This window comes from Bradyrhizobium sp. SZCCHNRI20481, from assembly GCF_032485055.1.
In the GTDB taxonomy this organism is placed as follows: Bacteria; Pseudomonadota; Alphaproteobacteria; order Rhizobiales; family Xanthobacteraceae; genus Bradyrhizobium.
This window is the reverse complement of record NZ_JAUEUE010000010.1, coordinates 57,672-173,014: the sequence shown is the minus strand read 5'-3', so window position 1 is coordinate 173,014 and position 115,343 is coordinate 57,672. Positions and strand designations below refer to the sequence as shown.

Sequence of the window (115,343 nt, the reverse complement as noted above, 5' to 3'; positions counted from 1 at the left end):
AGCCTGGGGAGCGGTGGGCGTGTGGTGCTGCAGCGTGATCAGTCGCGCGGACGAACGGCATGATGCGCACGGTGAAGTCGTGATGTCCCGACACCCCGATGCTGGTGTCAACCTGGCGCAATGCGATCGCGCTGGGGATGGTGGCCAGAAAGCCCGGCGCACCAGGGAGACCACGTATAAGCCGTAAAGCCATCGCGCAGGGAATGCCGGTTGATCCGGCTTTGCCTGTGGTTCCTGCCGCCTGCATTCTTTTCGCAGGCGGGCCATGGGTGAGGCCATCACCCGGCATTCCCTGCGCCCTCTCATCATCAGGAGGGTCGAACGATCCATCATGACTCGGACAGATCATGTCGCGAGAACGCCGCCCCATACCCCGTGTCATGCCCGCGCAGGCGGGCATCCAGCACGCCGCGGCGTCTCGATTCATCACCCCTTCCGGCGAATACTGGATCGTCCGCTTTCGCGGACAATGATAGCGGAAAGTATCCCGCCGCAGCGCGAATGGTGGAGAGACCGTGCAACAAACTCGCCGTCGTCCCAGGCAAGCCCGGGACTCATACTCCGCAGCAGGAGTGACGTGCGAGATGCTGCTAACAGCGTGCCGCCCATCACTCAGTTGGGGTTATGGATCCCGGCGTTCGCCGGGACGACAGTGATTGTGAGGCCGGCACCTTTCATCTCACCCGCAAACCAAGGCCCCCGCGTGCGCGAGGGCCTTGGTAGCAATGGCGATCGCTTATCGCCCGTACACGACCGGCGCGCGGCGCACGATCAGCGGCGGCGGCAGGTCGCGCTCCCAGACGCGGCCGTCGTCGAACTGAATGCGCATGCCGTCGGGCGAATAGACCGCGCTTTCGTCGCGCGCATCGATCCACAGCCGGCTATTGGGAGCATTCCAGTCCGGCCAAGCCTGGAGGGACTCGCCGGTCTCGGTGGTCAGGTTCACGGCATCGCCGTTCTGCGTCACGAAGGCCGGCGCGCCGATCATGCCGTCGCGGCACATCTGGATGCAGCGGTAGGTGCCGGTGAGGTTCGCACTCGGCTGGGCCGAGGCGCTGCCGGCGACGCAGGCGCCGACGAGGCCAATGACGATTGCAACGCGTTTCATGTCGATCACTCCATCGCTCGAAAGGGTCAGCCAGCCCCCATTTCGGGCCCCTCGGGCGGATCAAGTGCGATGCGGGAAAAATGTTCCGGCCGTTCCCCGTCAGGGAACCCTACTCGACCATCACCACATCGACGGCGACGCCGAGCTTCTGCTTGCGCGAACCGACGATGATGCCATCGACCGGCGAGACATCGGAGAAGTCGCGGCCCATGCCGAGGATGATGTGATCATTGCCGACCAGGAGATCATTGGTCGGATCGAAGCCGATCCAGCCCAGCTCCTCGCCACCCCACAGCGACACCCAGGCATGGGTGGCGTCGGCGCCCTGCAGCGGCGGCTGGCCCTCGGGCGGGATGGTGCGCAGATAGCCGCTGACATAGGCCGCGGGCAGACCGAGACCGCGCAGGCCGGCGATCATGATATGAGCAAAATCCTGGCAGACGCCGTGGCGATTGTCGAACACCTCGCGCAACGGGGTCGAGATCACGGTCGCCTTCGGATCGTATCTGAACTCCTTGCGGATGCGCCGCATGAGGTCGGCCGCGCCGGCAACGATGCCGGTGCCGGCGCGAAAGCTTGCCGCGGCATAGTCCGTCACCGGCTCCAGCACCGGCACCAGCGCGCTGGCGAAGACGTAGCCGATCGGCGACGACGGGCCGAGGCTCGTCGCCTCGAAGGCGGCATCGCGCACGTCCTCCCAGGCCGCGCTCGGCGCATCGCGCTCCGGCGGTGTGCGCGACAGCCTCACCCGCGAGCGCGAGTCGATGCGCAGGTGGCGGTGCTGAGTGTCGATCACGATGCTCTCGGTCAGCGTGCCGAAGAAATCGCGCCGCGCCGTCCGCTCCGAGGGACGCGGGCGGATGTCGATGCTATGCGAGATCAGCTCCTGGCCGTCGCCGCTGAGCGGCTCCAGGCGCAACGAGCAGCGGGCAAAGCTGACGGCGCTCTCATACTCATAGGTCGTGACATGCCGGATGTCGTAGATCACGCGAGGCCCGTCAGCTTTTCCGGCCGCGTCGCGTTCGGACCATGCGGGAAATAGTGCTGGCCAATCGCCTCCGCCAGATTGAGCAGGTCCTGCTCCAGTGCAAACAGCGTGCGGCCGTCGAGATGGGCCGCCTCCGCTGCGGTCAGCCGCGCGCCCAGCGAGATCGCGAGGCGTTGCGGCCGCTCGATCAGCCCGTTCTCCTTCAGGACCGGCAGGCTCGCAATGTGCTCGTTCAGCAGCTCGACCTGGAACGCGACCGAGCGCGGGTTATAGAGGTCGAGCACGACGAGATCGCGGATCGGCGCCAGCGCCGGGCCGATCAGATAGCGCGAGCGATAGGTGATCTGACAATCGACCAGGGTGAGCAGGACGTCGAGATCCTCGGGCGTCGCCTCGTCATAGCCGAACTGCCGCGCGAACCGCGCGGTGTTGATGGCGCGCTCGGCGCGGCGACCCATGTCGAGGAAGCGCCAGCCGGCGGCGCGATTCATGTTCTCCTGGGCGAGGCCGGCGAAGCTCGCGAGCCTGTCGAGCGTGAGCTCGGCCATGCTGACGACGGCGTCCTCATCCTCGGCCTCCTGCGCCAGCCGATTCGGCATCTCGGTGATGACCTGCCAGGCGTCGGGCGAGAGGCGCTCGCGCAGCGAGGTCGCGGTGCGCTGCGCCGATCTGAGCAGCGACAGCGCCGAGCCGAACTGCGCCTCGGCCTGCAGGGCTTCGGCAGCCACCTGGAATCCCTTGCTGCGCGAGGTCTGCTCAACAGCACCCCACGCCAGCAACAGCCGCTGGATGCGCTCGGAGGTGTTGAGCTGCGCCGGCGACCCCTTGCCGGGATCGCGATGCTGGGCTGCGAGCGCCCGGATCAGCCGCACGGTGGCCTCGGCGCGCTCCAGATAGCGTCCGAGCCAGAACAGATTGTCGGCGGCGCGGCTCGGCAGCACGCCGGCGATGCGGCGTATCCGCACGTTGTCGGAGCCCGGCAGCAAAGTGCGCGCCGCCACCGCCTTGTCGGCGACCACCCAGACGTCGGCGGCGCGCGCGCCGTCGCCCATCGACACCGCGCGCGCATCGAGCTTGTCGGCGATGCGGCAGAAGCCGCCGGGCATCACGGTCCAGCCGTCGGGCGTGGCGGCCGCGAACACCCGCAGCACGAACGGCCGCGGCGCGATCCGGCCGTCCTGCCACACCGGCGTGGTCGACAGCCGCACCACCTCCTGGCCGACATAATCGATGCCGCGCTGGCTGATGGCAGCGCGCAGCCGCTCGCGCTCGGCGGCCGAGAGCTCGCCGGCCAGCACCGGACCGCTGCTCGCGAAGCCCGGCACGGCGCGGCCATAGGCGCCTTCGATCGCGAACTCCTCGAGCCGCGACAGCACCTCGTCGCGCGCGGACTTCTGGCCGCACCACCAGGTCGCGATGTGCGGGATCTTGAGATCCTCCCCGAGCACGCGCCGGGCAAGGCTCGGCAGGAAGCCGAGCAGCGCGCGCGCCTCGAGCACGCCGGAGCCCGGCATGTTGGCGACCACGACGCCGCCCTTGCGCACGACGTCCATGAGTCCGGCAACGCCGAGCCGCGAGGCCGCGTCGAGCTCGAGCGGATCGAGCGAGTTGGAATCGAGCCGCCGCAGCAGCACGTCGACGCGCTTGAGGCCGGCGACGGTGCGGATGTGCACGCGGTCGCCGCTGACGGCGAGATCGTCGCCCTCGACCAGCAGGAAGCCGAGATAGCGCGCCAGCGTCGCGTGCTCGAAATAGGTCTCGCTGAACATGCCCGGCGTGAGCACGCCGATGCGCGGCTCGTCACGATCGGCGCTGGCGCGCAGCGCATCGCGGAACGCTTCGAAGAACGGCGCGAGACGCTCGACGTTCATGGACTTGTAGATCGAGGAGAAGGCGCGCGACAGCACCAGCCGATTTTCCAGCGCATAGCCCATGCCGGACGGCGCCTGGGTGCGGTCGTTGAGCACCCACCAGCCGCCGTCGGGCCCACGGCCGATATCGGCGGCGTAGATGCTGAGGAAGCGGCCGCCGGGCGGTTTGACGCCGCAGACCGGGCGCAGATATTCGCTGGACCCGGCGACGGCGGCCGCAGGAAGCGCGCCGCTCGCGAGCAGCCGTCCCTCGCCATAGATGTCCTGCAGCACCCGCTCGAACAGCTCGGCGCGCTGGACGATGCCCTGGGACAATTGCGCCCATTCGGACTCGTCGATCAGCAGCGGCAGATGGCTCAGCGGCCACAATCGCTCGGCGTTATCGCCCGGCGAGCGATAGGTGACGCCGGCTTCGCGCAGATGGCGATCGGCGGAGGCGAAGCGGCGCTCGATGTCGCTCGGCGCGAGTGCGGCGAAGGTCTCGGCAAAGCGGGTCCAGACCGGCCGCGGACGGCCGTCGGCCCCGATGAACTCATCGGGGATGCCGGGGAGCCGGGCATAATCGCGCGCCCAATGCTCGGCGCGGCGCAGCGGAGAACGTGCCGCCGGCCGACCGGCGGCGGGGCTCGCTCCCTGGTCCTGGCCGCTCGAGCCGTCCATACCCTGGTCCTCCGCGCAAACTCCGTTTCATCAATGCAGGAGCGGCCTGCGCAAGTCGAGGGTCATCGGGAATTCATTTGTGCGTTCTTCCGGCGGCAGCGGGATTCGTCCGGGAGTGTGGCCGTGATCCTGGAAGCGGGCGAGCCGCCGCGCCTCCGCCTCGTAGGAGTTGATCGGCTTGGTGTCGTAGTTGCGGCCGCCGGGATGGGCGACGTGATAGACGCAGCCGCCGAGCGAACGGCCATTCCAGGTGTCGATCAGGTCGAAGGTCAGTGGCGCATGCACCGGAATCGTCGGGTGCAGACCGGAGGCCGGCTGCCACGCCTTGAAACGAACCGCCGCCACCGCCTCCGCCGAACGCCCCGTCAAGGTCATCGGCATTCTCCTACCATTGCAGGTCACGAGGTGGCGGCCTTCGATGAAACCTTCGGCTTTGACTTGAAGTCGTTCGACCGAGGAATCGACATAGCGCACCGTGCCGCCGGCCGCGCCTTCCTCGCCCAGCACATGCCAGGGCTCCAGCGCCTGCCGCAGCTCCAGCGTCACGCCGCCATGCTGCACGCGGCCGAAGGTCGGAAAACGGAACTCGAGCTGCGCCTGGTACCATTCCGGCGAGAAATCGTAGCCGGACGACCTCAGCTCATCCAGGACATCAAGAAAGTCTTCCCATATGAAGTGAGGCAGCATGAAGCGGTCGTGCAGCGCCGTGCCCCAGCGCACGAACTTGCCGTCCTGCGGCTCGCGCCACGATTTGGCGATCAGCGCACGGATGAGAAGCTGCTGCGCCAGCGACATGCGCGGATCGGGCGGCATTTCCAGCGCACGGAACTCCACGAGTCCGAGGCGGCCCGTCGGTCCCTCCGGCGAGTAGAGCTTGTCGATGCAGATCTCCGAGCGATGCGTGTTGCCGGTGATGTCCACCAGCAGATGCCTGAACAGCCGGTCGACCAGCCACAGCGGCACGCTCTGCCCGATCCGTGGCACATTGGCGAGCGCGATCTCCAGCTCATAGAGACTGTCGTGGCGCGCCTCGTCGATGCGCGGAGCCTGGCTGGTCGGCCCGATGAACATGCCGGAGAACAAATAAGACAGCGACGGATGCCGTTGCCAATACAGGACGAGGCTCTTCAGCAGATCGGGGCGGCGCAGGAACGGCGAATCCGGCGGCGAGCTGCCGCCGACCACGACGTGATTGCCGCCGCCGGTGCCGGTGTGGCGACCATCGATCAGGAAGCGATTGGCGCCGAGCCGCACCTTGGCGGCATCCTCATAAAGTCCGAAGGTGATGTCGACCGATTGCCGCCAGCTCGAGGCCGGCTGGATGTTGACCTCGATGACGCCCGGATCGGGCGTCACCTTGATCACCTCGATGCGCGGATCGAACGGCGGCGCATAGCCCTCCACGTGAACCTTGATCTGCATCGCCTCCGCCGTCGCTTCGACCGTTGCGACGAGCTCCAGGTAGTCCTCAATGGTTTCGACCGGCGGCATGAACACGCAGAGAATGCCATCGCGGATCTCGACCGACATCGCCGTGCGGACGCCGAGCCCGCCCCAGTACTGATACTGAACGTCCTGCTGCGGCTTCGGCGCGCGGTCGAGCTTCGGCAGCGGCGGCACCTGTGGCACGATCACCGGCCGCCCCTGCGTGAACATCGGCAGCGGCCCGCGCTCCTCCATCGGGTCCTGCTCGTGGATATACGGGAAATCTTCCGGCGGAATGTAGGCCAGCGAGCCGATCGGCAACCGCAGGCCGAGCGGCGAGTCGCCGGGAATCAGGAACAGGCGCTTGCGCCGCAGGCCCCAGCGCTCGCTGCGCCAGCGCCTGGGCTGTGCATTCCAGCGCTGGATCGGCAGCACGAAGCCGCGCGGGATGTGCAGGCCTTCGTCGAACACCCGCGCCATGCGCGCGCGCTCTTCGGGATCGGCGAGCTTGGAGTCGAGTGCGTCGACGTTCTCGGGCAGGGCGGCTTCCTTCTGCAGCCAATGCGCGGGATCCTCGAACGCGGGCAGCACGTAGTCGGCTTCGAGCCCGAGCGTCTCGGCGGCCGTGTCGAGGAAACGCTCCGCATCCTGGATCGTCGCCTTGCGCGGACCATCGACGCTGGCGATCAGGTCCGGATTGCGCCAGATCGGCTCACCATCCTTGCGCCAATACAGTCCGAACGCCCAGCGCGGCAGGCTTTCGCCGGGATACCACTTGCCCTGGCCGTAATGCAGCAGGCCACCGGGCGCGAAACGCGCGCGCAGACGCCGGATCAGGCTGTCGGCGAGCCCGCGCTTGGCCGGGCCGACGGCAGCCGTATTCCACTCAGCCGATTCCATGTCGTCGATCGACACGAAGGTCGGCTCGCCGCCCATCGTGAGCCGCACGTCGTTTTCGGCGAGATCGGCATCGACGGCTTCGCCGAGGCGGTCGAGCCGGTCCCACGCCTCATCCGAAAATGGCCGGGTGATCCGCGGCGCTTCGCGGATGCGCCTCACATTCATCTCGAAGTTGAAGTCGACCTCGGCAACTCCGGCGCTGCCGCTGATCGGCGCGGCCGAGTGATAGTGGGGAGTCGCAGCAACGGGGATGTGTCCCTCGCCCGCCAGCATGCCCGAGGTGACGTCGAAGCCTATCCATCCAGCACCGGGCAGATAGACCTCCGCCCAGGCATGCAGATCGGTGAAATCATTCTCGACCTCGACCGGCCCCTCGACCGGATCAATGTCGGGACGAAGCTGAATCAAATAGCCGGAGACGAAGCGGGCGGCGAGGCCGAGATGCCGCAGCGTCTGGATCAGCAGCCACGCCGAGTCGCGGCAGGAGCCGGCGGCCGACGACAGCGTCTCCTCCGGCGTTTGAACACCGGGCTCCATCCGGATGATATAACGAATCTTTTTCTGCAACTGCGCATTGAGTTCGACGAGATAGTTGACGGTGTTGTCCGCATCGCGGGGAATCGACTTCAAGTATTCCGCGAACAACGGCCCCGGCTCGATCGTCTCGAGATAGGGCGCGAGTTCCACCTTGAGGCCCTCGGGATAGGCAAAGGGAAAACTGTCCGCATAAGGCTCGACGAAGAAGTCGAACGGATTGATCACGGTCATCTGCGCCGTGAAGTCGACCTCGATTTTGAGTTCGTTCACCTTCTCAGGGAAAACGTAGCGGGCCAGCCAATTGCCTTGCGGATCCTGTTGCCAGTTCACGAAATGGTTGGGCGGCGTGACCTTGAGCGAATAGCTCAGCACGGGGGTCCTGGTATGTGGTGCAGGACGCAGGCGGATGGTCTGCGGGCCCAGTTCGACCGGACGATCGTATTTGTAATGGGTGACGTGATGTAATGCGACGTAGATTGACACGAGGTTTCGGCGCTCCAGCAACTTTTTTAAGCAGAACATTGCTGTGCTTAGGGATCAAGCACTAACAAAGGGCAGAGCTGCCTATTGAACTATCCTAAGCCCGAAAGGCGGCATTTGGGTCCGCGTAGGTCGAGTTGAGCCTCCCCTGTCAGGTGCTTCAGCTGCACGCACCGGTCGCTTTTCCGGCCGCTGCGCGCCCCAATCCGGCCCGTCACGAAGAACGAGAGAAGAACAAACAACCTCTCCAGCCGCACGCGGAGAGTTGTCCACAGGAAGGCGCGCAGGCGCTCACGGAAGATTGACCAGTCCCTCAAAGCAGGGATTAACCCCGAATGATGAACTAACAAGAACTAATAGCGTTGCATTTGCCGCAATCGCTTGATAGCTCGACTACACATGCTATTTAGGACCACCATTGCCAAAAGGAGAATCAAGTGGCGAAGACAGCTAAGAAGGCAGCTACCAAGAAGTTGGCGCGGAAACCCTACACGCCCGCCGACATCAAGCTGCTGAAGCAGCACTCGAAGTCCAAGACCCCGGTTGCCAAGATCGCCAAGGCCATGAAGCGGACCGAAGGCTCGCTCCGTCAGAAGGCCCTGGCGCTCGGCATCGGCCTGGGCCACCAGCGGTAAATTGCTCTGCGCCGCTGTCGCGCGAGCGTCGGCAGGGCCAGCCCATGACGGACTGCCCACGACAGCCAGCAAATGGCGGCGCGCTCACCTGTCATCTGATCTCAGTTGCGATCCAGTCTCAGCTATTGGCGATCTCAGCTGCGATCAGATGCCGGGACATGTCAGACGGCAGCCCCGATATGGGGCCGCCGAATAGCTGAGTGATCCAGCTACATCGTCGCGCCGAGCACCCAGGGTGCGAACTCGGCCCCGCCGAAATCGAAGCTCTCGCTCTTGGTCGGCTGCCCCGAGGCGGTCTTCAGCATCAATTCGAAGATGCGCTGGCCGCACTCCTGCACCGTCTCCTCGCCGTCGAGGATGGTGCCGCAATTCACGTCCATGTCGTCTTCCATCCGCTTGTACATCGGCGTGTTGGTCGCGAGCTTGATGGACGGTGCCGGCTTGCAGCCGAACACGCTGCCGCGTCCGGTCGTGAAGCAGACGAGATTGGCGCCGCCGGCCACCTGCCCCGTCGCCGCGACGGGGTCGTAGCCGGGCGTGTCCATGAACACGAAGCCCTTCTTGGTGACGGCCTCGGCATAATGCAGCACATCGACCAGATTGGTGCTGCCGGCCTTGGCCATCGCGCCGAGCGACTTCTCGAGAATCGTCGTCAGGCCGCCGGCCTTGTTGCCCGGGCTGGGGTTGGCGTTCATCTCCGCACCCTCGCGCGCCGTATACTCCTCCCACCAGCGCATCAGGGAGACGAGCTTCTCGCCGACGTCGCGGCTGACTGCGCGGCGCGTCAGCAGATGCTCGGCGCCATAGGTCTCGGGCGTCTCCGACAGGATCACCGTGCCACCATGTCGCACCAGCAGATCGCTTGCTGCACCGAGCGCCGGATTGGCCGAGATGCCGGAATAGCCGTCGGAGCCGCCACACTGCAGCGCGACCGTCAGCTCGCTGGCCGGAACCGTCTCGCGCTTGACCCTGTTGGCGTCGGCGAGCGCTTCCTTGACGAAAGCAATGCCGGCCTCGACGGTCTTGCGGGTGCCACCGACCTCCTGGATGTCCATGGCACGCAGACGGCCGGCGAGCTTCTGCTCCTCCATCAGTCCGCCGATCTGATTGGCCTCGCAACCGAGGCCAAGGACGATCACCGCAGAGAAGTTCGCGTGACGCGCGTAGCCACCGAGGGTTCGCCGAAGCAGCTTCAGCGGCTCGTCGAGCGTCATGCCGCAGCCGGTCTTGTGCGTCAGCGCCACGACGCCATCGACGTTCGAGTAGTCGGCGAGCGGATCATCACCGGTGAAGGGATTCCGCTTGAAGACGTCGGCGACCAGGCCCGCGACATGCGCGCTGCAGTTCACCGACGTCAGAATGCCGATGTAGTTGCGGGTCGCGACCCGGCCATCGGGCCGGCGAATGCCCTCGAACGTCGCCGGAAGATCGAAGTTCGGCGTCGGCTTCACGTCGACGCCATAGGCATAATCCTTGGCGAAATCGCCCATGCCGCAGTTCTGTGTATGAACGTGCTGCCCCGGCGCGATCGGCGCGGTCGCGAAGCCGATGATCTGGCCGTAGCGGCGGATGGGCTCGCCCTGCGCGATCGGACGCACCGCGACCTTATGCCCCGCCGGAATGCGGTCCACCGTGGCCACGCCATCGGCAACCGCGAGGCCGGGCGGCAGACTCGCACGCGCGATCAGGACGCTGTCCTCGGGATGAAGACGGATGACGGGGGCGGGAGCCATGGCAGTCTCTCTTCGTTTGTATCGGTAGGTCGCAAACAGGCATGCGAATAGCGAGTTGCGAATAGCGAATGAATGAATCCCCTATTCGCTACTCCCTATTCGCAATTCGCCTCAGGCCTTGCCGCCGGAGTCCTTGCGGGTCTGCGCGACTTGCTGGCGGGCATAGACCTGCATCAGGCCGACCTCGTTGGACAAGGTCACGAGCTTAAAGCCCATGTTGATGGCGCGGACAGCGCCCTCGGCGCCGCTGCAATGAATACCGGGATTGAGCCCGCGCTTGCCGCATTCCTTCACGATCTTCTCATAGATCTTGAGGATCTCCGGCTCGTCACGATCGAGCTTCGGCACCAGGCCATAGGAAAAGCCGAGATCGGAGGGACCGATATAGACGCCGTCGATGCCTTCGACATCGAGAATGGCTTCCATGTTCTCGACCGCGGTCCTGGTCTCCATCATCGGCAGCAGCACGATCTCGTCGTTGGCCGTCTTCTGATACTCGCCCGCGCCGCCATACATGCCCGAACGGATCGGACCGTTGGAGCGCACACCCTTGGGCGGATATTTGGAATAGGAAACGAGGTTGCGCGCTTCCTGCGCTGTGTTGACCATCGGGCAGATGACGCCATAGGCACCGCCATCGAGCACCTTGCCGATGATGCCGGGCTCATTCCACGGCACGCGCACCATCGGCGTGACCGGATGGCCATGCATCGCCTGAAAGCACTGCACCATCGACAGATAGTCCTGTACCCCGTGCTGCATGTCCACGGTGACGCTGTCGAAGCCGCACTGAGCCACGACCTCCGCGGAAAAGCCCGAGGGGATCGCGAGCCAGGCATTCACCACCGTCTTGCCTTCGGCCCAGAGCTGCTTGACCTTATTGTTCGCCACGACTGCGTTTCCTTCCCTTGTTGTTCAACCGATCCGTCTCGTTAGAATTCGTTCTCGCCGATGGCGCAACGCAATGCAATCCCGCTCAATCTGAGCATGGATGCTTCGCGCCACCCGCAAATCACACTGATTTCACGATGTCGCCCGCTGAATGCTCGCTTCGCTGACACCCACTTCGCGTGCCGTGTTCACTATTGCCGCCCAGGTGTCATCGGGCAAGGGCACGCCATTGGCCGTACGCTCGGCCCGCATCTTGCGCTCGGGATCGCCCGGCACCAGCACCTGATCAACGCCGGAGACCGGCTTGGTCGCCCGGATGAAATCCGTATAGCGGGTGATCTCACCATCAAAGAAGCTCGCCGGATCGACCACCTTCGGGTCGATGTAGATCGCGAGCATGCCGTTGGCAAAGCGCCGATTTGCCGACGTCGCCCCGGTGCCGGTCAAGGCGCCGCCGAGCAGCTCGCAGATGAAGGCGAGACCGGAGCCCTTGTGCTCGCCGAAGGCGCGGATCGCTCCCGTCCCCTTGGTGTGGTCGCGCGTCCCCTCGGCCTCATAGGCTCCATAGAGCACCGCCGGATCCTCGCTGAGCGTCCCGTCGGCATCGATCAAGGCGCCCTTGGGCAGCTTCTTGCCGCCGCGGCTCGCCACCAGGACCTTTCCCTCGGCCACGATCGAGGTCGCGAAATCGAGCACGATGGGATCCTGTCCCTGGCGCGGGATGCCGACACAATATGGCGCGGTGGAGAACCGCTTCTCGACTCCGCCATAGGGCGCCACCAGCAGTGAACCTGCGGCCGTGACGAAATGAATGGAGACGAGTCCCTCAGCGGCGGCCATCTCCGCCCAGTCGCCGACCCGGCCGAGATGGCCGGAATTGCGCAGCGCCAAGGCGGCCAAGCCGCTCTTCTTGCAACGCTCGATGCCGATCCTCACGGCCTGTGGTGTCACGGTCTGGCCGTAGCCGAACTTGCCGTCGACGACCACCAGCGACGGGGTGTCGACCACGACCTCTGCGGTCTGATTGGGCACGATCGAACCCATCTTCTGCCAACGGATATAGACGGGCACGCGGATCACACCGTGGCTGTCATGCCCTGTCAGGTTGGCCGTCGTCAGATAGGTCGCGATCCGGCGGGCCTCCTCCGGCGAGGAATTGGCGTGCTCGAAGACGTCGGCAACGAAATCGATGAGATGCGCAACCTTGATAGTGACCATGACAACTCGCGGGTTCGATCAGCATGCGAAAACAGAGTTAGCATGGTTTGCCATGCCTGCGACGCACGCCCTCTCCGCTCGGCTGCATCGCTTCTTATCAAAACGCCGAACGGCCTGCCAAGCATGAGACCGCGCCATTGCGCTTGGTCCGCGGCATATCAGCCATCGCCGTCGTCGGAGGCGTCGAGATCGCCGCCGATGCTCTGCTCCAGCTCGCCCAGCATCTTGTGCAATGCGGCAAGCTTGCGGGCCCCATACCGGCTGGCAATCGATGCATAGATCGCCTCTGAGCTCGGCGCGACCTGTGCGATCAGCTTCATGCCCTTGGCGGAAATCGACAACACGCCCCTGCGCATGTCGCGGCTATCGACTTCGCGCTGAATCAAGCCGCGCGCCTCGAGATCGCGCAGGATGCGAGAGAGGCTGGGCCCGAGCAGGAACGCGACCCGCGCCAGCTCCGTCACCTCGATCACATCGACCGCCGCCAGCGCGCGCAAGATACGCCATTGCTGCTCGGTCAGGCCGTGCTGTCGCAGATTGGGGCGAAACTGCCGCATCACGGCCTCACGCGCCCGCAACAAGGCCATCGGCAGCGACTGCGAGAAGTCGCGCATCGGCACCTTGCGCGCTTCCTTCGCAGCCTGCCTGGCGACCTTGGCCCTGGTCTCGCTCACATCAATCTCCCGTGGGCCATCCTGAATATTTGCACTGCAGCAAACGCCGTTTCGGTTTGCCGGTTGAAACTTAACATGTTAATCATCTGCCGCCATCTCTTTTCTGAGCGATAGACCATGCCTCTTGCGAGTGACCAGATTCATAGCTGCGCCTTACGCCTGGATCAGGCCGAAAAGAGCCGCCGCCAGATCAGGCAGTTGTCGCAGGAGTTTCCCGATATCACCATCGCAGATGCCTATGCGATCCAGGAGGCCTGGATCAGCGTCAAGGTGGCCGCGGGCCGCGTCATCAAGGGTCACAAGATCGGATTGACATCGAAGGCGATGCAGAGCGCGCTGAACATCGATGAACCGGATTCGGGCGTGCTGCTCGACGACATGTTCTTTGCCGATGGCGGGCTGGTGCCGTCCGACCGCTTCATCGCGACGCGTATCGAGGCGGAGCTTGCCTTCGTCATGAAGCATCGTCTTTCGGGACCGGACTGCACTCTGTTCGACGTGCTCAACGCGACCGATTTCGTGGTGCCGGCATTGGAGATTCTCGACACCCGGATCGAGCGGGTTGATCAGGAAACGAAGGCGACGCGCAAGATCTTCGACACGATCGCCGACAACGCCGCAAATGCCGGCATCGTGCTCGGCGGCCGGCCGCTGCGGCCGCTCGATGCCGACCTGCGCTGGATCGGCGCACTCTGTTATAAGAACGGTCAACTGGAAGAGACCGGCTTGGCCGCCGGCGTGCTGAACAACCCGGCAACGGCCGTTGCGTGGCTCGCCAACAAGATCGCGGCAAATGGATTCGCGCTGGAGCCGGGACAGGTGGTCCTTGCCGGCTCGTTCATCCGGCCGATCGAGGCGCGCAAGGGCGACACGATCCAGGCCGACTACGGCCCGTATGGGACGGTGAGCTGTTACTTCGCCTGACGCCTGCCCCGGAGCGACCGCACCATGCCGCATTTCAGCATCGAATACTCCGCCAATCTCGACGGCTTTGTCATGATGGGCAACCTTTGCGAAGTGGTCCGCAAGGCCGCCAGCGAGACCGGGATCTTTCCGATCGGCGGCATCCGCGTGCGCGCGATCCGCTGCGAGCACTACGCGATCGCCGACGGCAAGCCCGATTCCGCCTTCCTCGCGATGCTGCTGCGGCTCGGCGAAGGCCGCGACCTCGCGGCACGGCAGAAGGCCGGCGAGCACGTCTTCAAGGCACTTTCAGATTACCTCGACCCAGTCTTCGCCAGTAGCAAGTTCGCGCTGTCCTTCGACATGCAGATCAACGATGCCGCGACCAGTTGGAAGCGCAACAACATCCACGACGCCCTGAAAGCGGAGGCATCCCATGGATAAGGCCAGTCCCAAAGCCGACATCTACAAGGCCAATCTCGACCGTGCCGCTCCCCTGCTCGCGAAGCTGAAGGACGAGGGCATCGGTCACTTCATCGACGGCAAGGTGGTGCCGGCGATCTCAGGCGCGACGTTCGAGACGAAGTCTCCGATCGACGGTGCCGTGCTCGCCAAGGTCGCGCGCGGCAATGCCGAGGACATCGATCGCGCGGCGACGTCGGCCGCCCTCGCCTTCAAGTCGTGGCGCGACATGGCGCCGGCGATGCGGCGCAAGCTGCTGCATCGCGTGGCCGACGCGATCGAGGATCATGCCGACGACATCGCCGTGCTCGAATGCATCGACACCGGTCAGGCCTATCGCTTCATGGCCAAGGCCGCGATCCGCGCCGCCGAGAATTTCCGCTTCTTCGCCGACAAATGCACCGAGGCCCGCGACGGCCTGAGCACGCCGAGCGACGAGCATTGGAACATCTCGACGCGGGTGCCGATCGGGCCTGTCGGCGTGATCACGCCGTGGAACACGCCGTTCATGCTGTCGACCTGGAAGATCGCCCCGGCGCTCGCGGCGGGCTGCACGGTCGTGCACAAGCCGGCGGAATGGTCGCCGATCACGGCGCAGTGGCTGGCCAAGCTCGCCAAGGACGCCGGCATTCCCGACGGCGTCCTCAACACCGTTCATGGCTTCGGGGAGGAGGCCGGCAGGGCGCTGACCGAGCATCCCGCGATCAAGGCAATCGGCTTCGTCGGCGAGAGCTCGACGGGATCTGCGATCATGGCGCAGGGCGCACCGACCCTGAAGCGGGTGCATTTCGAGCTCGGCGGCAAGAACCCGGTGATCGTGTTCGACGATGCCGATCTCGACCGCGCGCTCGATGCCGTCGTGTTCATGATCTACTCGCTCAACGGTGAGCGCTGCACCTCATCCAGCCGCCTGCTGGTGCAGCAGAGTATCGCCGAGACCTTTACGGCCAAGCTTGCGGCGCGCGTGCGTGCGCTGAAAGTGGGTCATCCGCTCGATCCCGCCACCGAGCTCGGGCCGCTGATCCACGAGCGGCATCTCGCCAAGGTCTGCTCCTATGTCGACGTTGCACGCGAGGACGGTGCGATCATCGCCGTCGGCGGCAAGCGGTTCGACGGCCCGGGTGGCGGGCATTACGTCGAGCCGACGCTGGTGACCGGCGCGCGCCAGACCATGCGCGTGGCGCAGGAAGAAGTGTTCGGGCCGTTCCTCACCGTGATCCCGTTCCGCGACGAGGCTGACGCGATCGCGATCGCCAATGACGTGCAATACGGCCTTACCGGCTATGTCTGGACCGGCGACATGGGCCGCGCGCTGCGCGTCGCCGACGCGCTGGAAGCCGGCATGATCTGGCTGAACTCGGAGAATGTCCGCCACCTGCCAACCCCGTTCGGCGGCATGAAGGCATCGGGCATCGGCCGCGACGGCGGCGACTATTCGTTCGACTTCTACATGGAGACCAAGCACGTCTCGCTCGCGCGCGGCACCCACAAGATCCAGCGGCTCGGGGTGTAAGGAGACAAGCCCATGACCTCCCCTCGCCTCGCCACCTATGTCGCCGATGGCTCGGTCCGCTACGGACTTGCGACCGACAAGGGCCTCATCGATCTCTCCACGCGTTTCGCCCAGGATTATCCGACCTTGCGCGAGGTGATCGCCGCGGGAGCCCTGCCCCGGCTGATCGATGCCGCAGCCGGGCTGTCGCCCGATCATGGCCTCGATGCCATCAGCTGGCAGCCGCCGGTCCCCGCGCCCGAGAAGATCATCTGCATCGGCGTCAACTATCCCGATCGCAACGCCGAGTACAAGGACGGCCAGGACGCGCCGAAATATCCGTCGATGTTCATGCGCACGCCGCGCTCCTTCGTCGGCCATGACACGCCGCTGGTGCGCCCGCGCGCCTCGCCGCAGCTCGACTATGAGGGCGAGCTGGTCCTCGTAATCGGCAAGGCCGGACGGCACATTCCGGAGAGCGAGGCGCTGGATCACATCGCCGCGCTCACGCTGTGCAACGAGGGCACGATCCGCGACTGGGTGCGGCATGCGAAATTCAACGTCACGCAAGGCAAGAACTTCGATTCGACGGGCAGCCTCGGGCCCTGGATCGTGCCCTACACCAATGAGAGCCAGCTCGCCGACATCAGGCTGACCACGCACGTCAATGGCGAATTGCGCCAGGACGACCGCACGTCGCGGCTGATCTTCGGCTTCCGCTACCTCATCAACTACATCTCGACCTTCACCACGCTTGTCCCCGGTGACGTGATCGTGACGGGCACGCCCACCGGCGCCGGTGCACGGTTCGATCCGCCGCGCTATCTGAAGCCCGGCGACGTCATCGAGATCGAAGCCGAGGGCGTCGGCACCTTGCGCAACGGCGTCGTCGACGAAGCCCTGTAGAAGTTCAGAAACGGAATGTCAGCATGACCACCATGACCGGCGGCGAAGCCATCGTCAGCGGGCTCGTCGCCCACGGCGTCGACACCGTGTTCGGCCTGCCCGGCGCGCAGGTCTACGGCCTGTTCGACGCCTTCCACCAGGCGCAGCTCAAGGTCGTCGGCGCCCGCCACGAGCAGGCCTGCGGCTACATGGCGTTCGGCTATGCGCGCGCCAGCGGCAAGCCCGGCGTGTTCAGCGTCGTACCGGGTCCCGGCGTGCTGAATGCTGGTGCTGCGCTGCTCACCGCCTTCGGCTGCAATGAGCCGGTGCTGTGCCTCACGGGCCAGGTGCCGACCGACTATCTCGGCCGTGGCCGCGGCCATCTGCACGAGATGCCAGACCAGCTCGCGACCTTGCGCACCTTCGTCAAATGGGCCGAGCGCATCGAATATCCCGACAGCGCGCCGACGCTCGTGTCGCGCGCCTTTCAAGAGATGATGTCCGGGCGGCGCGGCCCCGCGGCGCTGGAAATGCCCTGGGACGTGTTCACGCAGAAGGCTGAGACGGCCGCCGCAAAGCCGCTGGCTCCGTTCGCGCCGCCGCAGCCCGATCCCGACCGCATCGCCAAGGCCGCCGCGCTGATCACGGCTGCGAAGACGCCGATGATTTTCGTCGGTGCGGGCGCGATCGATGCGCGCGAGGAGATCCGCGAGCTCGCCGAGATGATCGACGCGCCGGTGGTCGCCTTCCGCTCCGGGCGCGGCATCGTCTCCAATGCGCACGAGCTCGGGCTCACCATGGCCGCGGCCTACAAGTTGTGGCCGACCACGGATCTGATGATCGGCATCGGCACCCGCATGGAGCTGCCGACCACGTTCCGCTGGCCGTTCAAGCCGGATGGCCTGAAGTCGATCCGCATCGACATCGATCCCGCCGAGATGCGGCGCCTGATCGTCGATGCCGGCATCGTCGCCGACGCCAAGGCGGGCACGGCCGCGCTCGCGGCCGCCGTCAGCAAAGCGGGCTATCGCAAGACAACAGGCCGTCGCGCGTCCATCCGCGACGCCAGCGCTGCGACCTTGCAGGAAATCCAGCAGGTGCAGCCGCAGATGGCCTATCTGAACGTGCTGCGCGAGGCGCTGCCGAAAGACGCCATCGTCACCGACGAATTGTCACAAGTCGGCTTCGCTTCCTGGTACGGCTTTCCGGTCTACGAGCCGCGCACCTTCATCACCTCGGGCTATCAGGGCACGCTCGGCGCCGGCTTCCCGACCGCGCTCGGCGCCAAGGTCGCGCATCCCGACAGGCCTGTCGTCGCGATCACCGGCGACGGCGGTTTCATGTTCGCCGTGCAGGAATTGGCGACCGCCGTGCAATACAACATCGGCGTCGTCACCCTGGTGTTCAACAACAATGCCTATGGCAATGTCCGGCGCGACCAGCGCGAGCGCTTCGACGGCCGCGTCGTCGCCTCCGATCTCGTCAATCCGGATTTCGTCAGGCTCGCCGAATCCTTCGGCGTCGCCGCCAGCAAGGTCACGTCACCCGACCAGCTCAAGTCGGCGCTGGAGACCGCGCTCGCCCATGGCGGGCCGTATCTGATCGATATCGAGGTGCCTCGCGACAGCGAGGTCTCGCCCTGGGCCTTCATCCATCCGCCGAAGCCCTGAAGGCACCGATCGAGCTCACGGCGGGGACGCGCGGCGTCCCTGCAATCCGGCCGCGGCCATCGCCAGCAGGCCGGCCCCGGCCACGAGCCAGCACGCGACCGGCGCCCATCGCACCAGTGGTGCGTAGTCGGGCAGCTTCTGCAGACCGCCGGCGACGGCGGCGATCCGCGCGAACGTGGCCAGCGCCAGCGCGGAGAACACGAGACCGGTCACCTTGCCCTCGGCACCTGACGTGCCGATCGCGAGCGCTGCCGAGATTGCGCTCATCATCATGCAGCCCCAGGCCGCACCGGCGATGAACTGCGCCACGATCAGCACGGTCAGCGCACCGGCGAGTTCGGCGATGACGATCGCGATCGCGCCCAGCAGGCCCGCGATGCCCATCACGATCAGCCCACCGCGATGCTTCACCACCACGCTGGCCGGAAACAGCACAAGGTTGAAGCCGATCCAGAACACCGGCATCAGCCAGGACAGATCCTCCGGCTTGGCGAAGCGGAGATAGAACGCCGAGCTGTTGATGCTGAAATGCAGCTGGTAGCCGAGCGCGAGGATCACCATGGCGCCGATGAACAGCAGCGGCAGTCCCCGCAGCGGCTTGGGCTCGGGCTTGGGATTGGCCGGCGCTTGCGCGGCCGGACCGGCATCCTGCGGGATGCGCGCGAGACCGAGTGCGGTCAGCAGCAGCACGGCTGATGAGATGATGAAAGGCAATCGCGGATCGTAGTCGCGCAGGATCACGCCGAGATACGGCGACACGGCGCCGGCCACGCCATAGCCGAGCATGACCAGCGCTGCCAGGAACGGAATGGCCGGCCGGGCCGCATGGCGCCCGAGCAGGGTCAAGGGCGGCGCGCGCAACACCGAGGAGGTCAGCGCCCAGATCGCGATCAGTCCGATGAAGACCGCTGGACCCGCCGACGCCGCCACGAACGGCAGCGCGACAAAGGCGGCGCAGGATACCGCAGCCAGCAGGCCAACGAATAGACCGAACCGCGCGGCGACGCGCCCGATGCGATCGGCCGCGATCCCCATGGCCGTATCCGAGAGCGTGAAGATCGCCTGGTCCAGCATCAGGATCAGAACGACGTCCGAGGGCGCGATGCCGGCCTGGGCCGCGAGCTTCGGCAGATAGATCACATAGGTCGTCCACAGCAGCGTGAACACCAGCTGCAGCAGCGCAAGGTGAAGTCCTATTCGCGTCGCCGCCGGCGCTCGCTCCTCCGCAAGTTCGACAGTGCTCATGGCCCCTCTCCCGGGGGCAGCATAGAGCCAAGGATGCCCGTTGCAAAACGAGGAAGGTCACAGACCGGCCAGGACTACCGCGCTCGGCGGAAGGTCAGGTTGATGCGCCGGCGGCCGAGCCGAGCATGCTCACCGTCGGCGAGCGGGGCAACGCCATGAAACGCGAGCCGCGCCGGCCCGCCCCAGACGACGACGTCGCCATGAACCAGCCGATAGCGTTGCGTCCTTTCGGTGCGTTTGAGCCCGCCGAACAGAAAGGTCGCGGGCAGCCCGAGCGACACCGAGACGATCGGCGCGCCGATGTCACGCTCATCGCGGTCCTGATGCAGCGACATCCTGGCGCCCGGCTCATAGCGGTTGATCAGGCAGGCATCGGGCGCGAAGCCTGCGAAGCCGGCCTCGCTTGCGGCTTGCTCGGCAAGTTGATGAAACAGCGGCGGCATCGCCGGCCATGGCTGGCCGCTGTCCGGATCAACAGCATCATAGCGGTAGCCGCTGCGATCCGTGACCCAGCCACACGCGCCGCAACTCGTCATCGCCACCGACATCTGATGGCCGCCCGGGGTCACCATGCGGCGGAACGGCGCCTGCGCCGCGATCGTCTCGATCGCTGTGATAAGCTCCGCCTCCTGCGGCCGCGCGAAGCCGCGCAGCAGCACCGCGCCGGGCGCGAGCTGCTCGCGAGCCGGTCCTACCGCCGCGAGTCCATCGAACAGATCCACCGTCATGCGCCTCACTTCGCATCGTGAAAGATCACGCCCAGCGTATGGCGCCGGCCGGAGCGCAGCCGGCTGACACCATGGCGCATGTTGACGCGGTAGCTGCCGCGCGTGCCCTGCACCGGACGATTGTAGACCGCGAACACCACGGCATCGCCCTGCCGCAGCGGCACCACCTCGGCGCGCGACTGCATGCGCGGCCGCTGCTCGGTCAGCACGAACTCGCCGCCCTCGAAATCACGCCCCGGCTCGGACAAGAGGATCGCGACCTGCAGCGGAAACACGTGCTCGCCATAGAGGTCCTGGTGCAGGCAATTGTAGTCGCCCTCGACATATTGCAGCAGCAGCGGCGTCGGCCTGGTCTGGCCGGCCCGATGGCAGCGCGCGAGAAAATCATCGTGGTCGCCGGGGTACCGGACGTCGATCCCCATCGTCGCGTTCCAGCGGTTGGCGACCGCAACAAGATGCGCGTACAAAAGCGGCCGCAGCCGAGCGATCGGCTCCGGCAGCGGATAGCTGAAATATTTGTACTCGCCGCGGCCGAAACCGTGCCGCGCCATGACCACCCGGCTGCGGAAGCGACTGTCGTCCGGATAGAGCGCCGCCAACGCGCGGCAGTCGTCGGGCGAGAGCAACTGCGTCAACACGGCGCAGCCGCGCGCATCGAGGTCCCGTTCCACCATCGCCCAGTCGATCGCCTCGGGGCGCGGCGTGGGTTCGGGCGACGATGGAGTCATCTTGCGTGCCTTGATCATGCAAGCAATGTGGCCATCAGGCTGGTCCAGCGCCACCCGTTTTCTGGGGTAGAGCAAACTCGATCAGAGACAACGCTGCTCCCCGCCGCCGCCTCAGCCCCGCACCACGCCCTCGATCCCGGCCGCGATCTCCAGCAGCTTGCGGTCGTTGCCGCCGGATTGCGCCAGCATCAGGCCGACCGGGACCTCGCCGTGGCGATGCGCCGGCAGCGAGATCGCGCAGCCGTCGATCATGTTGATGAAGGTGCAGTTGCGCAGGGCACGGATGTTCTCGCGGGCGAAGACCTGGTCGTCGGCGAGATCGGCGATCCTGGGCGGCGCGTTGGCGGTGGTCGGCATGACAAGCGCGTCATAGGGCGCGATGCGCGCGGCGGCCCGCTTCACCAGCGAGCGTCGGGCATTCAGCATCTCGATGTAGTCCGGCACCGTGATCGCCTCGCCGCGCAGGATGCGGACGGAGACGCGCGGATCATAGACGTCGCCCTTGGCGGTCAGCAGGAAGCGGTGCCAGGCGTAGCTCTCGGCCGCGGCAAAGCCGCCCTTCGCGCCGATGACGCCGACGTCGAGGAATTCAGGGAATTCGATGCGCTCGATCAGCGCGCCCTGCTTCGCCAGGGTCTGCAGCGCCCGCTCGAAGGTCTCGGCGACCTCCGCATCGAGCTCGTCGAGCACGATCGTCGTGGGCACCGCGAGCCGCAGACCCTTCACCGGTCGCGCGGCCAGCGGCCGGATCGGCTCATCGGCCAGCACCGAGTCGAGGATCGCGCAGCATGCGACGGTGTTGGCGAGCGGCCCAAAGCTGTCGAGCGTGGAGGACAGCGGCACGCCGCCGTCGAGCGGCACGCGGGCCTGCGTCGGCTTGAAGCCTGTGATGCCGTTGAAGGCGGCGGGGATGCGGCAGGAGCCGCCGGTGTCGGTGCCCAGCGCGCCATAGGCCATGCGGTCGGCGATCGAGACGGCGGCGCCCGACGACGAGCCGCCGGGGACATGGCCGACCTCGCACTTCCAGGCGCTCTTCGGCGTGCCGTAATGCGGGTTGATGCCGATGCCGGAATAGGCGAACTCGGTCATGTTGGTGCGGCCGATCACGACGAAGCCGGCCCGGCGCAGCCGCGCCACCGCGGGCGCATCAGCCTCGGCCGGCGCGGAATCCTCCAGCGCCCGCGAGCCGGCGCGGGTGATCTGGCCCTTGATGTCGAACAGGTCCTTGATTGAGACCGGAATGCCGGCGAAGGGCGACGGCGCCGCATTGGCCTTGCGCAGCGCGTCCATGCCGTCGGCCGCCGCCAGCGCCGCCTCCTTGTCGACATGGATGAAGGCGCGCTGGCCTTCGCCGGCGGGATCGGCGATCCGGGCGAGACACTCCTCCACCAGCTTGCGGGACGTGGTGCGGCCGGCGGCGAGATCGTCGGCCAGCGCGGCCAGGGTCGGATTTGAAGCGGTCATGGCGTCCTATCGCGTGTGATCAGCGGCATCGGCCGCGATATCCATATCGAGCAGCGCGGAACTCAGCGACTTGCCGTGCGCATCCAGCGCCAGCGAGCGGGTCACCCCGCCGCCGAGCGCCCGGCTCATCACGAAATTCAGCGCCGCAATGTTGGGCAGCTCATAGCGGACCACCTCGCCCCGGACAATGCCGGCGAAGTGGGCCCTGACCCGCTCGGCCGTCACCTGTGCGAGCAGCAATGGATAATCCTTGGCGTCGTAGGCGATGACGGAGATGTTCGAGGTATCACCTTTGTCGCCGGTCCTGGAATGGGCGATGTCGCGCAGCTTCATCTCGTCTCCGATCATACTTGCGGCATCAAAGACCAATTTTCATCAGGCGGCAATTGCCGTCCAAACACCTCTGCGCCTCCCGGAGGGCCGCATGCGTAGCGTGATGGACCGTTGACGCGTCTGCGTCAAATGGCGCATCACGGATGCAAAGGAGCGGGCGACGGAGCCCGCCGCAGGGAGGATCAACCGGGATGGCCGAGCCGATGCGTGCACGCCCCAAACCGACACCCGAGACGCAGCATTTCTGGGACGGCACCCGCGCTGGCGAATTGCGGCTGCAGCGCTGCGACGCCTGCGCCCACGTCTACTTCCCGCCGCGCCCGTTCTGTCCGGCCTGCGCCAGCCGCAAGGTCAGCGTCTTCAAGGCCACGGGCAAAGGCACGCTCTACAGCTACGTCATCAACCATCGTCCCCCGGCGCCCGGCTTCACGCCGCCCTACGCCATTGCCGTCGTGGCGCTCGAAGAGGGCCCGCGCATGATGAGCAACATCACGGGCTGCCCCCAGACACCGGAGGCATTGGAGCTCGACATGCCGCTCGAAGTCACTTTCGAGCCGCTCGACGAACAAATCACCCTGCCCCTGTTCCGGCCGGCGAAAGGATAGCGCCATGCGTCGAAACCAGGTTGCCGTGGTCGGCGCCGCCGAGACCACCGAGCTCGGTATCATCCCGACGATGTCGCAGATCCAGCTGCATGCGGACGCGGCGCTGAATGCGATCGCCGATGCCGGGCTCAAGCTGTCGGACATCGACGGCTTCGCCACCGCGGTCGAGACGCCGCAGCAGATCTGTCATTACCTCGGCATCACGCCGACCTGGGTCGACGGCACCTCGGTCGGCGGCTGCTCCTTCATGCTGCATGTCCGCCACGCTGCCGCGGCGATCGAGGCCGGCCTGTGCAAGACCGTACTGATCACCCATGCCGAGAGCGGCAAGTCGATGATCGGCAAGCTGCCGCGATCGATTCCGCCTGACAGCCTGCAGGGCCAGTTCGAGGCACCGTTCGGCGTCTACGGTCCGCCCAGCATGTTCCCGATCCCCGTGCTGCGCTACATGAAGACCTACGGCATCACCCATGAGCAGTTGGCGATGGTCGCCGTCGTCCAGCGCGAATGGGCCGCGAAGAATCCTCGCGCGATGATGAAGGATCCGATCACGGTCGAGGACGTGCTGAACTCGCGCATGATCGCCTATCCGTTCCGGCTGCTGCAATGCTGTCTCGTCACCGATGGCGGCGGCGCGCTGATCCTGACCTCGGCCGATCGAGCCAAGGATTTTCCGCAGAGGCCAGTCTATATTCTCGGCACCGGCGAAAGCGTGGAGACGCCGATGGTCAGCCAGATGGAGACGTTCAATTCGTCGCGTGCCTTCAAGGTCGCGGGCCCCCTCGCCTTCAAGGAGGCCGGCATCGGCCATGCCGACGTCGACCATCTCATGATCTACGACGCGTTCGCGCATCTGCCGCTGTTCGGGCTCGGCGATCTCGGCTTCATGCCGCATGAGGAGACCGGCCCGTTCATCGCTGCCGGACACACACGTCCCGGCGGCAAGCTGCCGCTCAATACCAATGGCGGCGGCCTGTCCTACATGCATTCGGGCATGTACGGCATGTATGCGTTGCAGGAGAGCGTGCGCCAGATGCGTGGCATCGCCCCGGCGCAGGTACCCGGAGCCAAGATCTCGGTGTGTCACGGCGTCGGCGGCATGTTCGCCGCGTCAGGGACGATTATTTTTACGAACGAAAGATAACCACCGTCATTCCGGGGCGCGCGAAAGCGCGAACCCGGAATCTCGAGATTCCGGGTCTGGTGCTGCGCACCAGCCCGGAATGACGGGGCAAAACAAGGAGACCTCCCCATGACCAAATCGCTCCAGGACAAAGTCATCATCGTCACCGGCGCCGGCCGCGGCATCGGCCGCGAGATCGCGCTGCTGTGCGCCGCCGAAGGCGCCAAGGTCGTCGTCAACGATCCCGGCGTCGCCTCCGACGGCTCGGGCACCAGCGCGGCGCCGGCGGAGGAAGTGGTCGAGGAAATCAAGAAGCGCGGCGGCACGGCGGTGGCGAATTTCGAGAGCGTGTCCGAAGCGATCCCGGCCAGCAAGATCGTGAAGGCCGCGACCGACCATTTCGGCAAGCTCGACGGCGTGGTCAACAATGCCGGCATCCTGCGCGACATGATCTTCCACAAGATGAGCATCGAGGCGTTCGAAGCCGTCATCAAGGTCCACCTGATGGGCTCGTTCTATGTCGCTCACTCCGCCGCGCGGCTGTTCCGCGAGCAGGAGAGCGGCTCCTTCGTCCATTTCACCTCGACCTCAGGCCTGATCGGCAATTATGGCCAGGCCAACTACGCCGCGGCAAAGCTCGGCATCGTCGGCCTGTCGAAGTCGATCGCGCTCGACATGGGCCGCTTCAACGTGCGCTCCAATTGCGTCTCGCCATTTGCCTGGAGCCGCATGATCGGCACCATCCCGGCGGAGACCGAGGCCGAGAAGGAGCGCGTCGAACGCATGAAGCGGATGGGGCCCGAGAAGATCGCGCCCGTCGTCGCCTATCTGCTCGGCGATGCCTCGAAAGACGTCACCGGCCAGATCTTCGCCGTTCGCATGAACGAGATCTTCCTGATGAGCCAGTCGCGCCCGCTGCGCTCGGTGCACCGCGGCGAAGGCTGGACGCCGCAGACCATTGCGGAGCATGGCATGCCGGCACTGAAGCCGTCGTTCTACAAGCTCGATCGTTCCGCCGACGTGTTCGGCTGGGACCCGATCTGAGATTTGCAGCGCCAAAATCCGCTTGCAGCGCACACCATCTCAAGTTGTTTTTTGTCTAAACGACCCGCGCGCCGCCATGATTTCGTCGTATGGTCGCCTCCCAACAAAAGTCGGGAGGACATAGATGACGAATGCACGACACGACATCACGCAGGATTCGCCGGCCGGAACTGACGGCTTCGACCGGCGCATGCTCCTCAAGGGCGTCGCCGGCTTTGCCGCGGCGGCAGCGGCAGTCTCGCCGGCCGGTGCCCGCGATTTCGGACCGGGCGCGCAGCCGCAACGCTATCCGGATCCCGACATCGTTGTGATCGACGAGAAGCGCTTCAAGGCCAAGGTTGGCAACACCACGATCAAGCGTCTGTTCACCGGCTGCCTGTGGGCGGAAGGTCCGGCCTGGAACGCGCAGGCGCAGTATCTGGTCTGGAGCGACATCCCGAACAACCGACAACTGCGCTATCTCGACGACGACGGCCACATCTCCCAGCAGTTCCGCAAGCCATCGAACGAATCGAACGGCAACACCTTCGATTATGAAGGGCGGCAGATCACGGCCGAGCGGACCCGCCTCGTCCGCTTCGAGCACAACGGCTCGGTCACCGTTCTCGCGGAGAAGGCGAACGACAAGCCCCTCAACGGCCCGAACGACATGGTCGTCAATCCCAGCGACCAGTCGATCTGGTTCACCGATCCCGGCTACGGCTCGATCAACCTGTATGAAGGGCAGAACGCCCGCAACGGCTCCAATCAGCCGTTCCAGAAGGAAGCCGTCTACCGCGTCGATGCGCAGTCCGGCGCGATCACCAAGGTCGCGGACGAGCCGTTCAAGCCGAACGGCATCGCCTTCAGCCACGACTACAAGAAGCTCTACGTCTGCGACACCGGCATCACGCACTATCCGAACGCCAAGAACGTGATCTGGCAGTACGACGTCAATGGCGACAAGCTGGCGAACCCGAAGGCGTTCATCGACATGACGCTCGACGGCAAGTCGGGCTTCGCGGACGGGCTGCGGGTCGACATCGACGGCAACATCTGGGTCGGCGCCGGCTGGGTCGGCGAAGGCTATGACGGCGTCCACATCTTCGCGCCGGATGGCGTCCGCATCGGCCAGATCAAGCTGCCGGAGATCTGCGCCAATGTCTGCTTCGGCGGCAAGAAGCGCAATCGCCTGTTCATGACCGCGAGCCAATCGCTCTATGCGGTCTATGTGGAGACGCAGGGCGCGCATATCTGTTAGGCCGGAAAACCGCCCTTGCTACGAGGCGTCCCTGCGAAAGCGGGGATGCCTCGTCAACGATGGGGCCACACTCACACTGCCGTCCCGGACAGGCGCGCGGTACGCGCGCGCAGATCCGGGACCCATAACCCCAGGGAGACGTGCGAGGCACGATGGTCGATCCTCCTCGCCCAGCCACATCTGCCTGCGGCTCCGGGTCCGAATCAAGACCGGGACCCGACGAACGGACGCACCTCGCCTTCTGAAACGAATAAATCGTTTGCTATTTTTCGGAAATCATGTTCTTCTCTCGCCATCCCGCCTCATGCAAGGGGCGTAGCGCGCGATCGTCACGACACGCGAGGCGGGGATGCGATGGCCGCGGTTGAGCCGCAGCGTGTCCCTGGATGCGCGGACGAACGGCTTTGCCGCGGACGTGAAATCGCGTGGTCCTGGCGCCCCGAAGCAGGCGTCAAGTCCGTGGTGATGCCCAGCGCATCGCGCGGGCGACGGTGTCTACGAGCCGGCACACCGGGGAGATCGCGTATAAGCGTGAAGACATCGCGCGGGGAATGCCGGATGTTCGGCTGAACCTGTGGTGACTGCCGCCTGCTTTCTTTTCTGCAGGCGGGCCATGGGTGAGGCCTTCACCCGGCATTCCCCGCGCCCTTGCACTCTCGTGAGGGACATGTTCGCTGCATGCACTCGGGCGCGAAACGCCGCGAGGACGAGATCGTATGTCATTTGCTGCTTGAGCCGCAAATCAGTCGCACCACCGCTGTCGTCCCGGGCAAGCCACGATGCGCGCAGCGCGTCGTGGCGCCGACCCGGGACCCATACGCCGCGGCGGCCGTGATAGGCGAAGGTCGACAACGCATTCGCCCCAAACTACTCCCTGGGGTTATGGGTCCCGGCGTTCGCCGGGACGACAGAGAGTCTGTGGCTACAGCCGAGCTATCCCGTATTTCTCAACCCCGCCGAGATGCCGTTGATCGTCAGCTGAATCCCGCGCAGCACCTGCTCGTCCGGGTTCTGCGCGCGGTGCTCCTTGAGAAGCTCGACCTGCACGTGGTTGAGTGGATCGAGATACGGAAAGCGGTTGCGCACCGAGCGCTCCAGCAGCGGATTGCCCTGCAGCAAGCGCTCCTGTCCCATGATATCGAGCAACGTCTCGATCACCAGATTCCATTCGCGCCGGATGCGGCCAAAAATCTTTTCGCGCAGGGCCTCGTCCGGGACCAGCTCGGCATAGCGCGAGGCGATGGCGATCGAGCTTTTCGCGAGCACCATGTCCATGTTCGAGAGCAGCATGCGGAAGAACGGCCATTCCTGATAAAGCTCGCGCAGGAACGGCATGCCCTGCTCCGGATTTTCCGCGATCCAGGTCTCGACCGCGCTGCCGAAGCCGTACCAGCCCGGCAGCATCAGCCGGCACTGCGCCCAGGAGAACACCCAGGGGATCGCACGCAGGTCCTCGATCGCGCGGGTCTTCTTGCGCGAGGCCGGGCGGCTGCCGATGTTGAGGGTGGCGATCTCGTTGATGACCGTCGAGGCCCAGAAATATTCGACGAAGCCGTCGGTCTCGTAGACGAGGCCCCGATAGGCCTTGAAGGCGAGCTCCGAGAGCCGATCCATGGCAGTCAGATACTCGCGCTTCGGCGCCGGCTGCCGCGGATGCAGCAGACTCGCTTCGAGCGTCGCCGCGGCGAGGATCTCCAGGTTGTTGCGGCCGACCTCGGCGTTGGAATACTTGCTGGAGATGATCTCGCCCTGCTCGGTGATCCGGATCTGGCCGTTCACGGCGCCGCCGGGCTGGGCGATGATGGCGTCATAGCTCGGACCGCCGCCGCGGCCGACCGATCCGCCGCGGCCATGGAACAGCCTGAGCCGAATGCCATGGCGTTCGAAGATGTCGACCAGGCCGATCTCGGCCTTGTAGAGCTCCCAGCCCGAGGTGACGAAGCCGCCGTCCTTGTTGCTGTCGGAATAGCCGAGCATGACCTCCTGCACGGCGCCGCGACTGTCGACCAGGCGGCGGTAATCGTGCAGCGCCAGCATGCGGTCCATGATGGCGCTGGAGGCCTGCAAATCCTCGATCGTCTCGAACAGCGGCACGATGTTGACGGCGCAGCGGCCCGATGGATCGATCAGGCCGACCTCCTTGAGCAGCAGCGCCACCTCGAGCATGTCCGACATGCCCTTGCACATCGAGATGATGCACTGGGGAATCACATCGGCGCCGAACGTGGCGTGCGCCTCGGCAGCGGCGCGGAACAGCGCGAGCTCGCCGATGGTCTCGTCGCTGTACTTGACGAATTGCGATACAAGCGGCCGCGCATTGCGCAACTCGCTGACAAGCAGGCCGACCCGCGCATCCTCGCTCAACGCCATATAGGACATGCCGGGCATCGCTGTGTCGATCAGCTCGGCGACGGTTCGCTCGTGCACCGCCGAGTTCTGGCGGATGTCGAGCCGGGCCAGATGGAAGCCGAAGCAATCCACGGCACGCCGCAGCAGCCGCAGCCGCCCGCGGGCGATCACCTCGGCATTGTTGGCGACCAGCGAGTGATGCAGCACGTCGAGATCATCCTGCATCTGCTTGACGCTGTCGTAAGGCGCCACCGCCGCCACGGGAAGGCGGCTGATCTGGATACCGAGCTTCTTCGCCGTCGCCGCCAAGCGCGCATAGATGCCGGACACCGCCAGGCGATATGGCTCGCCGTGACGATGCGGCGACGTGTCCGGCGAGCGCTCGGCCAGCGCACGCAGCTCCTCGGAGACATCGGCGAGATGCGCGGCGATGGACAGCTCGCTGCCGAGCAGGTGCAGTTCCTCGAGATAGTAGTGCAGCGCCAGGCTGGATTGCAGCTTGAGCGTTCCGCGCATCACCTCGGCGGTGACGAACGGATTGCCGTCGCGATCGCCGCCGATCCAGCTCCCCATGCGCAGGAACGAGGCGAGATCGCCCGCCACCTCCCCTCCGTCATTGAGCCGATCCTCGAGCGAGCACAGCAGACGCGGCACCTCACGCAGAAACGTGTAGTCGTAGAACGACAGCCCGTTGGTGACCTCGTCGAGCACCGTCAGCTTGGTCCGGCGCAGCAGGTTGGTCTGCCACAGCGTCAGCACGGCGCGGCGCAGCGCCTCGTCATTGGCCTCCCGCTCATCCGGCGTCAGCTGCATCCGCTCGCGGCGATCGAGCAGCATCGCGATCTCCATCTCGCGATCCATCGTGCTCTTGCGCCGCACCTCGGTCGGGTGCGCGGTCAGGACCGGGCTGACCAGCGCCGTCGAGAAGAACTTGCGCAGATCGGAAGCCTCGAACCCGGCGGATTTGGCGTGAGCGAGCGTCGCCGCCAGCATGCCGGCCCCGCCATTGGAATCGCTCTTGGCACGCATGCGCCGGATGTTGTTCTGGTCCTCGGCAATGTTGGCGAGGTGCGAGAAATAGCTGAAGGCGCGGACGATGCGGACGGTCTCAGCCGTCGTCATGCCGTCGAGGATCTGCTCCAGCTCGCGCCGCGCCTGGCGGTCTTCGTCGCGGTGGAAGCGCACCGAGGTCTGGCGGATGCGCTCGACGAGGTCGAACAATTCGGCGCCTTCCTGGTCGCGGACCGTATCGCCGAGGATGCGGCCGAGCAGCCGGATATCGTCCCGCAGCCGCGCATCCTCCTCCATGGCCTGCGCCTCGGCGGCGCGGTTGGGACGGATTTCCTCGCTCATGGTTTGCGGCGACATGGATGCGCTCTCCAGCAGCTGCCCATTTACGGGTCAGTCTGCCGTATCTATACCGCAGCGCAAGATCAAGAAAGAGGCGTCGCCTGCCCTATTCAATGCTCACGTGACGTCTTCTCATCGCTGAGAGCCGCCAATCGATCAGATCTTTCGCCCTGCCTGCGCCCAATAGGGGTCGCGCAGCCGCCGCTTGAAGATCTTGCCGGAATCCTCACGAGGCAATTTGTCCTGGATTTCGATGTGCTTGGGCACCTTGTAGTCGGCCAGCGAAGCCCTGAGCCGGTGTCTGATCTCGCCGGTGTCCAGCACGACGCCGGGCTGCGGCTCGACCACGGCCATCAGGGCTTCCCCGAACTCGGCATCGGGAATGCCGAATACGGCGCAATCGTGCACGCCGGGCACGGCATGCAATACGGCTTCTATCTCGGCCGGATAAATGTTGACGCCGCCGGAGATCACCATGTCGCGCTTGCGGTCGCACAGGAAGACGTAGCCCTCAGCGTCCATGTAGCCGACGTCCCCGGACGTAATGAAGCCGTCGCGGTCGATCTCGGCACGCTTCTCCGGCTTGTTGTGATAGGTAAAATCCGGATTGCCCGCGATGCGCGAATAGATCTCGCCAACCTCGCCCTCCGGCAGGATGCGGCCGTCCTCGCCGAGGAAACGCAGCTCGGCGCCCGGCGAGACCTTGCCGACGGTGCCGGGCTTGCGCAGCGCGTCCTCGGAAGTCGCGAAGGTCACGGCACCGGATTCGGTCGAGCCGTAGAACTCGTAGATGACCGGCCCCCACCAGTCGATCATCGCGCGCTTGACGTCGGCCGGGCACGGCGCGGCAGCATGAATGACATGGCGCAGCGACGATACGTCGTAGCGGCGGCGAACCTCCTCCGGCAGCTTCATCAGCCGGATGAACATCGTCGGCACCATGAAGATCGTATCAATCCGCTCTGTCTGGATGATGCCGAGAAATTCTTCCGGCTCGAAGCGCGGCATCAGCACCAGCGCGCCGCCGAGACGTCCGGCACGCAGGCCGAACGCATTCGGGGCAGAATGATACAGCGGCCCCGGCAAGAGCGCGCGCGAGCCCGGCTTCAAGCCGTAGATCAGCGCTCGCATGCGCTCGGCCGAAGCCGCCTGCTCGACCGTCGGCGCATTGCGGCGCACGCCCTTGGGATGACCGGTCGTGCCGGAGGTGTAGATCATGTTCTGCGGCTGCGGCACCTGCGGCCCTTCGTAAGGGCTCTGCTGGGCAAGCCAGCCCTCGAACTCGATTGCGAACTCCGGGGGTTCGATCAGATCCGCGCCGATCTTGTAGTTGGATAGAATCTCCGGCGGTGTGGGCACGCTGAGCGCCGTGACATCGGCCGGTATCGCCCCGGCGAGCTGATGCAGCAGATCGGCGTGACCGATCAGCACCTTCGTACCGGAGTCCCTGATGATGTAGTCGATCTCCTCCGGTTTGAAGTGCCAGTTCACCGGCACGCCATAGGCGCCGAGCCGCATCGCGCCATAGGCGGCCTCGATGAAGGCGATGTCGTTGCGCATGAGAATGCAGACGCAATCGCCCTGGCCCACGCCGAGCTTCGCGAGGCCGCTGGCGATCCGCGCGGCGCGGTCGGCGATTTCGGCGTGGCTGCGCCGGCGCTCGCCGGAGATGATGCCGCAGAACAGGGAGGACGTTTCCATTTTCTTTGTTATCCGATCTGGCGTCGGTTTGAGTTTCGGCCGTCATTCCGGGGCGATGCGCCGCGACAAAACGGCGGAGCCGTCTTGCGCGGAGCATCGAACTCAGGTGCGCAGTTGCGCACCGGAGAATCTCGAGATTCCGGGCCTGCTCCTTCGGAGCATCCCGGAATGACGGACTCAGTCCGCAAACTTCGGCGCGCGCTTCTCGATGTTGGCGCGCACCGATTCGAGCTGGTTCGGACTGCCGATCAGCTTCTGCTGCTCGACCGATTCGGCGAGCAGCGCCGGCCCCGGATCGACCGAGAGATTGTTCAGCATCCGCTTGGCGGCGCGGATCGCATCCGGATTCTTGCCGGCGATCTCACGCGCGGTCTCCAGCGCAGCCGCGCGCGGATCGGCGCAGATGCGGGTAACGAGGCCGTAGGACTGGCCTTCCTCCGGCGAGAACACCCGGCCCGTGTAGGTCAACTCGCGCAGGATGTCGTCGCGCATCAGGGTCGCCAGGATCGGCGTGCCCGCCATGTCGGGCACCAGACCCCACTTGATCTCCATAATCGACATCTTGGTGTCCGGCGCGACGTAGCGCATGTCCGCGCCGAGCGCGAGCTGGAAGCCGCCGCCATAGGCGACGCCATGCACTGCAGCAATCACCGGCACCGGCAGCTGCCGCCAGCCCCAGACAGCCTGCTGCGCGAAATTCGCCTTGCCGTGGGTGCGAATGGTGAGATCGCGCGTCTCGCCGCCGGGTATGCCGTTGCCGCCGGACTCCTTCATCGCGGCGAAGCGGCCCATGTCGAGGCCGGCGCAGAAGGCACGCCCCTCGCCGGACAGCACCACCGCCCGCAGTCCCTTCTCCTTCGACAGCCGCTCGGTCGCCGCGACCAGCGCCTCGAACATCTCCATGTCCAACGCATTCATCTTGTCGGCGCGAACCAGGCGAACGTCGGCGACGCCGTCCTTGATCTCGATCGCGAGGCGGTTGTCCATCGAGCGGTCTCCCTACGGATGTCTTTGTGACTTTACAGAAGGCTGTCGGAGCGATTTAGTCAATCGACCAATTAACTCACAACATGTCAGGCGGAAACTCCCATGTTCAAGGACAATCTCCTCGAAGGTCGACGCATTCTGGTGACCGGCGGCGGCACGGGCCTTGGCAAAGCGATGGCTGCACGCTTCCTGCAACTCGGCGCCGAAGTGCATATTTGCGGCCGGCGGAAAATCGTCTGCGACGAGACCGCGACCGAACTCATGGACCTCTACGGCGGCCGCGTGACCAGCCATGGCGTCGACATCCGCAATGCCATGGCGGTGGAGGAAATGATCGAGGCCATCTTCCAGGAAGGCGGTCTCACCGATCTCATCAACAACGCGGCCGGCAACTTCATCTCCCGCACCGAGGAATTGAGCCCGCGCGGCTTCGATGCCGTCGCCAACATCGTGATGCACGGCACGTTCTACGTGACGCATGCCGTCGGCAAGCGCTGGATCGCTGCGAAGCAGCCGGGCAACGTCGTGTCGATCACGGTGACGTGGGTGCGCAACGGCTCGCCCTATGTGGTGCCATCGGCGATGAGCAAGTCGGCGATCCACGCCATGACGATGTCGCTCGCGACTGAATGGGGCCGCTATGGCATCCGCCTCAACACCATCGCGCCCGGCGAAATCCCGACCGAAGGCATGAGCAAGCGCATCAAGCCCGGCGACGAGGCCGGCGCGCGGACCAAGGCGATGAACCCGATGGGTCGCGTCGGCACCATGGAGGAGCTGCAGAACCTCGCGGTGTTCCTGATCTCCGGCGGCTGCAACTGGATCAACGGCGAGACCATCGCGATGGACGGCGCCCAGGCGCTGGCGATGGGCGGCAACTTCTATCAGTTGCGCGACTGGAGCGACGACGATTGGACCAAGGCCAAGGAGTCGATCAAGGCGCAGAATGAGAAGGACCGCGCGACGCGCACGAGCTGATGGTCCAATCACCCGGTTGATCGGCGACGTGCGCCCTGTAGACTGATCGAGAGATGCTTGCTCCGGCGCGATCCGGGGCGAGGACCACGACAAGACATCAAACAAAGAACAAGACGCAATCGGAGGGGAAACATGTCCGTCTCGACGGCATCGTCGACGCTCGTCGACGTCGTGCGCGACAGAGCGCAAACGCTGGGCTCCGCCACCGCCTATGAGTTCGAGGGGCGCATCACCAGCTTCGCCGCGTTCGACCGCAAGACCAACCAGGTCGCCAACGCGCTGAAGGCGCTCGGCATCAAGCCGCACGAGCGGATCGCCTATTTCGGCAAGAACAGCGACATCTATTTCGAGCTGCTCGTCGGCGCCATGAAGGCCAACGTCGTCATGGCGCCGGTGAACTGGCGCCTCGCCGGTCCCGAGGTCGCCTTCATCGTCGAGGATTGCAGGGCTCCTGCCCTCTTCGTCGGGCCGGAATTCATCACGATGATCCGAAACATCCGCGACCAGATTCCAAGCGTGCGGCACATCATCACCACCGAGGGCGGCGCACCGGAATGGCAGGACTACACGGCTTGGCGCGACGCGCAGAGCGCGGATGATCCGGGCGTTCCGATCACGCCGCAGGACATCGCGCTGCAGCTCTACACCTCCGGCACCACCGGCAAGCCGAAGGGCGCGATGCTGTCGCACGCCAACTTCCTCAACCTCGTCAACACCGGCAATCCCGAGGAGAAACCGGACTGGAACAAATGGTCGACCGACGACGTCTCGCTGACGCGATGCCGATCTTCCACATCGGCGGCTCCGGCTGGGGCCTGATGAGCCTCTATCACGGCGCCCGCGGCGTGATCGCCCGTGAGTTCGATCCGACCAGGATCCTCGACTTCTTCGAGCAGTCCGGCATCACCAAGCTGTTCATGGTGCCGGCGGCGATGCAGTTCGTGGTGCGGCAGCCGCGCGCGCGGCAGGTCGATTTCTCCCGCCTGAAATACATGCTCTACGGCGCCTCGCCAATCCCGGCCGCGCTGCTCAAGGAATGCATCGACGTGTTCAAATGCGGCTTCGTGCAGATGTATGGCATGACCGAGACCACGGGCACCATCATCGCGCTGCCGCCCGAGGACCATGTCGAGGGACTGGAGCGCATGCGCTCCGCCGGCAAACCGCTGCCCGGCATCGAGGTCGCGATCATCGATATCAACGGCAACCCGCTGCCCCCGCGCCAGGTCGGCGAGATCGCCACCCGCTCCGGCTCCAACATGGCCGGCTACTGGAATCTGCCGGAGGCCACCGCGCGCACGCTTGGCAAGGACGGCTGGCTGCGCACGGGTGATGCCGGCTACATGGACGAGGACGGCTACGTCTACATCCACGACCGCATCAAGGACATGATCATCTCCGGCGGCGAGAACATCTATCCGGCCGAGGTCGAGAGCGCGATCTGCGATCATCCCGATGTCGCCGAGGCCGCGGTGATCGGCATTCCCGACGACAAATGGGGCGAGGCCGTCAAGGCGATCGTCGTGATGAAGCCAGGCAAGCGCGCCACTGAGACCGACATCATCAATTTCACCCGCACCCGCATCGCCGGCTTCAAGACGCCGAAGAGCGTCGACTTCCTCGACGCCCTGCCGCGCAATCCCTCCGGCAAGATCCTGCGGCGTAATCTGCGCGACCCGTACTGGGCGGGCAAGGACCGGCAGGTCAATTGAGTGCACGCACCGCCATCCTGGATCGCTTCGCTTGCGCTCGCGATGACGCCGTGGAGAGAGTGCGCGCTCCCTCTCCGCCGTCATTGCGAGGCGCCTTGCGCCGAAGCAATCCAGGGCTCCGGAGACGACGCTCGATTGCATCAATTGCGCTTGCGACAGGGCCCTGCCGCTCAACAGCGTGTCACCGCTTGTTCACCCCCATGTAGCCGAACAGGAAGCCGGCGACCTTCCGCATCTGGATCTCCTCGCTGCCCTCGGTGATGCGGTAGCGGCGATGGTGGCGGTAGATGTGCTCGAACGGCTTGTGGCGCGAATAGCCCATGCCGCCATGGACCTGGATCGCGCGGTCGGCCGCCTCGCAGCACAGCCGATTAGCCCAGTAGTTGCACATCGAGACCTTGTCCGAGAGTGTGTGCTCGACCTGGGCCTGGGTGAGCTGGTCCATCTCCCAGGCCGTCTTGCGGATCAGCAGCCGCAGCATCTCGGCCTGGGTCGCCAGCTCGACCAGCGGCCACTGAATCGCCTGGTTCTCGGCCAGCGCCTTGCCGAACGGTTTTCGCTCACGCGCGTAATTCACACTCTCATTGATGCAGTAGACGGCCGCGCCGAGCGAGCTCGCCGCCTGGCGGATGCGGTTCTCATGGACGAAGCATTGCGCCAGCGACAGCCCGCGCCCGACCTCGCCGAACTGCGCATCCTCCGGCACGAACACGTCGGTGAAGCTGACGCGCGGATGATCGGTCGGCATGTTGAAGGTCCAGAGATACTCCTCGACCTTCACACCCTCGGTCTTGGCCGGCACCAGAAAGCAGGTGATGCCGCGCGCGTCACCATCATTGCCCGAGGTGCGCGCGAACAGTGCACAGTGGGTGGCGACGTGCATGCCCGTCGTCCACATCTTCTCGCCGTTGATCAGCCAACCCTTGATGTTGTCGCGGGTGGCCGGAACGGCCTTGGTTTCCATGTGGGTCGCGTCCGAGCCGTGATGCGGCTCGGTGAGACCGAACGTGATGCGGTACTTGCCGGTGATCGAGCCGTCGATCATCGCCTTCTGGTCGTCGCGGCCGTACCGGTCGAGCATGGTGACGATCGGCAGATTGCCGACGATCGAATGCTCGTTCTGCAGATCGTTGTGCAGGCCAAGGCCCTTCGAGGCGAAATGCTCGCGGATCACGGCCATCCAGAGATTGGAGCCGTCCTTGCCGCCATAGCGCTTCGGGATCGCGAAGCGCAGGTGCCCAGCCGCATCGGCACGATCCTTGGCCTTGCGCAGCAGTTGCTCCCACTCATGCCGCGGCAGGCCGCCATTCTCGAAATCGGTGCGCGCCCATTCGCGACGATGATCGAAGAAGCGGATGTTGTCGTCGGCCTGCTCCAGCGGCTTGATCTCGGCGGCGATGAAGCGATCGAGCTCGTCGAGGTAGGCGACCAATTCTTTCGGCAAGGAAAAATCCATGGCGTGTCTCCCTGTGCGTCTCGTTGTTGTTATTGATCTTGGTCGGCGCGACCTCCCGTCGCGTGCTTGTGGCGCGCAGCGCCGTTGCGTATTTGGATGACTGCAACACCTGCGCGGGCGCTAAGCTGATGCGCGACAGCCAATCAGAAAACAGGAGGAACAACCGATGGAGCTGAAGTTTTCGAGAGTGACGCGCAAGGGGCCGATCACGATCGTCACCCTGGCGCGCCCCGAGGTCTACAACGCGCTGCACATCGAGGCGCATTACGAACTCGAGCGCGTGTTCGACGCCTTCGCCGCCGATCCCGAGCAGTGGGTCGCGATCGTCACCGGTGAGGGCGACAAGGCGTTCTGCGCCGGCAACGACCTGAAATGGCAGGCGGCCGGCGGCGCGCGCGGCTGGGGCAAGAGCGGCTTCGGCGGCCTGACCTCGCGCTTCGATTGCGACAAGCCGCTGATCGCGGCCGTCAACGGCGTCGCGATGGGCGGCGGCTTCGAGATCGCGCTCGCCTGCGACCTGATCATCGCCGCCGAGAATGCGACCTTCGCCCTGCCCGAGCCGCGCGTCGGCCTCGCCGCGCTCGCCGGCGGCCTGCAGCGCCTGCCGCGCCAGATCGGCATGAAGCGCGCGATGGGCATGATCCTCACCGGGCGCCATGTCGGTGCCCGCGAGGGCCACGAGCTCGGCTTCGTCAACGAGGTGGTGCCGCAGGGCGAGGTGCTGGCGGCCGCTGAGCGCTGGGCGGAGACGATCGCCAAGAACTCGCCGATGTCGATCCGCGCCTCCAAGCAGGCGATCGAGAAGGGCCTTGCGGTCTCGCTGGAGCAGGCCATCACCGAGCAGCGCGACTACCCGGCGGTGCAGGCGATGATCCATTCGCAGGACTACATCGAGGGACCGAAGGCGTTCTCGGAGAAGCGGCCGCCGAGGTGGCTCGGGCGGTGAGTTATCCGATACTTCGCATGCTCTGGGCCTGATCGCGCCGGGTTGTCTCCGCTCCGTCATGGCCGGGCTTGACCCGGCCATCCACGTCTCGCAGCAGACTCGTGAAGAGATGGATGCCCGGGTCAAGCCCGGGCATGACGCCGGTGGGTTAGGAGCCATCGGTGCTCCTCCCAGCTTCGCGCTTGTAGGACGCGTAGTTCGGCTGATCGACGGCGAGCTTGGCGAGTGTGGTCCGCCAGAGGTGCTGCTTCAGGCCCGGTGTCTGGAGACCAACGGCGCCGCTGGCGATCTGAGCCGTGAGCGCTCGATTGAGTTCGAGTAAATCACCATCCTGTCCCAGCAATTCTCTCAACCGCGCATGCTCCGCCTCATCTGCCGCAGCCGCCTGTGTCAGCTGTCGCACCACGAGATCGAGCGCGTTGATGCCCACGCGCAGCTTGAACGCCTGGTGCCCCGAGATCAGCGGCGCGATGTCGTTGCGCAGGAAGTCGGCGACGGATTGCACCAGCTCGGTCGGCGTCGGCTCGTCCTGCATCAGCCCTCTCCCCTCGGCGCAAGCAATCGCAACAGATCGATCTCGGTCTCCGACGCGCGGCGGCCGATCATGGCGCGCTCCATCGAATGGTCGGGACCGATGCGAAAACGCTGCATCATGCCGCAGCACATCACGCCCCAGCGCAGCGTGCCCATGACCTCCCAGAACTTCACTCTATCAGCGTCGACCTTGCGGCCCCCGCCCTCGTAGCCCGCGAACAGCTCCTCACGCGATCCGAAGCCACCGACCGGCTTGTCGATTTCGCCGAAGCGCCAGGAGTTGACGCAGATCCAGCCGAGATCCTCCATGGGATCGCCGAGATGGGCGAGCTCCCAGTCGAGCACGGCGCGCACGCCATCGCGGCCGATGATGAGATTGCCGTTGCGGAAATCACCGTGCACCAGCGTGATCTCAGCCGGGGGACCGGGATCGTTCTGCGACAGCCAGCGCAGGGCCAGATCGAACACCGGGCGCGGCCAGTCGAAGCTTTGATATTCCCGTGCGAGCTCCGCGATCTCCTTGGTCGCGGTCATCCCGCGCAACGCGGGCAGCGTCTCGCGTCGAATCCCGTGGATGCCGGCGGCGATGCCGCCCAGCTGGCGCGCGAGGCGCGGCCTCGCCTCGGCGAATTCGGCATCACGCAGGATCTTGCGCGCGATGGTCTCGCCCTCGACGCGGCGCATGATGAAACCGGCGCCGAGATCGTCCTCCGGTCGCAGCACGTGCAGGACCTCGGGCGACGGCACGCCGGCGGCATAAGCGAGCCGCATCAGCGCCGCCTCGTTGTCGAGCCCGGCGGCACGCCCGGGCGCGGCGCCGTAGCCCTTCGGCGAGCGGCGCAGGATGGCGCCGACATCACCACCGGGATGGACGATGTCGAAGCGCCACGTCTCCTGGCTGGCGCCGCCGGAGAGTTTCGCGGCGCCGCTCACACCGGTCGCCCCCGGCATGAACGAGGCGACGCAGCGGGACAGCTCGGTCTCGATCATTGGCCCTTGAACTTGGCCGGGCGCTTTTCGAGGAACGCGGTGACGCCTTCCTTGAAATCCGAAGTGCTGCCTGCGACGCGCTGCGACTGAAATTCCGCGTTGAGCTGCTCCTCGAAAGAGTTCTCCGGGCTGTCCCAGTACAGCTGGCGGATCTGCGCCAGCGCCACCGTCGGCCCGTTGGCGAGCTCGTGCGCGAGCTTCATCGTCTCCTCCTTCAGGACCGCATCGTCATAGACGCGGTTGACGAGGCCCCATTGCAGCGCCGTCTCGGCCGGCAGCTTCTCGCCCAGCAGCGACAGCTCGATCGCGCGGGCCTTGCCGACGAGGCGCGGCAACAGCCAGGTCGAGCCGCAATCAGGCACCAGTCCGATGCGGCGGAAGGCCTGCAGAAAGTAGGCGGACTTCGCGCACAGGATCATGTCGCCCATCACTGCGAAGCTCATGCCGGCGCCGGCGGCCGGGCCATTCACCGAGGTCACGATCGGGCAATGCAGATTGCGCAAGCGGCGCAGGAACGGATGGAAGGCGGTCTCGAGCGCGGCGCCGGCATTGCTGCGGCCGGGCTTGGCCTGCGCATTGCGGCCCTGCAGGTTGGCGCCGGTGCAGAACGCGCGGCCGGCGCCCGTCACGACGAGGCAGCGCACCGCAGCCTTCTTCTCCTCGATCTCGTCGAGCGCTTCGGCCAACCCGCCGAGCATGTCGATCGAGACCGCGTTCATCACCTCCTGATGGTCGAGCGTGAGGATGGCGACGGGCCCGTCGAAATCGAGCGTGACGTGCTTGTACTGCATGGTTTCCTCTCAAGAGCTTTTCGGTCGCTGCATTCTTCGCGGCGGAAATTCGAAGCGCAGCCCGGTTCGGTCAGCATATTTGATTTTTGCGCTTCGCTTGTCCATGGTTGCATCATCCAAATAACCGAAGCGACGCGCAGCGCGCTCACATCATCACGGAAACGCCCGAGAGAACCCCATGACCATGTTCGACCTCACCGGCCGTGTGGCCGTCGTCACCGGCGGTAATGGAGGCATAGGCCTCGGTATTGCCCAGGCACTTGCGTCCAGTGGCTGCAACGTCTCGATCTGGGGCCGCAACGCCGAGAAGAGCAAGGCGGCTGCGGCGTCGATGGCCGCCGGGCCCGGCAAGGTCGACACCCGCATCTGCGACGTGACCAGCGCCGCTTCCGTCAACGAGGCGATGAAGGCCACGCTCGACACGTTCGGTCGGGTCGACGGCTGCTTTGCCAATGCCGGCATCGGCGGCGGTGGCCGCAAGCCGTTCATCGAGCGCAGCGAGGAGGAATGGCGCACGATGTTCGCAACCAATCTCGACGGCGTGTTCCATGCGTTCCAGGCTGCCGCGAGGCACATGACCGCGCGCGCCGAAGCCGGTGACGCGTTCGGCCGGCTGGTTGCCACCTCGAGCCTGGCCTCGCTGTTCGGCACCGCGCGCAACGAGCACTATGCCGGGACCAAAGCCGCGCTGAATGCGCTGTGCCGCGCGCTCGCGGTGGAGCTGGCGCGCTATGGCGTCACCGCGAATGCCATCCTGCCTGGCTGGATCAAGAGCGACATGACCGCGGGCATCATGGGCAACGAGAAGTTCGTCGCCAACGTCATGCCGCGTATCCCGGTGCGCCGCTTCGGCGAGCCGTCGGATTTCGGCGGCATCGCCGTCTACCTCATGAGTAAGGCGTCCTCCTATCACACCGCCGACTGCTTCGTGATCGACGGCGGCTATACCGCATTCTGATTCCTCGCAGCGGGTGGTGAGCCGGTGCGCCGGCTCACCAGAGGGGGATTGTTCCGTGCTGCGCTCCAAGATTTCCGAAATTTAATCCGCCTCTGGCTGCCACGCCCCCGTGACGCCGGCGTTGTCATCCATCACATAACGGAGAGAATTCCCAGGAAGGATGCCATGAAGCGCGGTATGACGGTTTTGGCCTGTGTGTCTGCCCTGGCTGTGGCCGGCTACTTTGCGATGGCAAAGTGGGGCATCCAGCACGAGAGCCGCGAGTTCTTCGATGCCGCGCGGCAGCGGTCGATCAATGTCGATGTCGCGGTGCGCAAGGACTACGAGATGAAGGCCAATGCCGGGCTGTGGCGGCTGCCCGTGGCCATCATCAGCAACGGCAACACGGTCAAGAACACCGAGTACTCGTTCCTCGCGAACGTGTTCGCCGCGCGCGGGTACCTCGTCGCCAGCGTCCAGCAGGACCTGCCTACCGATCCGCCGCTCGTCACCAAGGTCGGGATGCCATATGTCGGCCGGCTCGACGTCTACCAGAAGGGCGAGGCCAACATCCTCTGCGTGCTGAACGAGATGAAGAAGCGTCATCCGAATGCCGACTACGATCACCTGACCCTGGTCGGCCACTCCAATGGCGGCGACACCGCGATGTATTTCGCCAAGGAGCATCCGAACATCGTCTCGCAGGTGGTGACGCTCGACAATCTGCGCGTGCCTTTCGTCATCAGGGACAAGCTCAAGATCCTGTCGTTCCGCTCGGATGATCCGCAATTCAAGACCGACCCCGGCGTGGTGCCGACGCATGTCGACAGGAAGAGCGGCATCGACATCATCAAGACCGAGTTCCAGCACACCTGGATGAGCGACCGTGGCCCCTACACGGCGCGGGAACGGATCCAGGCGACGCTCGACAAATATCTCGGCGGCGATGCAACGAGCGAGCTGGCCCCGGCAGATACCGACAATCTGATCGTGACCAACGGGGCAGCCGCCCTTCCCTGATCTGGCAATCAGCGCGACGGCACGACCGGCGAAATGCGAAGGGCGGCCGCGCAATCGCGCAGCCGCCATCGCAGACGTCAGTCCTGCGGTTTCTTGGCCGGCGGGCCGCTCTTGTTCCCCGGCATGCCCTTGATGTTCGACGGGTCCTGCGCGCTGACGTCCGGATTATGGCGGTTGATCGTGGACGAGCCCACCGTGCCGCTTCCCGTCTCAGTGCCCGGTCCGTTCTTGTTGCCTGGCGCGCCCTGGATGCCCGCTCCGGAATTCTGCGCACTCGGCGGCGGCGTGGTCTGTGGGCTGCCCTGCGCCAGCGCGGACGTGGCCGAGACGACGAATGCGCAAGCAATCAGACTGATCATTGGTTTCATGGCGCGACCTCCATTTGTCGTTGCCGTGTGCTGTCCGAACGTAGCGCTGGCGGAGCCGTTCCCGGGAACATCGAATTTCCGCGAAGACGGCGCTGATGTGCGCAACCCCTGCCCGCTTTATTGGCTTCCGCATCGCGTCACAGCCCACTACGGTCGGGGAACCGACGCACCAGAGGCCTCTAGATGGAATACCTCTCCACCGATCTCAGCCCGCGCGAGCGCTACAAGATCCTGACCTCCTTCGTGCTGCCGCGGCCGATCGCCTGGGTGACGACGAGAAGCGAGACCGGGATCGTCAACGCCGCGCCATTCTCGTTCTTCAACGTGCTCGGCGAGGACCCGCCGCTGTGCGTGTTCGCGATCAACCTGCGGCCCGATGGGCGGGTCAAGGACACCCTCGTCAACATCCGCCGCGGCGGCGAGTTCGTCGTCCACATCACCGACGAGCCGCTGGCGCAGGCGATGCACGAGACCGGCGGCGACTTTCCACCTGAGATCGGCGAGCCGGATCACCTCGGGCTCAAGCTTACACCGTCGCGGATGATCGGCGTTCCGCGGTTGGCGGAGGCACCGTTCGCGATGGAGTGCAAGACCTGGCAGCTCATCGACGTCAATGGCGATCGCGTGCTGGTGCTCGGCGAAGGCCTCGCTTTCCACATCCGCGACGAATTGTGGGACACCGAGAAGATGCGGGTCGAGATGGAGCTGTTCCATCCTGTCGGGCGCATGTTCGCCGACCGCTATTGCCGCACCAATGACCGGATGGATTTCCCGCCGGCGAAGGGCGCCGCCTGAGCGTTCCCGGCCGCCGGCACGGGCAGTCAGTAGGTCGCGGCGAGATAGTCGACGATCTTGCCGACATCGGCCGCGTCGATCGGGGCGCCATAGACCTTGATCATCTTGGTGACTTCGGCCTGCCAGAACTCCTTCCTGTTCTGCATCGGCGGCTGGGTCTTGATGTAGTCGGAGGAGTGACAGGCCGTGCAATTGCCCTGCACGACGGCGAGATCGGGCCCCGGCTTGAAGGCCGCCGTCTCCTGCGGAACCTGATAGTTGACCGGGGCTGCCGTGAGCGAGATGGGGCGGCCCGCCAGGCAGCCAAGTCCGACGGCCAGGGTGGCGATGAGGAAAGGCGTCCGACGCATGGTGATGCTCCTCAGGCCGCCGTGACGCGGACGGTTTCAACGACGTTGCGCAGATAGCCGGCCGGATTCCAGCGCGGCGTCTCCGGCTGGGTCTCGCCGGAATTGCTCGTGGCACGCACCTTGAGATCGTGGGCCCCCGCGGCCAGCTTCACCGGTAGCTTCCACTCGCGGAAGGAATATTTCCCGAGATCCTTGCCGAGCTTGGCGTCGGTCCAGGTCTTGCCGCCGTCGGTCGAGACCGCGACCTGCTTGATTCCCGTTCCGCCGTCGAATGCGAGGCCGCGCAGCATTGCCCTGCCCGCCTTGAGCTTTGCGCCATCGGCCAGGCTGGTGATGAACGAGCGGACCGTGAAGCGGTTGATCGGGATCGTCGCTTTCGGCGTGGTTCCGGGCTCGACGGCATTGTTCGGCGTGTCCGGAATTCGATAGGCCGATTTCATCCAGAAGCCGTCAAAGACGTTGTCGATGACAGTGATCTCGTTGAGGTGCTTGACCCAGTAGGTGCCGTAGTAGCCGGGCACGATCAGGCGCAGCGGAAAGCCGTTCAGGAACGGCAGATCCTCGCCGTTCATGCCGTAGGCCAGCATCACCTCGCCATCCATGGCGTGATCGAGGTCGAGCGCCTTGACGAAATCCGGCGTCTTGTCGATCACCGGGCCGTCCATGCCGCCGAAGGTGACCTGCCTGGCGCCGGCCTGAACACCCGCCATGTCGAGCACGGTCTTGAGCGGCACGCCACGCCAGCGCGCATTGCCCATGGCGCCATTGCCAAGCTGGCCGCCTGCGACGCGCGGCTCGAAGAAGCCGCGGCTGTTGCCGGAGCATTGGTTGACGGCGACGATCTCGGTCGCCTTCATCTTGCGGATGTCCTTGAGCGACAGCTTGAGCGGCTTGTCGACCTTTCCCCTGATCGCGAGCGTGAACTTGTCCGGATCGAGATCGTAAGGCAGGCCCGCCAAATGATAGCGGACGAAGAAGGCATTGTTCGGCGTGATCACGCCGTCATTGAACACCCCGAATGGCGTTTCGAGTTGCGGCGGCCGGCTGGTCAGACCGATCATCGGTCGCTTCTGCGGATATTTCACCAGCGGGCGCTCGCCATTGGCGAAGGGCAACGTCACCGTCTCCTCGGCCAGCGCACGGGTCGTGCCGAAGCTGCCCAGCAAAGCAGCCATCCCCGCTCCCTTGAGCAGATCACGTCTGTCGATCATGCAACTCCCTCCGGAGTGGTCGTTTTGAACCCGCGGTCGTCACCGCCGGCTCTCATCGAAATCTGGCGGCATGCACGGCCGCTGCGAATTGATCGTTGCACATTCTCGCACTGCGAGAAAAGCCGTGAACGTCCGCAATCATGGCATCGCAGCGCGGCAACGGACGAGACTTCGCACGTGCAACAAGAGCAATCGTGCATCGAACCGCAGGGCGGGCAAGCGGGGCCGTCAGGCGGCGTGTGCCCACCGACGGCGCCGGCGAGGGACGACGTTGGGCACGGCGCACTCCACAGTCGTTGCACGCCGCGATGAGCTCGCCGCGCCTTTGCGCACCCTACACGCGCAACTACGTGCCCTGCCCGATCTTGTCCTGTGTCCTGGTGTCGAAGTCGCTGGCGTCGTGGCGCTCGTGGAGCTGGCTCTTTGGATCGCCGGAGACGCGGTTGACCATGCGGCCGCGCTTCACAGGGGCGCGCTGCGCGATCTGGTCGGTCCAGCGCTGAACATTCCTGTAGTCCTGCACCGAGAGGAACTCGCCGCCTTCATAGAGCAGGCCCTTGGCGAGCGCGCCGTACCACGGCCACACCGCGATGTCGGCGATGGTGTAGTCGGGGCCGGCGAGATACTCGCTTTCGGCGAGACGGCGGTCGAGCACGTCGAGCTGGCGCTTCACCTCCATCGCGAAGCGGTCGATGGCATACTCGATCTTGGTCGGCGCATAGGCATAGAAGTGGCCGAAGCCGCCGCCGAGATAGGGCGCAGCTCCCATCTGCCAGAACAGCCAGGACAGGCATTCGGCGCGCTTGGCCGGCTCGGTCGGCAGGAAGGCGCCGAACTTCTCGGCCAGATACACCAGGATCGCGCCGGACTCGAATACGCGGATCGGTTCGGTCCCGCTGCGATCCAGCAGCGCCGGGATCTTGGAATTGGGATTGATGGCGACGAAGCCCGAACCGAACTGATCGCCCTCGCCGATCCGGATCAGCCAGGCGTCGTATTCGGCGCCGCTGTGGCCGAGCGCCAGCAGCTCCTCGAGCATCACTGTGACCTTCACACCGTTGGGCGTTCCCAGAGAATAAAGCTGCAAGGGATGACGGCCGACAGGCAATTCCTTCTCGTGCGTCGGACCTGCGATCGGCCGGTTGATGTTGGCGAAGCGGCCGCCGCTGGCCTTGTTCCAGGTCCAGACCTTGGGCGGCACATAGCTGTTCTGTTCAGACACGGCAGACTCCGGCGTGAGCGTCAGGAGCAAGCGTTTTAGGCGCATCTGCCGTGGAGCGGAAGCCATGCTGCGCGCGGGCGCCATCAGCATTTTCTGCATTGCGCGGTCGAACCTGCGATGACAGAACGGAGACAAGACAACAATGACGGTCCGTCACGGGCCGGCTCTTGGAAACGCCGATGACTGCAAGTACCCTGCCCCCCGACCGCATTCCCGTGATCGTCGGCGTGGGCGAGATCGTCGATCGTCCCAAGGATATCGGCGACGGTCTCGAGCCGCTGACGCTGCTCGAACAGGCGATCCGCCGTGCGGAAAATGACGCGGGCGCCAAGCTCATCCACGACATCGGCTCGCTCGACGTCGTCAACTTCCTGAGCTGGCGCTACCGCGATCCCGAGCAGCTTCTCGCGCAGCGGCTCGGCGTGACGCCGGCGCACTGCCACTATGGTCCGGTCGGCGGCGAGAGCCCGATCCGCTTTCTGCACGAGGCCGCCTTGCGCATCGCGCGCGGCGAATGCGAGGTCGCCGTGGTCTGCGGCGCCGAGGCGCAATCGACCGCGACCAAGGCCGACCGCGCCGGCGTGCCCTTGCCGTGGACGCCGTTCGCCCACGACGTCGAGGAGCCGAAGCGCGGCGCCGCGTTCCAGAAGCCGCTGGCGGTGAAGCTCGGCGTATTCCGCCCGGTCTCGGTCTATCCGTTCTACGAGGTCGCGAGCGCGGCCAAATGGGGCCAGACGCCGCGGCAGGCGCTCGCGGAATCCGGCGAGCTGTGGTCGCGCTTTTCCGCGGTTGCCGCCTACAATCCCAACGCCTGGCTGAAGCGGCACTTCGCGCCCGAGGAGATCACGACTCCGTCGGCCGACAACCGCCCGATCGCCTGGCCCTACACCAAGCTGATGGTCGCCAATCCCATGGTCAACATGGGCGCGGCGCTGATCCTGACCAGCTTGGCCAAGGCGCGTGCGGCAGGCATTGCCGACAACCGCATGATCTATCCGCTCGGTGGCGCAGCGGCGGAGGATCCGCGCGACTACCTCACGCGCGATCAGTTCGCCGAGAGTCATCCGCAGAACGCCGTGTTGCGGGCCGCAATGAACATCGTCGGCGGCAACGGCGCGGCGTTCGACGTCATCGAGCTCTACAGCTGCTTTCCCTGCGTGCCGAAGATGGCACGGCGGATCCTCGGCCTCGGCGCCGACGTGGAGCCGACCGTCACCGGCGGGCTGACCTTCTTCGGCGCGCCGCTCAACACCTACATGACGCACGCCGCCTGCGCGATGGTGCGGCGGCTGCGCGGCGGCGCCAGGCGCGGCCTGCTGTATGGCCAGGGCGGCTTCGTCACCAAGCATCATGCGCTGGTGATCTCGCGCGAGCCGCCGTCGTCCCTGTCACAGGAGGCGAGCGTGCAGGCCGAGGCCGATCGGCATCGCGCCGCCGCGCCGGCGTTCGTCAGCGAAGCCGGCGGCGGCGGCCGGGTCGAAAGCTTCACCGCGCTGTTTGATCGCAACGGCGAGGTCGAGCATGGCGTTGCGATGCTGCGCACCGAGCAGGACACGCGCACGTTGGCGCGCGTTCCGGCGCAGGACGCAGCCACGCTGGCGCGGCTGATGGATCAGGACAGGACGCCGGTCGGCGCGCTCGGCAAGATCACGATGGCCGCCGATGGTGTGCCGGAGTGGCGGACGAATTAGTTCGCTTCCGTCGCCTCACACCTCCCGGGCGTCACGCTGCCAGCGCGCATAGGCCGTGTCCCAATCAGGATCAGGATCGCTGTCCGCCACGAAGCCGAGCGTCCTGCCGCCGCCGAGGTCGCGGAAGCCGATCATGGCGCGGCGGTGCGCGCCGCTTCTGACATAGGCGCGCATGCTGGCTTCGTCGGTCCAGACCGTCAGCGTATGATAGATGCCATTCACCTGACGAAGCTCGACGCGCAGATTCCCGGGAGCCGCACGCGCCTGGCGGACGGCGCGCAGCGTGTGCCACCAGAATCGCGCCAGCCGATTGAGGCCGCGATGCGGGCGGAAGCCGGTGACGGAAACGTAAACGCTCATGGCGCGCTCCTGGATCGCAGACCGCCGCGCAATGGAACGATCGCGCCGACGGGTGTGAGCACAACGCTGCTCGCCGTCTCCCGGATGTCGGAGCGCAGATCACGGTCCGGCGCTCAGCGCCCGCTACGCCTGGGCTTCGCGTCGGCAGGCACCGTGCCCGTGGTCTCCGCCGCCGCCGGAGGCGCGCTGTTGTCGCCGGCCAATTGCCGGTCGCGCCTGCGCGCGAGGGCCTCATCCCGCCGTGCGGCCGCGATCGCCAATTCCGGATCCAGCTTGAGGGCCTGGTTGAAGTCGGCGAGCGCGCGGTCGTAGCGCCCCTTCGCCAGCCACACCGCGCCACGGTCGCTGTACATTCCGGCATCGCTGAAGCCCATGCGCACGGCGTGGTCGAGATCGACGAGGGCCTCGTCAAGATCGCCCTTGCGCTGATGCGCGAGGCCACGATCGTGAAACAGCACCGGGTCGTTCGGATCCAGCCGGATCGCCCGCTCAAAATCGCCAAGCGCGCGGTCGATGCGGCCCATGCGGACCAGATCCCTGGCGCGATAGCGATAGAGATCGGCATTGCGGGGCGCGAGCCGGATCGCTTCGTCGAAATCGGCGACAGCGCGCTCGAGATCGCCCTGCCGGCTGCGGTCCATCCCCCGCTTCAGGAAGGATGCGGCGGTCGTCGGTGCAGCCGGGACGACCTGCTCTGCGGCTCTCGGCTCTGCCGGCGGAGACAGCGCGGGGGCCTCCGCCTCCGGAGGCGGCACCGGCAGCACGGCTCCGGTCGCGTCCTGGACGGCAGGCGCCGGGACGGTCTCACCTGCGACCTTGCGCTGCGGCCCCGATCGGGCCTGCGGCGACGGTGTCACGATCGAGCGCGTCGCCGGCCTGTTCATCCAATCACCGGCGGAGGGCAAGAGCAGAATCTCGAGGCCGATCAGGATCGCGCTGAGCACGGCGGTCGCCGCGGTGAACTGCAGGATGGCGTCCCAGCGTTCGCGGCGGACGCGGTCGCGCTCAGAAGCAAGATGGGCGTCGTATTCGGCGCGCAGGTCAGGGTCGCGCAGCACGTTGTAGGCGACGATGATCAACTTGAGCTGGTGCTCCGACGCCGGATCGGCGCCGCCCCGGAGGTCGGGATGGTGCGCCTTGGCGGCCTGGCGGAACGCCCGCTTGATCGTGTCGAGATCGGCCCGCGGCGATACGCCGAGCACCTCATAATGCGTCGTCATGGCGCGATCCCGAGCCTCTCTTCCGAGGCCGGTTCGGGATCACGCGGGGAGCAGGTCGAGCGCATAATGGGCGCCATCGCGGGTGAGCCGACCGAACGCGGCCCACGGAAAATGAGATCCACAAACCAACATCTTTTCTGCAACGATACGATCGAGCAATCTGCGCCGGCTGACCTCGGCAGCCGCGCCGTCCTGGTCATAGGCGCCGTGCCATTCGGGATGGCGCAGGCACAACGCCGGCACATAGGCGGTGTCGCCCGAGATCATCAGTTGCTCCGCTCCGGAGCTGAGATGAAACGCGGTGTGCCCCGGCGTATGACCGGGGACGCTGACGAAGCGGATGCCGGGCACCACCTCGTCCTCGCCCTCGACCGGCAGCACGTTCTTCCAGCCCGGGATCACGCTCTGGATGCGGCGCGCCAGCGACTGCCGCCACGGCGGCAGCCGGCTGGTCAGAGATGCATCGGTCCAGAATTTGTATTCGGCCGCAGCCACGATGATCTCGGCGGAGGGAAACACCGGCGCGTTGGTGTCCTCGCCGAGCAGTCCGAAAATATGATCGGGATGGAAGTGCGAGATCAGGATGGTGTCGATGTCCTCCGGGCGAATGCCAGCTGCTTTCAGATTGTCCAGCAGGCGGCCCGAAATGAAGATCGAGTCGGAATTGTAGCCCTGGACCTGACCGCCGCCGCCGGCATCGCACAGCACGGTCTTGCCCTTCAGCCGCACCACGAAGGTGGAGATCGGGACCGGGACGAAGGCGGGGCTCAGACCCGCAGCGCGCAGTGCTTCCTTCACGTCGCTGATGCTGGCATTGCCGATGAAGCCGGCCTCGTGCGGCTTTTCCCATACACCGTCGTAGAGGGCGATCACCTCCGCCTCGCCGATCGTGATCCGGCGATAGCCGTGCGCGGGATCCTCAGTGCGGCGGCGCGGCTTGGCGGCAACCACGGCAAGCCCCGCATCGAGACCCAAGGCGACCGCGGCCGTCGCGGCCGTTAGCACCAGGGTCCTGCGCGAAGGTCTGCTCGCAATCACATTGCCTGCCACTAAATGTACCGCTGGTTGAATAAATATCTAACACAAGTTAATCTCTGCACCTTAGCGGGATTATGGCGCCACAACGGCCTTTCTGGCCGGGGCGTCAGGTGTGGGGAGTCTGCAACGGTGGGGGATGATCCGGTCGAGCGGGGCGCCGCCTGACGAACGGCGCACGCATGAGCGTCCACGTCGACGTGGTTCGCCGCGGCGTCATCGGCTGTGCCCGCGGCTATCAGTCGGGGCTGTGTCGTTCGACTATCGGACGCGACAGCGGGCGATCTCGGCCGCTGTCGCCGGCTTCGTCATGTCGCGGATCAGGCGGCGCGAACCGATTGCAGGAAACGGCCGACCTCCTGCTTGAGACGCTCGCTATCACCGGAGAGCTGGCGCGCGGCGCTGAGCACCTGCCCCGAGGTGTCGCCGGTCTCGCTGGCGCCGCGCTGGACGTTGGTGATGTTGGCGGACACCTGCTGTGTACCCGCGGCGGCGTGCTGGATGTTGCGCGAGATCTCGGCGGTCGCTGCGCCCTGCTCCTCGACCGCGGCTGCCACCGTCGCGGCGATCTCCGACAGCCGCTCGATCGTCGTCGAGATCTCCCTGATGGCGCCGACCGACTCCTGCGTGGCCCCCTGGATGCCGGAAATCTGTTGGCCGATCTCGCCGGTCGCCTTTGCAGTCTGCTCGGCCAGCGCCTTGACCTCGGAGGCGACGACGGCAAAGCCGCGGCCAGCCTCGCCCGCCCGCGCGGCCTCGATGGTGGCATTGAGCGCCAGCAGATTGGTCTGCCCGGCGATCGTGTTGATCAGCTCGACGACGTCGCCAATGCGAGTCGCCGCCTTCGACAGCTCGCCGACACGATCATTGGTGCGGCGTGCCTGCTCGACCGCATCGGAGGCGATGCGCGCGGACTCCTGCACCTGGCGGCTGATCTCACGGACCGACGAGGTGAGCTCCTCGGTCGCCGACGCGACGGCCTGAACATTGGCCGACGCCTCTTCGGAGGCCGCGGCAACGGTGGTGGAAAGCTCCTGCCCCCGCACGGCGGTGCTCGACAGCGAGTTGGCCGAGCTCTCGAGCTCGCTGGAGGCCGAGGACACCGTATTGACGATGTTGCCGATGGCGCCTTCGAAACCGTTGGCGAGCTCCGACATCTCCCGCTTGCGCGCGGCGGCTGCGCGCCGCTCCTGCTCTCCGAGCTCCCTGTCGTTGAACCGCACCATCGTCTGAACGGTCTGCAGGTTACGCAAGGCGCGGCCGATCTCGTCGTCGCGCTCGATGCGCATGCGGGTGTCGAGCGTGCCCTGGGTGATGCTCTCCATCGTCTCGTTCAGATGATCGAGCGGCGCCACGATCACGTTCATCGTACGCAGCCCGACCAGACCACACAGCACGACACCAGCGGCAGCAATCGCCACGGCGGTCATTCCGACGAGCCCGCCCTCCCCGAACGAGATGACGCCAAGCACGAGCAGGAACAGCGTCTGCAATCCGACCAGCGTTCGCAGCCTTGCCGCGATCGTGCCGGTGAACATCGAGAGATGGTCGAACACCGAGCGGCGGCGGACGATGCCGTCGTCGATCTTGTAACCATGTGGCCGCTTTTCGCGGATCGCCGCATAGACCTGCTCGGCCTCCGCGCGCTGGTCGGCGGGCAGCTTGGTGCGCACCGAGGTGTAGCCGACGACTTGGCCGTCTTTGCAAATCGGCGACGCCGTCGCCAGCACCCAGTAATAGTCGCCGTTCTTGCGGCGGTTCTTGACCGCGCCGACCCAGGGGCGGCCGGCCTTGAGCGTGGTCCAGAGATTGTCGAAGGCTTCAGGCGGCATGTCCGGATGACGCACGATGTTGTGCGGCTGCCCCATCAGCTCGGCTTCGGCGAAGCCGGCCGCGTCGACAAAATCCTGGTTGAAGAAGGTCAGCTTGCCCTTCGTGTCGGTCTTGGACACGATCAGCGTGTCGTCCGTGATCGGATACTCGACGTTGGTGACCGGCAAATTCTTACGCATGGCGAGTCTTTCGAGCCATGCCGGCATCGGCATGGCTAATTTTGCTGCAAACGATGCGTCGATTGTCGCAGTCGCCGATTAACCTAAGATAAAGTGCCGCAACCGTTGAAATACGGATCGCTGGACCCCATTCACGGGCGATTGCCGTTGTCCGGCCGGCAAAGCAAAAGGGCGCGGCTTTCGCAGCCGCGCCCCTTTATCATCGGCGGCCGTGCGCGCTCAGGCGGCGCGGACGGTCTCCAGGAATCGGCTGACTCCGGCCTTCAACCGGTTGCTGTCGGACGACAGCGCCTGCGCGGCGGACAACACCTCGGACGAGGCGGAGCCGGTTTCATTGGCGCCGCCCTGCACCTCGATGATGTTGGACCAGACGTCCTTGGTGCCCTGCGAGGCGTGCTGGACGTTGCGGGAAATCTCCTGCGCCACCCCCCCCTGCTCTTCGACCGCAGCAGCGATGGTCGAGGCGATCTCCGAGAGCCGCTCGATGGTGCCGGAAATCTCCTTGATGGCGCCAACCGATTCCTGGGTCGCGCTCTGGATGCCGGAAATCGGCTGACCGATCTCGCCGGTCGCCTTCGAGGTCTGCCCGGCCAGCGCCTTGACCTCGGTGGCAACCACCGCGAAGCCGCGGCCGGCTTCGCCGGCGCGCGCCGCTTCGATGGTGGCCTTGAGCACCAGCACGTTGGCCTGGCCGGCGATGGTGTTGATCAGTTCGACGACGTCGCCGATCCGCGCGGCGGCCCTGGACAGCTCGCTCACCTGGTCGTTTGTCCGCCGCGCCTGGTTGACGGCCTCGCTCGCCATACGGGCCGATTCCTGCACCTGGCGGCTGATCTCGGTCACCGAGGAGGACAGCTCCTCGGTGGCCGACGCGACCAGGAAACGTCCGACCTCGCGCCTGAGGGGGGTGCTGTCGCCCGACAGCATCTGCGGCCGACGGCCGAAGAAATCGCCGACAGCATCTCGATGATTGCGAGCTGCTGCATCTCGCGCTTGCGATGCGGCCGCCATGGGCCGCACATGCTGGCGCTCGCTCCCCCCTTTTTATCCCGCGCCGCGGGTCACTCCAGCTCGATCGCCTGATAGGCGCCGGTCTCGTCGAGCGCCGTGCCCCAGATCTTGTGCGAGGCCTGATGTTCGGCGGGGCCGAAGTTGAGCAAGGCTCCAAGACCGAGATCGATGTTACGCATCGACTCGAGGGTATCGATCAACCGCTCGGTATCGAGCTGCGGACCGGCCTTTTTAAGGGCTTGAATCAGGATGCTCGCCTCGATGTAGCCCTCGAGCGAGGTGTAGTCCGGCGGCTCGCCGGGGAAATGCTTCGCCAGCGCGGCCTTGTAGTCGAGCACCACGCTCGAATAGCCGGAGACGGCGGGAACGGTCTGGGTCACGATGACCCCGGAGGCGTATCGCGAACCAAGCAGCATGAGCTCGTTGGCAAGCGCCGATGCACCGACCGCCGACACATTGACGAAGACGACGCCGGGAAGCGCGTCGCGCGCCTTTTCGATGAACTTCGCTGCCGCGCGCGAAGTCGCGACCATGATGACCGCACGGACGGGCACCTTCTGTGCCTTGAGCTGGTTGATCGCGGGCTCCACATCCACGGTGTTGCGGGTGTAGTTGACGCGCAGGATCGCAGCGTCGCTGAGGCCCAGGACGCGAAATGCCTTCGCCACGCCGGCAAAGCCTGCATCCCCGAACGAATCGTCCTGCGCGAACAGCGCGATCTGGCGCGGCGGCACTCGGCGCAGCTTCACCAGGTAACGGACCAGCGCATCGGCTTCTTCCGAATAGCTCGGGCGATAGTTGAAGACGTAGCGGTCCGGCGGATCGTGGCGCGAGACGTTCGCACCGGTGTAGGGGCTGAAGAACAGCATCCGGCGCTCGAGCGAATATGGAATGGCAACGGCCGCGGTCACGGTCCCGAAACTGCCTACGAAGCCGAACACGCGCTCCTTCTCGTAGAGCTGCTTCATGGCATCGAGCGTGCGGTTCGGATCATAGCCGTCGTCGGCGACGGCGAGCTTGAGCATCCGGCCATTGACCCCGCCGGTGTCGTTGGCATGGTTGAAGGCGGCTTCGATACCGACCTTGAGCAGACGTCCTGATTCCTTGTTCGCTCCCGACAGCGGCAAGACGCTGCCGAACGTGATGTCACGCTCCGTGACGCCGCGAACCGATGGAGCAGGCACAGCACTCGTCGCGCCAGCCGCAGCGACCGGGAGCGTCGCATCCGGCGGCGCGCCGGCCGCCGTTGCGGGTGCGCCGATCGATCGCTCGATGTCTCCGAGCTGGAGCTCGGCCCGTCGGCAGTCCTGGCGGCCACTCGCCACGGCCGCGCGACCGTCGGCGATGAAGCGGTCGAACTGGCGCGTCAGCTCGTTTCGATCGCCGTCGTTGTTCGAGGCCTCCCGGATGACGGCCTGGAACTTGCCGATGATGGCTTGGATACGCGGCCGAGGGATATCGCTGCAGGCAAGGGCCCCCCCGATGACGGGACCGATCCTGCCACTGAGGTCGCGCACGACGGCGAGGTTGTCGCCGGGCGCTGCATGGATCGATGTAGTGAACATGAGGGCGAGGATGATCGCCGAGGAATTCGCGAACGATCGCATCCGGCTTACCACCTCGTGGCGGGGCAGGAAGTCAAGAAAGGTGATCATGGCGGAGCTTCAAACTCGTTGAGACACGTTGGTTGGATCGCTGATTTAGCTGATGAGATTGCTGCCGGCCTCTCAGGCCGCGCGGACCGTCTGCAGGAAGCGGCTGACCTCGCGCTTGAGGCGGTTGCTGTCTGTCGACAGACCCTGGGCCGCCTCCAGCACCTGGGTCGACGCCGAGCCGGTCTCGGTCGCGCCGCGCTGCACGTCGGTGATGTTGACGGAAACCTGCTGCGTGCCGTGCGCCGCCTGCTGCACGTTGCGCGAGATCTCCTTGGTCGCGGCGTTCTGCTCTTCGACGGCGGCAGCAATCGTCGAGGAAACCTCCGACAGCCGCTCGATGCTGCCGGAGATCAGCCTGATCGCCGCGACCGATTCCTGTGTCGCCGCCTGGATGCCGGCCACCTGCTGGCCGATCTCGTCGGTCGCCTTGGCGGTCTGCTCCGCCAGCGCCTTGACCTCGGCGGCGACCACGGCAAAGCCCCGCCCCGCCTCGCCGGCACGCGCCGCCTCGATGGTGGCGTTCAGCGCCAGCAGATTGGTCTGCCCGGCAATGCTGTTGATCAGCTCGACCACGTCGCCGATGCGGCTCGCCGCGCGCGACAGTTCGCTCACCCGCTCGTTGGTCTTCTTCGCCTGCTCGACCGCTTCATTGGCCATGCGCGCCGATTCATGCACCTGGCGGCCGATCTCGGTGACCGAGGACGTCATCTCCTCGGTGGCCGAGGCGACGGATTGCACGTTGGTGGACGCTTCCTCCGACGCGGCCGCCACCGTGGTTGCGAGCTCGCCGGCGCGGACCGCCGTCTTGCTCAACGTGTCCGCCGACACTTCCAGTCTGGACGAAGCCGACGAGACCGTCTCGACGATCTCGCCAACGGCGCTTTCGAAGTCGTCGGCCATCTTGTGCATGTCGGCCTTGCGGCGGGCCAGCGCCCGCTGCTCGGCTTCCTTCTGCTCCGCTTCCAGCGCGTGACGTGCGACCGCATTGCTCTTGAACACCTCGACGGCGCCGGCCATCTCGCCGATCTCGTCGCCGCGTCCCACGCCGGGGACCTCGACGTCGAGACGGCCGCCGGCGAGGTTCTTCATCGCGCTGGTCATGCGATGCAGCGGGTTGGTGATGCCGCGCCCGACGAGCGTCGACACGACGAGCAGGATCAGCAGCACGATTCCGGCCGCCGTCAACGACTGCCGCGTCGAGGCCCAGGCCTGCGCCGAGAGGTCATCGATATAGACGCCGGTTCCGACCAGCCAATTCCAGGGTGCGAACCCCGCGACATGGGTCAGCTTGGGCTGCGGCGTCTCGGAGCCGGGCTTCGGCCAATCGTAGTCGACGAAGCCGCGGCCATGCTGGCGAACCACATCGATCATCTCGATGAACAGCTTCTTGCCGTTCGGATCCTTCATGTCCGCGACGTCCTGCCCGACCAGCTTGGTCGAGATCGGATGCATCAGCATCTTCGCGGTCATGTCCGTGACGAAGAAGTACTCGTTGCCGCCATAGCGCAGCTGGGAGGCGCGCTCGAGAGCGCGCTTCTGCGCCTCGGCGACCGAGATCGTCCCCTTCTGCGCGGCCGCATGCTCCTCGGCGAAGATGCCGAGCGCGAGCTCGGTCAGATGCCGGAGCTCGAGCTGCTTCTGCTGCTTGAGGCCTGCGGCGAGCTCGCGGGAATTGAAGGCAGTCAGGCCGATCAGGCCGAGGAAGCTCAGACCGATCAGGGCATAGATCTTGATCCCGATGGTGAGCTTGAGGCGATGGGGCATTGCAAAGGACATGTCGGTCTCCACGGCGCGACTCATGCTGGGGGCGCTCGGGGACAGATCACGTCGACGGGCGTGGGCCCGCCTCGTCGTCACGCAAACGGGCCCGCAGCCCACGCGTGGAAGCTACGGGAGCCAAAATTAAGTCTGGTTAAGACCATGTCCGTGCAAATACGGAGCAGCGATCGAAAAGTGATCGTTGCCCGTCCAGATCGGTAACGCGCTCCGGCTTGGCCGTGCGGCGCGTCATCTCATGCCGTGCGACCGAACGAGAGAAGCGCCGTTTGTCCGTGGGGCTCGACTGCGCGTTGGCCGCGAATGACCAGACCCTACACGCCGACTCTTAACGCAAGTTAAAAACGCAGATTGACTACGCAGGTTAGTTTTCCGGCGTCGATGTAGCGCGAACAGAAAAGCCGCGGGCGACGGGGCCGCGGACAGTCCCTGTTGGGCCAGAAAACGCAGAAGGCCGGAGCGTTCGATGCTCCGGCCTTCCAATCCCCCGCGCGACCAGCAGTTCGTCGCTTCCGCTGCTCAGCGTTACGCCGCCCGCACCGAGCCGAGGAAGCTCGCGACCTCCTGCTTGAGGCGATTGCTGTCGCCGGACAGCGCCTGTGCCGCTGAGAGCACCTGGGCCGAGGCCGACCCGGTCTCGGCCGCGCCGCGCTCGACATCGGCGATGTTGGACGAGACCTGCTGCGTGCCATGCGCGGCCTGCTGAACGTTGCGTGAGATCTCCTGCGTCGCCGCACCCTGCTCTTCGACGGCCGCTGCGATGGTCGAGGAGATTTCCGACAGCTTCTCGATCGTGGAGGAGATCTCCTTGATGGCGCTGACCGACTCCTGCGTCGCGACCTGGATGCTCGAGATCTGCTGGCCGATCTCGCCGGTTGCCTTCGCGGTCTGCTCCGCCAGCGCCTTGACCTCGGAGGCGACGACCGCGAAGCCGCGGCCGGCGTCGCCGGCGCGCGCCGCCTCGATGGTGGCGTTGAGCGCCAGCAGGTTGGTCTGGCCGGCAATCGTGTTGATCAGTTCGACGACATCGCCGATGCGGGTGGCCGCCTTGGACAGCTCGCTGACACGCCCGGTCGTGGTGCGGGCCTGGCCGACGGCGTCGTTGGCGATGCGCGCCGATTCCTGCACCTGGCGGCTGATCTCGGTAACCGAAGAGGCCATCTGCTCGGTCGCAGACGCCACCGACTGAACGTTGGTCGTGGCTTCCTCCGAGGCGGACGCAACCGCCGTCGTCAAGCCCTGCGAGCGCGTCGCGGCCTGGGTCAGCGTGGTGGCGGACTGCTCGAGCTGGCTCGAGGCCGACGAGACGGTGTTCACGATTTCGCCGACCGCGGCTTCGAACTGCTCGGCCAGCCGCTGCATGTCGGCCTTGCGCTGGCGCGCCGCGATCGCGTCCTGTGCATTCTTCGTTTCGGCCTCGGCACGCGCCTTCTCCTCCGCGTTGCCCCGGATCACCGTCACGGTCTTGGCAAGATCGCCGATCTCGTCGCCGCGCGATGCACCGGGGATGACGATGTCGAGCCGGCCGCGCGCCATCTCGCCGAGCGCAGCATTGAGCCGGGTCAACGGACGGGCGATTCCCAGGAACGAGAAGACGACCGAGCTGAGCACGGATGCCAGGACGGCCAGTCCGACGATCAGCATGATGCGGCTCGCCTGCGCGGCCACCTCGTCGGCATCATATCTTGCGCTGGCGTTGCGCGCGCGGGCATCCTGGATCGCTGCCGTCATGAGTTCGTCGGCCTCGCCGAGATAGACCAGCGTACGGTCGCGCAGCACCGCTTCCTTGATTCCTTCGATCTTGACCACCTCGTCGTTCGCAGCGACGAAGTCCGACGCAATGCCGTTGAGCTTGCTGATCGTCGCCTGGATCTCGCGGTCATCGGCCAGCATGCGGGCATCGGTCAGCGAGCTCTTCAGGATCGGCACCGTCTGCTTCAGATGCGCGATCGTCACGGCATCCCCGGTCATGCCGAACCGCCAGGCCTGGGACCGCATGTAGTTCAGCTTGGCATCGGCCGCATGAAGCTGCCGCTCGACGCGCTCGCGGAAGGCAAGTTTCGGCAGCGCCGGCGAGGCGAGCAGCGCCTTGAGACCGTTGGTCCACTCGTTGGAGACCGCGCTCCGCTTGTCGATCTGCAGCAGCAGCGCCTTCTGCGCCTGGGCAAGCTCCACCGCGCCGGCGGCGTAGTTCGTCATCAGCTCCTTGAGCCGGCTCAGCCGAGACCGATTTTCGGCCGTCGCCACGTTCGCAAGGGCGCCGTCGATGTCCGTGACCATCGCGGCCGAGAACTGCTGAATGTCGGCAGCGGCCTTCTCGGCATCGGCCGGCACCCGCGCCAGCCGGGCCGAGCGGCCCGCGAGCTGGGTCTGCTGCATGTTGATGCTGGCCGACATGACGCTCTCGACCACGCGCCGGGAGCTCTCCGCCCGCTGATTGGCTTCGTTGACCGCTCTCTCGGCAATCATCTGATTTGCGATCATGCCGACCGCGAGAGATGCGCCGATGGCGCCAGCAAGCCCGAGTTTGTAGCCGATCCGATTCAGTTTCATTGCCCTACCCACAGATGGACGCGTCACGCGACGGTCCGTACCGGAGGTATAGCGGTGAGGTCCCTAGAGACCGTTAATTTACGGGAGTTATCGGGCATTACACGCAAAAAACTTCTGCTTTTTCAGTGTGCGTCCCGATGCTTATGGCGGCACGGCGGCGCTGCCGTGCCGAGCGACGGCTCACAAACTAAGCAGATGATGAGATCGGGACCGAGGCCCAGCACGTCGTTCCAAAATCCGGCACAGGCCGACGCAGCCGGCAGTCGGCTGACGCGCAGTTAGCGCATCAGCCCGAGCGCGTCGGCGAAGAACTGCGGCCCGCCGAAATTGCCGGACTTCAGCGCCAGCAGCATGTCGCCGCCCTGCGCGCCGATTGCGCGAAGCACCGGCACACCGGCCGCGATCTCTGGACCAACGAGGAAGCCGGGAATCCCCAGCCGGTCAACGACGGCGCCCGAGGTCTCGCCGCCGGCGACGATCAACCGCCGCACGCCGGCCTCAATCAGCCCCTCGGCGAGATCGGCCATCGCCTGCTCGATGGCGTGCCCCGCCACTTCGCGGCCGTGCCTGGATTGCAGCGCGCTGACCTGATCCGGCGTCGCGCTGGAGGCAATCAGGACAGGCCCCTTGGCAATGCGCTCACGCGCCCAGGCCAGCGCTCGCTGCGCCTCGTCCGGACCGGCGACCAGGCCCGCCGCATCGAGATGCAGCACCGGCATGATGGTCTCGGCCTGCGCGATCTGCTGCAGCGTCGCCTGCGAGCAGCTTCCGGCGAGGCAGGCGGCCATGCCGCCGACGGGTGCATCCGCGTGATGCGCCAAGCCGTGGGCATGCACGTGCCCGGCCTCGACCAGAGCGCGCGCCAGCCCGAGCCCGATGCCGGACGCGCCGACAGAGACCCGGTTCTTCAAGGCGGCCGCGCCGATCGCAATCAGGTCGGCGTCGAACACGGCATCGACGATCGCCGCACCAATGCTCTGCGCGGCCAATTCCTGCAGCCTGTGGCCGATCGCCTCCGGCCCGTGCACGACGGCGGCGAGGTCGACCAAGCCGATTTTCCTGCGGCTCTGGCGCGCCAGCACGCGCACCAGATTGGCGTCGTGCATCGGGTTGAGCGGATGATCCTTGAGCGGGCTCTCGTTGAGCGGCACGCTGCCGACGAAGAGGTTGCCTTGATAGACGGTCCGCCTGGTTTCCGGGAAGGCCGGGGTCACCAGCACGATGCCGTCGCCCGCATCACCGGCGAGCGCGTCCATGACAGGGCCGATATTGCCGGCATCGGTGGAATCGAACGTCGAGCAGATCTTGAACAGCACGTGGTCGGCACCCCGTGCGCGCAGCCATTTGTCGGCCTCGCGTGAGCGGGCCACGGCGAGCGAAGCCTCGATCGACCGGCTCTTCAGCGACACCACGACGGCATCGACCTCCGGCAGCGTGAGGTCATCAGCCGGCACGCCGATCGTCTGCACCGTGCGCAGGCCGGCGCGAGTCAAGGTGTTGGCGAGGTCGGAGGCGCCGGTGTAGTCATCGGCGATGCAGCCGAGCTTCAAGGTCACGGCTTCACTCCCTTGTAGGGCGCAAACCAGCCGAGCCCGTCCTCGGTGCGACCGCGCGGATTGTACTCGCAGCCGACGAAGCCGGCATAGCCCAGCCGGTCGAGCTCGGCGAACAGGAACGGATAGTTCAGCTCCTCGCCGTCGGGCTCGTTGCGCGAGGGAATGCTGGCGATCTGGATGTGGCCGATGATGTCCATCATCTCGCGCAGCCGCATGGTGACGTCGCCATGGATGATCTGGCAGTGATAGATGTCGAACTGCAGCTTGAGATTGGGAATCTTCAGCTCGCGGATGAGATCGCGGGCGAAGCCGAAATCGTTGAGGAAGTAGCCGGGCACGTTGCGCGCATTGATCGGCTCGATCACGACGTCGAGGCCATGGGGCGCGAAGAACTCCGCCGCCCAGGCCACCGACTTGTAGTACGCCTCCACCGCCTTCGTATCCGCCCGGTTCGCGATGCCGGCCATCAGGTGCAGCCGCTTCACGCCGGTCGCCTTGGCATAGGGCAGCGCCGTCTCCAGGCTGGCCTTGAGATCGTCGAAGCGCTGAGGCAGCGCCGCAAAGCCCTTCTCGCCGGCGTCCCAGTTGCCCGGCGGCAGGTTGAACAGCGCCTGCGTCAGGCCGTTGCCGCGCAGCCTGTTGCCGACCTCCTCGGCCGGGTGATCATAGGGAAACAGGAATTCCACCGCGGTGAAGCCCGCCGTCGCGGCGGCCGCAAAACGGTCGAGGAACGGATGCTCGGTGAACATCATCGAGAGATTGGCTGCGAAACGGGGCATGGCGTGAAAACTCGTCGTACTGCTTGCTACTTGGAGGAGCCCGGCAGCGTCGTGCCGGTGACCTGCGCGTACATCCGCGCCACCGAGGCGTCGTCGTCGCGGCCCATGCCGGCGGCCGACGTCATCAGGAACATCTGCAGCGCGGCGGCCGAGACTGGCACCGGAAAACGATGGCTGCGCGCCATGTCCTGGATGATGCCGAGATCCTTGACGAAGATCTCGACCGCACTGCGCGGCGTGTAGTCGCCGTCGAGGACGTGCGGCATGCGGTTCTCGAACATCCAGGAATTGCCGGCCGAGGCGGTGATGACCTCGTAGACCTTGCGGATGTCGAGGCCCTGCTTGGCGGCGAAGGCGATGGCCTCGCTGGCGGCTGCGATGTGTACGCCGGCGAGCAGCTGGTTGATCATCTTGAACGCGGCGCCCTGCCCGGCCGCATCGCCGAGCTCATAGAGCTTGGCCGCCATCGCATCGAGCGCCGGCCGCGCCTTGGCAAACGCAGCCGCGCTGCCCGAGGCCAGGATCGTCAGCTCGCCTTGCGCGGCGCGCTGCGCGCCGCCGGAGATCGGCGCGTCGAGGTAGTGCCGGCCGGTGGCTTCGAGCTGCTTCGCGAGCCGCCGCGCGACGTCAGGGTCCATGGTCGCGGAGGAGACGAACACGGAGTCCTTCGGCATGGTTTCGGCAGCACCGCCGGGGCCGAACAGGATGGCTTCCGTCTGCGCCGCGTTGACGACGACACTGACCACGATGTCGGCACCTCGCGCCGCCTCGGCCGGGCTCGCCGCGCCCTTGCCGCCGTCGGCGACGAGGCGCGCCACGGCATCCGCCGAGACATCGCATCCGGTCACCTCGAAGCCTGCGCGTTTCAGCGAGGTCGCCATGCCGAACCCCATCGAGCCGAGCCCGATCACGGCGACTTTCAATTGCGATGGCGACGGCATGCGGCAGATCCCTGAAGCGTTTCCTGGTGACGTCCGGTTGCCCCGGACTGCACTCTGGGTATCACGGCTTGGCCGCGTTGCCAAAGCGTGAGACAAAGCGGCCAAAGAGCGAAATGCGAGGAAAGTCCCGTGGCGGAAACTGCGATTCGCGAGGCCATCTGCCGGTTCGGCCGCTCGCTGTTCGAGCGCGGGCTGACGCCGGGCTCTTCCGGCAACATCAGCGTGCGGCTCGATGATGGCGGCTGGCTGGTCACGCCGACCAATGCCTCGCTCGGCTTCCTCGATCCGGCCCGTTTGTCGCGGCTCGATGCCGCGGGAAAGCTGGTCTCGGGCGACGCGCCGACCAAGGAGGTGCCGCTGCACACCGCGCTGTACCAGACGCGCGATGCTGCCCGCGCCGTGGTGCATCTGCACTCGACCCATTCGGTCGCGATCTCGATGCTGCCGGACATCGATCCGCGCGCCGCGCTGCCGCCGCTGACACCTTATTATTTAATGCGCTGCGGTCAGACCGCGCTGGTGCCCTATCATCGTCCCGGCGATCCCGCGGTAGCCGATGCCATCAAGGGTCTCGCCGGCAAATACGCCTCGGTGCTGCTCGCCAATCACGGGCCGGTGGTGTCCGGCGATACGTTGGAAGCCGCCGTATTCGCGATGGAGGAGCTCGAGGAGACCGCAAAGTTGTATCTGCTGCTGCGCGGGCTCAACCCGCGTCACCTCTCGCCGCAGCAGGTCGACGATCTGGTGAAAGTGTTCGGCCTCGGCCTGCCCGATCACAGCGATCATCACTGATCCCACCGGTCCGGATGGATGGGCATGCAATATCCCGCAACAACGCCAGCCGAGATCGATGCCGCTGTCCGGGTGCTCTATGAGGAGGCCCGCTTCTATCGCTGGTTTCCGATCGCAACCGACTCCTATGACGCGTTCGCCGCCTCCGATCCAATCGCGGTCAGCGAGCTGCGCGACATCGCCGAGCGCATGCTGGTGGCCGCCGCGCAGGCCAGATCGCGGGCACGGCGGGTCTAGCGTCCCGCCGACCTGCCTGCATGCCGCGGAGCCTGCGCCGCCTTGTCACTGATCAAGCTGCCTTGCCTCCAGACGGCAACGATGCCTAATATTGAGGCAAGATAAGGCTGCGGCAGCAATCACGGGCGGATCGGTCGAACAAGGACGGCACCGGCAGCACACCACTGCCGCGGCGCGAGGATGCGCCCCGCTCTTCCACCATCGATTGCAGCCCATCGCGCAGCACGCCCGGAGCACGAAAGGACAAGGGCAAAATGCCTCCACATCGGCGTGGGCGCGGCTGTTTGGCCGGATCGGCGCCCGATCTGAGCGGGCTGCCGCCGGGACCGGGGAATGCCCTTTCGAGCGTTGCATACGCATCTCGCCCAACGCGCAATCTTCGCGCACTGCCCCGCCCCCACGGCGACCCTTGGCATATCCGTTGCAGACATCAGACGGATCGGATCGCAGCCGCCCGATGGAGCGAGCCGCGATCATGACCGACACGCGACAGGACGACGGAGGGCGGATGGCGGCGGGCGCGAGCTTGGAACTGGTGAGGGTGACGAAGATGTACGGTCACGTCACCGCCGTCGACGCGATCGATCTGCGGATTCCCGCCGGCTCCTATTGCTGCCTGCTCGGTCCGTCCGGCTGCGGCAAGACCTCCACCCTGCGCATGATCGCCGGCCATGAATCGGCGACATCGGGCGACATCATCGTCGGCGCCAAGAACGTGACCGAGCTGCCGCCTGCCGGGCGCGGCACCGCGATGATGTTCCAGTCCTACGCGCTGTTTCCGCATCTGTCGGTCATCGACAACGTCGCGTTTGCGTTGAAGATGAAAGGCGTGTCCAAGCCCGAGCGCCACGCCAAGGCACGCGAGCTGCTCGAGCTGGTGGACATGCAGAGCTATGCAGCCCGACTTCCGGCGCAACTTTCCGGCGGCCAGCAGCAGCGCGTGGCACTGGCCCGCGCGCTGATCACCTCGCCGCAGATCCTGCTGCTCGACGAGCCGCTGTCGGCGCTCGACCCGTTCCTGCGCCTGCGCATGCGCGCCGAGCTGAAGCGGCTGCAGCGCGAGCTCGGCCTCACCTTCGTCCATGTCACCCATGGCCAGGACGAGGCCATGGCGCTGTCCGACCTCGTGGTGCTGATGAATGGCGGCCGCATCGAGCAGCAGGGCAGCCCGCGCGAGATCTTCAATCATCCACGCACCGAATTCGCCGCCCGCTTCATCGGCGGTCACAACGTGATCCCGCTGAACGGCGAGACCTTTGCCGTACGCGTCGACCGCATCCAGCTCAAGGCGCCGAATGCGGCGGTCGACGGTCCGGCCGTGCCGGGCACGATCAGCAAGATCGAATATCAGGGCACCTATGTGCTGGTCGCGGTGGCGACCGATGGCGGCCCCGAGATCTCGGCGCAGCTCAGCGACGATCAGTTCGATGCACAGACCCACAGCATCGGCGAGCGCGTCGTCGTCACCTGGAATCCGGCGCTCGCCGATGCGCTGACGACCCGTCCCGCAGCAGCAGCCGCACCGGCCGCTGAGCTGGTCGCCTGATTTCGTTTGCTCGTTTTCCCAAGGAGATGATCATGACCGACCGATCGAAGACAACATCCATCAGCCGCCGCGCGCTGCTCAAGGGCGCGGCGGGCGTCGCCGGTCTCGCCGGCTCGGGCACGCTGCTCAGCGCGCCCTATGTCCACGCAGCCGACGCCAAGGTGCTGCGCTATCTCGGCACCGCCGTGAACGAGGGCGACGAGATCTCGAAGAAATGCCTCGCCGACACCGGCATCAAGATCGAATACATCACGGCGACGACCGACGACGTGACCAAGCGCGTCATCACCCAGCCGAACTCCTTCGACGTGCTCGACACCGAATACTTCTCGCTGAAGAAGCTGGTGCCGTCCGGCAACATCTTTCCGCTCGACGCGCGCAAGATCAAGGAGTTCGACAACATCACGCCCGTCTTCACCAAGGGCGAGCTGCCGAACGGCAAGAAGATCGGCGGCCAGGGCACCGCGCCGTGGAAGGTGCTCTATCTCGACGGTCCGAACTCCAAGACGTTCTCGGCGACGCCGACCGAGTTCGTCACCTTGATCCCGACCGTGTACAATGCCGACACGCTCGGCATCCGTCCCGACCTGATCAAGCGCCCGATCGACTCCTGGGCCGAGCTGCTCAACCCCGAATTCAAGGGCAAGGCCTCGATCCTCAACATCCCCTCGATCGGCATCATGGACGCCGCCCTCGTCGTCGAGGCGACCGGCCAGTACAAATATGCCGACAAGGGCAACATGACCAAGGCCGAGATCGACCTGACGATGAAGGTCCTGACCGAGGCCAAGAAGGCCGGCCAGTTCCGCGCGTTCTGGAAGGACTTCAACGAGTCCGTCAACCTGATGGCCTCGGGCGAGACCGTGATCCAGTCGATGTGGTCGCCGGCGGTCACCAAGGTGCGGTCGATGGGCATCCCCTGCACCTTCCAGCCGCTCAAGGAAGGCTACCGCTCATGGGCCTCGGGCTTCTGCGTCTCCAAGGCGGTGGCCGGCGGCCCGAAGCTCGACTGGGCCTATGAGTTCGTCAACTGGTACTTGTCCGGCTGGGCCGGCGCCTATCTCAACCGCCAGGGTTACTACTCGGCCGTGCTCTCCACCGCCAAGGCCAACATGACCGAGGACGAGTGGGGCTATTGGATGGAAGGCAAGCCGGCGAAGGCCGACATCAAGGCGCCGGACGGCACCCTGATGGAGAAGGCCGGCGCCGTGCGCGACGGCGGCTCCTACGAGGACCGCATGGGCAACGTCGTGTGCTGGAACGCGGTCATGGACGAGAACGACTACATGGTCCGCAAGTGGAACGAGTTCATCGCCGCCTGATGTGACGATCCCGGCCTGCCGTGCCGTGCTTTCCCGCGCGGCAGGTCTCCTTGTCTCTCTCCCCGCACACACAGGACGACAGGTTGCATCCGTGGCCGTGACGATCGACAATTCGCCTGACAGCGTGGCGCCGGCGGAGAGCGCTTTGCGCAAGATCACCATGCGCTCGATCGCCTGGCTGCAGGCCGGCCCGATGATGCTGGTGTTCGCGCTGTTCTTCCTGTTGCCGCTCGTGCTCGTCGTCGTCGTCAGCGCCTGGGACTACAACGAATATGAGATGATCCCGGCGTTCAGCTTCCGCGGCTACACCGACACGTTCGAGGGCTGCGTCGCCAACCTGCCCGAGCTGTGCACCATCCTGAAGACCTATCTCAAGACCTTGAAGCTCTGCCTGCTGACCTGGGGCCTGACGCTGATGATCGGCTTCTGGGTCGCCTATTTCCTCGCCTTCCACGTTCGCAGCAAGACCTGGCAGATCGTGCTGTCGCTGTTGTGCACGATCCCGTTCTGGACCTCCAACGTGATCCGGATGATCGCCTGGATCCCGCTGCTGGGACGCAACGGCCTCGTCAATCAGGGCCTGCAAGGTGTGGGCCTCGTCAACAAGCCGATCGAATGGCTGCTGTTCTCCGAATTTTCGGTGGTGCTGGCGCTGGTGCACCTGTTCACGTTCTTCATGGTGGTGCCGATCTTCAATTCGATGATCCGCATCGACAAGCGGCTGATCGAGGCCGCCTATGATGCCGGCGCGTCGGGCTGGCAGACACTGGTCAACATCGTCATTCCGCTGTCGAAGCCCGGCATCGTGATCGGCTCGATCTTCGTGATCACGATCGTCATGGGCGACTTCGTCACCATCGGCGTGATGGGCGGCCAGCAGATTGCCTCCGCCGGCAAGATCATCGAAGCGCGCCTCTCCGCGCTGCAATTCCCGGCCGCCGCCGCCAATGCCGTGATCCTGCTCGGCATCACCATCATCATCATCTCCGCGCTGACGCGGATCGTCGACGTGCGCAAGGAGCTGTGAGCCATGGGCGACAAGCGGCCGCGCTCGTTCTACATCCTCGCCTTGTTCTTTTCGGCCTATGTGCTGTTCCTGTATGGGCCGATGATCGCGATCTACATCCTGTCATTCCAGGGGCCTGACGGCGGCCTCACCTTTCCGATGAACGGGGTGTCGCTGACCTGGTTCGGCAAAGTGTTTTCCGGCGGAGGCATCGTCGATATTGGCGCGGCGTTCAAGCGGTCGCTGGCGCTCGGGCTCGTCGTGATGGTGATCACAGTGGTGCTGTCGGTCGCCGCAGGCATGGCCTTCCGCAAGCCGTTCCGCGGCGCCTCGGTACTGTTCTACACGGCGATCGCGAGCCTGATCATGCCGTCGATCATCACCTCGCTCGGCATAGCGCTCGAGTTCCGGCTGATCGACGACTTCATCAATAAGCACGGCGCCGATGTCGGCCTGGGCTGGCTGGCGGACGGTTGGACCACCGCCATGGGCCTGTTCACCTCGGGCTTAGGTGCACACCTGACCTGGACCTTGCCGTTCGGCCTCCTGATCATGTTCGCGATCTTCAACCGCTTCGACGGCCGGCTGGAGGAAGCCGCACGCGACCTCGGCGCCACGCCCTGGCAGACCTTCCGCCACGTCGTGCTGCCGATCATCCTGCCCAGCGTGGTCGGCATCGGCCTGTTCGGCTTTACGCTCTCCTGGGACGAGCTCGCCCGCTCCAGCCAGGCCATCGGCTCCGTCAACACCCTGCCGCTGGAGCTGCAGGGCCTGACAACGACGGTGACGAAGCCCGACATCTACGCGCTGGGCACGCTGACCTCGGCGGTGTCGTTCGTGGTGATCTTCGCCGCGCTGTCCGTGATCCTGGTGCTGCAGGCCCGCCAGCGCCGCCAGGGCTCCGACGCTGGTAAGGGCATGGTGTAAGCTACGACGGATCATAACGCGGCCTCGGTCATTGCGAGGCGGTCTTGCGCTGAAACAATCCATACCTTCTAATCGGCTGGAATCCCCGGATTGCTTCGCTGCGCTCGCAATGACGGCTGTGGTGGGCGCCGTCTCCTCCTCATACTCCGTCATCGCGAGCGCAGCGAAGCGATCCAGGGGCAGCGGAAAAGACTCTGGATAACCTCGCTCCACTCCGGTCGCCCCGGACCTCGTAGCCGATCCGATGAAACAACCCTGCGTCTACATCATGGCGAACAGGCGCAATGGAGCGCTCTATGTTGGTGTGACCAGCGACCTGCCTAAACGCGCGTACCAACATCGTGAAGGTCTCGTTCCGGGATTCACCAAGACATACGGGTGCAAGCTGCTCGTCTGGTACGAAGTCCATGAAACGATGGTAGCCGCGATCGAACGCGAGAAACAGATCAAGGCAGGCAGCCGAAAGAAGAAATTGGCACTGATCGAGGCGATCAATCCGCAATGGAATGACTTGTACGATGCTCTGACCTGATTCTTCCGATCGTGATTTCGAAATACCGAGAGAACAAATGCCAGACCTCCTACTGGTCTGGCATTCTGGATTGCTTCGCTCCGCTCGCAATGACGGTCGTGGTGGGCACGGGAGCCCCCACATACTCCGTCATACCGAGCAAAGCGATCCAGGGGGCCGCAGCAAGAACCCTGTATTACCCTTGCTTTGCAGCGGCTCGGCGGCTGCGAAGCACACAGTCGATCACAGCCCCAGATACGCCTTCCGCACATCCTTGTTGCCGCTGATCTCAGCCGCCGTGCCCTGCATCAGGACGCGGCCGGTCTGGAGGATGTAGGCGCGGTCGGCGATCTCCAGGCATTCGGCCATGCGCTGCTCGACGATCAGCACGGTCATGCCGGCATCGCGGATGCGCTTGACGGCCTGGAAGATCTCGTCGACCAGCTTCGGCATGATGCCCTGCGACGGCTCGTCGAGCATCAGAAGCCGCGGCCGGGTCATCAAAGCGCGGCCGATCGCCAGCATCTGCTGCTCGCCGCCGGACAAGGTCTCGGCGCGCTGCTCGAGCCGCTCGGACAGCCGCGGAAACAGTGTGAATACGAAGTCGAGCGGCTCCTCGCGGTTGGCCTCACCGCGATACAGATAGCTGCCGAGCCTCAAGTTGTCGCGTACCGAGAGCCGCGGAAACAGCCGCCGGTTCTCCGGCACATAGGCAATGCCCTTGGCCGTGATCAGATGCTGCGCCATGCCGTCGATGCGATTGCCGTCGAAGGTGACGGCGCCGGCACGCGGCCGCTCGGCGCCGGCGATCGACTTCAGAAGCGTCGACTTGCCGGCGCCATTGGCGCCGGCGACGCAGACGATCTCGCCCTTGTTGACGTCGATCGAGACATTCGAGATCGCGACCAGGCCCTGATAGGCGGTGGTGACGTCACGCACCGACAGCATGGCGGTCTCCAAGATAGGCGGAAATGACTTTGGGATCGCGGACGACATCCTTGGGCTTGCCTTCGATCAGCACCTTGCCGAGATCGAGCACGATGGCGCGGTCGACCAGCGGCATCACGATCTCCATGACGTGCTCGACCATCAGCACCGTGATGCCGGTGTCGCGCACGCGACGCACGAGCTCGACGCCCTTTTGTGACTCGACCGGCGTCAGGCCGGTCAGCACCTCGTCGAGCAGCAGCAGCTTCGGCTCGGTCGCGAGCGCGCGGGCCACTTCCAGCCGCCGCTTCTCCGACGGCACGAGGTCGCTCGCCAGCACGTCGGCACGCGTATCGAGCCCGCAGAAGGCCAGCACGTCATGCGCCTTCCGCCGCGCCTCGCGCATGACAGTGGTGCGCACCAGCGCGCCGACGATGACGTTCTCGATCACCGTCATGCTCTCAAAGCTCTTCACGACCTGGAAGGTGCGGCCGATGCCACGCTGGCAGCGCTCGGCTGCCGGCAGCGCCGTGACGTCCTCGCCGTCGAAGATGATCGCGCCTTCAGTCGGCTTGAACGCGCCGGCAATCAGGTTGAACAAGGTCGACTTGCCGGCGCCGTTCGGCCCGATCAGGCCGACGATCTCGCCGCGCCCGACCGAAATCGAGACGTCAGAGTTCGCGGTCAGGCCGGAGAAGCGCTGGGTGATGTTGCGGGTTTCCAGCAGCGCGGTCATGACGCCACCGCCTCTCTCGCCGGCTGGGCGGCCGGCCTCGGCTTGCGGGAGAACAGACTGACCAGCCCCTGCGGCCGCGCCAGGGAGATCGCGATGATCAGGCCGCCATAGACGATCAGGTCGACGCCGCGGCCCGAGCCGCCGATATAGGAGCGGGTCAGCTCGGTCAGCGGGATCAGGATGACGGCACCGAGCATCGGGCCCCACAAGGTGCCGATGCCTCCGAGCACGGCAGGCAGCGCCATCAGCAACGAGAACTGGAAGCCCATGACGCTCTCGGGGTCGATATAGGAGACGAACTGCGCATAGAAGCTGCCGCCGATGGCGACCAGGAAGGCCGAAACGGCCGCCGCCCCCATCTTGGAGTTGAACACGTCGACGCCGAGGCTCTCCGCCGCGACCGGATTGTCCTTCACCGCGCGCCACCAATAGCCCCACTTGGAATCCTCGAGCCACCAAGTCACGAACCAGGCGACGCAGGCCAGCGCCAGCGCGAAGTAGAAGTATGGCAGCTTGGAGCGTGTGAACTGGAACGTCAGCCAGGAGTCGCGCCGCACCGGAATGTCGATGCCGAGCGCCGCACCCGCCCAGTCCCAGTTCTGAAACAGCAGCAGCGTGATCTCGGCGATGACGATGGTCGCGATCACGAAGTAATGGCCGCCGAGCCGGAAGCAGGGATAGCCGAGCGCCATCGCAATGACGGCTGAGATGAGACCGCCGGCGAGCATGCCGAACCACGGCAGCACGCCGAACTTGGTGAACAGGATCGCGGTGGTGTAGGCGCCAAGCCCGAAATACAGCGCGTGTCCCAGCGAGATCTGGCCGCAATAGCCGGACAGAATGTTCCAGCTCTGCGACAGCGCCGCATACATCAGGGTCAACACCATGATGTTCTGGACGTAGACGTCCTTGACGAACAGCGGCACCGCGGCCGCGACCGCGGCGAGGAAGGCGGCGAGGACGAGGTCGCGCCGGCGGCGTTGGATGAATGCCTTGTCCATCAGATCGATCCGAACAGGCCGCGCGGGCGGATGAAGACGACGAGGAGATAGACGCCGTAGATACCGACGGTCTTGAGTGACGGCGGCAGGATCAGCGTGGTGATGGCCTCGACCAGGCCGACGACGATGCCGCCGGCAAAGGCGCCGAATACGCTGCCGAAGCCGCCGAGCGCGACCGTCACATAGGCGATGGTCGCGAACGACGCGCCGACATCGGGGAAGACGTAGAAGAAGATCGCCATGACCGCGCCGGCAAGACCGACCAGCGCAGCTCCAAGGCCCCAGCCGAGCGCGAACACCTTGTTCTTGTCGATGCCGACCAGCGCCACCGCGCCGGCATCCTCTCGCGTCGCCTCCAGCGCCCGGCCGAAATCGGTGCGGTGGATGAAGAAATAGAGCCCGGCGAAGGCCGCGATCGCGATCAGCGCACCGACCAGTTGCGGCTGCGGCAGGTAGATCCCCGCGATCGAGATCGTCTTGCCGCCGAGCCAGGAGTGCGGAATGCTGCGATAGTCCGGCGTGAAGAAATACTGCGCGACCCCGCGCATCAGCACCGCGAGCCCGAAGGTGGAGAAGATCTGCACCATGCCGGTATTGGCCTTGGCACGGACCGCGAATCTGACGATCAGCAGATAGACCACGGCCCCGAACACGAACAGAGCGGCGGCGACCAGCGGCGCCGCAAGCAACGGGTCGAGCGCAAAGAACGCGAACAGGAAGAAGGTCGCGTACATCGCGATCATCAGGAACTCGCCATGGGCGAAGTTCACGACGTCCATCAGCCCGAAGATGAGCGCCAGCCCCACGGCGATCAGGCCGTAGAGCAGGCCCATCAAGAGGCCGCTGGCGAGACTTTGGATGATTGTTTCTGCTGTCACAGATCTTGCCCCACTCTCGATGTGACACTTGGTGTCGTCCTGGCGAAAGCCAGGACCCATAACCACGACTGTTTTTGTGGGGCACGACGACGACCAATCATCGTCCAACCACGGCCTCGGAGTATGGGTCCCGGGTCGGCGCCGCCACGCGCTGACGCGCGTCGCGGCTTGCCCGGGACGACACTCGAGGTTGCTACTTCATCGGCCAGGTGGCTTGGGCCACCGCGGCCTGGGTCGGGAAGATGGTGACGAACTTGCCGCCGACATATTGCAGCAGCACCGGATCCGCGTCGTTGTTCTGGCCGCTCTCGTCGAACTTCACGCGCTTCCACGGCATGATGGTCTGCTCGCCCGGCATGTCGGTCGCGGCCAGCGCGTCGCGGATCTTCTCGCCGTCAACAGACTTGGCGCGGTTGATGGCATCGGCCATCACGATCAGGCCCATGAACTGCCGCGAGGAGTAGTCGTTGAAATCCTTGCCCGACTTGGCCTTGAACATGTCGTTGATCTTGCCGACCATCGGCCGCTTGGCGGCGAGATCGAGCGAGAACGAGCCGCGCGAGATCACGCCTTCGAGCTTGTCGCCGACCGCGTCATACAGCGCCTTCTCCGAGAAGCCGGCGTCCTGCGCCACGATCGCATTCGGCTTGTAGCCGAGCTCGGCCATGGTCTTGACCAGCAGGATGCCGTCGGTGGTGTAGCTCGACGGCATCAGCACGTCGGCATTGGCCGCCTTGAGCTGCTGCACCTCGGCCGACAGCGACGGCGAGTTGGCGCGGTACTTGATGTCGGCGACGATCTTGTAGCCGCGCTCGTTGGCGAGCTTGAGCTGGGCGTTGCTCGAATCCGTGCCGAAGATCGTGTCCTCGTGGAACAGCGCGAGCGTCTCGATCTTGGTGCCCTTCTTCTTCATCGCATCGAAGAAGTCGAACATCGCCTGCGAGAACATCTCGTCATGCGGCGCGGCGCGGAAATAGTATTTCAAGCCGCGGCGATGCAGGCTCGGCGAGGAGTTGTCGGCGGAGAGATATGGGATCTGGTAGCGCTCGCAGATCTGGCTCGCGGTGACCGCGACGGCACTCTGATAGGAGCCGATGACGGCTGCGACCTTCTCCTGCGTGATCAGGCGCTCGGCCTCGGCGCGGCCCTTCTGCGGATCCGCCTGATGATCGGCGAACACCAGCTTGATCTTGGCGCCGCCGAGACCCGGCAGCCCCTCGGTACGGGCCAGCGGCAGGTCGTAGTCGTATTTGCCGTTGATGATCTCGGCCGCCGTCTCGAACGCGCGCTGCGCGTCGACGCCGATCTGGGCGCTGGCGCCCGAGAACGGATAGATGACGCCGATCTTCACTTCCGACGTCTGGGCGCGGGCGGCGATCGGACCGAGAGCAGCGGCAGCGGTGGCTCCAAGCAGGACGTTACGGCGCGTAATGGTCATGGCAAGATCCTCTGATGAAAGCGCATCGATGAAGCGGTTGACGTCGGTGGTAAAGGCTCAAAAAGCAGCACAAGCTGGCTGATTAGAGGACGGCGAGATCCTTGTTCCTGAGATCAGTGATCAGCATCAGGCCCGGCGCGTGGGTAATGGCGAAGGGCAGCTTGGCCGCGGCGATGACCGCCTGCGGTGTGACGCCGCAGGCCCAGAACACAGGGATTTCGTCCGCGGCGACGGGCACCGGATCGCCGTAGTCCGGCGTGTTGAGATCAGCGATACCGATCTGCTCAGGATGACCGAGATGCACCGGCGCGCCGTGCACCGCGGGAAAGCGCGTCGTGATCTGCACGGCGCGGATCGCCTGCGCCGGCTTGAACGGGCGCATCGACACCACCATCGGCCCCGCGAACGGCCCCGACGGCGTGCAGGCGATGTTGGTGCGGTACATCGGCACGCGACAGCCCTGCTCGATGTGGCGGATCGGCAGACCGTCCGCCATCAGCGCCTCCTCGAACGAGAACGAGCAGCCGAGCACGAAGGTGACGAGGTCGTCGCGCCAGTGCGCAAGCAGATCGGTCGGCTCCTCGACCATCTCGCCATCGCGCCAGACGCGATAGCGCGGCACATCGGTGCGGATGTCGAGGTCGGCGCCGAGCGCCGGAATGAAAGGATTGCCCGGTTCGGACATGCCGATGATCGGACACGGTTTTGGATTGAGCTGGCAGAAGCGGTGGAAGGCGCCAGCGTACGTCTCGGGGATAACAGCCAGATTGCCCTGGACGAAGCCGTTTGCGACCCCCGCCGTGCTCCAGCCCCTGCCGGCACGATAATCCAGGCGGGCTTGATGGCTCGGGAGAAGTTCACTCCCACCCGCTGATTGCTGCAGTGCCGCAGAAACAGTCATTTGTGCCACTTGCCTAATATCTCGACAAACTCACTGAACATCAGCCATGCTATAAAGTCTAATCTTCGTTTTTAATCGGGATCGATAAGACAAATTGATCCGAGCGGGGCGCGATGTTGGATTTCCGTTCCATCGAGACCTTCCTCTGGGTGGTGAAGCTTGGCAGCTTTCGCGGCGCGGCGCAGCGCCTGAACACCACTCAGCCGGCCATTTCCCAGCGGATCGCCCAGCTCGAGCGCGAGCTCGGCGTCAAGCTGCTGAACCGCGACCACCGCGTGGCGTCGCCGACTGCGAGCGGACGGCAGATGCTGGTGTATGCCGAGAAGCTGATCGGCCTGCGCGCGGAGATGCTGGCCGAGGTCGGCGACCGCTCCGCGATGCGCGGCGTGCTCCGGCTCGGCGTCGCCGAGACCATCGTGCACGACTGGCTGCCGCGGCTGATCAAGAGCGTCAATGAGAGCTATCCGAACCTGTCGCTGGAGATCGAGGTCGACGTCACGCCGAACCTGCATGCGCGGCTGCTGGCGCAGGAGATCGAGCTCGCCTTCGCGCTCGGCTCGCCGTCCGCGTCGGGCATCCGCAGTCGCGTGCTGTGCGACTATCCGATCAGCTTCCTGGCCAGCCCCTCTTTGGGTTTCGGCAAAGGTCTGATCACGGCGGAGCAGATGGCACGGTTTCCAATCATTACCTTCCCGCGCAACACCCAGCCCTACGACAATGTGCGCTCGCTCTTCAATCGCCCGCATCTGCCGCCGATGCGTCTGCACGCCAGCGCCTCGCTGGCGACCGTGATCCACATGGCCGTCGAGGGCCTCGGCGTCGCCGTCATTCCCGCGGCGATCGTCGCCAACGAGATCGAGCGCGGACGCCTGCAGGAGTTGAAAACGGATTTGCGGATTCCGCCGCTGACCTTCACGGCGAGCTGGCTGTCGTCCCCCGAGATGGTCGCGATCGAGCGCGTTGCCGAGCTCGCAGCCAGAACCGCGCAGACGGCCAGCCATCCGGCCACATCGGTTGACGCCATCGTCGCGGCGCGCGATGGACAGGACGCCGGAGTACAGGGACTTCAAGCATGAGCCGCGCCGTAACCAATCTGCAGATCGATTCCGCCCGCCTCTGGGACAGCATTCACGAGACCGCCAGGTTTGGCGCGACGCCGAAGGGCGGCGTGCGGCGGCTGACCTTGAGCCAGGAGGACAAGCAGGTCCGCGACTGGTTCCGCAAAGCCTGCGAGGATGCCGGGCTCGACGTGCACGTCGACACGCTCGGCTCGATGTTCGCACTTCGCAAGGGCCGCGACATGTCGAAGCCGCCGGTCGGGCTCGGCTCGCATCTCGACACCCAGCCGACGGGCGGCAAGTTCGACGGCATTCTCGGCACGCTCGGCGCGCTGGAGGTGATCCGCACGCTCAACGACGCCGGCATCGAGACCGACGCGCCGCTCTGCATCGTCAACTGGACCAACGAGGAAGGCTCGCGCTTCGCGCCGGCGATGATGGCGTCGGCCGCCTATGTCGGCGACTTCACGGTCGAGGACATTTTGTCGCGGACAGATGCCGCAGGCATGACCGTGGGCGCGGCGCTGGACGAGATCGGCTATCGCGGCGAGACCAAGGTCGGCACGCAGACATTCTCGGGCTTCGTCGAGCTGCACATCGAGCAGGGTCCGATCCTGGAGGCCGAGAACAAGACCATCGGCGTGGTCGATCACGGCCAGGGCGTGTTCTGGTACGACGGCAAGGTCACCGGCTTCGAGAGCCATGCCGGCTCGACGCCGATGCCGCTGCGCCGCGACGCGCTGCTGGCGCTGTCGGAGTTCGCGCTCACCCTGGAGCAGATCGCGCTCAAGCTCGGACCGAACGCGGTCGCCACCATCGGCGAGGCCGTGATCGCCAATCCCTCGCGCAACGTGATCCCCGGCGAGATCGCCTTCACCATCGACTGCCGCAGCGCCAACGCCGAGACGCTGGACGCGCTCGATACCAGCCTGCGTGCGGCGGCGAGCGAGATTTCCAAGAAGCGCAAAGTCGAGATTGCGATCGACCAGGTCTGGCGCAAGCCGCCGACGCACTTCGATCCCAAGCTGGTCGATGCCGTCGAGCGCGCTGCCGGCACGCTCGGCTATTCGCACCGGCGCATCACGTCGGGAGCGGGCCACGACGCCTGCAATCTCAACACGATCATGCCGGCCGCGATGGTGTTCGTGCCCTGCAAGGATGGCATCAGCCACAACGAGCTCGAGGATGCCACGCAATCCGACTGCGCCGCCGGCGCCAACGTGCTGCTGCACACCGTGCTGTCGCTGGCGGGCGTGGCGTCGTGACGGGCTGATTGCTCTCACTCGCTCCTACTTTAAGTTAACATTCTCCGATCGAAGTCGCGCAGGCACACTGAGCTCCCCTCCCCCTGCGGGGAGGGGTCGGGGATGGGGGTCCACAACGGCGGTCTCGCCCGGAGCCACCCCCCTCCCCAACCCTCCCCCACAAGGGGGGAGGGAGCAGACCTCGTCCTGCGCGACCATTTTGCCTACTTCCTAGAGGAGATCCTCACGTGCGCGGAGTTTTCATCGACGCCAACGAGTCGCTTGCCGAGATCTTCGAGCGGCAGCGCAAATCGGGCGATCCCGAGATGCGCGTGCATCTCGATCCGGACATCAAGCCGGACGACTGGCCCGCCATTCTCGATGGCGCCGAGATCGGCGTGGTCGATCACACCGCCCTGCCCACCGAGGTCGCGAAGCAGTGCAAGGGGCTCAAGCACGTCGTGTTCCTCGGCACCGGCGCGCGCAGCTACATGAATCCGGAGGAGCTGGCCGAGCTCGACATCACCGTGCACCTGATCAAGGGCTATGGCGATACGGCAGTTGCAGAAGCAGCGATCGCGCTGATGTGGGCCTCGGCCCGCGGCATCGCGCAGATGGACCGCGAGATGCGCGCCGGCAACTGGCTGCGCGACGACGGCATGCAGTTGACCGGCAAGACGCTCGGCCTGATCGGCTTCGGCGGCATCGCCGCGGAGGTCGCGCGCATCGCGTCGGGCAGCGGCATGAAGGTGATCGCCTGGAACCGCTCGCCGAAGAGTCATCCGGGCGTGGCGTTCGTCGATCTCGACACGCTGCTCAAGGAGAGCCACGTCGTCTCGCTGCATCTCCTGCTCAACGACGAGACCCGCGGCTTCCTGTCCCGCGACCGCATCGCGCAGATGCGGCCGGGCGTGATCTTCGTGAACACCGCCCGCGCGGCCATCGTCGACGAAGCAGCGATGATCGACGCCCTGCGCTCCGGCCACATCCGCCACGCCGGCCTCGACGTCTTCAACGCCGAGCCGCTGCCGGCAGATCACGTGCTGACGACGATTCCCAACGTCACGCTGTCGGCGCACTCGGCGTTCCGCACGCCGGAGGCGAGCGAGAACCTGATTCACGCGGCGTGGGAGCACTGCCGCAGGGTGGCGAAGAAGTAGTTGTTGACGCGTAGGGTGGGCAAAGCGGCCGCCGCTAGGCGGCAGCGTGCCCACCGTCGATCAGCGCGTACGCGGCAAGACGGTGGGCACGGCGCCACCGCGATCTCATGCGGGGATGCAGCAGAGCCGCGCCTTTGCCCACCCTACGGCTCTCTCCTTCGTCATTGCGAGCGAAGCGAAGCAATCCAGAGTCCCGCGGCGACCCTGGATTGCTTCGTCGCTACGCTCCTCGCAATGACGATGTTGATCGAGCTACCGCCCCCCTCACCGTCGTCCCGGCGAACGCCGGGACCCATACCGCGTGATTTATCTGTGGCGCGCGGTGGCAGATATCGGCGGCTACAATGACGGCCGGTGGTTATGGGCCCCGGCGTTCGCCGGGGCGACATCGAGCAAATAGCGGCGACTAGTCCACCATGTCTGCGACGGCCTTGCCGCACGCCACCGTATCAGCGTTGCCGCCCAGATCCCGCGTGCGCAGCGTCCGCTCGGCCAGCGTCCGCTCGATCGCGCCGACGATCGACTGCGCTGCAGTCTTCTCTCCCAGATGCTCCAGCATCATCGCGCCCGACCAGATCATGCCGATCGGGTTGGCAATCCCCTGCCCTGCGATATCGGGCGCCGAGCCGTGCACCGGCTCGAACACCGACGGGAAATTGCGCTCGGGATTGATGTTGCCCGACGGCGCGATGCCGATCGTGCCGGTGCAGGCAGGTCCCAAATCGGACAGGATGTCGCCGAACAGGTTGGAGCCGACGACGACGTCGAACCAGTCCGGGTGCAGCACGAAGTTCGCGGTGAGGATGTCGATGTGGTACTTGTCCCACTTCACGCCCGGATAGTTCTTCGCCATCGCCTCGACGCGCTCGTCCCAGTAAGGCATCGTGATCGAAATGCCGTTGGACTTCGTCGCCGAGGTCAGGTGCTTCTTCGGCCGGGATTGAGCGAGCTCGAAGGCGAACTTCAGGATGCGGTCGACGCCGGTGCGCGTCATCACCGTCTGCTGGGTGACGAACTCGCGATCGGTGTCCGGGAACATGCGGCCGCCGACCGAGGAGTATTCGCCTTCGGTGTTCTCGCGCACCACCCAGAAATCGATGTCGCCGGGCTTGCGACCCGCCAGCGGCGACGGCACGCCGGGCATCAGCCGCACGGGGCGCAGATTGACGTACTGATCGAACTCGCGGCGGAACTTGATGAGCGAGCCCCACAGCGACACGTGGTCTGCGATCTTGGCGGGCCAGCCGACGGCGCCGAAATAGATCGCGTCATGGCCGCCGATCTGCGCCTTCCAGTCGTCCGGCATCATCTGGCCGTGCTTCTCGTAATAGTCGTAGCTCGAGAAGTCGAAATGATCGAACTGCACCGCGACGCCGTGCTTCTTGGCCGCCGTCTCGATCACGCGAATGCCCTCGGGCATGACCTCCTTGCCGATGCCGTCGCCGGGAATGACTGCGATGCGATAGGGCTTCTTGCTCATCGAGCGGATCCTTGGTCGTTTACGCCGGTACGCCCGGCTGAAATGGCGAATGCCTGAATGAACCAAACCACGCCCAAGCGCAACGCTGCGGTGCAAGATTGACCGCATGGCTGACGCGCCAGACAATCCTATCTCCTCACCCATCCCAGCGAGCACGTCCATGGACCTTCATCTGCGCGGCAAGCGCGTTCTCATCACCGGCGCGTCCAAGGGGATCGGTGCCGCAGCCGCCGAAGCCTTCGCCGAGGAAGGCTGTCACGTCAGGCTTGCAGCGCGCAGTGGCGACCGGCTCGCGGCCCTGGTCGAGCAGCTGCGATCGAAGCATCAGATCGATGCGGCCGCGCATGTCGTGGACCTGCGCAAGAGCGAGGACGTCGCGCGGCTGGCCGAAGCTGCTTCCGATATCGACATCCTCGTCAACAATGCCGGCGACATCCCGGGCGGCGCGATCGACAAGATCGACGAGGCGGCCTGGCGGCATGCCTGGGACCTGAAGGTGTTCGGCTTCATCAATCTGACGCGCCTGGTCTATGCGCAGATGAAGGCGCGCGGTGGCGGCGTCATCATCAACGACATCGGCGCGGCCGGCGAGAAGTTCGACGCCAACTACATCTGCGGCAGCGCCGGCAATGCGGCGCTGATGGCCTTCACCCGCGCGCTCGGCTCCAAGAGCCTCGCCGACAACATCCGTGTGGTCGGCATCAATCCCGGGCCGGTCGGCACCGATCGCCACGTCACTCTGCTCAAGACCCGCGCCAAGCATCAGTTCGGCGACGAGAGCCGCTACACCGAATTCCAGAAGAGCCTGCCGCTCGGCCGTCCCGCGCATCCGCGCGAGATCGCCGACCTGATGGCGTTCCTGGCCTCGGACCGTGCCGGCTACACCTCCGGCGTGATCTATACCGTCGATGGCGGCATCAGCGCAGGGTGGGGTTGATCGCCGCGACCTTTCCACCCCACACGAAACGTGATCTACAACATGGCGCCGGGACGCTTGCCATCAGGAGAACTGCACTTTGGCCGACCAGGGACTGATCCGTGAGACCGCCTGCGCCGTCGTCGACAGGTTGAAGGCCGGCGAGGTCACGCCGCTCGATTGCCTCGACGCACTGGAAGCGCGCATCAAAGCCGTCGACGACAAGGTCAACGCGCTGCCGATCCTGTGCTTCGACCGCGCCCGCGAGCACGCCAAGGCGCTGATGCAGAAGCCGGTTGCCGAGCGCGGGGTGCTGGCCGGGCTGCCCGTCCCGATCAAGGACCTCACCGACGTCGCCGGCGTGCTCACCACGCAAGGGTCGCCGATCTTCAAGGACCGGATTTCGGAACGCTCCGATCTCCTGGTCGAGCATCTCGAAGCCAATGGCGGCGTGATCTATGCCAAGTCGAACACGCCGGAGTTCGGCGCCGGCGCCAACACGTTCAACGAGGTGTTCGGCGCGACGCTCAATCCCTGGGACACGTCCCGCTCGGCGGCAGGCTCCTCGGGCGGCGCTGCAGTCGCGCTCGCGACCGGCATGGCCTGGCTCGCGCATGGCTCCGACATGGGCGGCTCGCTGCGCAATCCCGCGAGCTTCTGCGGCATCGTCGGCCTGCGCCCGAGCTTCGGCCGCGTCGCCCATACGCCGGCCGTGGCCGTCGACCGCAATCTCGGCGTCCAGGGCCCGATGGCCCGCAACGTCGAGGATCTCGCGCTGCTGCTCGACGCGATGAGCGGCGAGCACGCCGCCGATCCGATCTCGCTGCCCTCGCCTGCGACGTCGTTCCTGGCCGCGGCGCGCTCCGGCAAGAGGCCGGTTCGCGTTGCCTACTCTCCGGATCTTGGCATCACGCCCGTCGATCCGGAAGTCGCGGCGGTCACGCGCAAGGCGGCGCAGCGCTTCGCCGAGTTGGGCGTGATCGTCGAGGAGGCGCATCCCGATTTCAGCGAGGCGCATGAATGCTTCCACGTGCTGCGCGCGCTCGACTTCGCGATGAGCAAGGCTGAGCTGTTGCGCACCAAGCGCGACCTGTTGAAGCCGGAAGTGATCTGGAACATCGAGGAAGGGCTGAAGCTCACGGTCGCGCAGATCGCGCGCGCCGAGGCGCAGCGCGTGGCGATCACCGCGCGCGCCGTCAAGTTCTTCGAGACCTATGATCTGCTGCTGGCGCCGGCCACCATCGTACCGCCCTTCCCGGTCGAGAACCGCTACGTCGCCGAATGCGCCGGACATAAGTTCGACAACTACGTGCAATGGCTCGGCATCGTCTACGCGATCACGCTGGCCTGCTGCCCAGCCCTGTCGCTGCCCTGCGGCTTCACGGCGTCGGGTCTTCCGGTCGGACTGCAAATGGTCGCGGCACCGCACGCCGACGCCAAGCTGCTCGCAGGCGCCAAGGCGCTGGAGGACGTCCTCGGCGTTGCCGGCTCGACCCCGATCGATCCGCGCGCGCCGAAGGGCTAAGTGATTCCCCTCATCCTGAGGAGCCCGCCGAAGGCGGGCGTCTCGAAGGATGGGCCGCAGCGTGATGCGCCCCCGCCTCGACACTGCTTGTGGCACGCGCGCAGAGTTCCATGCGCTGAACATGGGACCCATGTCCGTTATCGTCTGTGGCAATCGGGGCTGCTGCCGTAGAAGGGCCGCAAATCACGCTTGCCGGAGACCGGATATGACTGACCAGGTGATCGAGCCTGCCGAAGAAGCCACGACGTTCAGCGATGTCGAGCGCCGCATCAAGGCGATCCTGATCGGCTCGGCCGGCAACCTGGTCGAATGGTACGATTTCTATGCCTACACGGCATTCGCGCTGTATTTCGCGCCGGCCTTCTTTCCCTCGAAGGACCCGGTCGTCGAGCAGCTCAACGCCGCGGTCGTGTTCGCCGCGACCTTCCTGATGCGCCCGCTCGGCGGCTGGCTGTTCGGCTATCTCGCCGATCACCATGGCCGGCGGCTGTCGCTGACCGTCTCGGTCCTCTGCATGTGCTTCGGCTCGCTGATCATTGCGGTGACGCCGACCTATGCCACCATCGGCATCGCCGCGCCGATCATCCTGGCGCTCGCCCGCGTCATCGAGGGCCTCAGCCTCGGCGGCGAGTATGGCGCCAGCGCCACCTACCTGTCCGAGGTCGCCGACGCCAAGCATCGCGGCTTCTATTCGAGCTTCCAATACGTCACCCTGATCGGCGGCCAGCTCACCGCGATCATCGTGCTGCTGCTCCTGCAGAAGGTGTTCTTGACAACCGAGGAGCTCAAGGCATGGGGCTGGCGCATTCCATTTGCGATCGGCGCCGGCCTCGCCATCTTCACCGCCGTCATGCGGCGGAACCTGCATGAAACCGAGGCCTTCGTGGAAGCAAAGAAGACGGTCAGTCCGTCGGGATCGATCACCACGCTGCTCAAATATCCGAGAGAGCTGCTGCTGGTGGTCGGCCTGACCGCGGGTGGCACGGCGGCATTCTACACCTTCACGACCTACATGCAGACTTTCGTCAAGCTGTCGGTCGGCCTCACCGAGGACCAGACCACGATGGTGATCTTCGGCTCGCTGCTGTTTGCCTGCGTGCTACAGCCGCTCTATGGCGCGATCTCCGATCGCATCGGCCGCAAGCCGCTGCTGATCTTCTTCGGCGTCGCCGGCACGCTGGCGACGATCCCGATTCTGACCGTGCTGCAGGGCACCAAGGAGCCGTTCACAGCTTTCCTGCTGATCTGCGGCGCCTGGATCTTCACGGCCGGCTACACCTCGATCAACGCGGTGGTGAAGGCCGAGCTGTTTCCGACCAATGTCCGTGCGCTCGGTGTCGGCCTGCCCTACGCGATCACCGTCTCGCTGTTCGGCGGCACCGCACCGGCTATCGCGCTCTACTTCAAGAGCATTGGGCACGAGACCTGGTTCTATTATTATCTCACGGGCGTGATCTTCACGTCGCTATTGATCTATGCGACCATGCGTGACACCAAGCATGCGTCGGCGATGCACCGCCATGAATGAGCTGCCACCACGGATGAGGTGCCGTCATGGCTGACGAGTCCGGGCTACCGCCCGAGAGCAAGCTGACCCGCAGCAAGGAGCGCTGGGCTCACGAGGGCAAATTCCTGACCGGCCGGATCGTGCGGCCCGAGGACCAGCGCCTGCCGCCGGGCCAGCATCTGACCCGCGACTGGCCGGTGCTCGATCTCGGCCTGACGCCCTCGGTCACATCAGAGCGCTGGCGGCTCGACGTCTATGGCGCGGTGGAAAATCCTCTGTTCTGGGATTTCTCCGCCTTCCTCTCCCAGGAGCAGCGCCAGTTCACATCCGACATTCATTGCGTGACGACCTGGTCGCGCTACGACAATCAATGGGAAGGGCTTGCGACGCGCGACCTGCTTGCCGCCTGCCGGCCGCGCGACACAACCGATTTCGTCGTGCTGCATTCCTACGACGGCTACACGACCAATCTCGCACTGGAGGACTTCGCCGCCGAGGACGCCCTGCTCGCGCATAGCTGGTCCGGCGCGCCGCTCACCCAGGAGCATGGCGGCCCGGTCCGCATCGTCGTGCCGCATCTGTATTTCTGGAAGAGCGCAAAATGGCTGAAGGCGATCGAATTCCTAGACAAGGATGCGCCCGGCTATTGGGAGGTGCGCGGCTATCACAACCGCGGCGATCCCTGGGCCGAGCAGCGCTATTCGGACTGACGGGCTTCCGTGGCGCCGAGCGAGCGGAGCCGTAGGGTGGGCAAAGACGCGAAGCGTCGTGCCCACCGCCGTCGCCACTGAAATGAAGCTGAAAAGAAAAGAATGGTGGGCACGCTCCGCTTTGCCCACCCTACGGGCTCAGTTTCCGAACCTGCCAGAGATATCGCATGGAGTTCACCTCAGAAACCGGCAAGATCCCCAAGGGCTACGGGTATCTTCTCAAGCCGAGCGTCATCCTCGCCGCACTGACCGCAAGAGATCTCGGCGGCATTCGCATCCACCTCGTTCGCAGCCACGGCAGGCGTCTGTTCGATGCGCGATATCGGCCGCCGGACGGCGACATTCCTTATGAGCGTCTCAACATCAAAGTCGGCACCGCGCACGAGCGGGACTTGCCTGGACTTCGTCGGCGCGCGAAGGACGAAGCCCTGCCCGCGCTCGTCCAATGGATTTCCGACCTCGTCGCGCAAGACCTGCCGACAGCGATCCGGCACGGCGAACAGGAGATCGAGCTTCTGCCTCCGCGAGACTGATCATTGCTGCGTCGCGTGCGCGATTGATGCTTGCCCGGCCCCCCGGCCCAGAAATATCCCCCTTGCATATTTCTGAAAATCGTGATTTATTAACCGCCATCCCGCCTCGTTGCAGAGGGGGGTATCGCGATCGTCACGGACGTGGAGCGCGGGATGCGGTGGGCGCAACGGGTTGCAGCGTGGTCTTCCATGCGGACGAACGATCCGGTGCGCACGGCGAAATCGTGTGGTCTCGGCGCCGCGGTGCTGGCGTCAAGTCGTGGTGCGGATGACGCGCATCGCGATGACGGGGGCAAGACAGCCGTTCCCCGGAGAGAGCACGTATAAGCCGTTCCAACCATTGCGCAGGGAAGGCCGGGATGTCCTCAGCCGTACCTGTGGTTCTGCCGCCTGCATTTTTTCCGCAGGCGGGCCATGGGGGCGGCAGGCTCCCGACCTTCCCTGCGCCCTCTCGATTGCAGAGGGCGAATAGCCGCAAAGCTCGGGCCGTACAGGCCGCGAGAATGCGCCATCATGTCTGCTGGTATGGCCCTATCTGTTGTATGACGATGTGAGACGATGCGGTGTCATCGCCTCGAGCGGTAGTGAAGACGCAACGAATGGGGCACGATATGCCGACCGAACGTTTCCAGTTTGAAGGCGCAAGCGGCGAGCAGCTTGCCGCTGCGCTCGACCTGCCCAACGGTTCGCCGCGCGCTTACGCGCTGTTCGCGCATTGCTTCTCCTGCGGCAAGGACACGCATGCGGCGCGGCGCATCGCCATGGCGCTGACGGCGCATGGCATCGCCGTGCTGCGGTTCGACTTCACCGGCCTCGGCTCCAGCGAAGGCGACTTCGCCAACACGACGTTCTCCTCCAACGTCGCCGATCTTGTCCGCGCCGCCAATCATCTGCGCGAGACCCGACAGGCGCCGGCGATCCTGATCGGCCACAGCCTCGGCGGCGCCGCTGTGCTGGCGGCCGCCGGCGCCATTCCCGATGCCAAAGCCGTCGTGACGATCGCCGCGCCTTCGGATCCGGGCCATGTCACCAACATGTTCAAGGACAGCCTCGAGGCGATCCGCCGCGACGGCTCGGCCGAGGTCTCGCTCGCGGGGCGCCCGTTCCGGATCAGCAGCTCCTTCCTCGACGACATCGCCGAGCAGCGCCTGCTCGACAAGGTCAAGCATCTGCACAAGGCACTGCTGGTGATGCACTCGCCTGTCGACGAGACCGTCGGCATCGACAACGCGACCCACATCTTCGTCGCTGCCAAGCATCCGAAGAGCTTCATCTCGCTCGATCACGCCGATCATCTCATCAGCAGCAAGCTAGATGCCGCCTATATCGCCGAGGTGATCGCGAGCTGGGCCGGCCGCTACGCCGCACCGGCGCCGGTCGAGCTTGCGGCCACCGATGGCCCGCGCGACGTCGTCGTGCGCGAGACGCGGGCGAGCAAGCTGCAGCAGAGCATCGCGCTCGGGCCCCACCATCTCACCGCAGACGAGCCGCTCTCCGTCGGCGGCCAGGACTCCGGTCCGGGCCCCTACGACCTTCTGCTCGCGGCGCTCGGCGCCTGCACCTCGATGACGATGCGGCTCTATGCCGACCGCAAATTGCTGCCGCTCGACCTGATCACCGTGACCCTGCGTCACAACAAGATCCATGCGGAGGACTGCGCGGCGTGCGAGACCAAGGTCGGGCTGATCGATCAGCTCGAGCGCGAGATCCACATGGACGGCGCGCTCGATGAGGAGCAGCGCAGGAAGCTGATGGAGATCGCCGACAAGTGCCCGGTGCACCGGACGCTGACGTCGGAGATCCGCATCGTCACGCGCGCGACGGACTGAGCTAACGCGCCGCTTCCGGCTCCATCTTCAGCGGCCGCACGCGCAAGGCGCCGCGCAGGCCTGCGGCCGTGCCGATGAAAATGCCGGTGATGGCAACGAACGATGGCAGCGCCAAAGTGGAGAGTCCCGTGAGCCCCTGCCCGACCGAGCAGCCCAGCGCCATCACGCCGCCGATGCCCATCAGCGCGGCGCCGCCAACCGAGCGCAGCATGTGATTCGGCGAGTGAAAACCTTCGAGCTTGAAGCGGCGCGTGACCAGCGCCGTCACGAGACTCCCCGCCAGCACGCCGGCGACCGTTGCGATGCCGAAGTTCACCGTCGAGCCGGTCGACAGCATCACATATTGCAGGCCGTCGGCGATCGGCGCGACGAAGGTCAGGGACGCCACCGGCACCGGATTGAACTCATCGGCGCCGAGATAGCCGGTCGCGAACCAGCCGGCCGCGATCAGCAGGCCGACGACGAGGCCCGCGAGCATCTGCCCCGGTGCGCGCCGGAACGGCGCATGCGCGAAGGCGAACACGATCAACACGCTGCCGAGCGCGAGCGCCGGCAAGAGGCGCGCTGGCGCACCGTGCAGGCCGCCGGCCGACAGCAGCGCAGGAAGCGATGTCGCCGCGGCCGTGGTCTGCGAGGCCTGCATCAGCGCGATGCGCAACGGCGCGATCAGGCCCTTCAACGTCATCTCCGCTGCGATCGCCAGCACCGTCACCACGACGAAGGAGCGCAGATTGCCGCGACCGAGCAGCACCAGCGCGCGCGAGCCGCAACCGTTGGCGAGCACCATGCCGTAGCCGAACAGGACACCGCCCAAGAGCATCAGCGGCACCGAGAAGGTCGGCTGCAGATAGATCGACTTGCCGAGATCGACGGCCCCGTTGGCCGCGAGCAGCTGTGTGGCGACGATGGCGATGCCCATCGCCAGGGCGAAAGTTCGCACCAGCCGGCGGTCGCCGTCGGCCCACCAGCCGCGCAGGCTGCTCATCATGCAGAAGCCGCTGAGCAGCCCGACCACGCCATAGATCAGGCCGATCATGAGACCGGCCATCACGGCCAGATTGGCGGCTTCGGGCACGTTCAGGAATCCTTCCGGTTGCGGACAACACGCGCGTTGCGCAGGCAGCGCTTTCGCTTGACGCGCGCAGAATATTTGCCACGATGTCGCACCTAACTAGATGAGAATGCTTGTTCCAACAAGCATCGACGGGAGAGAACGCCGTGATTTCAGAAACGCATCCTCAGGGGTGGCCGACGCATCGCGCATGCATGGAGGCCGCACGGTGAGCGGCGTGGCGACACTTTCCCCCGACGCTCTCGCCCGCGCCTGCGCCGACGCGATGTGGCAGGATGATCGCGCCAGCCAGGGGCTCGGCATGCACATCGTCGAGATCGGCCCCGGACGCGCCACCCTGCAGATGCAAGTGCAGCCTCACATGGTCAACGGCCATGGCATCGCCCATGGCGGCTTCATCTTCACGCTGGCCGATTCCGCCTTCGCATTCGCCTGCAACTCGCACAACGACCGCACCGTGGCCGCACAGGGCAGCATCAGCTTCATCCGCCCCGGCAAGCTCGGCGACGTTCTGCTTGCCCGCGCGCACGAGGTGTCGCGCAGCGGGCGCTCCGGCATCTATGATGTCCGCGTTACGGCAGGCGACACGGTGATCGCCGAATTCCGCGGCCATTCGCGCAGCATCGGCGGCACGCTGGTCCCGGCCGCCGCGAGCTGATCCGCTTCCCTATCGCCCCGCGCCGCCGCCGGAGGACCTGACCATGACATCGACCAAGCTTCAATCGACCGCCAGCTACGTTCCCGAGATGGACGAAACCGAGCGGGCCTCGCGCGACGAGATCATGGCGCTGCAGACCCGCCGGCTCGCCTGGTCGCTCGAGCACGCCTACGACAACGTCGCCCATTACCGCCAGGCTTTCGACAAGGCCGGCGTGCATCCGTCGGATTTCCGCGAGCTTGCCGATCTGGGCAAGTTTCCGTTCACGGTGAAGACCGACCTGCGCGACAATTACCCGTTCAACATGTTCGCCGTGCCGCGCGAGCAACTGGTACGGGTGCACGCCTCCTCGGGCACGACCGGCAAGCCGATCGTGGTCGGCTATACCCGCAACGACATCGCGACCTGGTCGGCCGTGATGGCACGCTCGATCCGCGCCGCCGGCGGCCGCAGCGGCATGATCATCCACAACGCCTATGGCTACGGCCTGTTCACCGGCGGCCTCGGCGTCCACTACGGCGCCGAGCAGCTCGGCTGCACGGTGGTGCCGATCTCCGGCGGCATGACCGAGCGGCAGGTGCAGCTGATCAATGATTTCCGCCCTGACATCATCACCGTGACGCCAAGCTACATGCTGGCAATCCTCGACGAGTTCAAGCGTCAGGGCCTCGATCCGCGGCAGAGTTCGCTCAGGATCGGCATCTTCGGCGCCGAGCCATGGACCAATGCAATGCGCGCCGAGATCGAGGACGCATTTGCGATGGATGCCACCGACATCTACGGCCTGTCCGAGGTGATCGGCCCTGGCGTGGCGCAGGAATGCCTGGAAACCAAGGACGGACTGCACATCTGGGAGGATCACTTCTATCCGGAGATCGTCGATCCCGACACCGGCAAGGTGCTGCCCGACGGCGAGATGGGCGAACTGGTGTTCACCTCGTTGACCAAGGAGGCCTTCCCCGTCATCCGCTATCGCACCCGCGATCTGACCCGGCTGCTGCCGGGCACCGCGCGGCCGGGCATGCGACGGATGGAGAAGGTCACGGGTCGCTCCGATGACATGATCATCCTGCGCGGCGTCAACCTGTTCCCGTCACAGATCGAGGAGATCCTGCTCTCGACCGAATGGTGCGGCGGCCATTTCATGCTGGAGCTGACGCGCGAGGGCCGCATGGACGAGCTGACGATCTACGCGGAGTCGCGACCGGAGCATTGGGACGAGACCGGCCTCGGCGCGCACGCCGAGCGCATCTCCATCCACATCAAGAACACCATCGGCCTCACGGCAAAGGTGAAAGTCGTCCCGCCCGACACGCTGGAGCGCTCGGCCGGCAAGGCGAAACGGATCAAGGACAAGCGGCCGGTGGGGTAGCCGTTCAGAGATGAAATCGAGATTGAGCGCCGATGACGGCGAACTCCCTCGCCCCGCCTGCGGGGAGAGGGTTGGGGTGAGGGAGACTCTCCACGCACCGAACTCGCGGAGAGTCCCCCTCACCCGGATTGCATCTAACGATGCAATCCGACCTCGCCCCGCCTGCGGGGCGAGGTGCAGCGAGCGAGCCGAGCGAGCGTGCTCACATCAGCCTCGATCAGCGGTCGAAATTTCGCGGCCACTACCTCACACATGATCGTAGTCCACCACCACGCGCTCCGTCACCGGCCTGGCCTGACACGTGAGCACAAAGCCAGCCTGCAGCTCCCATGGCTCCAGCGAGTAGTTCAGCTCCATCTCCGCTCTCCCCTCCACCAGCTTGGCGCGGCAGGTCGAGCACATGCCGCCCTTGCAGGCGAAGGGCAAGTCCACACCGGCGCGAAGCGCGGCGTCGAGAATGGCCTCGCCGTCGGCGACCGGGACCTCGCGGCGCTTGCCGTCGATGATCAGCGCGGCGATCGCCTTGGGGGGCGCCGTATCAGGCACAACAGCTTTCGGCCGCGGCTTGCCGCCGGCGCCCGAGACGAAGCGCTCGACATGGACGCGCTCGTCAGCGATGCCGAGCGCGCGGCAGGTGGCCGCGATGTCCTCGCTCATGCCGGTGGGGCCGCAGATGAAGATATGATCGATGCTCTCGGCCGGCACCAGCGAACGCAGCAGCACGCGCACCTTCTCGCCGTCGAGCCGGCCGTGCAGGATCGGCAGATCCTGCTCCTCACCGGAGATGACGTGGAACACCGAGAAGCGGTCGAGGAAGCGATCCTTCAGCTCCTCGAGCTGTTCGCGGAACAGCATGCCTGCGGTGGTGCGGTTGCCGTAGAACAGGAAGAAGCGGCTGTGCGGCTCCCGCGCCAGCACGGCTTTCACGATCGAGAGGATCGGCGTGATCCCGGAGCCGGCGGCAAGGCCGACGTGAGTACGCGCGGCCTCAGGCTGCAGTGCCACGCCAAAACGGCCGGTCGGCGTCATGACGTCGATCTCGTCGCCGCGCCTCAATTCGTCGGTGACAAAGCTGGAGAATGCGCCGCCATCGACACGCTTCACGGCGATCCGGATCTCGTCGTCATCGGGACCGGAGCAGATCGAATAGGAGCGCCGGACCTCCTCGCCGCCGAGCGTGGTCTTGAGCGTGAGGTATTGCCCTGGCGCGAAGCGATAGTCATCGGCAAGCTCGTTCGGAATCGCAAAGGTCAGCGACACCGCATCGGGCGCCTCCCGGCGCAGGTCACGGACGGCGAGACGATGGAAGCGTGGCGTTGTCGACATCGGGTTCATCCTCCCGTCATTGCGAGGAGCGAAGCGACGAAGCAATCCAGGGCTCCGGGCGTGGCCCTGGATTGCCTCGCTTCGCTCGCAATGACGGCTGTGGCATCAGTGGCACTTGAAATAATCGAACGGCTCGCGGCACGATCTGCAGCGCCACAGCGCCTTGCACGAGGTCGAGCCGAACTCGGCGAGTTGCTCGGTGTCGACGGATCCGCATTGCGGACACGCAACCTCGGCCACGCCAAACAGCGCGCGCCGGCCGCTCGACGGCTGCGGCGGCGCGATGCCGTACTCCCGCAACTTGCGGCGACCCTGCTCGCTCATCCAGTCCGTGGTCCAGGCCGGCGACAGCACAGTGCGCACGCTGGCCTCGCGGAAGCCGGCTCGCTCCAGCGCCAGCTCGATCTCGAGCGCGATCATGTTCATCGCCGGGCAACCGGAATAGGTCGGCGTGATCGCGACGTCGACCCGTTCCCCGACCACCTCGACCTCGCGCAGCACGCCGAGATCGTCGATCGTCAGCACCGGGATTTCCGGATCGACCACCGACGCCGCCGCCTCCCAGGCACGCTGGCGCAGCTCAGCCGGGCTCAATTCGGCGACTACCACGACGCACCGGGGAAGCTGCGCTGCATGTATTGCAGCTCGCTGAGGAGATGGCCGAGATGCTCGCTGTGACGCCCGTCGCGGCCGCCCTGCTGCATCCAGTCCTTCTCCGGCAGCACCAATGTCGCCTCACGCGCGACATGCGAGACGATCGACAGCCATTCCGGCAGCAGCATCGTCGGATCGATCGCGATGCCGGCATCGATCAGGCCGCGCTCCGCATCGTCGACACTGAACATCTCGCCGGTATAGGCCCAGAGGTCATCGATCGCAGCTTGCGCGCGGCGGTGGCTCTCGTCGGTGCCGTCACCGAGCCGGATCACCCATTCGCTGGCATGGCGCAGATGATAGGCGCATTCCTTCTCAGACTTGGCCGCGATCGCCGCCAGGGTCGCGTCGGTGGAGCCCATCATGCCCCGCCAATAGAGATCGGCGAACGCCGCGTAGAAGAGCTGGCGCACCATCGTATGCGCGAAATCGCCATTGGGACGCTCGACCAGCAGCAGGTTGCGGTACTGCCTGATATCACGAAGATAGGCGAGCTTGTCCTCGTCGTTGTCGCAGCCCTCGACCTTGGCGGCGTAGCCATAGAGCTCGCGCGCCTGGCCGATCAGGTCGAGCGCCATGTTGGACAGCGCCATGTCCTCTTCCAGCATCGGCGCATGGCCGCACCATTCGGAGAGGCGATGGCCGAGGATCAGCGCATCGTCGGCGCGGCGCAAGGTGTAGAGCACCAGCGGCGTTTCGGAGACGGTGATCGAGGGTGCGGTCATGGTTGTGATCCGATCAGCCCGCCACGAACTCCGTCATTGCGGGCGCGGCGAAGCAATCCAGGGATTCATCCGAGCAGGCAGTCTGGATTGCTTCGCTGCGCTCGCAATGACGACGACTGAGATCCTCAGCCGATCACATATGCCCGACTTCCTCGGGCACCTCGTAGAACGTCGGGTGGCGATAGATCTTCGACTCCGCCGGCTCGAACATCATGCCCTTGTCGGCGGGATCGGACGCGGTGATCGCGCTCGACGGCACCACCCAGATCGACAGACCCTCGCCGCGGCGGGTGTAGATGTCGCGCGCGGCCTGCAGCGCCATGGTCGCATCCGGCGCATGCAGCGAGCCGCAATGCTTGTGCGCGAGCCCGTTGCGGCTGCGGATGAAGACCTCCCACAACGGCGTGTTCGGCGTCGCCATTTCGATCTCCCTGCTATTCGGCCGCTTGCGCCATCTGGCGCCGCGCGCGCTTCTCTGCATAGGCCGCGGCGGCCTCGCGCACCCAGGCGCCGTCGGCATGCGCCTTGCGGCGCGCCGCCATCCGGTCGCGGTTGCACGGGCCGTTGCCGGCCAGCACCTGCTTGAACTCGTTCCAGTCGATCGGGCCGTGCCGCCAATGGCCCTGCTCGTCCTGTTTCATCTCGGGATCAGGAATCGTCAGGCCGAGATACTGCGCCTGCGGCACGGTGGCATCGATGAACTTCTGGCGCAGCTCGTCATTCGAGAAGCGCTTGATCTTCCACTTCGTCGAGGTGTCGCTGTGCTGGCTGGCCTGGTCGGGCGGGCCGAACATCATCAGCACCGGCCACCACCACCTGTTCAGCGCATCCTGCGCCATCGCCTTCTGCTCGGCGGTGCCGCGGCAGAGCGTCAGCATGATCTCGTAGCCCTGCCGCTGATGGAACGATTCCTCCTTGCAGACGCGGATCATCGCGCGCGCATAGGGACCATAGGAGCAGCGGCACAACGGAATCTGGTTCATGATCGCGGCGCCGTCGACCAGCCAGCCGATCACACCGATATCCGCCCAGGTCAGGGTGGGATAGTTGAAGATCGAGGAGTACTTCGCCTTGCCGGCCAGCATCGCATCGACCAGCTCCTCTCGCGAGGCGCCGAGCGTCTCGGCTGCGGCGTAGAGATACAGCCCATGGCCGCATTCGTCCTGGACCTTGGCGAGCAACGCCGCCTTGCGGCGCAGGCTCGGCGCGCGCGTGATCCAGTTGCCCTCGGGCAGCATGCCGACGATTTCGGAATGGGCGTGTTGGGAGATCTGCCGGATCAGCGTCTTGCGATAGGCCGACGGCATCCAGTCATTGGGCTCGATGCGCTCCTCGGCATCGATGCGGGCCTGAAAGCGCGAGGCGCGTCCAGCGTCCTCGGCGAAGCTGCCCTCCTCGGGCGAATTGAGCGCCTGCGTGTACATGCGGCGGCGTCCTCCCAGGACTTGGTTGCCGCCAATATATAACGATATTTTATCCGTGCAATCGAATTCTGTAATATATCAGGGTGCCTCATGCACGTCGGCGAAACGCCGCTGCAGCGCCGCGCCGGCCTCCGGCAACGGGCCCTGATCGTTGGTCGCATGGGCGTCGAGCCAGCGCTCGGAACCCGGCAGCAGCAACCGATAGATCTCGCCACACAGCGCCCGGGCCTGCCGTCCCGGCCAATTCCCCGGCAGCAACTCAGCCGGCAGCAGCGGATCGCGCAGCACGATGCGCCGGTAGTGGTGGATCAGCAGGATCCGCGCGGTGAAGGCCTGGCCGGCGGAGAGCGCCTCGCCGCGCGCGATGCTGTCCTTGAGCGGCGCAAAGGAGGCGGTGAACTTGCGGTACGCCTCCGCCGTCCGCTCCAGCGCCCAACTCTCGGCCACCAGCCGCCGTGCCATATCGGAGCCGGCCGACGCCTGCAGGCGGATGGCCCCCTCCACAGCGTCAGGGACGGCGATGCTCGCGGGGGCCACGAACACGCCGGGCAGCGGGCTGCCGAAACCGGCATCGCGCAGGGCGGCGCGCGCCTGCTCGCGATCCTCGGCGCTGCCGATGAGCAGCAATTCGAAGCTGCCGTTCCATTCCGCCGGCGGCGAATCGTAGATGTGGCGGGTGGCACCGGCGAAGGTCTGCTCGCCGCGCCGGGTCAGGCGATAGAAGCTGTTGCGGCCTATTCTGGTGCGCTCGAACCAGCCTTCCGCCGTCAGCCGCGACATCGCCGTGCGCACCACGCTGCCGTCGATGGCGAGCCCTTCGAAGAAGGCGAGCAAGGTGCCGAGCCAAACGCTGCCGCCCCGCGGCACGATGGCGTCGCCGAACACGGTGATGATCAGCGACCCCGTGCGCGACGGCTCGCTCTTGAGCTGATGGACGATCCGGGACAGCGGCTGCGGCATGGCGAAGGCTTTAGCCGGTTTCACCCGATCGCAAAAGAAAAGGCCCGCACGATGCCGGCCTTGCAGGTCGATCGTCTGACGCGCGAGACGCGCTCAGGCGGTCTTGTTGTAGGCCTTGGCCATGTTCTCCTGGGCGAGCTTGGCACCCTCGGTGACGAGCTTGCCGACATACTCGCTGGTCGACTTGGCGCGCGCGACCAGCGCCTCACCACGGGCACGGGCCAGCTCACCCTGGATCTGAACGGCCTCGCTGATCGACTTGGCGGACGCCAGCCGGTCGATGCCGTCGAAGAAGGCCTCGGTGTCCTGATACAGCGCCTGCTGAATGTTCCGGCTGATCTTGCCGGCCTCGGTCACGCCGTCGAACACTGCGGTCTCGATCGCCGACGTCACCTTCTCGGAGCCAGCGAGGGCCTCCGCAGCGCGCTCCTTGGCGGTCGACGCGGTCTTCTTGACGAACTCCCGCGCGGACTCCGGCACTTCCATCGTCTGCAGATTCTTGAACGCGTCGGTCACCGGTGCAAAGGCATCCTTGACGGTGTCGAACACGGTATTGGTCTCGGTGGTCATGGCTGTCTCCATCCTCAATGGTTCTGAGCTATGGGCTCACTCCGTCCCTTATGAAACCGGAGTGACTCAGCTATATCATTCCGAATGGTGCGCCGCAACATAAATGTTGCAATGCACCATCTTGGGATAAGAGGTAAGGACTCGCCACCTCAGAGCGCCCCCGCGCAAGTCGGGGCGTTCGGGCGACCCTCAGTGCTCGGCAGGGGCGCCGCCGTGCTTCTTGTTGCGGTTCTTCCCCGACCGGGCCGGCTCGGCCGGCTTTGGAGCCGCATCATCAGCCTTGGGCGCGGCGTCGACCGGCTGCGACGGCTTCATCGTGTCGAGCATGGCCCGGATTTCGCGCAACTCTGCCTCGATCGCGACTGTCGGTGACGGATCGGGTGCTTTGGCAGCGTTCAGCGTCTGGTCGAGCAATGCTTTGATCTCGCTCAACTGAGGCGTGACGTCGACGGCGGGTTTTGCCGCCGGTTGCGGAGCCTTGGTTGCGGCAAGAAGCTCGTTGAGCAAGTCCTTGATCCCCTTCAAGTCCGGCGTGACGTCGCGCGGCGGCGCCACAACTGGCGCGGCCGCCTTGGACGCGGAGAGAAGCGAATCGAGCATGCTCTTGATCTCGTTCAACTGCGGAGCGGGATCGGCGAGCGCCTTCGCAGGCACCTGTGTGGAAGCCAGCAGCTCCTTCAACAGCGCCCGCGTCTCCGCCAGCTCGCCCTCGATGGAGGCGAGCCGCTCATTCAAGGCGGTGAGCTGACCACGGCTCGGCACGTTCATGCCGGCGAAGTAGTTTTCCATCAGATCGACCATGGGCTTCTGTCCGTTTCCTGAACCAGTTGCGGGATCATTGGAGGATGGACGGGGCGTCACGCCCATCGGGCGCAGCCGCGTGAAGGCGCTGAAGCTCCTCTGCATCTCACCGACCATCTGCTGCCAGAATGCGATCGGGTCGCCGGATTTGTTCGCCATCGGCACGCTCCTTCAGACCAACACAAGACTCAAACACAACCTCTCATAGCACGCCTTCGTTGCGGTGCGGGAGAACTTGTAGCTTGCTTCTCTCAAGCAACAGACCCATGCCATAGAGGGTTCCAAGGCTTTGAACGAGGGATCAAGTGACTGCAACTGCTCATCAGCTGCCGCAGACTGTGCGCGCCAACGGTATCGACATCTGCTATGAGATCTTCGGCGACCCGGCTGCCCCTCCCCTCGTGTTGATCATGGGCCTCGGCGGGCAGATGATCATCTGGTATGATGAGTTCTGCGAACAGCTCGCAAGCCGCGGCTTCCGCGTGATCCGCTTCGACAACCGCGACATCGGCCAGTCGAGCAAGCTGCATGGCGGTCGCCGGTTGACGCCGTTCGAGCTGATCAAGCTGCGCTTCTTCAACATTCCGGTCTCCGCGCCCTACAAGCTGCTCGACATGGCCAAGGACACGGTCGGCCTGATGGACGCGCTCGACATCAAGTCGGCGCATCTGGTCGGCGCCTCGATGGGCGGCATGATCGCGCAGGAGATCGCGATCTCCTTTCCGCATCGCGTGCGCTCGCTGACGTCGATCATGTCGACGACCGGCAATCCGCGCATCCCGCCGCCGACGCGCGAGGTCGCGATGCTGCTGATGGCGCCGCCGCCGAAGACCAAGGACGAGTACATCAAGCGCTTCCAGAAGACCTGGAAGGCGCTGCGCGTCGGCTCATTTCCCGAGGACGAGGCAAGTGACGTGGCGCTCGCCGAACGCTGCTTCGCGCGCGGCATCAATCCCGCCGGCGTCGGACGTCAGTTGCGCGCGATCCTGGCCTCGGGCAGCCGCAAGCCGCGGCTGCATCTGGTGACGGCGCCGACACTCGTGATCCACGGCAAGGTCGACCCGCTGGTCCATCCCACCGCCGGCAAGGACACCGCGGAGTCGATTCCAAATGCCAAGCTCCTGATGATCGACGGCATGGGCCACGCCACTCCGCGGCCGATGTGGCCGCAGATCATCGACGCGATCGCCGAGCACGCGCACGGCGCGAATGCGCAGGCGGCTTAGGAGAGCCGACGCGCTGCGTCGGCAGGCTTGACGACACCTGTTGTTGTTTGTTGTTGTTTGGCTCGGCCGCAGCCTCTCACTCGGACGTGCAATCTGCCTCGGCCGTTCTTCAACCGAACCGTCGCCGCCGCCATTCGATCAGCTTGGCGCTGACCTCCGCGGGCTGCTCCTGCTGCGTCCAATGGCCGCTGTCGCGGACGAGATGTTTCTCCAGGTCCGGCACCAGCTTCTCCATGCCGTCAGCGGCCGAGGGCGGCAGCACGGCGTCGTTCTCCGCCATGATCATCAGTGCCGGCACCCGCACCGTATGATCGAGCCCTTCCGAGCGCTGCCAGTTCCGCGTCATGTTGCGATACCAGTTGATGCCGCCGGTGAAGCCGGTGCGTGTGAAGGTGTCGACGAACACCTGCTTCTCCGCCTCCGACAGGATCGGCTGCCGCATGTCCTTGGCGGCGTCATAGGCCGCGATCATCTGTGGGAACGCCAGGTTGAGCGATGGCGAGGCTGCGATCCCGCCGGCCGGCGGCTCCGTCGGCGGCGCATCGCTGCGCGGCAGCGGCTTGCGCATGAAGGCATCGAAGGTCTCCGCGACGCGGCTACCGAAGATGCGATCCGGCTCGCGTGCGGGATCCTGGAACTGCACGATGTACATCATGTCGCCGAACCGCTTACGCATGATGGCAATGGGATCAGCGGGCGCGCGTGGCAGATGCGGCGTGTTGATGCCGACGACGCCGGCGACACGCTGCGGATAGCGCAGCGGCATCTGCCAGACGACGAAGCCGCCCCAGTCGTGACCGACGAAGATCGCCTTGTCGATCTTCAGGTGATCGAGCAGACCGACGAGGTCGGCGGTGAGATGCTCGAGATCATAGGCCTCGACCGGCTCCGGCCGGTCGGTCGCGCCATAGCCGCGCTGATCGGGTGCGATGACGCGGATGCCGGCCTCGGCCAGCGCCTTGATCTGATGCCGCCAGGAAAAGGCCAGTTCCGGCCAGCCGTGACAGAGGATCATCGGCGGCCGGTCGCTGACGGGGCCCGCCTCGTAATAGCCCATGCGAATGCCGTTGGTCGTCGCGAACTGCAGCGCCGGCATCCAAGACGGATCGGTCATGCATCCTCCCCTGAAGCTGTTCAGCCGGCCTTTTTCGACCGGTCTTCGGCGTCGGCGTGGAGCCTGCTCCATGCCGTGACGTCACGCCGCTTCTCTTCGGAGTTCCGCGCAAGCGAAATCCGTGCAGCCGTCGGCCGCGTCAGGCCGACTTCTTGTCGTTCGAGCGGCTGCCGCCGAGGCCCGTCATGGTCAGCATCAGGTCCTGAAACCGTTCGGCCAGGCGGGGATCGAAGGTGAACCAGCTCTGCATGATGGCTTCGGGCGTCAGCTTGTCGATGTTGCTCGTCATCTGGTTCTGCAGCCGGTCCATGACCGCGGCCTGCATCGGACCGACATCGGGAAGTCCGAAAAACTGCCGCGCTTCGAGCGGTGTGCAATCGATCTCGATATTGACTTTCATGTCCGCTCCGCTGTTCGAACCATCCCGACGCCAGCCCCGGGCCGGGCTCCCTTCACCAGGAACGCCGATCCCGGACTCGCGGCAGGGGGTGTCCAGTATCACCGCGCCGCCCCCCTTCTAGCAAGCGGCGCCTTGCTGCAGGTGCGCAATTCCTGGGACATGGTCAATCCGGGAGCCTTCCGCCCATCCCGGACGCCGCCTCCCGCGTGCGCCGCACAGCGGCGGCGGGGGATAACCTTATCGTTTAGGCTTAAACAAACTGCACTTGTGTGCCGCCGCTGAACTCTGGCAACATATTCTGATCGATCTGCCGCGGGTCGTACGGCGCACCGCCAGGCCAGAGCCAACGGGATCAGTTCATTCCGGCGCGGCATCAGACTTGCAAGCATATCGCCCGGCGTCTTGTTGCTTCTTGAAGTTCGTGCAAGAGGCGCTGCAGAAATCACGAACTTCGAAGCAAGGCAGGCCGGACACAATCGCGCCTGCCGAGAAAACAAGCGTCAAACGCGGAGAATTTGAACATATGTCGGGACGCAAATCCCTGCTCATCGCGGCAGCGGTCGCATTCGGCCTCGCCGTCATGCCGGCCTCGGCCCAGACCCTGCGCTACGCCAACCAGGGCACCCTGAAGTCGCTCGATCCCTATACCTTCAAGGAATCGACCACGATTGCGCACCATGCCCACGTCTATGAGGGACTGACCGCGCGCGACAAGGACCTGAAGATCGTCCCCGCGCTGGCCGAGAGCTGGGAAACGCCCGAGCCGACCCGCTGGCGCTTCCATCTGCGCAAGGGCGTCAAGTTCCACAATGGCGAACCCTTCACTGCCGATGACGTGATCTTCTCCGCCGATCGCGTCCGCGCCACCGGCTCCAACTTCCTGTCCAACGTTCCGCCGGACGCAAAATTCATCAAGGTCGACGACTACACGGTCGACGTGAAGCTCGATGCCCCCAATCCCATCCTGATCTCGCAATGGGATACGTGGTACATCATGAGCAAGAAGTGGTGCGAGGACAACAACTCGGTCGCGCCGACGCCGGTGTCGGCAACCACGCCGAGCTACGCCGCGCTGCATGAGAACGGCACCGGCCCCTTCATCATCGAGAGCCATCAGCCCGGTGTGAAGACCGTGTTCAAGGTCAATCCGAACTGGTGGGGCAAGCCCGAGCACAATCTGAAGGAGATCGTGTTCACCACCATCGCCTCCGACGCCACGCGCGTCGCCGCGCTGCTGTCCGGCGAGGTCGACATCATCGAGCCGGTTCCGGTGCAGGACATCGGCCGCGTCGATTCGAGCCCGAACGCCCAGGTCCTGAAGGGGCCCGAGCTGCGCACGATCTTTCTCGGCATGGACGAGACCCGTGACGAGCTGCTCTACTCCAACGTCAAGGGCAAGAACCCGTTCAAGGACATCCGCGTCCGCGAGGCCTTCTACAAGGCCATCGACATCGAGCTGATCAAGACCCGCGTCATGCGCGGCCTGTCGACGCCGTCGGCGCTGATGATCGCGCCGCAGCTCTATGCGCTGTCGAAGGAGTTCACGCGGCCGAAATACGATCCCGACGCGGCCAAGAAGCTGCTGACGGAGGCCGGCTATCCCGACGGCTTCGAGGTCGGCATGGACTGCCCCAACGACCGCTACGTCAACGACGCCGCGATCTGCCAGGCCGTCGTCGGCATGCTCGCGCGCATCGGGGTCAAGGTGAACCTGAATGCGCAGCCCAAGGCGCAGTACTTCGCCAAGGTGCTGAAGCCCGGCGGCTACAACACGTCGTTCTTCCTGCTCGGCTGGACGCCGTCGTCGATGGACGCCCACAACGTGATGCACGACATCATGGGCTGCCGTGACGACGCCAAGGACGCCACCCGCGGCGAAGCCAATCTCGGCAATTACTGCAACAAGGAGTTCGACGCTCTGACCGACAAGGTCCTGGTCGAGACCGATACCGCCAAGCGCGATCAGTTGATCAAGCAGGCCTTCGAGATCGGCACCAAGGATTACGGCTACATCCCGCTGCATCAGCAGGCGGTGGCCTGGGGCGTCTCGAAGAAGGTGAAGATCCCGCTGCGCGCCGACAACGCCGTGCTGCTGTTCCTCGCCACCAAGACCGAGTAGTCCACACGCAACGACTAGTCCCGGAAAGCAGAACTGCTTTTCGGGACTTTTCATTTCCTGCGGCAAGTGCTACGCGCCGCCGCATCTCGAAGGATCTGAAAGGATCAGATGCTCGCCTTCGCGCTTCGCCGAGCAATTCAGGCCATCGGCGTCATGATCGCCGTCGGAATCATCGCGTTCGCCATGTTCCGCTTCGCCGGAGATCCGGTGAGCCAGATCGTGCCGATCGACGCGTCGGCCGCGGAACGGGCCAGCATCCGCCAGTCGCTCGGCCTCGACGATCCGTTCATCGTGCAATTCGGCCGTTATCTGTTCGACGCGGCGCAGTTCAAGTTCGGCGTCTCGTATCAGTTCCGGCAGCCGGTTTCCGATCTGCTCAAGGAGCGCATGCCGGCGACGCTGGAGCTTGCGATCTGCGCGACGATCCTGGCGCTGTTCTTCGGCATCCTGATGGGCGTGTTCTCGGCGCTGCACCGCGACTCCCTGCTCGCCAAGCTGTTCCAGATGGTATCGCTAATCGGCATCTCCTTGCCGACCTTCCTGATCGGCATCCTCCTGATCTATCTGTTCTCGGTCACGCTGGGCTGGCTGCCGTCGTTCGGCCGCGGCGACACCGTCAGGCTCGGCTGGTGGACATCAGGCCTGTTCACCGTCTCAGGCTGGAAGGCGCTGATCATGCCCTCGATCACGCTCGGCCTGTTCCAGATGACCTTGATCATGCGGCTGGTCCGCGCCGAGATGCTCGAGGTGCTGCGCACCGACTACATCCGCTTCGCCCGCGCCCGTGGGCTGACCACGCGCGCGATTCATTTCGGCCACGCGCTGCGCAACACGCTGGTGCCGGTGATCACCGTGGTCGGCCTGCAGTTCGGCTCGGTGATCGCGTTCTCGATCATCACCGAGCAGGTGTTCCAATGGCCGGGAATGGGCCTGTTGTTCGTGCAGGCGGTGCAGAACGTCGACATTCCGATCATGGCGGCCTACCTGATGATGGTGTCGCTGATCTTCGTCACCATCAATCTCGTGGTTGATATCCTCTACACCGTGGTCGATCCGCGCCTGCGCGCGACCATCAGCCGGCCGGCCTGATCATGAGCGACGCAGCCCTTCCTCATCCCACTCCCGTCGAGACGCCGCGCGCCACCGACGGATGGCTGAAGCGTGCGCTTGCGAGCGACCTGTTCTATTCCTTCCGCCGCTCCAAGCTGACGGTCGCCGCGGCCGTGATCACGCTGTTGTTCTTCCTGCTGGCGATCTTCGCGCCGCTGCTGTCGCCGCAGAACCCGTTCGACCCGGCCCAATTGCAGCTGTTGAACTCGCGGATTTCGCCGCTATGGACCGCCGACGGACAGAGCCCGTTTTTGCTCGGCACCGACGAGCAGGGTCGCGACGTGCTCTCGGCCATCCTCTACGGCCTGCGGATTTCGCTCCTGGTCGGCATTCTCGGCGTCGCCTTTTCCGGCGCGCTTGGCATCGGCCTCGGCCTGATCGCGGGCTATTTCGGCGGCCGGGTCGACACCGTGATCATGCGCATCGCCGACGTCCAGCTCACCTTTCCGCCGATCCTGATCGCTCTGCTGGTCAACGGCATCGCCAAGTCGGTGTCCGGCAACCGACTGGACTGGCTCAGCATGCTGGTCGTGCTCGTGCTGGCGATCGGCCTCTCCTTCTGGGTGCAATATGCGCGCACGGTGCGGAGCTCAGTGCTGGTCGAGAAGAACAAGGACTACGTCGCCGCAGCTCAGCTGATCGGCCTGCCCGCGCCCGTCATCATGCTGCGCCACGTGCTGCCCAACACCACCGGTCCCGTGCTGGTCATCGCCACCATCAACCTGGCGCTGGCGATCATCACCGAGGCGACCTTGTCGTTCCTCGGCTCGGGCATGCCCGAAACGATGCCCTCGCTCGGGACCCTGATCCGGATCGGCAACAACTATCTGTTCGCCGGCGAATGGTGGATCGTCGCCTTCCCCGGCATCGCTTTGGCCGGACTGATCCTCGCCATCAACCTGCTCGGCGACTGGCTGCGCGACGCCCTCAACCCGAAACTGCGATGACCCGCGTGATTGCGTCCTTCCGAGGCTTGAGCTCATGACCGCCCCCGTTCTGTCCGTGCGTAACCTGCAGGTCGAGTTCGCGACCCGGCGCGGCACCCTGCGCGCGATCGACGGCGTCTCCTACGACATCGCCAAGGGCGAGGTGCTCGGCGTCGTCGGCGAATCCGGCGCCGGAAAGTCCGTCACCGGCCTTGCCGTGATCGGGCTGATCGATCCTCCCGGCCGCATCTCCGGCGGCGAGATCCTGCTCTCGGGATTGCGTGTCGACAATCTGCCACCGGAGGAGATGCGCAAGGTGCGCGGCAAGCGCATCGGCATGATCTTCCAGGATCCGCTGACCTCGCTCAATCCGCTGTATCGCGTCGGCGACCAGATCATCGAGACCATCAGGACCCATACCAACCTCACCGAGCAGCAGGCGCGCAAGCGAGCCATCGACCTGCTCGCTGAGGTCGGCATATCGGCGCCCGAGAAGCGCATCGACGGCTATCCGCACGAATTCTCCGGCGGCATGCGCCAGCGCGTCGTGATCGCGCTGGCGCTGTGCGCCGAGCCGGAGCTGATCATCGCCGACGAGCCGACCACCGCGCTCGACGTTTCCGTGCAGGCGCAGATCATCTCGCTGATCAAGCGGCTCGGCCGCGACCACGGCACCGCCGTGATGCTGGTGACCCACGACATGGGCGTGATCGCCGAGACCTGCGACCGCGTCGCGGTGATGTATGCCGGCCGCGTGGCCGAGATCGGCCCGGTGCAGGAGGTGATCAATAACCCGCTGCACCCCTACGCCAAGGGCCTGATGGGTGCGATCCCGACGCTCGCGGGCGAGGAGAAGCGGCTGGTGCAGATCCCAGGCTCGATGCCGCGGCTGTCCGCGATCCCGCCCGGCTGCTCGTTCAATCCGCGCTGCAGCTTCGCCTTCGACCGCTGCCGCGTCGATCGGCCGGAGCCGCTGCGCCAGGGCACGCAGGCGGTCGCCTGTCATCTGTACGATCGCGCCACGGAGACCGCGGCATGACCGATTTCGTCGAGGTCAAGAACCTGCGCCGGGTCTTCGATGTCTCGAAACCCTGGCTCAACCGCGTGATCGAGCGTCAGCCGCAGGAGTTCCTGAAAGCCGTCGACGGCGTCAGCTTCGGCATCAGGAAGGGCGAGACTTTCGCGCTGGTCGGCGAATCCGGCTCGGGCAAGACCACGGTCGCGCGCATGGTGGTCGGGCTGCTGGCGCCGACGTCGGGCGAGGTCATCATCGACGGCGTGTCGATGAGCGATGCGCGCCAGGCCCAGGTGCGGCGCACGCTGCGCCGCCGCATCCAGATGGTGTTTCAGGATCCTTACGCGAGCCTCAATCCGCGCTTCCGCGTCGATAGCATCATCGCCGAGCCGATCCGCGCCTTTGACATCATCGAGGGTGAGCGCCAGATCAAGGACCGCGTCGGCGAGCTGCTGACCCTGGTCGGCCTGCATCCCGACGACGGCCAGAAGTTTCCGCACGAATTCTCTGGCGGGCAGCGCCAGCGTATCGCCATCGCGCGCGCGCTCGCCTCGGAGGCCGAGTTCATCGTCTGCGACGAGCCGACCTCGGCGCTCGACGTCTCCGTGCAGGCGCAGATCCTCAATCTGATGCGCGACCTGCAGGACAAGTTCGGCCTGACCTATCTGTTCATCAGCCACAATCTCGCGGTCGTGCGCCACATGGCGAGCCGCATCGGCGTGATGTATCTCGGCCGCATCGTCGAGATCGCGGACGGCCGCACGCTGTTCAGCGATCCGCGCATGCCCTACACCAAGATGCTGCTCGGCGCGGTGCCGGACCTGTCGATGTCGGGCCGCCAGCGCATTCCGGTCAAAGGCGAGATCCCGAACCCGATCAACCCGCCTCCGGGCTGCACCTTCAACCCACGCTGTCCCCTTGCATTCGATCTGTGCCGGCAGCAGGCGCCCGAGCTGATCGGCGGCGTTGCCTGCCATGCGGTGAACCAGCCGGCTGCGGCCGCTGTGCCGGCCTGAGTTGTGATGAGCGATGAGGCGAAATTTGAATGGATCGTCATTGCGAGGAGCGAAGCGACGAAGCAATCCAGGGCGTCGTCCACGGTCCTGGATTGCTTCGCTTTCGCTCGCAATGACGGCGACTCGATAGGATAGGCAAAGCCGGCAATGAGCTTCATCAACCCCGATCCCTTCACGACCCGCCCCGAGATCGACGGCACCTTCGGCGTCGTCACCTCGACGCACTGGCTGGCCACCGCCGTCGGCATGGCGATGCTGGAGCGCGGCGGCAACGCCTTCGATGCCGGCGTCGCGGCGGCCTTCACCCTGCAGGTGGTGGAGCCGCATCTGAACGGTCCCGGCGGCGACGTGCCGATCATCCTGCACGACGTCAGACGCGGACGCACCGAGGTCATCTGCGGCCAGGGCCCGGCGCCATCAGGCGCCACCATTGCGCACTACAAGCGCGAGGGCCTCGACATGGTGCCCGGCACCGGCCTGCTCGCGGCCTGCGTGCCCGGCACCTTCGAGTCCTGGATGCTGCTGCTGCGCGACTATGGCACGATGCGGCTGCGCGACGTGCTGGAGCCGGCAATTTCCTACGCGCGCGACGGCTATCCGCTGGTCGAGCGCGTCTCCGCGACGATCCAGACCGTCGAGCAACTGTTCAAGACGCATTGGCCGACCTCGGCCGCGCTCTATCTGCCCAATGGCGAGGTGCCGAGGCCGGGCACGCTGTTCACCAATCCACAGCTTGCGGAAACCTACGCGCGCATCCTGAGCGAAGGCGAAAGCGCGGGTGGTGATCGCGACGCGCAGATCGAGCGCGCGCGCAAGGCCTGGTCGCAGGGCTTCGTCGCCGAGGCGATCGACCGCTTCTGCCGGACGCAGGAAGTGATGGACGTCTCGGGTTCGCGCCATAAGGGCGTGCTCACGGCCGACGACATGGCGCGCTGGCAGCCGACCATCGAGGCGCCGCTGACCTACGACTACGGCCGCTACACCGTGTGCAAGGCCGGCGTCTGGAGCCAGGGCCCGGTGCTGCTGCAGCAGCTCGCACTGCTCAAGGGCTTTGCGCTCGACGGCCTCGATCCGACCGGACCCGACTTCATCCATTGGCAGATCGAAGCGGCGAAGCTTGCGTTCGCTGACCGCGAGGCATTCTACGGCGATCCGAAGTTTGCCGACATCCCGATCGGCACGCTGCTGTCCGATGCCTACAACGACGAGCGGCGCAAGCTGATCACCGACAAGGCCTCGCTCGAGCTGCGTCCCGGCACGCTCGACGGCTACGGCGCCAAGGTGAAGCTGCGCGAGGCCCAAGGCCACCGCGAGGCCGTCGGCGCAATGGGCTCGGGCGAGCCGACCGTCGGCCGCTTCGGCGAGGTGCGCGGCGACACCGTGCATTTCGACATCATCGATTCCCAAGGCAACATGATCTCGGCGACGCCCTCCGGCGGCTGGCTGCAATCATCGCCGGTCATCCCCGAGCTCGGCTTCTGCCTGGGGACGCGCGCGCAGATGTTCTGGCTGGAGGAGGATCATCCGGCCGCGCTGGTGCCGGGCAAGCGTCCGCGCACCACGCTGTCGCCGACCATGGCGCTGCGCGACGGCGAACCCTACGTCGCCTGGGGCTCGCCCGGCGGCGACCAGCAGGACCAGTGGAACACGCAGTTCTTCCTGCGCCACGTCCATGCCGGCACGAACCTGCAAGAGTCGATCGACGCGCCGGCGTGGCACTCCGAGCATTTCCCGATCTCATTCTGGCCGCGCACCGCGCGCCCCGGCGTGCTCGTGGTCGAGGGCCGCGTGCCCAAGGCGACCGTCGAGGAGCTGCGCCGCCGCGGCCATGTGGTCGAAGTCGGCCCCGACTGGTCGGAGGGCCGCCTCACCGCGGCCTCCCGCGTGGGCCGCCGCCGCCGCGCCGCGGCCAATCCGCGGGGCATGCAGGGTTACGCGGCCGGACGATAAGAGAGCGACGCGACGATGACCTGGTCGATCATTGCCAAGGACGATCTCACCGGCCAGATCGGCATCGCCGTCGCCACCCGCTTCTTCGCCGTCGGCGCGCGCGTGCCCTTCATCGTCGCCGGCCACGGCGGCATCGCCACCCAGGCGCTGGTCAATCCCTATTACGGCATCGACGGCGTCACGCTGCTGCGCGACGGCCGGCATCCGCGCGAGATCGTGCAACTGCTGACATCTGCCGATCCCGGCCGCGAGAGCCGCCAGCTCCACATCCTCGATTGCAACGGCCAGATTGCCGCCCACACCGGCCGCGACTGCATCGACTGGTGCGGCCATCTCGAAGGCCGGGGCTTTTCAATTGCCGGCAACATGCTGGCCGGCCCGCAGGTGCTGAACGAGACCGCAAACGCCTTTCTCGCCAGCCACGCCCTGCCCTTCGCGGAGCGTCTGATCGCGGCCATGAAGGCCGGTGAGGCCGCCGGCGGTGACAAGCGCGGCAAACAGTCGGCCGCCCTTCTGGTCCACGGCAAGGAGGAATGGTCCGAGCTCGATCTGCGTGTCGATGATCACCCCGATCCGCTGGCAGAGCTCGAACGACTGGAGAGCGTCAGCCGCAAGCATTGGGCCGTGTTCCGGCAGTTCATGCCGACGCGCGACAATCCTGCAGGGATCACGGATCGCGCCACGATTGATGCCGGCATCGCCGCCGCGCTCGCGAACCAGACATGACCAAGCCGGAAGCATGGCACGTGATCGGGGTTGGTATTGATAGTGCAACAACGCAGGCTGCATTCGCGTGAGGGACATCGGATGATGAGGAACTGGTGCTTGGCCGCGGTCGCGGCCGTTGTCGTGGCCTCTTGGGGGCCGGTCGCGCAGGCGCAGACCACCTTGCGCATCGGCCTTGCCGAGGACCCCGACGTTCTCGATCCGACCATGGCCCGCACCTATGTCGGCCGCATCGTCTTCGCCGCGACCTGCGACAAGCTGTTCGACATCGACGAGAAGCTGAACATCGTGCCGCAGCTGGCGCTGTCGCAGGAGACCTCGGCCGACGGCAAGGAGGTCATCATCAAGCTGCGGCCCGGCGTGAAATTCCACGACGGCGAGCCGTTCGACGCTGAGGCCGCGAAATTCTCGCTCGACCGCCACCTCACCTTCCCCGGCTCGTTCCGCAAGCCCGAGCTGGCGTCGCTCGATCATGTCGACGTCGTCGATCCCCTGACGATCAAGCTCGTCCTGAAGGCGCCATTCTCGCCGCTGATCGCCCAGCTCACCGACCGCGCCGGCATGATGGTGTCGCCGAAGGCCGCGAAAGAGGCCGGCGACAAGTTCGGCCTGCATCCGGTGTGCGCCGGTCCGTACAAGTTCGTCGAACGTGTCCAGCAGGACAAGATCGTATTCGAGAAGTTCGCCGACTACTGGAACAAGGACAACGTCTTCATCGACAGGATCGTCTACCAGCCGATCGTCGACGCCACGGTGCGGCTGGCGAACCTGAAATCCGGCGCGCTCGACCTGATCGAGCGCGTGCTCGCCACCGACATCAAGGACGTGCGCGCCGATTCCAGGCTCGCGCTGTCGACGGCGATCGAGCTCGGCTATCAGGGCATCACGCTCAACATCGGCAAGGACAAGGCCAAGGGTCCGCTCAGCCAGTCCGCCAAGGTGCGGCAGGCGCTGGATCTCGCGATCGATCGTGAGGCGCTCAACCAAGTCGTCTTCAACGGCGAGTTCATGCCGGGTAACCAGTGGGTCAATCCCTCGCATCCCTACTATCAGAAGGCCTTCCCTGTCCGTGCTCGCGATGTCGAGAAGGCAAAGGCGCTGCTGAAGGAGGCCGGCGTCACGCCGCCTGTCGCGGTCGATTTCATGGTGCCGAAGGGCGCCGAGACCGAGGCCGCCGCCCAGGTCGTGCAGTCGATGGCTGCCGAGGCCGGCTTTGACCTGAAGATCCGGGTCACCGAGTTGGCGACCTCGCTGAAGCAGGCCGAGGCCGGCGACTATCAGGCCTTCATGCTGTCATGGAGCGGCCGCATCGATCCCGACGGCAACAGCTACGTGTTCCTGCACCGCAACGCGCCGCAGAACTACAGCGTCTGGGCCAACGCCGAGGCCGACAAGGCGCTCAGCGACGCGCGGCTCGTGACCGACATGGCCCAGCGCAAGGCGCTCTACGAGAAGCTGACGAAGCTCGAGATCGAGGACGAGCCGATCCTCTACCTCTATCACCGCCGTATCCTGATCGCGCACACCAAGAAGCTCGAAGGCTACAAGCAGATGCCGGACGGCCTGGTGCGCGTGGTCGGGCTGAAGCTGAAATGAGCGGTCAGGTGGCCTCTGTTCGCCGGGACGCGCAGCCGACGCGGCGAACTCCCTCTGCTCCCTCCCCCCTTGTGGGGGAGGACTGGGGTGGGGAGTGCCACGCACTCCGATCCCGCTTGGGGCACCCCCCTCCCTGTCCCTCCCCCACAAGGGGGGAGGGAACGCAGGAGGCGCGACCTGCATCCGACGGCCGACATCTTCAGCGCCGCAGGAAGAGCTGATCATGCTGACCTTCCTCGCGCGCCGCCTCGGCCAGATCATCCCGACGCTGATCTTCGTCTCCATCCTCATCTTCTCGCTGCAGCAACTCCTGCCCGGCGATCCCGCCCTGGTGATGGCCGGCGAGGAGCGCGATCCGGCGGTGATCGAGCAGATCCGCAAGCAGTATCGCCTCGACCAGCCGCTGCCCGTTCAGTACGGCTACTGGATCAAGGGCGTGCTCTCGGGCGATTTCGGCGAGTCGCTGCGCATCAAGATGCCGGTGCGCGATCTCATCCTGCAAAAGCTGCCGGTGACCCTGCAGCTCGCGTCGATGGCGATCGTGATCGCGTTCCTGATCGGCATTCCCGCCGGCATCATTTCCGCCGTGAAGCGCGGGACGGCCTGGGACTATGCCGCAAACTTGTTTGCGCTGTGGGGCATCTCGACGCCGAACTTCTGGCTCGGCATCATGCTGATCTTCCTGTTCTCGATCCAGCTCGGCTGGCTCCCCGCCTCCGGTTACGTCTCGCCCGCCGAGGACTGGCGGGCCAGCCTCGCCGCCACCATCATGCCGGCCTTCGTGCTCGGCAATGCCATCGCCGCGATCCTGATGCGCCACACCCGCAGCGCGATGCTGCAGGTTCTGAGCAGCGACTACATCCGCACCGCACGTGCCAAGGGCATCTCCGAACGCCAAGTCATCCTCGGCCATGCGCTGCGCAACGCCTTGACGCCGGTCATCACGCTGGGCGCACTCGAGCTCGGCACGCTGTTGTCCGGTGCGGTGCTGACCGAGCAGATCTTCTCGATCCCCGGCTTCGGCAAGCTGATCGTCGATGCCGTGTTCAATCGCGACTACGCGGTGGTGCAGGGTGTCGTGCTGGTCACCGCCACCGTGTATATCATGCTGAACCTGATCGCCGATCTCGCCTATGTCCTCGTCAACCCGCGGCTGAGGAGCTGACATGGTCGAGACGACGCTGTCAGCTCCGCACGGAGCCCGCGCCCTCGCCCCGCTCGAACGGCCGATGCAGCGCACCCTGCGTCGCCTCGTCAAGCGCAAGGGTGCCATGGTCGGGCTCGGCCTGATCACGGTCGTCATCCTGCTCGCCGTGCTCGCGCCGCTGTTGGCGCCCTACGATCCCCTCAAGACGAGCTGGGCGCTGGTCCGCAAAGCCCCGTCGGCGGCGCATTGGTTCGGCACCGACGATCTCGGCCGCGACGTGCTGGCCCGCGTCATCTACGGCGCGCGGGCCTCGCTGCTGGCCGGAGCGATCTCCGTCGCCATCGCGCTGGCGATCGGCGTCCCCATCGGCATGCTCGCAGGCTATCGCGGCGGCTTCATCGATGCCCTGATCAGCCGCATCACCGACGCGATGCTGGCCTGCCCGTTCCTGATTCTGGCGATCGCGCTGGCGGCGTTCCTGGGGCCGAGCCTCGGCAATGCGATGATCGCGATCGGCGTCTCGGCGACGCCGATCTTCGTCCGGCTGACCCGCGGCGAGGTGATGAGCGTCAAGGTCGAGGAGTATGTCGAGGCCGCCCGCAGCGTCGGCGACACCGACCTGCAGATCGCGGTCAGGCACATCCTGCCGAACATCATGCCGGCGCTGCTGGTGCAGGCGACCTTATCGGTCGCCGCCGCCATCATAGCCGAGGCCGCGCTCTCGTTCCTGGGGTTGGGCCAGCAGCCGCCGGCGCCGTCCTGGGGCAGCATGCTCAACGCCGCCCAGCGCTTCCTCACCAACGCGCCATGGATGGCGATCTGGCCGGGGCTTGCGATCTTCCTGGTCGTGCTGTCGCTCAACCTCCTCGGCGACGGCCTGCGCGACGCGCTCGATCCGCAGCAGGAGCAGTGAGCCATCTCGCTTAGGAGCAAGCCGTAGGCCATCGCCGGCGCTTCATCCTCCGCTGTCGTCCCGGCCTCGAGCCGGGACCCATAGCCACAGGCCGTGGTTTGAGGCACGCGCGGAGTGACCCTCTCGCACAACAACGACCGCCGGTGGCTATGGGTCCCGGCGTTCGCCGGGACGACAGCGGGGGGCGTCGAGAGACCGCCCCAAACAAAACGGCGGCTGCCGATGCAGCCGCCGTTGATGTCGTGAGACCAGAGCGCCCGCTCACGTCACCTTCAGCGCGTGGTCGGTCTCGGCGTCGAACTGGGCGATCTGCCGGGCGCGCTGCGACTTGGCGGCGGCCTGGTGGTCGGTGGCGATGACGGTGTAGACGGCCGGCAGCACGAACAGCGTGAACAAAGTGCCGATCGACATGCCGGCGACGACGACGAGGCCGATCGAGAAGCGGCTGGCGGCGCCGGCACCGGTCGCGGTCAAGAGCGGGATCAAGCCGGTGACCATCGCCGCCGTCGTCATCAGGATCGGCCGCAGACGGATGCGCGCGGACGTCTCGATGGCGGTGCGGCGGTCCATCCCCTCGTTGAGCTGCAGCTCGTTGGCGAACTCCACCATCAGGATGCCGTGCTTGGTGATCAGGCCGACCAGCGTCAGCAGGCCGACCTGGGTGTAGATGTTCATGGTCGCGAGGCCGAAGAACAGCGGGATCAAGGCGCCGACGATCGCCATGGGCACGCTGATCATGATCACGAACGGATCGCGCAGGCTCTCGAACTGCGCCGCCAGCACCAGGAAGATGATGATCAGCGCGAAGCCGAAGGTGATGGCGAGCTGGTTGCCTTCCTGGACGTATTGACGGGCGTCGGCGAGATAATCGTGGCTGAAGCCGGACGGCAGGTTCTTGGCCTGCTTCTCCAGGAAGTCGACCGCCTGCCCGACCGTGACGCCGGGCATCGGCACGGCGGAGAAGGTCGCCGAGTTGAGCTGGTTGAAATGCGTCAGCGAGTTCGGGTCGGTCGCGGTCTCGATGTTGACCACCGTCGACAGCGGCACCTGCTGGCCGGCGGCGGTCGCGACATAGTAGCCCGACAGCGATTCCGGCGACAGCCGCTTGTCGCGCGGCACCTGCGGGATCACCTGATAGGAGCGGCCTTCGAGGTTGAAGCGGTTGATGTAGTTGCCGCCGAGCAGCACCGCGAGCGTGTTGCCGATCGACTGCATGGTGATGCCGAGATCGCTCGCCTTGCTGCGATTGATCCAGACCTTGACCACCGGCTGGTTGAACTCGAGGTCGCTGTCGGAGACGATGAACATTCCGCTCTTGCGCGCGGCGTCCTTCAGCTTGGCCATCTGCTCATAGACCGCCTGGAAGCCGCTGGTCGAGCTGATCACCATCTGCACCGGCAGACCGCCGGGGCCGCCCGGCAGCGCCGGCAGGTTGAAGGCGAAGGCGTTGATGCCCTCGATCTTCGACAGCTCCGCCTGCACCAGCGGCTTCAGCTTGATCGAGGAGCGCGTGCGCTCGTCCCAGGGCTTGAGCAGCATGCCGGCAAAGCCGCCCTGCGGGCCGAGGATGCCGTTCAGAACGAAGCGAAGGTCGGTCTCGGGGAACTTCGCGAACGCCTTGTCGACCTTGTCGGTGTAGAAGTTGATGTAGTCGATGTTGGCGTATTTCGGCGCCTTGGTGATCGAGAACACGATGCCCTGATCCTCCTCCGGCGCCAGCTCCTTCGAGGTGTGCATGTAGAGGAAGCCGACCAGGCCGAGGATCGTCAGCGCGAACAGCGCGGTCACCGGCCGGTAGTCGAGCGAGCGGTCGAGCCGGCGGCCGTACCAGCGCGTCATCGCGCCGAACACCCGGTTGACGAGGCGCGCGAAGCGGCCCTCATCGGCGCTCTTCAGCAGCACCGAGCACATCATCGGCGACAGCGTCAAAGCAATGACTCCCGACACGATGACGGAGCCGGCGAGCGTGAAGGCGAACTCACGGAACAGCGAGCCGGTCAGACCGCCGAGGAAGCCGATCGGCGCATACACCGCCGCCAGCGTGATGGTCATCGAGATGACCGGACCGACGATCTCGCGCGCGCCCTGCAGGGCAGCCTGGACCGGCGCCTTGCCCTCCTCCAGATGGCGGTGGATGTTCTCCACCACGACGATGGCGTCGTCGACGACGAGGCCGATCGCCAGCACCATCGCCAGCAGCGTCAGCAGATTGATGCTGAAGCCGAACGCGAGCATCATCGTGCAGACGCCGATCAGCGACAGCGGGATCGTCACCACCGGGATGATGACCGAGCGCAGCGACGCCAGGAACAGGAAGATGACGACGATGACGATCAGGACGGCTTCGCCGAGCGTATGCTCGACCTCGTCGATCGAGGACTGGATGAACTTGGTGGAATCATAGGCCACCTTCATCTTCATCGATGGCGGCAGGTTGCGCTCGAGGTCGGGGAACAGCGCGCGCACACCCTTGACGATGTTGAGCGGGTTGCCCTGCGGCGTCGCGTCGACGCCGATGAAGATCGCGCGCTCGCCGCTGAAGGCGACACTGGCATCGGTGCTCTGCGCCGCGAGCTCGACGGTGGCGATGTCCTCCATGCGGACGAAGCCGCCGTCCTTGGCCTTGACGATCATCCGCTTGAACTGGTTGACGTCGGTCAGGCCGGTATTCGTCGTGATGTTGGAAACGATGAAGTAGCCCTTGGCCTGGCCGGCCGCGGACTGGAAGTTGTTGGCCGCGATCGCCGCCGCGACATCCGTCGGCGACACGTTGCGGCCGGCCATCTTCTCGGGGTTCAGCCAGATCCGCATCGCGAAGGTCTGGCCGCCCAGAATGTTGGCCGCAGCGACGCCGTCGACCGTCGACAGCACCGGCTGCACCACGCGCGTCAGATAGTCCGAGATCGCCGATCCCGACAGCTCCTCGCTGGAGAAGCCGAGATACATCACCGACGTCGTCTGCCCCGTGGTCTTGGTCACGATCGGATCGTTGGATTCCTTCGGGATGAGGT

Annotated in this window: 98 protein-coding genes and 2 pseudogenes (1 of these 100 only partly in view); 46 read left to right on the top strand and 54 right to left on the bottom strand. The window is 65.6% G+C overall.

From position 1 onward, the window contains the following. Window positions 1–736: 736 nt before the first annotated feature. The 4 genes from QX132_RS18010 to QX132_RS17995 form a co-directional block, all read right to left on the bottom strand. Window positions 737–1,117: a hypothetical protein gene (locus tag QX132_RS18010; protein ID WP_315714907.1), complete on the bottom strand. Its 381-nt coding sequence runs from the start codon at window positions 1,115–1,117 to the stop codon at window positions 737–739. Between the two features lie 100 nt (window positions 1,118–1,217). Continuing rightward, window positions 1,218–2,096 (bottom strand): transglutaminase family protein, encoded by an 879-nt coding sequence (locus QX132_RS18005; RefSeq protein WP_315798081.1) that lies wholly within the window; start codon window positions 2,094–2,096, stop codon window positions 1,218–1,220. Next, on the bottom strand, window positions 2,093–4,627 hold the full coding sequence (locus QX132_RS18000; protein ID WP_316162212.1) for a circularly permuted type 2 ATP-grasp protein: 2,535 nt from the start codon (window positions 4,625–4,627) through the stop codon (window positions 2,093–2,095). The genes QX132_RS18005 and QX132_RS18000 overlap by 4 nt, the downstream gene beginning before the upstream one ends. Before the next feature lie 30 nt (window positions 4,628–4,657). Further along, complete coding sequence (locus tag QX132_RS17995) at window positions 4,658–7,972, bottom strand: transglutaminase family protein (RefSeq protein WP_315813062.1); 3,315 nt, start codon at window positions 7,970–7,972, stop codon at window positions 4,658–4,660. 434 nt (window positions 7,973–8,406) lie between these two features. On the opposite strand from QX132_RS17995, the gene QX132_RS17990 reads away from it, so the two are divergent. Beyond that, the gene (locus tag QX132_RS17990; protein ID WP_008964013.1) at window positions 8,407–8,604 is read left to right on the top strand and encodes a hypothetical protein; all 198 of its coding nucleotides are present in this window, start codon (window positions 8,407–8,409) and stop codon (window positions 8,602–8,604) included. A gap of 209 nt (window positions 8,605–8,813) precedes the next feature. Here QX132_RS17990 and QX132_RS17985 read toward each other — a convergent pair whose 3' ends face one another. From QX132_RS17985 to hpaR, 4 genes are all read right to left on the bottom strand, one after another. Then, window positions 8,814–10,337, bottom strand: coding sequence for an altronate dehydratase family protein (locus tag QX132_RS17985; RefSeq protein WP_315776477.1), 1,524 nt, complete (start codon window positions 10,335–10,337; stop codon window positions 8,814–8,816). A 111-nt stretch (window positions 10,338–10,448) separates the two neighbouring features. Beyond that, window positions 10,449–11,228, bottom strand: coding sequence for an HpcH/HpaI aldolase family protein (locus tag QX132_RS17980; protein WP_315714912.1), 780 nt, complete (start codon window positions 11,226–11,228; stop codon window positions 10,449–10,451). A gap of 132 nt (window positions 11,229–11,360) precedes the next feature. Continuing rightward, entirely contained in the window at window positions 11,361–12,446 is a 1,086-nt protein-coding gene (locus QX132_RS17975) for a malate/lactate/ureidoglycolate dehydrogenase (protein ID WP_315776474.1), read from the bottom strand. Window positions 12,447–12,604: 158 nt separating this feature from the next. Then, window positions 12,605–13,060, bottom strand: a complete 456-nt coding sequence (gene hpaR, locus QX132_RS17970; RefSeq protein ID WP_409977900.1) for a homoprotocatechuate degradation operon regulator HpaR — start codon at window positions 13,058–13,060, stop codon at window positions 12,605–12,607. Between the two features lie 177 nt (window positions 13,061–13,237). Here hpaR and hpaH point away from each other — a divergent pair, with 177 nt between their 5' ends. Genes hpaH through QX132_RS17945 form a run of 5 tightly spaced genes read left to right on the top strand, consistent with a single transcriptional unit; the run spans window position 13,238 to window position 18,532 of the window. Further along, window positions 13,238–14,044, top strand: coding sequence for a 2-oxo-hept-4-ene-1,7-dioate hydratase (gene hpaH / locus QX132_RS17965; RefSeq protein ID WP_315776473.1), 807 nt, complete (start codon window positions 13,238–13,240; stop codon window positions 14,042–14,044). A gap of 24 nt (window positions 14,045–14,068) precedes the next feature. Continuing rightward, entirely contained in the window at window positions 14,069–14,467 is a 399-nt protein-coding gene (locus QX132_RS17960) for a 5-carboxymethyl-2-hydroxymuconate Delta-isomerase (RefSeq protein WP_315737276.1), read from the top strand. Beyond that, window positions 14,460–15,998, top strand: a complete 1,539-nt coding sequence (gene hpaE, locus QX132_RS17955) for a 5-carboxymethyl-2-hydroxymuconate semialdehyde dehydrogenase (protein WP_315737275.1) — start codon at window positions 14,460–14,462, stop codon at window positions 15,996–15,998. Before QX132_RS17960 ends, hpaE begins: the two co-directional genes overlap by 8 nt. Before the next feature lie 12 nt (window positions 15,999–16,010). Next, window positions 16,011–16,883, top strand: a complete 873-nt coding sequence (locus QX132_RS17950; RefSeq protein WP_315776472.1) for a fumarylacetoacetate hydrolase family protein — start codon at window positions 16,011–16,013, stop codon at window positions 16,881–16,883. Window positions 16,884–16,906: 23 nt separating this feature from the next. Next, on the top strand, window positions 16,907–18,532 hold the full coding sequence (locus QX132_RS17945) for a thiamine pyrophosphate-dependent enzyme (RefSeq protein ID WP_315776471.1): 1,626 nt from the start codon (window positions 16,907–16,909) through the stop codon (window positions 18,530–18,532). 15 nt (window positions 18,533–18,547) lie between these two features. Here the strand turns inward: QX132_RS17945 and QX132_RS17940 are convergent, their stop codons facing one another. The 5 genes from QX132_RS17940 to QX132_RS17920 form a co-directional block, all read right to left on the bottom strand. Next, window positions 18,548–19,777 (bottom strand): MFS transporter, encoded by a 1,230-nt coding sequence (locus QX132_RS17940; RefSeq protein WP_315776470.1) that lies wholly within the window; start codon window positions 19,775–19,777, stop codon window positions 18,548–18,550. Window positions 19,778–19,851: 74 nt separating this feature from the next. After that, a complete protein-coding gene (gene alkB / locus QX132_RS17935; protein ID WP_315776469.1) occupies window positions 19,852–20,505 on the bottom strand; it encodes a DNA oxidative demethylase AlkB in 654 nt (217 codons plus the stop codon). 5 nt (window positions 20,506–20,510) lie between these two features. Continuing rightward, entirely contained in the window at window positions 20,511–21,251 is a 741-nt protein-coding gene (locus QX132_RS17930) for a 2OG-Fe(II) oxygenase (protein ID WP_316162208.1), read from the bottom strand. A 93-nt stretch (window positions 21,252–21,344) separates the two neighbouring features. Further along, window positions 21,345–22,697: an amidase gene (locus tag QX132_RS17925; RefSeq protein WP_316162206.1), complete on the bottom strand. Its 1,353-nt coding sequence runs from the start codon at window positions 22,695–22,697 to the stop codon at window positions 21,345–21,347. 6 nt (window positions 22,698–22,703) lie between these two features. Continuing rightward, entirely contained in the window at window positions 22,704–23,030 is a 327-nt protein-coding gene (locus QX132_RS17920; RefSeq protein ID WP_316162204.1) for a hypothetical protein, read from the bottom strand. A gap of 191 nt (window positions 23,031–23,221) precedes the next feature. On the opposite strand from QX132_RS17920, the gene QX132_RS17915 reads away from it, so the two are divergent. From QX132_RS17915 to QX132_RS17900, 4 genes are all read left to right on the top strand, one after another. Next, window positions 23,222–23,635 carry a Zn-ribbon domain-containing OB-fold protein gene (locus QX132_RS17915; protein ID WP_315737267.1) on the top strand — a complete coding sequence of 138 codons (414 nt, stop codon included), beginning with the start codon at window positions 23,222–23,224 and terminating at the stop codon, window positions 23,633–23,635. A gap of 4 nt (window positions 23,636–23,639) precedes the next feature. Beyond that, window positions 23,640–24,779: a thiolase C-terminal domain-containing protein gene (locus tag QX132_RS17910; protein ID WP_315776465.1), complete on the top strand. Its 1,140-nt coding sequence runs from the start codon at window positions 23,640–23,642 to the stop codon at window positions 24,777–24,779. Between the two features lie 108 nt (window positions 24,780–24,887). After that, window positions 24,888–25,802, top strand: a complete 915-nt coding sequence (locus QX132_RS17905) for an SDR family oxidoreductase (RefSeq protein ID WP_315737265.1) — start codon at window positions 24,888–24,890, stop codon at window positions 25,800–25,802. A gap of 124 nt (window positions 25,803–25,926) precedes the next feature. After that, complete coding sequence (locus QX132_RS17900) at window positions 25,927–27,042, top strand: SMP-30/gluconolactonase/LRE family protein (protein ID WP_315737264.1); 1,116 nt, start codon at window positions 25,927–25,929, stop codon at window positions 27,040–27,042. Between the two features lie 933 nt (window positions 27,043–27,975). On the opposite strand, the gene ppc is transcribed toward QX132_RS17900, so the two are convergent. The 3 genes from ppc to QX132_RS17885 all read right to left on the bottom strand — a co-directional run bounded on the left by ppc (window position 27,976) and on the right by QX132_RS17885 (window position 33,429). Beyond that, window positions 27,976–30,759, bottom strand: coding sequence for a phosphoenolpyruvate carboxylase (ppc, locus tag QX132_RS17895; RefSeq protein WP_316162202.1), 2,784 nt, complete (start codon window positions 30,757–30,759; stop codon window positions 27,976–27,978). Between the two features lie 138 nt (window positions 30,760–30,897). After that, window positions 30,898–32,442 (bottom strand): acyl-CoA synthetase, encoded by a 1,545-nt coding sequence (locus QX132_RS17890; protein WP_315737262.1) that lies wholly within the window; start codon window positions 32,440–32,442, stop codon window positions 30,898–30,900. 177 nt (window positions 32,443–32,619) lie between these two features. Then, complete coding sequence (locus QX132_RS17885; RefSeq protein ID WP_316162200.1) at window positions 32,620–33,429, bottom strand: crotonase/enoyl-CoA hydratase family protein; 810 nt, start codon at window positions 33,427–33,429, stop codon at window positions 32,620–32,622. A gap of 102 nt (window positions 33,430–33,531) precedes the next feature. Here QX132_RS17885 and QX132_RS17880 point away from each other — a divergent pair, with 102 nt between their 5' ends. Then, complete coding sequence (locus QX132_RS17880) at window positions 33,532–34,407, top strand: SDR family oxidoreductase (RefSeq protein WP_006613814.1); 876 nt, start codon at window positions 33,532–33,534, stop codon at window positions 34,405–34,407. Window positions 34,408–34,539: 132 nt separating this feature from the next. Beyond that, window positions 34,540–36,119: pseudogene (locus QX132_RS17875) on the top strand (fatty acid--CoA ligase). Window positions 36,120–36,300: 181 nt separating this feature from the next. Here QX132_RS17875 and QX132_RS17870 read toward each other — a convergent pair. Then, on the bottom strand, window positions 36,301–37,575 hold the full coding sequence (locus tag QX132_RS17870) for an acyl-CoA dehydrogenase family protein (protein ID WP_315737259.1): 1,275 nt from the start codon (window positions 37,573–37,575) through the stop codon (window positions 36,301–36,303). A 166-nt stretch (window positions 37,576–37,741) separates the two neighbouring features. Here QX132_RS17870 and QX132_RS17865 point away from each other — a divergent pair, with 166 nt between their 5' ends. Beyond that, window positions 37,742–38,521, top strand: a complete 780-nt coding sequence (locus QX132_RS17865; RefSeq protein ID WP_316162199.1) for an enoyl-CoA hydratase-related protein — start codon at window positions 37,742–37,744, stop codon at window positions 38,519–38,521. Window positions 38,522–38,669: 148 nt separating this feature from the next. Here the strand turns inward: QX132_RS17865 and QX132_RS17860 are convergent, their stop codons facing one another. From QX132_RS17860 to QX132_RS17850, 3 genes are read right to left on the bottom strand one after another with little or no spacing between them, the layout of a single operon-like run. Next, window positions 38,670–39,056: a DUF6285 domain-containing protein gene (locus QX132_RS17860; protein ID WP_315772486.1), complete on the bottom strand. Its 387-nt coding sequence runs from the start codon at window positions 39,054–39,056 to the stop codon at window positions 38,670–38,672. Then, window positions 39,056–40,045: a phosphotransferase family protein gene (locus tag QX132_RS17855; RefSeq protein ID WP_316162197.1), complete on the bottom strand. Its 990-nt coding sequence runs from the start codon at window positions 40,043–40,045 to the stop codon at window positions 39,056–39,058. The genes QX132_RS17860 and QX132_RS17855 overlap by 1 nt, the downstream gene beginning before the upstream one ends. Then, a complete protein-coding gene (locus tag QX132_RS17850; RefSeq protein ID WP_316162195.1) occupies window positions 40,042–40,836 on the bottom strand; it encodes an enoyl-CoA hydratase/isomerase in 795 nt (264 codons plus the stop codon). Before QX132_RS17850 ends, QX132_RS17855 begins: the two co-directional genes overlap by 4 nt. A gap of 178 nt (window positions 40,837–41,014) precedes the next feature. On the opposite strand from QX132_RS17850, the gene QX132_RS17845 reads away from it, so the two are divergent. Continuing rightward, entirely contained in the window at window positions 41,015–41,794 is a 780-nt protein-coding gene (locus tag QX132_RS17845) for an SDR family oxidoreductase (RefSeq protein WP_316162193.1), read from the top strand. A gap of 165 nt (window positions 41,795–41,959) precedes the next feature. Continuing rightward, window positions 41,960–42,793 (top strand): alpha/beta hydrolase, encoded by an 834-nt coding sequence (locus tag QX132_RS17840; protein WP_316162191.1) that lies wholly within the window; start codon window positions 41,960–41,962, stop codon window positions 42,791–42,793. A 77-nt stretch (window positions 42,794–42,870) separates the two neighbouring features. Here the strand turns inward: QX132_RS17840 and QX132_RS17835 are convergent, their stop codons facing one another. Next, window positions 42,871–43,161: a hypothetical protein gene (locus tag QX132_RS17835; protein WP_315772483.1), complete on the bottom strand. Its 291-nt coding sequence runs from the start codon at window positions 43,159–43,161 to the stop codon at window positions 42,871–42,873. Window positions 43,162–43,344: 183 nt separating this feature from the next. Here QX132_RS17835 and QX132_RS17830 point away from each other — a divergent pair, with 183 nt between their 5' ends. Next, the gene (locus QX132_RS17830; protein ID WP_315772482.1) at window positions 43,345–43,956 is read left to right on the top strand and encodes a flavin reductase family protein; all 612 of its coding nucleotides are present in this window, start codon (window positions 43,345–43,347) and stop codon (window positions 43,954–43,956) included. Between the two features lie 26 nt (window positions 43,957–43,982). Here the strand turns inward: QX132_RS17830 and QX132_RS17825 are convergent, their stop codons facing one another. The 3 genes from QX132_RS17825 to yghU all read right to left on the bottom strand — a co-directional run bounded on the left by QX132_RS17825 (window position 43,983) and on the right by yghU (window position 46,784). Next, a complete protein-coding gene (locus QX132_RS17825) occupies window positions 43,983–44,306 on the bottom strand; it encodes a cytochrome c (protein ID WP_316162190.1) in 324 nt (107 codons plus the stop codon). A gap of 11 nt (window positions 44,307–44,317) precedes the next feature. Next, the gene (locus QX132_RS17820) at window positions 44,318–45,517 is read right to left on the bottom strand and encodes a molybdopterin-dependent oxidoreductase (RefSeq protein ID WP_315757766.1); all 1,200 of its coding nucleotides are present in this window, start codon (window positions 45,515–45,517) and stop codon (window positions 44,318–44,320) included. A 346-nt stretch (window positions 45,518–45,863) separates the two neighbouring features. After that, window positions 45,864–46,784 (bottom strand): glutathione-dependent disulfide-bond oxidoreductase, encoded by a 921-nt coding sequence (gene yghU / locus QX132_RS17815; protein ID WP_410052872.1) that lies wholly within the window; start codon window positions 46,782–46,784, stop codon window positions 45,864–45,866. A 134-nt stretch (window positions 46,785–46,918) separates the two neighbouring features. Between yghU and QX132_RS17810 the strand changes: the two genes are divergently transcribed. Next, a complete protein-coding gene (locus QX132_RS17810; RefSeq protein ID WP_316162189.1) occupies window positions 46,919–48,430 on the top strand; it encodes an acetyl-CoA acetyltransferase in 1,512 nt (503 codons plus the stop codon). Between the two features lie 15 nt (window positions 48,431–48,445). On the opposite strand, the gene QX132_RS17805 is transcribed toward QX132_RS17810, so the two are convergent. The 11 genes and pseudogenes from QX132_RS17805 to ltnD form a co-directional block, all read right to left on the bottom strand. Next, window positions 48,446–48,790 carry an antibiotic biosynthesis monooxygenase gene (locus QX132_RS17805; protein WP_315779625.1) on the bottom strand — a complete coding sequence of 115 codons (345 nt, stop codon included), beginning with the start codon at window positions 48,788–48,790 and terminating at the stop codon, window positions 48,446–48,448. 113 nt (window positions 48,791–48,903) lie between these two features. Further along, window positions 48,904–50,010 carry a J domain-containing protein gene (locus QX132_RS17800; RefSeq protein WP_316162187.1) on the bottom strand — a complete coding sequence of 369 codons (1,107 nt, stop codon included), beginning with the start codon at window positions 50,008–50,010 and terminating at the stop codon, window positions 48,904–48,906. A gap of 39 nt (window positions 50,011–50,049) precedes the next feature. Beyond that, a complete protein-coding gene (locus QX132_RS17795) occupies window positions 50,050–51,015 on the bottom strand; it encodes an MBL fold metallo-hydrolase (protein WP_316162185.1) in 966 nt (321 codons plus the stop codon). 350 nt (window positions 51,016–51,365) lie between these two features. After that, the gene (locus QX132_RS17790) at window positions 51,366–53,057 is read right to left on the bottom strand and encodes a methyl-accepting chemotaxis protein (protein ID WP_316162183.1); all 1,692 of its coding nucleotides are present in this window, start codon (window positions 53,055–53,057) and stop codon (window positions 51,366–51,368) included. Window positions 53,058–53,276: 219 nt separating this feature from the next. Then, a pseudogene (locus tag QX132_RS17785) lies at window positions 53,277–53,933 on the bottom strand (methyl-accepting chemotaxis protein); the annotation flags it as partial. Between the two features lie 185 nt (window positions 53,934–54,118). Then, complete coding sequence (locus tag QX132_RS17780) at window positions 54,119–55,723, bottom strand: ABC transporter substrate-binding protein (RefSeq protein ID WP_316162182.1); 1,605 nt, start codon at window positions 55,721–55,723, stop codon at window positions 54,119–54,121. Window positions 55,724–55,795: 72 nt separating this feature from the next. After that, window positions 55,796–57,499 (bottom strand): methyl-accepting chemotaxis protein, encoded by a 1,704-nt coding sequence (locus QX132_RS17775; RefSeq protein ID WP_316162180.1) that lies wholly within the window; start codon window positions 57,497–57,499, stop codon window positions 55,796–55,798. A gap of 525 nt (window positions 57,500–58,024) precedes the next feature. Continuing rightward, window positions 58,025–60,052: a methyl-accepting chemotaxis protein gene (locus tag QX132_RS17770; protein WP_315813045.1), complete on the bottom strand. Its 2,028-nt coding sequence runs from the start codon at window positions 60,050–60,052 to the stop codon at window positions 58,025–58,027. Window positions 60,053–60,330: 278 nt separating this feature from the next. After that, window positions 60,331–61,608, bottom strand: coding sequence for a 3-oxo-tetronate kinase (otnK, locus tag QX132_RS17765; RefSeq protein ID WP_316162178.1), 1,278 nt, complete (start codon window positions 61,606–61,608; stop codon window positions 60,331–60,333). Next, the gene (gene otnI, locus QX132_RS17760; protein WP_316162176.1) at window positions 61,605–62,387 is read right to left on the bottom strand and encodes a 2-oxo-tetronate isomerase; all 783 of its coding nucleotides are present in this window, start codon (window positions 62,385–62,387) and stop codon (window positions 61,605–61,607) included. The genes otnK and otnI overlap by 4 nt, the downstream gene beginning before the upstream one ends. Window positions 62,388–62,413: 26 nt before the next feature. Next, complete coding sequence (gene ltnD, locus QX132_RS17755) at window positions 62,414–63,337, bottom strand: L-threonate dehydrogenase (protein WP_409997724.1); 924 nt, start codon at window positions 63,335–63,337, stop codon at window positions 62,414–62,416. Between the two features lie 120 nt (window positions 63,338–63,457). Between ltnD and QX132_RS17750 the strand changes: the two genes are divergently transcribed. The 7 genes from QX132_RS17750 to QX132_RS17720 all read left to right on the top strand — a co-directional run bounded on the left by QX132_RS17750 (window position 63,458) and on the right by QX132_RS17720 (window position 69,690). Next, window positions 63,458–64,120 carry an aldolase gene (locus tag QX132_RS17750; RefSeq protein ID WP_315779614.1) on the top strand — a complete coding sequence of 221 codons (663 nt, stop codon included), beginning with the start codon at window positions 63,458–63,460 and terminating at the stop codon, window positions 64,118–64,120. A gap of 24 nt (window positions 64,121–64,144) precedes the next feature. Then, window positions 64,145–64,357 carry a hypothetical protein gene (locus tag QX132_RS17745; protein ID WP_315737235.1) on the top strand — a complete coding sequence of 71 codons (213 nt, stop codon included), beginning with the start codon at window positions 64,145–64,147 and terminating at the stop codon, window positions 64,355–64,357. Between the two features lie 508 nt (window positions 64,358–64,865). Then, a complete protein-coding gene (locus QX132_RS17740) occupies window positions 64,866–65,903 on the top strand; it encodes an ABC transporter ATP-binding protein (RefSeq protein WP_316162299.1) in 1,038 nt (345 codons plus the stop codon). 32 nt (window positions 65,904–65,935) lie between these two features. Continuing rightward, window positions 65,936–67,225: a PotD/PotF family extracellular solute-binding protein gene (locus QX132_RS17735; protein ID WP_315813041.1), complete on the top strand. Its 1,290-nt coding sequence runs from the start codon at window positions 65,936–65,938 to the stop codon at window positions 67,223–67,225. A gap of 91 nt (window positions 67,226–67,316) precedes the next feature. Then, window positions 67,317–68,252, top strand: a complete 936-nt coding sequence (locus QX132_RS17730; RefSeq protein ID WP_315779610.1) for an ABC transporter permease — start codon at window positions 67,317–67,319, stop codon at window positions 68,250–68,252. Between the two features lie 3 nt (window positions 68,253–68,255). Continuing rightward, window positions 68,256–69,158: an ABC transporter permease gene (locus QX132_RS17725; protein ID WP_315757782.1), complete on the top strand. Its 903-nt coding sequence runs from the start codon at window positions 68,256–68,258 to the stop codon at window positions 69,156–69,158. 244 nt (window positions 69,159–69,402) lie between these two features. Next, on the top strand, window positions 69,403–69,690 hold the full coding sequence (locus QX132_RS17720; protein ID WP_315798110.1) for a GIY-YIG nuclease family protein: 288 nt from the start codon (window positions 69,403–69,405) through the stop codon (window positions 69,688–69,690). 222 nt (window positions 69,691–69,912) lie between these two features. Here the strand turns inward: QX132_RS17720 and QX132_RS17715 are convergent, their stop codons facing one another. From QX132_RS17715 to QX132_RS17690, 6 genes are all read right to left on the bottom strand, one after another. Continuing rightward, window positions 69,913–70,617, bottom strand: a complete 705-nt coding sequence (locus tag QX132_RS17715; protein WP_315776444.1) for an ABC transporter ATP-binding protein — start codon at window positions 70,615–70,617, stop codon at window positions 69,913–69,915. Continuing rightward, a complete protein-coding gene (locus QX132_RS17710; protein WP_315776443.1) occupies window positions 70,601–71,332 on the bottom strand; it encodes an ABC transporter ATP-binding protein in 732 nt (243 codons plus the stop codon). Before QX132_RS17710 ends, QX132_RS17715 begins: the two co-directional genes overlap by 17 nt. After that, entirely contained in the window at window positions 71,329–72,333 is a 1,005-nt protein-coding gene (locus tag QX132_RS17705) for a branched-chain amino acid ABC transporter permease (RefSeq protein WP_315776442.1), read from the bottom strand. The genes QX132_RS17710 and QX132_RS17705 overlap by 4 nt, the downstream gene beginning before the upstream one ends. Beyond that, entirely contained in the window at window positions 72,333–73,211 is an 879-nt protein-coding gene (locus QX132_RS17700) for a branched-chain amino acid ABC transporter permease (RefSeq protein ID WP_315737227.1), read from the bottom strand. The genes QX132_RS17705 and QX132_RS17700 overlap by 1 nt, the downstream gene beginning before the upstream one ends. A gap of 193 nt (window positions 73,212–73,404) precedes the next feature. Continuing rightward, on the bottom strand, window positions 73,405–74,649 hold the full coding sequence (locus QX132_RS17695) for an ABC transporter substrate-binding protein (RefSeq protein WP_315737226.1): 1,245 nt from the start codon (window positions 74,647–74,649) through the stop codon (window positions 73,405–73,407). Window positions 74,650–74,731: 82 nt separating this feature from the next. Further along, the gene (locus QX132_RS17690) at window positions 74,732–75,550 is read right to left on the bottom strand and encodes a putative hydro-lyase (RefSeq protein ID WP_316162173.1); all 819 of its coding nucleotides are present in this window, start codon (window positions 75,548–75,550) and stop codon (window positions 74,732–74,734) included. Between the two features lie 113 nt (window positions 75,551–75,663). Between QX132_RS17690 and QX132_RS17685 the strand changes: the two genes are divergently transcribed. The 3 genes from QX132_RS17685 to QX132_RS17675 all read left to right on the top strand — a co-directional run bounded on the left by QX132_RS17685 (window position 75,664) and on the right by QX132_RS17675 (window position 79,012). Continuing rightward, window positions 75,664–76,626, top strand: coding sequence for a LysR family transcriptional regulator (locus QX132_RS17685; RefSeq protein ID WP_316162171.1), 963 nt, complete (start codon window positions 75,664–75,666; stop codon window positions 76,624–76,626). Beyond that, on the top strand, window positions 76,623–77,873 hold the full coding sequence (locus QX132_RS17680) for a Zn-dependent hydrolase (RefSeq protein ID WP_315813032.1): 1,251 nt from the start codon (window positions 76,623–76,625) through the stop codon (window positions 77,871–77,873). Before QX132_RS17685 ends, QX132_RS17680 begins: the two co-directional genes overlap by 4 nt. Before the next feature lie 227 nt (window positions 77,874–78,100). Next, a complete protein-coding gene (locus QX132_RS17675) occupies window positions 78,101–79,012 on the top strand; it encodes an NAD(P)-dependent oxidoreductase (protein ID WP_316162169.1) in 912 nt (303 codons plus the stop codon). Window positions 79,013–79,418: 406 nt separating this feature from the next. Here the strand turns inward: QX132_RS17675 and QX132_RS17670 are convergent, their stop codons facing one another. After that, window positions 79,419–80,492, bottom strand: a complete 1,074-nt coding sequence (locus QX132_RS17670) for a tartrate dehydrogenase (protein WP_315776435.1) — start codon at window positions 80,490–80,492, stop codon at window positions 79,419–79,421. A 160-nt stretch (window positions 80,493–80,652) separates the two neighbouring features. Here QX132_RS17670 and QX132_RS17665 point away from each other — a divergent pair, with 160 nt between their 5' ends. The 6 genes from QX132_RS17665 to QX132_RS17640 all read left to right on the top strand — a co-directional run bounded on the left by QX132_RS17665 (window position 80,653) and on the right by QX132_RS17640 (window position 87,512). Then, window positions 80,653–81,429 carry an SDR family oxidoreductase gene (locus QX132_RS17665; protein ID WP_316162167.1) on the top strand — a complete coding sequence of 259 codons (777 nt, stop codon included), beginning with the start codon at window positions 80,653–80,655 and terminating at the stop codon, window positions 81,427–81,429. Between the two features lie 79 nt (window positions 81,430–81,508). After that, on the top strand, window positions 81,509–82,933 hold the full coding sequence (locus tag QX132_RS17660; RefSeq protein WP_316162165.1) for an amidase: 1,425 nt from the start codon (window positions 81,509–81,511) through the stop codon (window positions 82,931–82,933). Window positions 82,934–83,138: 205 nt separating this feature from the next. Continuing rightward, window positions 83,139–84,461, top strand: coding sequence for an MFS transporter (locus tag QX132_RS17655; protein WP_315737218.1), 1,323 nt, complete (start codon window positions 83,139–83,141; stop codon window positions 84,459–84,461). 26 nt (window positions 84,462–84,487) lie between these two features. Beyond that, window positions 84,488–85,150, top strand: coding sequence for a sulfite oxidase-like oxidoreductase (locus QX132_RS17650; RefSeq protein WP_315737217.1), 663 nt, complete (start codon window positions 84,488–84,490; stop codon window positions 85,148–85,150). Between the two features lie 167 nt (window positions 85,151–85,317). Beyond that, window positions 85,318–85,683: a hypothetical protein gene (locus tag QX132_RS17645; RefSeq protein WP_315737216.1), complete on the top strand. Its 366-nt coding sequence runs from the start codon at window positions 85,318–85,320 to the stop codon at window positions 85,681–85,683. A 611-nt stretch (window positions 85,684–86,294) separates the two neighbouring features. Further along, a complete protein-coding gene (locus QX132_RS17640; RefSeq protein ID WP_316162164.1) occupies window positions 86,295–87,512 on the top strand; it encodes a bifunctional alpha/beta hydrolase/OsmC family protein in 1,218 nt (405 codons plus the stop codon). A gap of 1 nt (window position 87,513) precedes the next feature. Here the strand turns inward: QX132_RS17640 and QX132_RS17635 are convergent, their stop codons facing one another. Beyond that, entirely contained in the window at window positions 87,514–88,560 is a 1,047-nt protein-coding gene (locus QX132_RS17635) for a YeeE/YedE family protein (protein ID WP_316162298.1), read from the bottom strand. A 214-nt stretch (window positions 88,561–88,774) separates the two neighbouring features. Between QX132_RS17635 and paaI the strand changes: the two genes are divergently transcribed. Together paaI and paaK are read left to right on the top strand one after the other, a co-directional pair. Continuing rightward, window positions 88,775–89,242, top strand: a complete 468-nt coding sequence (gene paaI, locus QX132_RS17630) for a hydroxyphenylacetyl-CoA thioesterase PaaI (RefSeq protein ID WP_409998887.1) — start codon at window positions 88,775–88,777, stop codon at window positions 89,240–89,242. 43 nt (window positions 89,243–89,285) lie between these two features. Continuing rightward, window positions 89,286–90,614, top strand: coding sequence for a phenylacetate--CoA ligase PaaK (gene paaK / locus QX132_RS17625; RefSeq protein ID WP_316162163.1), 1,329 nt, complete (start codon window positions 89,286–89,288; stop codon window positions 90,612–90,614). Between the two features lie 246 nt (window positions 90,615–90,860). Here the strand turns inward: paaK and paaE are convergent, their stop codons facing one another. The 8 genes from paaE to QX132_RS17585 form a co-directional block, all read right to left on the bottom strand. Beyond that, the gene (gene paaE, locus QX132_RS17620; protein ID WP_315772477.1) at window positions 90,861–91,940 is read right to left on the bottom strand and encodes a 1,2-phenylacetyl-CoA epoxidase subunit PaaE; all 1,080 of its coding nucleotides are present in this window, start codon (window positions 91,938–91,940) and stop codon (window positions 90,861–90,863) included. Window positions 91,941–92,045: 105 nt separating this feature from the next. Further along, entirely contained in the window at window positions 92,046–92,549 is a 504-nt protein-coding gene (paaD, locus tag QX132_RS17615; protein WP_315772475.1) for a 1,2-phenylacetyl-CoA epoxidase subunit PaaD, read from the bottom strand. Next, window positions 92,543–93,319: a 1,2-phenylacetyl-CoA epoxidase subunit PaaC gene (gene paaC, locus QX132_RS17610; RefSeq protein ID WP_316162161.1), complete on the bottom strand. Its 777-nt coding sequence runs from the start codon at window positions 93,317–93,319 to the stop codon at window positions 92,543–92,545. The genes paaD and paaC overlap by 7 nt, the downstream gene beginning before the upstream one ends. 133 nt (window positions 93,320–93,452) lie before the next feature. Continuing rightward, window positions 93,453–93,740 (bottom strand): 1,2-phenylacetyl-CoA epoxidase subunit PaaB, encoded by a 288-nt coding sequence (paaB, locus tag QX132_RS17605; RefSeq protein WP_315737209.1) that lies wholly within the window; start codon window positions 93,738–93,740, stop codon window positions 93,453–93,455. A gap of 13 nt (window positions 93,741–93,753) precedes the next feature. Continuing rightward, window positions 93,754–94,743, bottom strand: a complete 990-nt coding sequence (gene paaA / locus QX132_RS17600) for a 1,2-phenylacetyl-CoA epoxidase subunit PaaA (protein ID WP_315772472.1) — start codon at window positions 94,741–94,743, stop codon at window positions 93,754–93,756. A gap of 78 nt (window positions 94,744–94,821) precedes the next feature. Next, window positions 94,822–95,703 (bottom strand): phenylacetic acid degradation operon negative regulatory protein PaaX, encoded by an 882-nt coding sequence (paaX, locus tag QX132_RS17595; protein WP_316162160.1) that lies wholly within the window; start codon window positions 95,701–95,703, stop codon window positions 94,822–94,824. Between the two features lie 93 nt (window positions 95,704–95,796). Then, window positions 95,797–96,273 carry a phasin gene (locus QX132_RS17590; protein ID WP_315715766.1) on the bottom strand — a complete coding sequence of 159 codons (477 nt, stop codon included), beginning with the start codon at window positions 96,271–96,273 and terminating at the stop codon, window positions 95,797–95,799. A 189-nt stretch (window positions 96,274–96,462) separates the two neighbouring features. After that, window positions 96,463–97,074 carry a hypothetical protein gene (locus tag QX132_RS17585; protein WP_316162159.1) on the bottom strand — a complete coding sequence of 204 codons (612 nt, stop codon included), beginning with the start codon at window positions 97,072–97,074 and terminating at the stop codon, window positions 96,463–96,465. Between the two features lie 305 nt (window positions 97,075–97,379). On the opposite strand from QX132_RS17585, the gene QX132_RS17580 reads away from it, so the two are divergent. Continuing rightward, window positions 97,380–98,300: an alpha/beta hydrolase gene (locus QX132_RS17580; RefSeq protein ID WP_315757803.1), complete on the top strand. Its 921-nt coding sequence runs from the start codon at window positions 97,380–97,382 to the stop codon at window positions 98,298–98,300. Between the two features lie 109 nt (window positions 98,301–98,409). Here QX132_RS17580 and QX132_RS17575 read toward each other — a convergent pair whose 3' ends face one another. Beyond that, complete coding sequence (locus QX132_RS17575) at window positions 98,410–99,414, bottom strand: alpha/beta hydrolase (protein ID WP_315798123.1); 1,005 nt, start codon at window positions 99,412–99,414, stop codon at window positions 98,410–98,412. A 139-nt stretch (window positions 99,415–99,553) separates the two neighbouring features. Then, window positions 99,554–99,814 carry a DUF6489 family protein gene (locus QX132_RS17570; RefSeq protein WP_315715763.1) on the bottom strand — a complete coding sequence of 87 codons (261 nt, stop codon included), beginning with the start codon at window positions 99,812–99,814 and terminating at the stop codon, window positions 99,554–99,556. Between the two features lie 523 nt (window positions 99,815–100,337). Here QX132_RS17570 and QX132_RS17565 point away from each other — a divergent pair. The 10 genes from QX132_RS17565 (at window position 100,338) to QX132_RS17520 (ending at window position 112,332) form a co-directional block, all read left to right on the top strand. Further along, window positions 100,338–101,933 (top strand): ABC transporter substrate-binding protein, encoded by a 1,596-nt coding sequence (locus tag QX132_RS17565; protein WP_316162158.1) that lies wholly within the window; start codon window positions 100,338–100,340, stop codon window positions 101,931–101,933. A 108-nt stretch (window positions 101,934–102,041) separates the two neighbouring features. After that, entirely contained in the window at window positions 102,042–103,022 is a 981-nt protein-coding gene (locus QX132_RS17560; RefSeq protein ID WP_315737202.1) for an ABC transporter permease, read from the top strand. Between the two features lie 2 nt (window positions 103,023–103,024). After that, window positions 103,025–103,990, top strand: coding sequence for an ABC transporter permease (locus tag QX132_RS17555; RefSeq protein WP_315737201.1), 966 nt, complete (start codon window positions 103,025–103,027; stop codon window positions 103,988–103,990). Between the two features lie 34 nt (window positions 103,991–104,024). Then, a complete protein-coding gene (locus QX132_RS17550) occupies window positions 104,025–105,008 on the top strand; it encodes an ABC transporter ATP-binding protein (RefSeq protein ID WP_316162156.1) in 984 nt (327 codons plus the stop codon). Continuing rightward, on the top strand, window positions 105,005–106,000 hold the full coding sequence (locus QX132_RS17545; protein WP_315813023.1) for an oligopeptide/dipeptide ABC transporter ATP-binding protein: 996 nt from the start codon (window positions 105,005–105,007) through the stop codon (window positions 105,998–106,000). The genes QX132_RS17550 and QX132_RS17545 overlap by 4 nt, the downstream gene beginning before the upstream one ends. 147 nt (window positions 106,001–106,147) lie before the next feature. Next, entirely contained in the window at window positions 106,148–107,950 is a 1,803-nt protein-coding gene (locus tag QX132_RS17540; RefSeq protein ID WP_316162154.1) for a gamma-glutamyltransferase family protein, read from the top strand. Window positions 107,951–107,965: 15 nt separating this feature from the next. Continuing rightward, the gene (locus tag QX132_RS17535; RefSeq protein ID WP_316162152.1) at window positions 107,966–108,676 is read left to right on the top strand and encodes a DUF1028 domain-containing protein; all 711 of its coding nucleotides are present in this window, start codon (window positions 107,966–107,968) and stop codon (window positions 108,674–108,676) included. 84 nt (window positions 108,677–108,760) lie between these two features. Beyond that, window positions 108,761–110,272 (top strand): ABC transporter substrate-binding protein, encoded by a 1,512-nt coding sequence (locus tag QX132_RS17530; RefSeq protein ID WP_316162150.1) that lies wholly within the window; start codon window positions 108,761–108,763, stop codon window positions 110,270–110,272. A gap of 223 nt (window positions 110,273–110,495) precedes the next feature. After that, window positions 110,496–111,437: an ABC transporter permease gene (locus QX132_RS17525; RefSeq protein ID WP_315776419.1), complete on the top strand. Its 942-nt coding sequence runs from the start codon at window positions 110,496–110,498 to the stop codon at window positions 111,435–111,437. A 64-nt stretch (window positions 111,438–111,501) separates the two neighbouring features. Continuing rightward, the gene (locus QX132_RS17520; protein ID WP_316162297.1) at window positions 111,502–112,332 is read left to right on the top strand and encodes an ABC transporter permease; all 831 of its coding nucleotides are present in this window, start codon (window positions 111,502–111,504) and stop codon (window positions 112,330–112,332) included. 261 nt (window positions 112,333–112,593) lie between these two features. Here the strand turns inward: QX132_RS17520 and QX132_RS17515 are convergent, their stop codons facing one another. Next, window positions 112,594–115,343 carry the 3' portion of a MexW/MexI family multidrug efflux RND transporter permease subunit gene (locus QX132_RS17515; protein WP_316162148.1) on the bottom strand. It continues 349 nt past the right edge of the window, so the window shows 2,750 of its 3,099 coding nt (coding positions 350–3,099); its start codon lies beyond the right edge, outside the window; its stop codon occupies window positions 112,594–112,596.

Coding starts and splice junctions, on each gene's coding strand:
- QX132_RS17925 (WP_316162206.1), bottom strand. CDS start 22,697: ATGACCGCTTCAAATCCGACCCTGGCCGCGCTGGCCGACGATCTCGCC.
- QX132_RS17545 (WP_315813023.1), top strand. CDS start 105,005: ATGACCGATTTCGTCGAGGTCAAGAACCTGCGCCGGGTCTTCGATGTC.
- QX132_RS17975 (WP_315776474.1), bottom strand. CDS start 12,446: ATGGTCACTATCAAGGTTGCGCATCTCATCGATTTCGTTGCCGACGTC.
- QX132_RS17910 (WP_315776465.1), top strand. CDS start 23,640: ATGCGTCGAAACCAGGTTGCCGTGGTCGGCGCCGCCGAGACCACCGAG.
- alkB (WP_315776469.1), bottom strand. CDS start 20,505: ATGACGGTGGATCTGTTCGATGGACTCGCGGCGGTAGGACCGGCTCGC.
- QX132_RS17885 (WP_316162200.1), bottom strand. CDS start 33,429: ATGGACAACCGCCTCGCGATCGAGATCAAGGACGGCGTCGCCGACGTT.
- QX132_RS17540 (WP_316162154.1), top strand. CDS start 106,148: ATGAGCTTCATCAACCCCGATCCCTTCACGACCCGCCCCGAGATCGAC.
- QX132_RS17905 (WP_315737265.1), top strand. CDS start 24,888: ATGACCAAATCGCTCCAGGACAAAGTCATCATCGTCACCGGCGCCGGC.
- QX132_RS17525 (WP_315776419.1), top strand. CDS start 110,496: ATGCTGACCTTCCTCGCGCGCCGCCTCGGCCAGATCATCCCGACGCTG.
- QX132_RS17855 (WP_316162197.1), bottom strand. CDS start 40,045: ATGATCGAGACCGAGCTGTCCCGCTGCGTCGCCTCGTTCATGCCGGGG.
- QX132_RS17870 (WP_315737259.1), bottom strand. CDS start 37,575: ATGGATTTTTCCTTGCCGAAAGAATTGGTCGCCTACCTCGACGAGCTC.
- QX132_RS17590 (WP_315715766.1), bottom strand. CDS start 96,273: ATGACCACCGAGACCAATACCGTGTTCGACACCGTCAAGGATGCCTTT.
- QX132_RS17810 (WP_316162189.1), top strand. CDS start 46,919: ATGACTGCAAGTACCCTGCCCCCCGACCGCATTCCCGTGATCGTCGGC.
- QX132_RS17780 (WP_316162182.1), bottom strand. CDS start 55,723: ATGATCACCTTTCTTGACTTCCTGCCCCGCCACGAGGTGGTAAGCCGG.
- paaI (WP_409998887.1), top strand. CDS start 88,775: ATGCATGGAGGCCGCACGGTGAGCGGCGTGGCGACACTTTCCCCCGAC.
- QX132_RS17880 (WP_006613814.1), top strand. CDS start 33,532: ATGTTCAAGGACAATCTCCTCGAAGGTCGACGCATTCTGGTGACCGGC.
- QX132_RS17800 (WP_316162187.1), bottom strand. CDS start 50,010: ATGACGACGCATTATGAGGTGCTCGGCGTATCGCCGCGGGCCGATCTC.
- QX132_RS17985 (WP_315776477.1), bottom strand. CDS start 10,337: ATGGCTCCCGCCCCCGTCATCCGTCTTCATCCCGAGGACAGCGTCCTG.
- otnI (WP_316162176.1), bottom strand. CDS start 62,387: ATGCCCCGTTTCGCAGCCAATCTCTCGATGATGTTCACCGAGCATCCG.
- QX132_RS17840 (WP_316162191.1), top strand. CDS start 41,960: ATGAAGCGCGGTATGACGGTTTTGGCCTGTGTGTCTGCCCTGGCTGTG.
- QX132_RS17820 (WP_315757766.1), bottom strand. CDS start 45,517: ATGATCGACAGACGTGATCTGCTCAAGGGAGCGGGGATGGCTGCTTTG.
- paaC (WP_316162161.1), bottom strand. CDS start 93,319: ATGACCGCACCCTCGATCACCGTCTCCGAAACGCCGCTGGTGCTCTAC.
- QX132_RS17655 (WP_315737218.1), top strand. CDS start 83,139: ATGACTGACCAGGTGATCGAGCCTGCCGAAGAAGCCACGACGTTCAGC.
- QX132_RS17950 (WP_315776472.1), top strand. CDS start 16,011: ATGACCTCCCCTCGCCTCGCCACCTATGTCGCCGATGGCTCGGTCCGC.
- QX132_RS17645 (WP_315737216.1), top strand. CDS start 85,318: ATGGAGTTCACCTCAGAAACCGGCAAGATCCCCAAGGGCTACGGGTAT.
- QX132_RS17860 (WP_315772486.1), bottom strand. CDS start 39,056: ATGCAGGACGAGCCGACGCCGACCGAGCTGGTGCAATCCGTCGCCGAC.
- paaE (WP_315772477.1), bottom strand. CDS start 91,940: ATGTCGACAACGCCACGCTTCCATCGTCTCGCCGTCCGTGACCTGCGC.
- QX132_RS17915 (WP_315737267.1), top strand. CDS start 23,222: ATGGCCGAGCCGATGCGTGCACGCCCCAAACCGACACCCGAGACGCAG.
- ppc (WP_316162202.1), bottom strand. CDS start 30,759: ATGTCGCCGCAAACCATGAGCGAGGAAATCCGTCCCAACCGCGCCGCC.
- QX132_RS17745 (WP_315737235.1), top strand. CDS start 64,145: ATGCAATATCCCGCAACAACGCCAGCCGAGATCGATGCCGCTGTCCGG.
- QX132_RS17960 (WP_315737276.1), top strand. CDS start 14,069: ATGCCGCATTTCAGCATCGAATACTCCGCCAATCTCGACGGCTTTGTC.
- QX132_RS17575 (WP_315798123.1), bottom strand. CDS start 99,414: ATGACCGATCCGTCTTGGATGCCGGCGCTGCAGTTCGCGACGACCAAC.
- QX132_RS17650 (WP_315737217.1), top strand. CDS start 84,488: ATGGCTGACGAGTCCGGGCTACCGCCCGAGAGCAAGCTGACCCGCAGC.
- QX132_RS17640 (WP_316162164.1), top strand. CDS start 86,295: ATGCCGACCGAACGTTTCCAGTTTGAAGGCGCAAGCGGCGAGCAGCTT.
- QX132_RS17670 (WP_315776435.1), bottom strand. CDS start 80,492: ATGAGCAAGAAGCCCTATCGCATCGCAGTCATTCCCGGCGACGGCATC.
- QX132_RS17930 (WP_316162208.1), bottom strand. CDS start 21,251: ATGATCAAGGCACGCAAGATGACTCCATCGTCGCCCGAACCCACGCCG.
- QX132_RS17790 (WP_316162183.1), bottom strand. CDS start 53,057: ATGCGTAAGAATTTGCCGGTCACCAACGTCGAGTATCCGATCACGGAC.
- paaX (WP_316162160.1), bottom strand. CDS start 95,703: ATGCCGCAGCCGCTGTCCCGGATCGTCCATCAGCTCAAGAGCGAGCCG.
- QX132_RS17685 (WP_316162171.1), top strand. CDS start 75,664: ATGTTGGATTTCCGTTCCATCGAGACCTTCCTCTGGGTGGTGAAGCTT.
- QX132_RS17710 (WP_315776443.1), bottom strand. CDS start 71,332: ATGACCGCGCTGCTGGAAACCCGCAACATCACCCAGCGCTTCTCCGGC.
- QX132_RS17720 (WP_315798110.1), top strand. CDS start 69,403: ATGAAACAACCCTGCGTCTACATCATGGCGAACAGGCGCAATGGAGCG.
- QX132_RS17715 (WP_315776444.1), bottom strand. CDS start 70,617: ATGCTGTCGGTGCGTGACGTCACCACCGCCTATCAGGGCCTGGTCGCG.
- QX132_RS17565 (WP_316162158.1), top strand. CDS start 100,338: ATGTCGGGACGCAAATCCCTGCTCATCGCGGCAGCGGTCGCATTCGGC.
- QX132_RS17945 (WP_315776471.1), top strand. CDS start 16,907: ATGACCACCATGACCGGCGGCGAAGCCATCGTCAGCGGGCTCGTCGCC.
- QX132_RS17705 (WP_315776442.1), bottom strand. CDS start 72,333: ATGGACAAGGCATTCATCCAACGCCGCCGGCGCGACCTCGTCCTCGCC.
- QX132_RS17550 (WP_316162156.1), top strand. CDS start 104,025: ATGACCGCCCCCGTTCTGTCCGTGCGTAACCTGCAGGTCGAGTTCGCG.
- QX132_RS17555 (WP_315737201.1), top strand. CDS start 103,025: ATGAGCGACGCAGCCCTTCCTCATCCCACTCCCGTCGAGACGCCGCGC.
- paaB (WP_315737209.1), bottom strand. CDS start 93,740: ATGGCGACGCCGAACACGCCGTTGTGGGAGGTCTTCATCCGCAGCCGC.
- QX132_RS17770 (WP_315813045.1), bottom strand. CDS start 60,052: ATGAAACTGAATCGGATCGGCTACAAACTCGGGCTTGCTGGCGCCATC.
- QX132_RS17735 (WP_315813041.1), top strand. CDS start 65,936: ATGACCGACCGATCGAAGACAACATCCATCAGCCGCCGCGCGCTGCTC.
- QX132_RS17900 (WP_315737264.1), top strand. CDS start 25,927: ATGACGAATGCACGACACGACATCACGCAGGATTCGCCGGCCGGAACT.
- paaA (WP_315772472.1), bottom strand. CDS start 94,743: ATGTACACGCAGGCGCTCAATTCGCCCGAGGAGGGCAGCTTCGCCGAG.
- QX132_RS17560 (WP_315737202.1), top strand. CDS start 102,042: ATGCTCGCCTTCGCGCTTCGCCGAGCAATTCAGGCCATCGGCGTCATG.
- QX132_RS17835 (WP_315772483.1), bottom strand. CDS start 43,161: ATGAAACCAATGATCAGTCTGATTGCTTGCGCATTCGTCGTCTCGGCC.
- QX132_RS17530 (WP_316162150.1), top strand. CDS start 108,761: ATGAGGAACTGGTGCTTGGCCGCGGTCGCGGCCGTTGTCGTGGCCTCT.
- QX132_RS17535 (WP_316162152.1), top strand. CDS start 107,966: ATGACCTGGTCGATCATTGCCAAGGACGATCTCACCGGCCAGATCGGC.
- QX132_RS17805 (WP_315779625.1), bottom strand. CDS start 48,790: ATGAGCGTTTACGTTTCCGTCACCGGCTTCCGCCCGCATCGCGGCCTC.
- yghU (WP_410052872.1), bottom strand. CDS start 46,784: ATGCGCCTAAAACGCTTGCTCCTGACGCTCACGCCGGAGTCTGCCGTG.
- QX132_RS17890 (WP_315737262.1), bottom strand. CDS start 32,442: ATGGAAACGTCCTCCCTGTTCTGCGGCATCATCTCCGGCGAGCGCCGG.
- hpaR (WP_409977900.1), bottom strand. CDS start 13,060: ATGCGCGACTTCTCGCAGTCGCTGCCGATGGCCTTGTTGCGGGCGCGT.
- QX132_RS17725 (WP_315757782.1), top strand. CDS start 68,256: ATGGGCGACAAGCGGCCGCGCTCGTTCTACATCCTCGCCTTGTTCTTT.
- QX132_RS17635 (WP_316162298.1), bottom strand. CDS start 88,560: ATGGCCGGTCTCATGATCGGCCTGATCTATGGCGTGGTCGGGCTGCTC.
- QX132_RS17850 (WP_316162195.1), bottom strand. CDS start 40,836: ATGCAGTACAAGCACGTCACGCTCGATTTCGACGGGCCCGTCGCCATC.
- QX132_RS17570 (WP_315715763.1), bottom strand. CDS start 99,814: ATGAAAGTCAATATCGAGATCGATTGCACACCGCTCGAAGCGCGGCAG.
- QX132_RS18000 (WP_316162212.1), bottom strand. CDS start 4,627: ATGGACGGCTCGAGCGGCCAGGACCAGGGAGCGAGCCCCGCCGCCGGT.
- paaK (WP_316162163.1), top strand. CDS start 89,286: ATGACATCGACCAAGCTTCAATCGACCGCCAGCTACGTTCCCGAGATG.
- QX132_RS17775 (WP_316162180.1), bottom strand. CDS start 57,499: ATGTCCTTTGCAATGCCCCATCGCCTCAAGCTCACCATCGGGATCAAG.
- QX132_RS17665 (WP_316162167.1), top strand. CDS start 80,653: ATGGACCTTCATCTGCGCGGCAAGCGCGTTCTCATCACCGGCGCGTCC.
- QX132_RS17585 (WP_316162159.1), bottom strand. CDS start 97,074: ATGGTCGATCTGATGGAAAACTACTTCGCCGGCATGAACGTGCCGAGC.
- QX132_RS17520 (WP_316162297.1), top strand. CDS start 111,502: ATGCAGCGCACCCTGCGTCGCCTCGTCAAGCGCAAGGGTGCCATGGTC.
- QX132_RS17920 (WP_316162204.1), bottom strand. CDS start 23,030: ATGAAGCTGCGCGACATCGCCCATTCCAGGACCGGCGACAAAGGTGAT.
- QX132_RS17680 (WP_315813032.1), top strand. CDS start 76,623: ATGAGCCGCGCCGTAACCAATCTGCAGATCGATTCCGCCCGCCTCTGG.
- QX132_RS17940 (WP_315776470.1), bottom strand. CDS start 19,777: ATGAGCACTGTCGAACTTGCGGAGGAGCGAGCGCCGGCGGCGACGCGA.
- hpaE (WP_315737275.1), top strand. CDS start 14,460: ATGGATAAGGCCAGTCCCAAAGCCGACATCTACAAGGCCAATCTCGAC.
- QX132_RS17865 (WP_316162199.1), top strand. CDS start 37,742: ATGGAGCTGAAGTTTTCGAGAGTGACGCGCAAGGGGCCGATCACGATC.
- hpaH (WP_315776473.1), top strand. CDS start 13,238: ATGCCTCTTGCGAGTGACCAGATTCATAGCTGCGCCTTACGCCTGGAT.
- QX132_RS17740 (WP_316162299.1), top strand. CDS start 64,866: ATGGCGGCGGGCGCGAGCTTGGAACTGGTGAGGGTGACGAAGATGTAC.
- QX132_RS17830 (WP_315772482.1), top strand. CDS start 43,345: ATGGAATACCTCTCCACCGATCTCAGCCCGCGCGAGCGCTACAAGATC.
- QX132_RS17690 (WP_316162173.1), bottom strand. CDS start 75,550: ATGACTGTTTCTGCGGCACTGCAGCAATCAGCGGGTGGGAGTGAACTT.
- QX132_RS17695 (WP_315737226.1), bottom strand. CDS start 74,649: ATGACCATTACGCGCCGTAACGTCCTGCTTGGAGCCACCGCTGCCGCT.
- QX132_RS17845 (WP_316162193.1), top strand. CDS start 41,015: ATGACCATGTTCGACCTCACCGGCCGTGTGGCCGTCGTCACCGGCGGT.
- QX132_RS17825 (WP_316162190.1), bottom strand. CDS start 44,306: ATGCGTCGGACGCCTTTCCTCATCGCCACCCTGGCCGTCGGACTTGGC.